The following is a 112,318-nucleotide window of genomic DNA, read 5'->3' on the forward strand; positions in this document are numbered from 1 at the left end:
TTCGTCGACGAGATCGACAAGCCGGAGCGCCGCCGTCAGCGTTTCTGCGTCGCTTACTGACCGGACAGTTCCTTCACGACCGGCGCGAACGTTTCCAGCATCGGTTCGAACACCGTGATGTAGGAGAAGCCGTATCGTTCGCGACGCTCCTGGAGCTGCCGGACCATCTCGCCGGTGGTCCCGAACAGCAATTGGGGCGTTTCGAGCAGGGTGTCGACGTCGAGGCCGTCCTGATCTTTGACTTCTTCGCGCCAGGACTCCGCGGCCGCGCGCCGGTCGTCCGTGACCACGACCCGCTGGACGAGCATGTTCAGTTCGGGATCCCGGTCGTTCGCGTGTGAGCGGAAGAAGGCGACGCGCTCGTCCATGCGTTCGGCGTCGTCGAGCCGGAAGGTTCCCGGCGGCTTTCCCGGTGCTTGACGAAGACCCGCGAAGCCGGCGATGTCGGCTTCGCGGGCGGCGAGGGAGAGCACGCCGTCGCTGTTGCCCGCGAGGAGCAGCGGCGGGGGCGTGATCCCTTCGGCGGCGAAGTGATCGCGCAGGTGGTCAAGGCTCTTGGCGAGGTACTCGATACGTTCCTTGGCCGGGGTCCAGGGCAGGCCGGCATCGTCGAACTCCGATTTCATGTGACCGGAGCCGAGACCGAGGTCCAGCCGATCGCCGGTCATCTTCACCGTCGTGACGACGTCGCGCGCGAAGAGCGCGAAGTTGTAGAAGGGCACGTTGGAGACGAGAGTGCCGACGCGGGGCCGTTGGGTCACTGCGGCGGCCATGGTCAGCGCCGGGAAAGGCGAGTTCCGTCCTGAGCCGAGATGATCCGGCACGGAGATGACGTCGTATCCGAGGGCCTCGACGCGGCGGCACTTCGCGACCCAGTTTTCGCGGTTCTCGGCGCCCCACAGGTTCACGCCGAACTTGAATTTCCCCATGTCGGAAACCTAGCCAGGCGGGGAGGCCGGGCGCGCGCCGTTTCGCGAGGAGCCGAAAACGAAGCAAGGGACCTTTGCTCTCACTCTCCGAAAGAGAGTGGTAGCAAAGGTCCCTTGCTTCCTCGTGGATCAGGCGTTGCCGTCGAAGAGGGACGTGACCGACCCGTCCTCGAAGACCTGCTGGATCGCCTGCGCCAGCAGCGGCGCGATGGACAGCACGGTCAGCCCGGGGAACCGCTTCTCCTCCGGGATCGGCAGCGTATTGGTGACGATCACCTCGCGCGCCTTGCAGTTCGACAGCCGCTCGGTGGCGGGGTCGGACAGGATGCCGTGCGTCGAGGCGATGACGACGTCGGCCGCGCCTTCGTCGAGCAGGGCCTCGGTGGCCTTCACGATCGTGCCGCCGGTGTCGATCATGTCGTCGATCAGCACGCACAGCTGACCGCGGACCTTGCCGACGACACGGTTGGCGACGGCCTGGTTCGGCTTGTCCGGGTCGCGGGTCTTGTGGATGAAGGCGATCGGGCGGTCACCCAGCTGCGCCGCCCACTTCTCGGCCAGCCGCACCCGGCCCGAGTCCGGCGAGACGACGGTGATGTTCTCGTCCTGGTAGGTCTTGTTGATGTGCGCGGCCAGCACGTTCTGCGCGAGCAGGTGGTCGACGGGACCGTCGAAGAAGCCCTGGATCTGCGCGGTGTGCAGGTCGACCGTCATGATCCGGTCGGCGCCGGCGGTCTTGAACAGGTCCGCGATCAGGCGCGCGGAGATCGGCTCGCGGCCCTTGTGCTTCTTGTCCTGCCGCGCGTACGGGTAGAACGGCATGATCACCGTGATCCGCTTGGCGCTCGCGCGCTTGAGGGCGTCCACCATGATCAGCTGCTCCATCACCCATTCGTTGATGGGCGCCGGGTGGCTCTGGATCACGAACGCGTCGGCCCCGCGCACCGACTCGTTGAACCGGACGAAGATCTCTCCGTTGGCGAAGTTGTGCGCGGTCTGCGGAACGATCGCGATGTTGAGGTGCTTGGCCACCTCTTCGGCGAGTTCCGGGTGCGCGCGCCCGGAGAACAGCATCAGGTTCTTCTTCGGTGTTCCGGACTTCGAGCTCATGCTGGCGACTCCCCGTCGTTTCCCTTATTTGAATCGGACACGGCGGTGGTGTCCTGCTTCGCGGCGGAAGCTGCTTCCGCCGCGGGTGTGCCCGGCCTGCGCCGGGACACCCAGTCTTCGATGTTGCGCTGCGGCCCGGTGGAGACGGCGAGCGCGCCCGGGGGCACGTCTTGCCTGATCACGGTGCCTGCCCCACTGTAGGCGCCATCGCCGATGGTCACCGGGGCGACGAACGTGTTGTCCGCGCCGAGCCGCACATGGGAGCCGATCGTGGTGTGGTGCTTGTTCACGCCGTCGTAGTTCACGAAGACGCTGGAACACCCGATGTTGCTGTTCTCGCCGATGGTCGCGTCGCCGACGTAGGTCAGGTGCGGAACCTTCGTCCCGGCGCCGATGTCGGCGTTCTTCGTCTCGACGAAAGCGCCGAGTTTGCCCTTGGTCCCCAGTTTGGAGCCGGGACGCAGGTAGGTGAACGGGCCGACCTTCACGCCGTCGCCCAATTCCGAATCGGAACCGTGCGTCCGCACCACCGACGCGCCCGCGCCGACGGAGACGTTCTCCAGCGTGCTGTCCGGGCCGATCTGCGAGCCCTCGCCGACCGACGTCGAGCCCTTGAGCTGGACACCGGGTTCGATGACGACGTCGCGCGACAGGGTCACGCCCGCGTCGATCCAGGTGCTCGCCGGGTCGACGACCGTGACACCCGCCCGCTGCCAGCCGCGGACGATCCGGCGGTTCAGCTCGGCGCCGAGGACGGAGAGCTGGACGCGGTCGTTGACGCCTTCGGTCACCCACGGGTCGTCGATGACGAGAGCGCCGACGCCCTTGCCGTCGCCACGGGCGATACCGAGGACGTCGGTGAGGTAGAGCTCGCCCTGCGCGTTGTCGGTCGAAAGCTTCGAAAGCCCGTCGACCAGGACCGACGCGTCGAAGGCGTAGACGCCGGAATTGATTTCGGCGATTTCGTGCTGTTCGGGGGTGGCGTCCTTCTGCTCGACGATCGAGGTGACGACGCCGTTTTCGTCGCGGATGATCCGGCCGTAACCGGTCGGGTTCTCGACGACCGCGGTCAGCACGGTGACCGCGTTGCCGGTGGAGGTGTGCTCGGCGACCAGGGAAGCGAGCGTTTCGGTGTCGAGCAGCGGGACGTCGCCGTAGCTGACGACGACGGTGCCGGTCAGTCCGGCGGGCAGCGCCGAGAGCGCGCACGAGACGGCGTGCCCGGTGCCCTTCTGCTCCTCCTGGACGGCCGTGACGACCTCGCGGCCGAGCGCCTCGCCGACCTTCGCCAGCCGGGCGCCGACCGAGTCGCGGCCGTGGCCGATGACCACGACCAGGTGCTCCGGGTTCAGTCCCGCGGCGGCCCGCACCGCGTGCTCGACCAACGGGCGGCCGGCGATCGGGTGCAGCACCTTCGGGGTGGACGAGCGCATGCGGGTGCCCTCACCCGCGGCGAGGATCAACGTGCTCAGCGGGCCGGTCACGGCACTCCCAACATTTCACCAACGGTGGTTGTCGGGCATTGATCCTACGTGGGCTGCTCGGCGTCCCACGCGGGGTCGGTCGGAGCATCCTCGCCGGGCCATCCGGTGACCGGATCGATGGCCATCGAGTTCACCGACGAAACCTGGTTCCCGCCGCCGCGTTTCGCCTGGTACATGGCCGCATCGGCGCGGGCGAGGACCTGCTCGGCCCGCTCCTGTGGCCGGAGCGAGACAAGGCCGACGGAGAGGGTGACGCCGTGCGAAAGATGGTGCGGCAGAGATGCGACGGCATTCACAGAACGACCCAGCGCCTGCTTCGCCGCGGACGCCGGAGCCCCAGGTAGAAGCACGATGAACTCGTCTCCGCCGTAGCGGGCGACCACGTCGTCGCCGCGCAGGGCGTCGCGCAGCGTGCTCGCGATGACACGGAGCACGTTGTCACCTTCGGCGTGCGACTGCTTGTCGTTGACGTCCTTGAAGCCGTCGAGGTCGACCAGCGCCACCGCGAGCGGCTGGGCGTCGGCGGACGACGCCAGCGAACGCAGCTTTTCGTCGAGCGCCCGCCGGTTCGGCAAGCCGGTGAGCGGATCCTGCAACGCCTGCTGGGTGATGGCGCCGTGCTCGGCGGAGAGCCGCTCGTGCTCCCGCCGCGCGTTGAGCGTGGCGATCTGCGATTCCCGCAGCGACCACATCTCCGTTTCCAGGATGGTCGCGTAGTCGATCAGCGACTGGCTCGCCCCGGACGCGTAGTCCGGCGTGGTGTCGAGCCTGGCCAGCTCGCGGGCGAGGTTCAACCGCATCGACGGCAGCGAGCCCTCTTCGTTGTCCTCTCGCACCTCTTTGAGCACCTGAAGCGCGTCTTCGCGGCGGCCGTCGTTGTCCAGGCAGCGGGCCAGCGCGATGGCGATGATCTCGCGTTCGTGCGGGAACACCAGTTCCGGATGCAGCAGCGAGGTCAGCCGCTCGATATGCGACGAATCGGGCGACGCCAGCGCGGCCGCGGCGGCGAGCACGCCGACCTGGTCGATCGCGGGCACCCCCGCCTTGCGCGGGAACAGCGACTCGGTGAACGGGCCCTCGGCGGCCTGGGCCATCGACGCCGCGGTGCGGAACTTGTCCGCTCCCTCGTCGTACCGCTCGATGCGTTCGAGGCGCAGGCCCCAGCCCAGCAGCATCTTGACCCGGTTGATCAGCTGGAGCGCGATCTCGTGCGGGCTCGCGCTGTCGCGGATCGCCTGCGCGGCGCGGGCGATGGCCTCCTCGGCCGCCTCGTAGACACCCAGCTGGTTCAGCACCAGCCAGCAGTCGACCAGGGTCGTGGACAGCATCCGGTCCCAGTTGCGCCTGCCGATCTGACGGTCCGGGACGGCGGAATCGTCGAGGATGGCCAGCGCCCTGGCGATCTCGGTGAGGGCGGCGTCCTCCTGTTTGGCGATCACCAGCCGACGGCCGCGCATGGCGTGGGCGTCGGCCCGCATCAGCGCGAGACCGTGCCGCCGGGTGTGCGCGAGCATCTCGTCGAGCCTGGGTTCGGCTTCGGCGGCGAGACCGCGGGTGACCAGCCTGGCCGCCGCGGAGTACCGCAGCAGCTGGGCGACCAGCAGGGGTTCACCGCGGCGCTGCGTCTCGTCGAGGAGTTCGTCGAGGCTGGTGATGATGTCCAGCTGCTCGGCGAAGGAGACGCGCTGTATGGCCGCACCGAGTTCGCGCGCGCGACCGTAGAGCCAGGCGTCGGACATCTCCGCAAGCGCCGGCCGCCTGCCACTGGTCGTCGCGTCCTCGGTCAGCCGCACACACCCCCACCGTTGAAAACGCCGCTGGTCATCTGTTCGTCTGCTCCGCCGCCAGGATTCGAACCTGAACTGTCAGAACCAAAATCTGAAGTGCTGCCGATTACACTACGGCGGATCGATCCTGGTCAGGATAGCCATGTCGGGGACGTCCACGTGCGCCCGGGGGTGGCGTCACCGTCGCGGGCACTCCACAGGGGACGAAACCTCCTGTACCGTAACTTACGGCATCGTAGGTAAGGTCACCCTTAGGGAACCCCGAGGGTTGCGCATAGAAAAGAAGTGACTGCATGACGGCTACCCTGGATCAGTCCCAGAAGCCCGCGAAGGGCCCCAAGCCGGTTACCGACGGGCAGCGGTCGAGCGCCGTGCAACTGTCGGTCTACCTCGGGGTCATCTTCCCGCTCGCCGCGCTGCTCGCGGCCGTCCCGTTCGCCTGGGGCTGGGGATTGACCTGGGTCGACGTCGGCCTGTTCGTGGTCTTCTACGCGATCAGCGGACTCGGCATCACCGTCTCCTATCACCGCTACTTCACGCACGGCTCGTTCAAGGCCAAGCCGTGGCTGCGCGTCGTCATGGCGATCGCCGGAAGCATGGCCGTCCAGGGCCCCGTCATCACCTGGGTCGCCGACCACCGGCGCCACCACGCCTTCTCCGACCGCGACGGCGACCCGCATTCGCCGTGGCTGTTCGGGACCACGCCGCTCGCCATCGCCAAGGGGTTCTGGCACGCGCACATGGGCTGGCTGTTCGACCGCGACCAGAGCAACGCCGAGCGGTTCGCGCCGGATCTGCTGAAGGACCGCGCCATCAAGAAGGTCGACGACCTGTTCTGGCTGTGGAGCCTGCTCACCCTGGTGCTGCCCGCGATCCTCGGTGGACTGATCACCTGGTCGTTCTGGGGCGCGGTGACCGCGTTCTTCTGGGCCGGGCTGGTGCGCGTCTGCGTGCTGCACCACGTGACCTGGTCGGTCAACTCGGTCTGCCACATGATCGGCGAGCGCCCGTTCGCGGCCCGCGACAAGTCGGCCAACTTCTGGCCGCTGGCGATCTTCTCCTTCGGCGAGTCGTGGCACAACCTGCACCACGCCGACCCGACCTCGGCGCGGCACGGTGTGCAGCGCGGTCAGATCGACATTTCCGCGCGGCTCATCTGGATGTTCGAGAAGTTCGGCTGGGCCTACGACGTGCGCTGGCCGACTCCGCAGCGTCTCGCGCGTATCGCCACTGAAAGCAAATAGCGAGGTCGCGTTAGTCTTCTGCGATGGCGGGGAGAAGGCGGACCAAACGTGAAGCGGTCACCGGGGCGCGTCCAGTCGCTCCGGTGGCCAGGGTGCGGATGACGGGGACCGAGCGCAGACAGCAGCTCCTCAACGTCGCCAGGGCCCTTTTCGCGGAGAAGGGTTTCGAAGGTACGTCCATCGAGGAGATCGCGCACCGCGCGAACGTCTCCAAACCGGTGGTGTACGAGCACTTCGGCGGCAAGGAAGGCATCTACGCCGTCGTCGTCGACCGTGAGACGCAGCTGCTGCTCGACCGGATGGTCTCCACCCTCCACGGTGGACATCCGAGGGTGATGCTGGAGCAGGCGGCGATCGCGTTGCTCTCCTACGTCGAGGACTCGCACGACGGCTTCCGCATCCTGGTGCGGGATTCGCCGGTCGCGAGTTCGACGGGCACGTTCTCGACGGTGCTGAACGACATCGCCAGCCAGGTCGAGCACATCCTCGCGCAGCAGTTCGCCGCCCGGGGCTACGACGAGAAGCTGGCGGCGCTGTACGCGCAGGCGCTCGTCGGGATGGTGGCGCTCACCGGGCAGTGGTGGCTCGACGCCCGGAAGCCGAAGCGCGACGAGGTCGCCGCGCATCTGGTCAACCTGGCGTGGAACGGTCTGTCCAATTTGGAGCACAAGCCCAAGCTGCGGCTGCACTGATAGCGTCGCGCGGTAGTAACGTTTCCCGGCCGATGAGCGCTAGGTCCCCCAAAGAGATCATCAAGCTGGGGGAACACCGTGGAGAACTTTTCCGCGCTTGCCGTCGGGCAGATGGCGCCGCAGAAGAAGAGACCGTGGCTGAAGCCGGTCATCATCGTGGGAGTCTTCGGTGCCATCGTCCTGCTCGGGATCTTCGCCGAAAATCCGTTGACGGCGTCGCGTACCGAGGTCGGCGCCTGTCTCAAGGGCAACGTCGACAACGCGGACAGTATCAGGAACGTCGAGTGCGGGACGCCGGAAGCGAACTTCAAGGTCGTCGGGAAACAGGGCGGAAAGTCGGAAGGCGGGATACTGCTGTCGGGTGGCTCCGAATGCGACGGCTACCTCAACGCTGACCTGTACTACTTCCAGGGTAGGCAGTCGGCTGACGACGGCGTGCTGCTCTGCCTGGAAAACCTCAAGAATCCGGGCCCACGGCTGCCGGCCGTCGGGGATTGCTTCGCCGGGGACCTCTTCGCGGCGAAGAAGCTCGAAAAGATGGACTGCGCGGGAGCGCATTTCAAGGTACTCGCCATCGAAAGGGAACCTGAGGTCTCCATCGGGACCACGACGTGCTCCTCCGTGCCGGGGACGGACATGAAGCTCACGTGGGCGTCGGGTGCGGGTGGTCTGATCCCCCGCGAACGCGTGGTGTGCCTCGACGAACTGAAGTAGGCGTCAGCGCAGGAGGCCGGTCTCCCGCAGGTGGTCGAAGATGATCTTTCCCACCGCGGAGACCCGCTCCCTGTCTTCGTAGCCCAGCCACGCGATTTCCTCGATTTCGCTGCTGGGCGCGGGTGTACCGCGGAATTCGGCGGAATAGCAGGTCGTCCGGACCACGAGACCTGACGCGTGGCCGTCGGCTTGAGCCTCGAACGATCCGGCGGGCTCGATGCTCGCCGGATCGATCGCGACGTTCAATTCCTCCCGGACTTCGCGGACCAGTGTTTCCGCGTCGGATTCGCCCGGTTCGCGTTTGCCGCCGGGCAGGTAGAACACGGTTTTGCCACGCGAGCGGGCGCCGAGGACGCGGCCGTCCCGGAAGTGCAGCCAGGCGATCTTGTCGATCATGGTTCAGCCCAGCGCCGCGGCGGTCTCGGCGGTCGTGAGTACGTCGCCCAGCCGCGGGAACACCTTCGTGATCGCGGATTCGTGGGAGATCGCGGCGATGCCCGCCATCGCGTCCGAAACGGCGATGGTCTCGTAGTCGTGGTCGATCGCGGCCCGCAGCGTCGATTCGACGCCGTATTCCGTGGCGATCCCGGCGAGCACCAGCGTCTTCACGCCGAGTCCGCGCAGGAGTTCGTCGAGCCCGGTGCCGTAGAACGCGCCGATCGTGTTCTTGGTGATCAGGTGTTCGCCCTCGCGAGGCGTCAGTTCGGCGACCAGTTCGCTGCCGGGCGGCTGCTCGTCGACGTTCGGCCGATGTGCCCGCACGTGGACGATCGGCGAGCCGGCCGCGCTGAAGGCGTCTCGCAGCAGGACGGCGTTCGATACGACTTCGGTGCCTTCGATCGGGACGGTCTCCAGCGCGACGATCCGGGTCTGGAGGTCGATCAGGACGAGCGCCGTCGTCGCCGGGTCGATCTTCGTCATGGGGGAAGCCTAGTGGCCCTATGCTGCGGACATGGGGCAGAGCAGGGAAGTAGTGGTCACCGGCGGCGGAACGGGAATCGGCTACGCGGTCGCGGCGGCTTTCGCCGCGCGAGGTGATCGGGTGACGATCACCGGCCGTCGCGAGCAGGTCCTCACCGAGGCCGCCGCGTTGCTCGGTGCGAACCCGGTCCCGTTCGACGCGGCCGATCCGGAGGCGGTGGAACGGGCGCTGGCCGAATTGCCGGAGCGCGTCGACGTGCTGGTCAACAACGCGGGCGGGAACACCGACTTCCGCACCGGGCAGGCCGAAGACCTGAAGTCGTTCGCCGTGAACTGGCAGGCCAATCTCGACGCGAACGTGTTCACCGCCGTGCTGGTCACCCGTGCCTTGCGGGAACGGCTCGCCGACGGGGCGCGGATCGTCACCATCGGCTCGATCGCCGCGCGAACCGGGGCGGGTTCCTACGGAGCCGCCAAGGCCGCGTTGGAGGCGTGGAATGTCGACGTGGCAAGGGAATTCGGGCCGCGCGGGATCACCGCGAACGTCGTCGCGCCCGGGCTGGTCGGCGACACCGAGTTCTTCCAGGGCAAGCTCTCCGACGAGCGCCGGACGTGGCTGATCGGCAACACGCTGACCAAACGCGCCGGCGAGCCCGCGGACGTCGCCGAAGTGGTCGCCTTCCTGGCGAGCCCGGAGGCACGGCACGTCACCGGGCAGGTCGTCCACGTCAACGGCGGAGCTCACCTCGGCCGTTAGGCCGTGTCCTGCAAGTCTTGTTCGCGGTCTTCGTGATCCAGGCGGTCCCTGACGGCACGGGCGGATGCGGCCGAGTACGACCCGGTACGAGGCCGATCCGCCCGCACCGTCAGGAACCACCTGGATCACGAAGCCCATCGAACAGACTTACAAGACACGGCCTAAGCGCCGGGCGTGACCTTCAGCAGTTTGTCGTCCTGGCCTTCCGAAGTGGTGATGTAGAGGGCGCCGTCCGGACCGCTGCGGACGGCGCGCAGCCTGCCGAACTTGTCGTCGAACTCCGGCGGCAGCGTCACTTCGGTGACCTTGCCCGCGTCGTCGAGGCGGAACAGCAGGAGTTTCTGCCCCTTCAGCGCGGTCACGGCGAGCGAGCCTTCGAGCGCTCCCCACTGCGATCCGGTGAGGAACTCGGCGCCACAGATCGCTTCGGTGATCTCGCCGGTCGTCCACAAAGGACTGACGGCGTCCGGGAAGCGCTGCTTGTCGGTCATCGGGACGCTCTCGTCGTAGCTGGTCTCGGTGCCGCCCTTGGACGGATCCCAGCCGTAGTTCCCGCCCGCGGTCTCCAGGTTGACCTCGTCGTCGATGGTCGGCCCGTGCTCCGCGGTGAACACCTGCCCGGTGCCCGGGCGGACCGTGACGCCCTGGACGTTGCGGTGTCCATAAGTGAACACGCGCTGTTCGTTCGGGTTCGCGGATTTCGCGAACGGGTTGTCCGGCAACGCGTTCCCGGTCTTCGCGTCGACGCGCAGCACCTTGCCGCCGAGGCTCGTCCGGTCCTGCGGGTGCTGCGGGCGGGCGGTGTCCCCGGTCCCGACGAGCAACGCACCGTCCGCGCCGAACGCGGGGCGGCAGCCGGAATGCCTGCCGCTGGGGTTCACCGGCAGCCTGGTCAGCAGGTCCTTGACCTTCGTGGCGCTCGCGCCGTCGTCCGAAAGCCGCCAGGTGACCAGCCGGATGTCGACGGCCTTGTCGCCCTCCTTGTGGGTCTGGCAGGTGATGAACTCGCGCGACGTCGCGAAGTCCTTGCTGACCACCATCCCCATCAAGCCGCCTTCGCCGCGTACGTGGACGTCGGAGAAGTCCGCGGCGACGTCACGCTTCGTGCCGCCGTCGATCAGGGCCAGCTTCCCGGGGCGCTGGGTGACGAGGATCTTCCCGTCCGGCAGGAAGCCGACGTCCCAGCCGTGTTCGAGCCCGGCCGTCACCTGCTCGACCTTCAGCTTCGACACCGAGGGTTTCGAGGTGACCGGAGGTGCGCTCTGCACCGTCTCGCTCGACGCCCCGGAACAGGCCGTGACCAGCAAGGACAGGGAAGCGAACGCGACGACGGCGGAAGTGCGCATGACATCAGCATGCCACCGTGCTCAACCGCCCGCGCGAACCAAACCGCTTTCGTAGGCGAACACGACCGCGTGCACCCGGTCGCGCAGCGAGAGCTTCGCGAGGATCCGGCCGACGTGGGTCTTCACGGTCGTCTCCCCGATGTAGAGCTTCGCGGCGATTTCGGAGTTCGTCAGGCCGCGCGCGATGAGCGAGAGGACGTCCTTCTCGCGTTCGGTCAGCGTTTCTAGTCGCGCGCTCTCGGCGGCGTCCCGTTCGTCGGCCAGGTAGCGGTCGAGCAGCCGTTTCGTCACCGAGGGGGAGACCATCGAATCGCCGCGGAGGACGCCTCGGATCGCCACGAGGATCTCGTCGGCAGGCGCGTCCTTGACGAGGAAGCCGCTGGCACCGGCACGCAACGCGGCGTACGCGTACTCGTCGAGGTCGAACGTGGTGATCATCAGGACTCGGGTGTCCGGAAGCGACCGGCAGATCCGCTCGGTCGCCGCGACGCCGTCGAGCACGGGCATCCGGACGTCCATCAGGACCAGATCCGGCCGCAGCTTCTCGGCGGCTTCGACCGCTTCGGCGCCGTTGGTGGCTTCGCCCGCGACGGTCAGGTCGTCCTGGCTGGTGACGATCATCCCCATCCCGACCCGGACCAGCTCCTGGTCGTCGCAGATCAGCACCTTCACCGCCGTCATCCCGCCTCCACCACCAGATTCGCGGCGACCCGGTAACCGCCGTCGCGGGTCGGTCCGGTGTCGAGGGTGCCGTGGAACATCTCGACGCGCTGGGTCATGCCGGCGATCCCCCGGCCGGACGACGGGAGCCGCGGCGCGACGGGCTCGCTCCCGCCCGTGTTCGTCACCTCGATCCGGACGTTCCGGCGGTGGCCACCGTGGCCGAAATCGATCTCGACCTGGCCGCTGGCGTCCCCCGGCGCGTGTTTGATCATGTTGGTCAGCGACTCCTGGACGATGCGGTACGCCTGCAGCGCGGCGCTCGGCGGCAACCCCTCGGCGTCCCCGGTGACCTGGAGATCCACGTCCCGTCCGCTCGCGCTGACCTGCGCCACCAGGTCGCGAAGCTCCGCGACGGTCGGCTGTGGGCTTCGGGCGGCTTCGCCGGCATGGAGGACTTCCAGCAGACGGCGCAGCTCGGCGAGCGCGTCCCGGCCGGCCTTGCCGATCGTGTCGAGTGTCCGGTCGACGACCTCGGGATCCTTGTCGCGCATGAGTTTCGCGCCCTCCGCGTTGATCACGATGACGCTCACGCTGTGCGCGAGGACGTCGTGCAGTTCGCGGGCGATGCGGGTGCGTTCCTCGGCGACGGCGGCCCGGGCGCGGGCCTCCTGTTCGGACGCGGCCAGCTTCGCCTTCGTCGCTTCCTCCGCCGAAAGCCGTTGCCGCGCACGGAAGAACTCGCCGAGCGCCCAAGCCGCGACATGCAGCGGCAGCGTCACGACGATGGTGAGCCAGCCGCCCTGTTCGGTGGTGATTCCCCAGACGAGACCCCACGTGACGTCCAGCGCGACGATCCAGGCGGCGATCAGCGTGGCGAACCGGCGGTTTCCCGCGCGGACCAGCGTGTAGAGCGCGACGGCCATGGCCAGCTCGCCCCGGCCGCGGTCGTAGGCCCAGAGCTCCGTCGTGTACTGCGCGGTCACCCCGGCGAGGATCAGCACCGCGACGATCTCGGGATGGCGGCGCCGCCAGAGCAGCGGGAGAAGGAAGAGGTACGGCACGAGCAGGACGGCCTTGGGCACGGACGACGATCCGGTCGGCGCGAGGAAGACGAACCACGCGTACAGGGGAAGGTCGGTCACCCACGGGTGGGCGCGGAGCCGGTCGAGCAGCCTTTGCACCGTTCGAACGTAACCCCGCCCGGCACAAGAGCGCGTCGTCCTGGGGTACTCCCGGGGTCCTCCCACGGGAGGACGAAACCGGACGACGAAGCCGACGCGGGGCCACAGAGCCCGTTCCTAACTTCGGGAACATGTCGATCACCAGGGAATTCCTCCGCCATCCCGTCCTGACCGGAGCCGTCGCGGCCAGTTCCCCGAAACTCGCGGAGGCCATGACCGCGGGCCTCGGGCTGGAGAGCTCCAGGCTCGTCGTCGAGCTCGGCCCCGGGACCGGGGTGTTCACCGGCGCCGTCGTCCGCCGCCTGCCACCGGGCGCGCGGCTGATCGCGGTCGAGATCAATCCGCGGCTGGCGCGGGAACTGCGGTCCCGGCACGGGGACGTCGAGGTCGTCGAGGGTTCCGCCGAGAATCTGCTTTCGTACGTGGACGAGGCCGCCGACGTCGTGGTCTCCGGGCTGCCGTGGACGGTCATGCCCGGTGAACGGCAGCTGCGGATCCTCGACCAGGTGACGGAGATCCTCGCCCCGCACGGGCGGTTCACGACCTTCGCCTACGCGCACGCGGCCTGGACGACGCCCGCCCGCCGGTTCGCCGCGGCGCTGCGGGACCGGTTCGCGGTGACCGGCCGGACTCCGTTGGTCTGGCCGAACCTGCCGCCCGCCTTCGTGCACCGCGCGGCTTTGCCGCAGAAATCCGGGAGGCGTCGTGGACAGCCTGTTGCGGCCGCTTCTTGAGTCGCCGCCCGCACTCGTCTACCTCGTCTGCGGCGCGCTGATCTTCCTGGAAACCGCGCTGTTGCCGGGAATCGTGCTGCCGACGTTGTCCAGCCTGCTGCTGATGGGGTTCCTCGCCGGACGGGGCACGCTCGACCTGCCACTGGCGTTGACGGTCGCGATCGGTGCGGCCGTGGCGGGCGACCAGATCGCCTTCCTGGAAGGGCGGAGGCTGGGCCCGCGGCTGCGGACCACGCGGTTCGGGCGGCGGTTCGGCCGGGATCGGTGGGACCGCGTGGAGCGGGCCGTCGCCCGGTACGGCGTGCCTGCCGTGATCGCCGGCCGCTGCCTGGCCGGGGTGCGGACCGTGGTGCCGCGCGTCGCGGGAGCGGCGGAGATGCCGTACCGGCGGTTCGTGCCCGGCAGCGTCTGCGCGGCCGTGCTGTGGGCGTGCGCCGAACTGTTCCTGGGCCACGCGGGCGCTTGGGTCAACGGGTGAGGATCGCCGCCGTCTCGGCGTCGGCGGGGAGGAAGGTCTCCAGTTTCAATTCCGAAACCGTGACGTCGGCCGCGGTCGCGAACGTCGTGATGGCCGTGATCAGCCGCAGTTCGCCCGCCGAAGTGGACAGGCGCATCGGCACCGCGAAACCGAGGTGATCGGGCCCCGGCGGGCCGGGAGCCGGGACGTAACCTTCGAGTTCGGTCAGCAACGCGGTGAGCCGCTCGTCGGGCGCGTGCGCGATCTCCTGCGTCAACCGCTCCAGGATGTGCCTGGCCCAATCCGCGAGGTTGCGCACCCGCGGCGCCATCCCCTTCGGATGCAGCGCGAGCCGCAGGGTGTTGACCGGCTCCTCCAGCAGCTCCGGTGCCACGTCCTCGAACAGCAGGTCGAGCGCGTCGTTGCGGGCGACGAGCACGCCGTAGCGGTCGACCACGATGGCTGGATACGGACGGTGCCCGTCGAGCAGCCGCCGCATACCGTCGAGGACCGGCCGCAGGCTCGGATCGTCCAATTCCGTTTCGGGGAAACCGGGGGCGAACCCGGCCGCGAGCAGCAGGCCGTTGCGTTCACGCAGGGGCAATTCGAGCGATTCGGCGACGCGCAGCACCAGGCCGCGGCCGGGGATCGACCGGCCGCCTTCCAGGAAACTCACGTGCCGTTGCGTGGTCCCGGCCCGGATCGCCAATTCCAGCTGGGAAAGCCGCCGTCGTTCGCGCCAGCCCCGGAGCGCGGGGCCGAATCCGGAAACCATGGCCGCCATCTTGGCCGAGACGCCGTCGGCGTCGCCATTCCCTCGAAGGAATTGAGACGATTCCCCGCCGCGGAGAAGCTTCCGGCATGAAATACGGTCTGGTCGTCCCCACTTATCGGTCCATCCTCGACGCCGGGCGCACCGCGCCGGAAATGGTCGCCATCGCGGTCGAAGCCGAACGCCTCGGCTTCGATTCGGTCTGGGTCGGGGACACGCTCGCGAAGGCGCCCATCGATTCCTTGACGTTGCTCGGCGCGTTCGCCGCCAGGACCGAGCGGGTCACCCTCGGCACCGCCGCGCTGCTGCCGGCGTTGCGGGATCCGCTTCTTTCCGCGAACGCGATCCTCTCGCTCGATCTGCTCAGCCAAGGCCGCGTCGCCCTCGCCGTCGGGGCCGGATTCGCGGGTCGCAGCGAACCCGAGTTCGCCTTCACCCGGGTGCCGTGGGAACGCCGCCGCGCCCGCCTCGACGACATCGTCGCGTTGTGGCGGCATGTCTGGAGCGGGAAGAGCGGCCCGTTCCACGGCGACGTGCTGCACTACGACGCCCTGCCGGAGTACCCCGAGCCGCACCGTCCCGGTGGTCCGCCGGTGTGGCTGGCCGCCTTCACCCCGGGCGCGCTGAAGCGTGCGGGACGGCTCTACGACGGCTGGTTGCCGTACCCGCCCGACGTCGCGGACTACACCGACGGCCTCGCGAAGATCCGCGAAGCCGCCGTACGCCCCGTGACACCGGCGTTGTTCGCGACAGTGCTCATCGAAGAGGACCCGATCAGGGCACGAGAGCGGCTGGAGGACTACGCGCAGCGGAACTACGGTGTCCCGCTGGACTTCGTCGAGAAGATCCAGATGCAGATCGCGGGCAGCCCGGAGCAGGTCGCCGACCGGTTGCGCGAATACCGGGACGCGGGCGCCGAACACGTGCTGATCCGCATCGCGACGCAGGAACCGGCCGAGTTCGACGAGCAGCTTCCGAAGGTCTTCGACGCCCTGCCCCGGTAATCGCGCGGCGGACTGTCGGTGCCCCCACGTAGGCTGGGACGGTGACAAACGCTCCATTGTCCGGACTCCTTCATTCCATCCTTCCCGATCCGGCCCTTCGCGGGGTCGTAGAGCGGGCCGGTGCCCCGGTGCTCGAACTCCAGGGCGCGATCGCCACCCGCCAGCTGGTCGCCGGTGCCCTCGCCGCGGACGAGGGCGCCGGCCGCCCCGTGCTCGCGGTGACCGCCACCGGCCGCGAGGCGGAAGAATTGACCGCTTCCCTGAAGTCGTTCCTCGGCGAAGGCGCCGTCGTCGACTTCCCGTCCTGGGAGACGCTGCCGCACGAGCGGCTGTCGCCCCGGGCGGACACCGTCGGGCGGCGGCTGGAGGTGCTGCACCGGCTCAAGACGGGCGCCGACGACCTGCGCGTCGTCGTCGCGACCGTCCGCAGCCTGATCCAGCCGATGGCGCCCGGGCTCGGTTCGCTCGCCCCGATCGACCTGGTCGTCGGCGAGGAGCAGAGCTTCGAAGGGCTGCTGGAGCGGCTGGTCGAGCTCGCGTACACGCGCGTGGACATGGTCGAGAAACGCGGCGAGTTCGCCGTGCGCGGCGGCATCCTCGACCTGTTCGGGCCGACGGCGCAGCATCCGGTGCGGGTCGAGTTCTGGGGCGACGAGGTCAGCGAGATCCGCGCGTTCGCGGTGTCCGATCAGCGGTCGCTGCCGGGCGAGATCCAGCACGTCAGCGCGCCGCCGTGCCGTGAGCTGCTGCTCACCGAGCCGGTCCGCGCGAAGGCCGCCGAGCTCGCGACGACGTACGAGGCCGACGCGCAGCTCACCGAAATGCTCACCAAGCTCTCCGGCGGGGTCCCCGTCGAGGGCATGGAGGCGCTCATCCCCGTGCTGTGCGAGGGCGAGCTGGACCTGCTGACCGACGCGATGCCCCAGGGCACGCACGTACTGCTGGCCGATCCGGAGAAGATCCGCGCCCGCGCGGCCGACCTGGTCCGCACCGGGCAGGAGTTCCTCGAAGCGTCCTGGACCACGGCCGCCGCGGGCGGTCAGGCGCCGATCGACCTCGGCGCGTCCGCGTACCGGGACCTCGCGGAGATCGCGAAGCACGCTCAGGAGACGAAGCGTCCTTGGTGGACGTTGACGCAGCTCGCGAGCGACGATCCCGACGTCTACCGCGTCTCGATCGAGGCCGCGCCGAACTACCGCGGCGAGGTCGAGCGCGCGACGACCGATCTGCGTGCCCACACGGCCGCGGGCGGCACGGCCGTGCTCGTCGTCGCCGGGCACGGCACCGCTGCCCGCGCCGTCGAGCAGCTGTCGGCGGGAGAGGTGCCCGCGTCGCTCGCCGAAGGCATCACAGGTCCGCTGACGCCGGGCGTCGTGACGGTGACGTGCGGCGGTCTGTCGGACGGTTTCGTCTCGCCGGAGCGCGCCCTCGTCGTACTGTCCGAATCGGACCTCACCGGCCGCGGCTCGGGCGCCGGGACGTCCACAAAGGACTTCAGTACCAAGATGCCGTCGCGGCGCCGCAACGCCGTCGACCCGCTCGCCCTCAAGGCGGGCGACTACGTCGTGCACGACCAGCACGGCATCGGCCGGTTCGTCGAGATGGTGCAGCGCACCGTCGCCGGCGCGACCCGCGAATACCTGTTGCTGGAGTACGCCTCCTCCAAACGCGGGCATCCGGGGGACCGGCTGTTCGTCCCGACCGACCAGCTCGACGAGGTCTCCCGTTACGTCGGCGGCGAGCTGCCCACGCTGAACAAGCTCGGCGGGTCGGACTGGAAGAACACCAAGGCCAAGGCGAAGAAGGCGGTCAAGGAGATCGCCGCCGAGCTCGTGCAGCTCTATGCCGCCCGGCAGGCCGCTCCCGGGCACGCGTTCGCGCAGGACACCCCGTGGCAGGGCGAACTCGAGGACGCCTTCCCGTTCACCGAGACCAACGATCAGCTCGCCGCGATCGACGAGGTCAAGGCGGATATGGAACGCGGCGTCCCGATGGACCGCGTCATCTGCGGCGACGTGGGCTACGGCAAGACCGAGATCGCGGTGCGCGCGGCGTTCAAGGCGGTGCAGGACGGCAAGCAGGTCGCGGTGCTGGTGCCGACGACCCTGCTCGCGCAGCAGCACCTCAACACCTTCACCGAACGGATGAGTTCGTTCCCGGTGAAGATCAAGGGGCTCTCGCGCTTCACCTCGAAGCCGGAGTCGGACGCCATCCTCGAACAGCTCGCTTCGGGCGACGTCGACATCGTGATCGGCACGCATCGCCTGCTGCAGACCGGGATCCGCTACAAGGATCTCGGCCTGGTGATCGTCGACGAAGAGCAGCGGTTCGGCGTCGAGCACAAGGAGCACATCAAGGCGCTGCGGACGCACGTCGACGTGCTGACCATGTCGGCCACGCCGATCCCGCGGACGCTGGAGATGTCGCTCGCCGGCATCCGCGAGATGTCCACGATCCTGACCCCGCCCGAGGACAGGCACCCGATCCTGACCTACGTCGGCGCGTACGACGACAAGCAGGTCGGCGCCGCGATCCGGCGCGAGCTGCTGCGTGACGGCCAGGTCTTCTACGTGCACAACAGGGTTTCCTCGATCGAGAAGGCCGCGAAGCGCATTCGCGAGCTGGTGCCGGAGGCGCGTGTCGTCACCGCGCACGGGCAGATGAACGAGGAGAAACTCGAAAAGATCATCCAGGGTTTCTGGGAGAACGAGTACGACGTGCTCGTCTGCACCACGATCGTCGAGACCGGGCTGGACATCTCGAACGCGAACACGCTGCTGGTGGAGCGCGGTGACCTGCTGGGGCTCGCGCAGCTGCACCAGCTGCGCGGCCGGGTCGGGCGTGGGCGCGAGCGCGGATACGCGTACTTCCTTTATCCGCCGGAGGCCCCGCTCACCGAGACGGCGCACGACCGGCTCGCGACCATCGCCCAGAACACCGAACTGGGCGCGGGTATGGCCGTCGCGATGAAGGACCTGGAGATCCGCGGCGCGGGCAACATCCTCGGCGCGGAGCAGTCCGGGCACATCGCGGGCGTCGGGTTCGATCTGTACGTGCGGCTCGTCGGTGAAGCGGTCGACGCGTTCCGCCGGCACGCGGGCGCGGAGACCTCCGAAGAGGAGGAGCTCGCCGAAGTCCGCGTGGATCTCCCGGTGGACGCGCACATCCCGCACGACTACGTGCCGGGCGAGCGGTTGCGGCTGGAGGCGTACCGCAAGATCGCGGCCGCCCCCGACCAGGCCGGGCTCGACGCCGTCCGCGAGGAACTGATCGACCGCTACGGTCAGCCGCCCGCCCCGGTGCGGAGGCTGCTCGCGGTCGCCGCGTTCCGGCACACCTGCCGCGCGGCGGGGGTCACCGAGGTCGCGGTCCAGGGCACGTCGATCCGGTTCGCGCCGCTGCCGCTGGCGGATTCGCAGCTGGTGCGGCTGAAGCGCTTGTACCCCAAGGCTCTCTACAAGGCGGTGACGAACACGGTTTCCGTGCCGAAGCCGACGGAGGGCCCGGCGGGTGGTCGCATGGGCGCCCCGGCGCTGCGCGACGAGGAACTGCTGGACTGGTGCGCGAAGCTGCTGACGAATCTGATGAAGTCACCGGCGCCCGTCGCGTGAGCCGAGCTCGAATCGCGACTTATGACCTGGTTCTCTCGCCGGGGCCGGTATGAGAGGGTAGGCCCTGTGATGCGGATCATGGGGCGCCGTCGCGCGCTGCTCGGGGTTCTTGCCGGTTCTCTCCTTCTCGCCGGATGCAACGCCGGTCCCGGGCAGGTCGGTGCCGCGGTGATCATCGACGGCAAGACCGTCTCGGTGGATCGCGTGCAGCAGCTGATCGACAAGGCCGTCCGTGAGCACCCGTACGGGCAGCAGCTCGCCCGTGAGCACAAGCTCGATCTCGTCGGCCGCGAGATCGTCCGCCAGGAGATCCTGCACGACCTCACCGAGCGCGCCGCTCAGCGGGAAGGCGTCCGGGTCGACGAGTCCCTCGTCGTGAACGCGCTGCAGAAGGATCCGCTGGCCAAGCCGATGGAGGCCAACCCGCAGGACGACCCCGCGCTGAGCGTCCAGCAGCTCGTGGCGCGGGTGCGGGACCACCGTGATGCCCTGGTCGACGCGGCGCTGCAGACCCAGCTCGCGATGAAGTACCTGGACAAGCTCACCGTCACGTTCGATTTCAGCTCGGTCTCCTCGACCGACGCCACCGGTTCCGACGCGGACAAGCTGCGCGAGCAGGCGATCGAGAAGGCCCGGAAGTTCGCCGCGTCGCCGAACGCGGCCGCCGAGCTGATCGCGCGGGACCAGCAGACCGCCGACACGCAGGCGGGCACCGGCCAGAAGCTGCCCGCGATGCAGTCGCCCGCGACCGCGGCCACCGTCCTGTTCGGTCTCGAACCCAACACCGTCGCCGCTTTCCAGCCGACACCGCAGCAGCCGCTTTGGGTCGTCGTCGTGGTGCGTGAGCGGACCGCCGACAAGCCCGTCGCGTCGGATCAGGCCGCGCAGCCGACCGCTCAGCAGCTGGCAGGAGTGGGTATCCGGCTCCTGCAGCCGTACCTCGACCAGGCCGACCTCAAGGTGAACCCGCGCTATGGCGTGTGGGATGTTGTGGGCATGGATCTCGCGCCCAACGAAGCTTCGAAGAAGGGCATCGTGCTGCCTGTGCACGGTGCCGCGCCGCGAAACCCGTGACCACTGCCGTCGTCGTGATCGCCCGCGGGGCGACACTGCCCGCCGCGGCACTCCCGATCCTGCGAAGCAGCGCCGCCGTGTATGCGGCTTCCGATGTCGATGCCGGCGTTTTCGGGGTGCCCGCGCTCGGTGACACACAGGAGCGCGACCTCGTGCTCATCGCGGGTTCGCGCCGGGAAGCGAAGGCCGCGGCCCTGATCAGGTCGGGTGCGCGGGTGATCGAAGCGCCCGTTCCGCCGCTGGTCGAGGCCGCCGAGGTGATGGACCGCCTGCGTTCGCCGGGCGGATGTCCGTGGGACGCCGTCCAGACGCACGAGTCGCTGCGTCAGTACCTGGTCGAGGAGACCTACGAGCTGCTCGACGCGATCGAGGAGGGCGACAGGGCCGCGTTGCGCGAGGAACTCGGCGACGTCCTGCTCCAGGTGCTGTTCCACGCGCGCGTCGCCGTCGAGGACGCGGCCGATCCGTTCGGGATCGACGAGGTCGCGTCCGATCTGGTCGCGAAACTCGCCGGACGGCATCCGCATATTTTCAGCGACGCTCCCCGGGTCGAGACCGTCAGCGACCAGAACCTCAAATGGGAAGAACTGAAGCAGGCCGAGAAGAGCCGCCAGTCCATTGTGGACGGCGTCGCGCTCGGGCAGCCCGCCGTCGCGCTCGCCGGGAAGCTCGGCCAGCGCAGCGGCCGGGCCGGGATCCCGCTCGACCTGTTCCCCGACGGCGCCGAGGCGGCGGCCCAGCTGTTCCGGGTGGCCGCGACCGCGCGCCGGGCGGGGATCGATCCCGAAGGTGAGCTCCGCGCCGTCGCGAAGCGGTTCGCGCGCGACATCCGGGAGGCCGAGCAGGCCGCGCGGGACGCCGGTCTGGAGCCGACGACGCTGGAAGCCGACGGCTGGCGCAAGTTCTGGCCGAGCTCCTGAGAACCGATCCGCTGTGATGCGGAACACAATCGGGTGAGAACCCTTTCGGTGATCTCGGCGTCTTGCCGGATGTGAAGGGAACGGAACCGGACGAAGAGCAGCTCGTCCGCCGCACCGCCAAGGGCGACCGCGCGGCGTTCGAGGAGCTCTACCGCCGCACTTCGCCGTGGCTGGCCGTGCGCCTGCGCCGTCGCTGCGCCGACGAACAGATCGTCGCCGAGGTGATGCAGGAGACCTACCTCGCGGTCTGGCGCGCGGCGGGCGCGTTCGCCGGTTCGGCCGTCGGCGGAAGCGCCGTCGGCTGGCTGTGGACGATCGCCGCGAGGCGGCTGGTCGACGCCTTCCGCCGCCGGGCGAAGTTCGCGCAGCCGCTGCCGGTCGCGGAAACGGCCGTTTCACCCGCGGCCGAGGACGAGGCGCTGGCCGGTGCGGTCGGTGACCACGTTGGTGACGCGCTGCGACGGCTCGCTCCAGAACTCCGTCAGGTCCTGCAGGCCATGGTGCTCGACGGGCTGACCGTCCGCGAGACCGCGGTCCTGCTCGGCGTGCCGGAAGGAACCGTCAAAACCCGCGCCAGGCGGGCTCGGATCGCGATGCGGGAGGCGCTGTCGTGAACAAGGAACACGTGTCCGAACAGCTCCTCGCCGGTTACGTCCTCGGCGGCGACGGCTTGGCCGGCGACGAGGTCTGGGCGGTCGAAGCCCATCTCGAAACGTGTGCGGAATGCCGGAGGAGGCTGTCCGCGATCAGCCTGCCGTCGGTGTCCGCGCTGGTGGACGACGTCTGGGCCGGGCTGGGGCCGAAACTCGCCGAAGCGGGGCCGAGCCCGATGCGGAGGCGGTGGGCCGGTCGGCTGCACACCTGGGTGACGCCGGTGATGCTGCCGTGGCTGGTGATGATCCTGCTGATCCCGGCGATCGGCTTCCTGCTGGACGCGGTCGGGTTCACCGGAAGCGAGGACTACTCGTTCGTCCAGCTGTTCTCGCCGGTCCTGCCGGTGCTCGGCGTGGCGATTTCCTGGGCGAAGGGGCTCGATCCGGCCTACGAACTCGTCACTTCGACGCCGAGGGCCGGGCTCTACCTGCTGCTCCGCCGGACGACGGCGGTACTCGCCGTGGTCTTGCCGATCCAGGGCCTTTCGAGCTGGCTCGGCGGTGGCGGCTTCGGGCTCGGTCTCCTGCCCAGCCTGGCCTTCACCACCGGGACGCTCGCGCTCGGCGGGCTGATCGGGGTGGTGCGGGCGGCCTATGTCCTCTCCGGGGTCTGGGTGGCGGTGATCCTGGCGCCCGCGGTGGCTTCGCAAGGGCGTGCCACCGCGCTCGAACCCCGGCTGCTCCCGGTGTGGGGCGTGATCTTCGCGGTGACCGCGGTCGTGGTGGTGCTCCGGCGGAGCGTCTTCGGCCTGCTCACCGGATCCGAACGATGAACGAAGGGGAGAACATGATGCGTGCTGTCGGGGCCGCGGAGGTCGCGCCGACGACCTACGCGTGGCAGATCAAGGCGGAGGGACTGAAGGTCCGCGTCGGCAAACGCAAGTTCGCCGTGAACGGGCTCGACCTGGACCTTGGCACGGGGGTGCACGGTCTGCTCGGCCCGAACGGGGCCGGGAAGACCACGCTGATCCGGGCACTGGCGACGGTGCTCCGGCCGGCGGAGGGAGGGCTGGCGCTGCTCGGTGAATCCGTCGGGGGGTTCACCGATCAGCGCCGCCTGCGCCGCCGTATCGGCTACCTGCCGCAGAATTTCGGTTACTACAAGCGATTCACCGTTCGCGAATTCGTCGAATACATCGCCTGGCTGAAGGAAATGGCAGGAGAGGACATCCCGGCCGCGGTGCAGCGGTCGATCGAACGGGTCGGCCTCGCCGATCGCGCCGACGACCGGATGAAGACTCTGTCCGGCGGCATGGTGCGGCGGGTCGGGATCGCTCAGGCGATCGTGAACGATCCGGACATCCTCCTGCTGGACGAGCCGACCGCCGGACTCGATCCCGCACAACGCGTGCGGTTCCGTGAGCTCATGCAGGAACTGGGCCGGGACGCCTGCGTCGTCGTCTCGACGCATCTCGTCGAGGACGTCGCGACGGCCTGCACCGACGTCGTCTTGTTCGAAAACGGGAAACTCGTCTTCCAAGGCACGCCGGACGAATTGGCCGCGGCCGGGACCGAGGAGCACGTCGGCGACAGCCCGATCGAGCGCGGCTATTCGGCGCTGCTGGGGCACGAGCCGGGGAAGGGGAACTGGTGAACACGCGCGTCCTGCGGACCGAAGTCCGCCGTTCCATCGCCCCTTGGGCCACGCTCGCGATCCTCGTCGTCGCGTTCGGCTTCCTCTATTCGTTCAGTGGTCCGTGGACGAAGCCGCCGCTCGCCTGGGACGAGCATTGGACCCACGCCGCGGAGTGGAGCCGGTTCCTGCTGGTGTTCCTGTGGCCGATCGCGATCGGCGCCGGGGCCATCCAAGGTATGCGCGACAGCCGGTCCGGCACGGCCGAGCTCATGGACACCATGCCACGACCCGCATGGCACCGGGCCGCGAAACTCGCCGGTGCCCTGGGCGGTCTGCTGGTGCTGGGTTACCTGCTGATCTTCGCCGTCGGCGCCGTCCAGGCGGCCCTCAATGGCGGGTTCTTCACCTTCGGCTGGTTGCCGATCGTCGTGGTCGGTGCGCTCGGCATGCTCGCGGGCGCCTGGATCGGGCTCGGGATCGGCCGGTTGCTGCCGCATCCGCTGACCGCGCCCGCGGTGGCCGTCGCCACGTTCGTGGCCGTGATCCTGTTCCAGCTCGGCGGGTCGGCGGGCAGCGTGGTCAGAGGAGTCGTTCCATACAACGTCTCCTTGCTCTCGCCCGCGATCGGCGTCGTCCGGGATCCGTTCGCCACCACCGCGGGCCGGATGGATCTCGGGCAGGTGGTCTGGCTCGCCGGACTGGCCGCGACCGGTTTCCTCCTGCTCGCGGCCCGCTCCAAGCGGGCGAAGGGGCTCGCCGTCGTCCCCGCACTGGCGGCGGCCGCGATCGCCTTGCCCTTACTTCCCGGCAGCATCGCCGAAGCCGAGGTCGCCGACCCGGCCGCGACCGAGATGGTCTGCGACGGCCCGGTCTGCGTTCCCCGCATGCTCGAAGCCGAGCTGCCTCGCCTCGCCGGACCGGGCAAGGAAGCGTTGCGGCTGTTGGGAACCTTGCCGGACGCGCCGGTCAAGGTCGCGGCGCTGGACCGGCGCCTGGGCTACGACGAGGTGCCGCCGCGTGCCGCCGACACCGTCTACGTGGACCTGGTGGACTGGTCCATCCGTTCGGTCCTCAATTCGGACGACATGACGCGGACACTGGTCGCCGGGTCGGGGACGCCGACCTGTTACAGCCTTCAAGGTGTCAACGAGTCCTTTTTGGACGAACTCACCGCGCGGTCGATCTCGTCGAGCTGGTTCCTCGGCGAGTGGAAGGTGACCGGGGCCTCCTGGCTGAGCGACGACACGAAGAACGAGGTCGTGCGGAAGTGGGAGACCTTCCGTGCCCTTCCGCCCGACGTGCAACGGGAGCGGATCATCGCGCAGCGGCGGGCCGGCCTGACCTGCCAGGGCAGCCAGCTCGGCATCCTCCTCGGCGGTGCCCGATGAGGTGGGCGGTGCTGTACGCCCGCTCCCGTGCCATGCCCGCGTCCTTCGCGGGGCTGGCGGTGAGTATGGCCGTGATCTGGTTCCTGGCGCGGGACCGCTGGTCGGAGATCCCGGTCTCCCTGGCGCTCCTGGCGGCGATCGCGGTGACCGCCATCGGCCTCAGCGGGCAGGACACCGATCTCGACCGGACCGCCGCGATCCGCTGGGCGCCTCGCCGTGTCCTGCATCTCCTGCTGATCGGCGGCCTCGGCGCCGGCGCCGCGCTGCTTCCGCGGCTGTGGGAGGCGGAGCGGGTCCCGGTGGAGGTCATCGTGCGGAACGCGGGCGGGTTGCTCGGTCTCGCGGGGATCGCCGCGGTGTTGTTCGGCGGGGCCTTCGGGTGGACGTTGCCGCTGTTGGTGTTCATCGTGTCGTTCGTGGTCTGGGCCACCACGTCGAGCGGGGAGACCGTGCACGCGGTGGTGACTTGGCTCTTCCAGCCCGCCGGGGTGTCGGCCGCCACGTGGACCGCCGTGGTTTTCGCCGTGGCGGGCCTAGGGAGCTACGCGGTCTTCGGTAACCGCCGCTGAAATGTCATGAAAGGGTCGTTCCTGACGTTTTTCGTCAGGAACGACCCTTTCATGACATCCGAGGGGCTCAGACGTCCCGGTTGTGCGGAACGAGATCGAGCGGATCGTGGTCCGGGTCGTCGACACCGAGGCTGATGATCCGCGACGGGTGGATCCGGATCACCGCGCCGTCGAAATGCCCGTCGGCCGTGCGGGCGCCGGTGAGCGCCTCCGCCCGGCCGCGGATCTCGAGGCAGCGGATCCTCGGCGGGTCCTGTGAAGGCATGTCGTCCACCACGAACGCGGCCTGCCCGTTCGCGGCCACGTTCCGGAACTTCTTGCTCTTCGCCAGTTCGTAACCGGTGATGTCGATCGTCTTGGTCTCGGTGTTGTAGGCGTAACCGACGGGGCTGACCTGCAGCGTTCCGTCCGGCTGTGCCGTCGCGAGCCGTCCGAGCCCTTGGGTGGCGAGGTAGTCGAGTTCCGCTTCACTGAACATGGGCCCAGTGTCCGACCTCCACTTGACTGGAGGTCAACTGCTTTCGCCGAAGTCCGTGAGACCGGTTCCCCAGTCGACTTCTTAAGCCGAATGGGTCATCGCCCGGAAGTGTGGCGAAGTAACCTGACCGGGTGGCTGAAACCGCCCAGAGCACCGAAGCGCCGGAGCACCCTGCCCGCCCTCTGCCGCCCTACGTGCCCAGGCTCGCCTTCGCGGGCGGGCTCGTGCTCACCGGCGTGGTGCTGATCATGACGGTCGGGGTGAACCGGCCGGGTGGCGAGGAGCCGCCTCCGGCACCTCAGCCCCAGCCCGCGCTCGCGGTGCCCGATCAGAAGCCGCAGCCCGGGGTGGCGACACCGCGCGCCGGGCTCGCCGCGCCGCCCGACCGGCCCACCGTTTCCGACGCGGCCGAATTGGAGACCTGGGCGAAACGGGTGGCCGCGAAGACCCGGCTCTCCGTCACCGATCTGTCCGCCTACGGCCGGGCCGAGATGTGGCTCCGACGGCAGAAGCCGGGCTGCCATCTCTCGTGGGCGACCCTCGCCGGCATTTCCCACGTCGAGGCGGCGCAGGGCAGGCCCGGCCCGATCACGCTCGCGCCCGAGATCTGGGCCAAGCACTCCGCCCGGGCCAGGAGCGACGGCAAGCAGCCGGATCCGAAGGACCTCGACGACGCCGCCTTCGCCACCGGCCGCTACCTCTGCGCCGCCGGCGACGACGTCGCCACTCCGGACGGCTGGTGGAAGTCGATGCGGGTGTTCAACCCCGCGGTGCCCTACGTCCAGGAAGTCTTCAGCGCGGCCGACACCTACGCGGACGCCAGCGTCGCGCCCTGATCTTCGAGCACCAGATCGAAGTTGAGCGCCGACGCCATCCGGTAGGCGTCGCCCGCCGCGACGACGAGCTGCGCCATCGGATCGACGACGTTCCCCGCCGCCCAGACCCCGTCCACGTTCGTGCGCCCCTGCGCGTCCACCGCGATCGAGCCGCTTTCGGTACGGGCGCAGCCGACCTGGGCGAGCAGCCGGTCGTGAGGGACGAACTTCGGGCCGACGAACACGACGTCGCGTTCGACGAATTCGCCGTCGACGAGCCGGACACCGGTCAACCGGTCGTTTTCGACGGCGAGCTCGGACACCTTCCCGTCGACGATCCGGATGCCGAGCCCGGTCAGCTTCGCCCGGTCTTCGGCCGAGATCTGCTGGGTATGCGTGAAGAAGGTCAGGTCCTTGCTCCACTGCCAGACGATCAGCGCCTGGTGGATCGCCTTCTCGGACGTGGCGAGCACCCCGAACCGCTGATCACGCACCTCCCAGCCGTGGCAGTACGGGCAGTGCAGCACGTCGGTGCCGAAGCGTTCCGCGACGCCGGGGACGTCCGGCAGTTCGTCGGCCAACCCGGTCGTCACCACGATCCGGCGCCCGCCGACGACCCGCCCGCTCGCCAGTTCCACCGCCTTGTCGTGCCGCAGCCGGTGGACGACGTCGTCGATGATCTCGACGCCGTACGCGCGCACTTCGGCACGGCCTATCTCCAGTAGTTCTTTGGGCGGGATGCCGTCCCTGGTCAGGAAACCGTGGGCGTGCGCGGCGGGCGCGTTGCGCGGGGCGCCGCCGTCGATCACGGCCACCTTGCGCCGTGCCCTGCCCAGCACCAAGGCCGCGCTGAGCCCCGCCACGCCGCCACCGATGATCACCACGTCGAATTCTTCGTTCATGGTCCCGAGCATCCGGATCTCTTCGAAGATTGGCAAAGTTCATTGCCAATTTGGCAAACTGGGGACATGGAGGACATCGAACGGCGGCTCGCCGAGGTCGGCCCGAAGCTCAAGGCCCTGCGCAAGGAACGCGGCACCACCCTCTCCGCGCTCTCGGAGGCGACGGGGATCTCCGCCAGCACGCTCTCGCGGCTCGAATCGGGCACGCGGAAGGCCACGCTGGAACTGTTGCTCACGCTCTCGGCGGCACATCAGGTCCCGCTCGACGAACTGGTCGGCGAACCCGAACCCGCCGACCCGCGGGTCCGGATGAAGGCGCAGAAATTCGGCCGGTTCACCGCGTGGGCGCTGACCGCGCAGCCGGGCCAGCCGCAGGCGTTCAAACTCCTGATCCCGGTCGAAGACATCGAGCCGGTGCAGCGCACCCACGAGGGCTACGAATGGATGTACGTCCTCAGTGGACGGTTGCGGGCGTTGCTCGGCGACCGCGACTTCACGATGGGTCCCGGCGAGGCCGCGGAGTTCGACACGCGGGTGCCGCACTGGTTCGGCAGCGCGGGTCCGGGGCCGGTGGAACTGCTGGTGCTCTTCGGCAAACAGGGCGAACGGGCGCATCTGCGGGCCAGGTCGAAATGAGGCGCCCGGTCAGTCGCGTAACGCGATCCGCGCGCTGACCTCGCTGATCGCTTCCAGATACTCCGGGATCGGGTGCATCGCCGACGCGATCCGCATCTGCGCGAGCGCCTCGGTCAACCGGCCGAGGCGCTGGAGGGTCCGTCCGAGTACGAACCGCGCGTAATGATCGGTGGGATCCAGCTCCAGCACCCGGGTGAAGGCACGCTCCGCCCGCCGCAACTGTGCGGAGTGGAAGTACGCGCGGCCCGCCAGCAACTGAACGCTCGGTTTGTCGGTTTCGTGTTCCAGTAAGGGCTCTAGTGCCTTGAGGGCGTCGAGTGGCCTGCGGCTTTCGACCAGCGCCTCCGCCTGCCGGAAGGCGCGGAACCGTGACTCGCCGGACGGGTCCGGGCCGGGTTCTGGGGCGGGTTCGGCATCCATCATGGTCCGCTCCACGATACGCCTGGGCAGGGCCGATCTCGACTGCTGAAACGGTCATGGTGGACTGTCCTGCCATGAGCGGTACCGAAGCCGATAGGCCCGAAACCGAGCCCGGATACCTCGGGCTCGCGCCATACCTTTACTACGCCGACGCCACCGAGGCGGTCGCGTGGCTGGTCAGAGTGTTCGGGTTCACCGAAGAGGTGCGCTTCGCCGACGCCTCCGGAGAGGTGTTCCAGGCCACGTTGTGCGCCGGCCCGGCCAAGATCCAGCTGGCCGGGGTCGGCCCCGAGTATTGGCAGGCCAAGGGCGTCGACGGTCCGGTCGGGCAGCTGAACATCGTCTACGTCGCCGACGCCGACGCGCAGTACGAGCGGGTCCGGGCCGCCCTGGGCGACGACGTCGACATCGACGCTCCCCAGGACCAGCCGTACGGCGCCCGCGTGTTCACCGTCTCCGACATCGGCGGCAACAGCTGGACCTTCTGGCAGCAGTTCTCCGACACCGTCGAGCTTCCGTCGGGCTGGAAGGAAGTCCGGGCGGACGAACCGGTCGAGGAATAGCCCGGTCGGCGGCTGATGTGGCGCGTGCCTCCAACGGGTGAACTGCGGTGACGGCTAGGCTGGGCCCGGTCACCGCAGGCACAACCCACATGAGGAGCATGGCGTGGCGCTCATCGAGCAGGTAGGCGCTCGCGAGATTCTGGACTCGCGAGGCAACCCGACGGTCGAAGTGGAGGTGGCTCTCGACGACGGCACGCTGGCGCGGGCCGCGGTCCCCTCGGGTGCGTCCACCGGCGAACACGAAGCCGTCGAGCTGCGTGACGGCGACACCGGCCGGTACAACGGCAAGGGTGTCGAGCGCGCGGTCGCGGCCGTCCTGGACGAGATCGGCCCGGACCTGGTCGGCACCGACGCCGTCGACCAGCGCATCGTCGACCAGAAGCTGGTCGACCTCGACGGCACGCCGGCGAAGTCCCGCCTCGGCGCGAACGCCATCCTCGGCGTTTCGCTCGCCGTCGCGAAGGCCGCCGCGGAGTCGGCCGAGCTGGAGCTGTTCCGCTACCTCGGCGGGCCGAACGCACACGTGCTGCCGGTGCCGATGCTGAACATCCTCAACGGTGGCGCGCACGCCGACACCGATGTCGACATCCAGGAATTCATGATCGCGCCGATCGGCGCCGAGTCGTTCCGCGAGGCCCTGCGCTGGGGCACCGAGGTCTACCACTCGCTGAAGTCGGTCCTGAAGGGCCGCGGCCTGGCGACCGGCCTCGGCGACGAAGGCGGCTTCGCGCCCAGCCTGAAGAACAACCGCGAAGCGCTCGACCTGATCCTTCAGGCGATCGAGAAGGCCGGGTACGCCCCGGGCCGTGACGTGGCGCTCGCGCTCGACGTCGCCGCGACCGAGTTCTTCTCCGACGGCGCGTACACCTTCGAAGGCGCGAAGAAGAGTGCCGAGCAGATGTCCGCCTACTACGGCGAGCTCGTCCGCGACTACCCGCTCGTGTCCATCGAGGACCCGCTGAGCGAGGACGACTGGGACGGCTGGGTCCAGCTGACCACCGAGATCGGCGAGAAGGTCCAGCTGGTCGGCGACGACCTGTTCGTCACCAACCCGGACCGGCTCGAAGAGGGCATCACCCGCCGCGCCGCCAACGCGCTGCTGGTGAAGGTCAACCAGATCGGCACCCTGTCGGAGACCCTCGACGCGATCTCGCTGGCCACCTCCTACGGCTACAAGTCGATGATGAGCCACCGGTCCGGCGAGACCGAGGACACCTTCATCGCCGACCTCGCCGTCGCGACCGGTGTCGGCCAGATCAAGACCGGCGCCCCGGCGCGCGGCGAGCGGATCGCCAAGTACAACCAGCTGCTCCGCATCGAGGAGACCCTCGCCGACGCGGCTCGCTACGCCGGCGACCTCGCGTTCCCGCGGTTCAGCCCGGAGGGGTGAGTCGGAAGTGTCTTTTGATCTTTTGAAGTCGCGCCTTTTGGCCGTAAGGCCCCGCTATCGCGATGGCGGGGCGCCCTTCACGTGCTCAGTGGGCTTCAAGGCGGAACGCCGCGCCCCGGCAGCGCGATCGCGGTCGGCGCGATAAAGATGATGGCGGACCGGGGGAGGGCGCGGACGACCCGTCGTAGCGGCGGGCGCGCGGGCGGCGGTGGCTCCAGCAGGGGCCGCCGTCCGGAGCGTGCCCGTCGCACGACGACGACGGAGGTCCGCGCCCGAACCCGGCTGCGCCGCAGCCTGGCGGCGAAACGGGCATCGGGTGCCGCGAAGGTGCTCGGCATGTCCACCACCCGCCGGGCCGCGGTGGTGGCGATCGTGGTGTGCGCGCTCGCGTTCACCATCGCCGTCCCGCTGCGCACGTACCTCAGCCAGAAGTCCGAGGTGAACGAACAGCAGCAGCTGCAGTCCGAACTGCAGCGCAGCGTCACCCAGCTGGAAGGCCGCAAGGCCGAGCTGAGCGACCCGGCGCAGATCGAGGCCGAGGCCCGTAAGCGGTTCGGTTTCGTGAAGCCCGGCGAGACGCCGTACATCGTGCAGCTCCCCGAGGACAAGGCGCCCGAGCAGGGGCAGCCGCAAGGTCAGCAGCCGGTGCCCGCGGGCTCCTGGTACGAGAAGCTGTGGGATCAGGTCGCGGGTGGCTGAAGCGCCCCCTTTAGCCTTATGGGTGTGAACAGCACGGAAAAGTCTTCCTTCGAGCCCGTGACCGACGCCGACCGCGAGATCATCGCGGAACAGCTCGGCCGGGCACCCCGTGCGCTGCGCGCCGTCGCCGCGCGCTGCCCGAGCGGCCACCCGTCGGTCGTGCAGACCAGCCCCCGCCTCGACGACGGCACGCCGTTCCCCACGCTCTACTACTTGACCTGCCCGAAGCTGACTTCCATGGTCGGCACGCTCGAAGCGTCCGGGCTGATGAAGGAGATGACCGACCGGCTCGCGGAGGACCCCGAGCTGGCGGCCGCCTACCAGCGGACCCACGAGAGCTACCTCGCCGAACGCGACGCCATTGACCCGCTCGGTCACGAGGTCAGCGCGGGCGGGATGCCCGGCCGCGTCAAATGCCTGCACGTCCACCTCGCGCACACGCTCGCGGTCGGCCCCGGCGTGAACCCGTTCGGCGACGAAACCCTCGCTTTGCTGAAGTCGAACGGATGGCCGTCGGGCGACTGCCAGGGGTAACACCGGCCGCCGGTGTACAGATAGTTCCTCCAGGCGGGTTAATTCACCCGATGTCGGCCAACTGGTCGTCCTCAATGGGGTGAAACCGGTCACCGCATGCGGCAGGCTGGGTACCGCTCGTGGGTTTGTCGGGGTGGGTGTACCGGATCACCGAGTCGTGATCCGCCGGGAGGGTTCAGAGGTATGCGCGTGAGGCAGGTGCCAGGCGCGGTCTCCGGTCATGTCCGGAGACTCTGTCTCCGGCACCGCACGATCGCCGCGGTCGCCGGAGGTGTCCTCGCCATCGTCCCGGCCGGTGCCGCGGTCGTCGGTGCCGGCAGCTGGGCCGCGACGGCGAGCACGATCCATACCGACAACGTCGCCCTCGTCGGCGGCTACGACCCCAAGAACCCGCTGGTCCAGCAGATCGGTGTCGACGGCAGCCTGCCGAACGCGCCGACCCCGCTCCCGCTCCCCGCGGACGAACTCCCCAACGGTCCGCTCGGCATCCCGGTCACCGCGCTCGCCGCGTACCGCAACGCCGCCGACATCCTCATCGCCGAACAGCCCGGTTGCCACATCGACTGGGCTTTGATCGCGAGTATCGGCCGCATCGAGTCCAATCACGCGCGCGGCGGTTACGTCGACGCGAAGGGCAACACGCTGGAGCCGATCCTCGGCCCGCAGCTCAATGGCGCCGGCCCGTTCGCGGCCATCCCGGACACCGACGGTGGCAAGTTCGACGGAGACACGGTGTGGGACCGCGCCGTCGGCCCGACGCAGTTCATCCCGTCGACCTGGGCCCGCTACGCCTCCGACGGCAACGGCGACGGCGAGTCGAACCCGAACAACATCTTCGACGCGGCGCTGGGCACCGCCAGATACCTGTGCTCCGGCGGCCTCGATCTGTCGAAACCGGACCAGCTGCGCGCGGCCGTGTTCCGCTACAACAACTCGGACACCTACGTGAACACCGTGCTGATCTGGGCCGAGGCCTACCGCACGGGAGTGCTGCCGACGCCGGACAGCAAGGTGCCCATCGGCGCCCCGAACGCCGGTGCCGCGCCGCCGCCCGCGTCGGTGCCGCCGCCTCCGGTGCCGTCGACGCCACCCGGTTCGGTGACGCCGCCGCCGTCGAGTTCGCTGCCGCCGAGCAAGCCGGGTTCGTCGTCGTCTTCGTCGCCGACGACGACCCCGAAGCTGCCGCCGTGCCCGACGGTCACCGAAACGGAGACGCAACCGACTTCGACCACGAGCACCAGTCCGACGACCACGACTCCGGCGCCTCCGCCGACCTGCTCTTCGCCGACGACGACCACAACGACGACGACGGTGCCGTCATCGACCAGCGGCACCAAGACGCCTTGATCGCATTGACTACGCTGGCGTCATGCCTCGTGTTGCCGCGATCGACTGTGGGACCAACTCCATCCGCCTGCTCGTCGCCGAGCTGACGCCCCGTCACGACGGGACGGTCGACCTGCGCGACTTGCACCGCGAGATGCGGATCGTCCGCCTCGGCCAGGGTGTGGACGCCACCGGCAAGCTGGCGCCCGAGGCGCTCGAGCGCACCCGCAAGGCGCTGGCCGACTACACGATCGCCGCGCGCCGCAAGGGTGTCGAGAAGGTCCGCATGGTCGCGACGTCCGCGACCCGTGACGCGAGCAACCGCGACGAGTTCTTCGCGATGACGCGGGAGGTGCTCGGCACCGAGGCCGAAGTCATCAGCGGTGACGAAGAGGCCCGTCTGTCCTTCACCGGCGCCGTCGGCGAACAGGATCCCGACGATGGTCCCTTCGTGGTGGTCGACGTCGGCGGCGGCTCGACCGAACTCGTGGTCGGCACCTGGGACGGCCGTCAGGCCGAGGTCATCGCGGCCAAGTCGGTCGACATCGGCTGCGTGCGGATCACCGAACGCGCGCTGAAGTCGGACCCGCCGACCGCGGCCGAGATCGCCGAAGCCCGCGAGCTGGCCGCGAAGGTGCTCACTGAGGCCTTCGACGTCGTGGACGTGTCCACCGCCAAGACGTGGATCGGCGTCGCCGGGACGGTCACGACCCTGACCGCCGTGGCGCAGGGCCTGTCGGAGTACGACTCCGAGCGCACGCACCTTTCCAAGCTCTCCCACGCCGACATCGACCGGGTCGCGCAGTCGCTCCTCACGGCCGACCACGCCACCCGCGCCGCGAATCCGGTGATCCACCCTGGCCGGGTCGACGTGATCGGCGGCGGCTCGGTGATCGTGCAGGTGCTGGCGGAGCAGTTCGCCACGCGCGGTGGTCCCGACGAACTGGTGATCTCCGAGCACGACATTCTCGACGGGATCGCGTTGTCGCTGGCCTGACAGTCGGGTTTTCTCTTACGTGAAGCCATTTCTTTAGGTGATCAAGTGGTGACCTCCAGTCCGGATTGAGCCATTCGGCCCAGCACGGTTCCTACCAACGTTGTGCTCTAACCGGGTGGTCCGGGAGACCGTCACACATTTGCAACACCAACGCACTGTGATCGCCTTCACCTGTCCCATAGCGTCGTCTCACCTTCTGGGCGGTAGGGCGCGACCAGCGCCCGCCGGACTATCCGACGACGAGAGTTGGAGGGGACATGCGGGCTTCACGCGGGTTCTGGGGAGCGACGGCGGTGGTGGCCACGGCGGCCCTGCTGCTGACGGCCTGTGGGGGTGGTGGGTCCGGTGAGAACAAGGGATCCGGCGCCACCGACGCCAACGCGTCGGTTTCGGTCTACGGCACCGAGCCGGAGAACTCGCTGATTCCCGCCAACACCAACGAACTCGGTGGCTCCAAGGCCCTCAAGCCGGTCTTCTCGGCGCTGGTCGGCTACAAATCCGACACCGCCGAGCCGTACAACCTGATGGCCGAATCGATCAACACGACCGATTCCAAGGTCTTCGACATCAAGATCAAAAAGGGCTGGAAGTTCCACGACGGGACCGAGGTCAAGGCCAAGAACTTCGTCGACGCGTGGAACTACAGCGCGAACGGCAAGAACGGCATGCAGAACGCGTCGTTCTTCGAGCAGATCCAGGGCTACGACGAGATCAGCGCCAAGGAACCCGCCGTCCAGACGATGTCCGGGCTCAAGGTCGTGAACGACTACGAGTTCCAGGTCACCCTCAAGGGCCCGTTCTCGGTGTTCGCCACCAAGATCGGTTACCTCGCCTTCGCGCCGCTGCCGGACAAGTTCTTCGCCGACCCCGAGGCGTTCGCCAAGGCCCCGATCGGAAACGGGCCGCTGAAGTTCGTTTCGCGCACGCCGAACCAGAACATGAAGCTCACGCGGTACGACGAGTACCAGGGCGAGGACAAGGTCAAGTTCAAGGACCTGGAAGTCCGCATCTACACCAGCCAGGAGACCGCGTACCAGGATCTGCTGAGCAACCGCCTCGACTTCATGGAGGCGCTCCCGCCCGCGGCGAAGGCCGGTGGCAAGTACAAGACCGACCTCGGTGAGCGTCTGGTCGAAGGGAAGCTGCTCGGCATCAGCGCGCTGGCCCTCCCGTACTACGTCCCGGGTTACAACAACCTCGACCTGCGCAAGGCGATCTCGCTGGCCATCGACCGCGAGCAGATCGTCAAGACCGTCATGAACGACACCTACGCGCCCGCCGACGGCTACGTGTCGCGCGGTATCGAGGGCTACCGCCCCGGTGTCTGCGGCGAGTTCTGCAAGTTCGATCCGGTGAAGGCCAAGGAGTTCTTCGCGAAGTCCGGTTTCACCGGCAAGCTGACCATCGCGTCGAACGCCGACGGTGGCCGCAAGGAGCCGCTGGTCGCGGCGTGCAACAGCATCAAGAACGCGCTCGGCGTCGAATGCGACTTCGTGCCGGCGACCGACTTCGGGCAGTGGCGCAGCATCGTCAACAACCGCCAGCTGACCGGCATGGGCCGCTCCGACTGGTCCGCCGACTACCCGTCGATCGAGAACTACCTGAACCCGCGCTACAAGAGCACCGGTTCGTCGAACGACTCCACGTACAACAACCCGGCCGTCGACGCGCTGCTGACCCAGGCGGACCAGACCGCCGACAAGGCGGCCGCGATCAAGCTGTACCAGCAGGCCGAGGACCTCATCGCGAAGGATCTGCCGCAGATCCCCGTGTGGGAAGAAAAGGGTGTCGGCGGCAAGTCGAACCGGCTCAAGGTCGCGAAGCTCGACTTCGGTCGTCTCGCGGACTACTCGTCCATCGAGGTCGCGGCGAAGTAATCGCGTGGTCGTGCCGGCCGGGAGCGCACCGCTCCCGGCCGGCCGGACCCACGGCTCCCACCACGCGATCCCCAGGACGGCACGCCCATGCCCCAGTACATCCTTCGACGACTACTTCAACTCATCCCGGTCTTCTTCGGCACGACGTTCCTCATCTACGCCCTCGTGTGGGCGGTGCCCGGTGACCCGTTCGCCGGCAAATGCGGTCAGGTCGCCTGCCCGCCCGCCTACATCGAGATGATGACGGCGAAGTTCAACCTCGACGATTCGATCTTCGTCCAGTACTTCAAATACCTCGGCAACCTGTTCACCGGCGACTGGGGCGAGACCTTCAACGGTGTCTCGGTCGGCGAGCTGATCGGCAACGCCTATCCGGTGACCGTCCGGCTCGCCCTCATCGCGGTGGCCATCGAAGCGATCATCGGCCTGTCCGCGGGCATCCTGACCGGCCTGCGCGGCAAGGGTTTCCTCGACAATCTCGTGCTGATGTCCACCACGTTCCTGATCTCGATCCCGGTGTTCGTCACCGCGATCGTGCTGCAGATCGTCCTCGGTTCGGAACTGGGCATCATCGACGCGAGCGTGTCCGAGGACGCCACGATCGGCGAACTGATCGTGCCAGGAATCGCGCTCGGCAGCCTTTCCATGGCCTACATAGCCCGGCTGACCAGAACGAGCATCGCGGAGAACCGGCACGCCGACTACGTCCGCACGGCCGTCGCGAAAGGACAGCCGCGCAGCCGTGTCGTCGGCGTGCACCTGCTCCGGAACTCGGTGATCCCGGTGCTCACCTTCATCGGCACCGACATCGGCGCGCTGATGGGCGGGGCCATCGTCACCGAAGGCGTGTTCAACATCAACGGCATCGGCGGGCTCATCTTCCGCGGTATCCAGAACCGGGAGGGCGCCACCGTCACCGGCGTCGTCGTCCTGCTGGTGATGGTCTACCTGCTGGTGAGTCTCATCGTCGACCTGCTCTACGCCGTTCTCGACCCGAGGATCCGTTATGACTGACCCCAATGTGGCCGGCGGCGTGTCCTCTGTGGACGTCGCCGGTGCCGGTGTCGCCGACGACTCCGCGGAGGCGCACAAACCGCGCAGCCTCGGCGGCGACGCCTGGCGGATGTTGCGCAAGCGGCCGTCGTTCATCATCTCCGCCGTCATCATCGCGCTCGTCGTGCTCATCGCGATCGCGCCCGATCTGTTCAGTTCCCGGCCCGCCGGGTTCAGCGATCTGCTCCACGCCAACGAAGGACCGTCCGCGGACGCCTGGTTCGGCTACGACAACCAGGGTTACGACGTCTACGCGCGGACGATCCACGGCGCGCGGGCGTCGCTGCTGGTCGGTGTCTTCGCGACGATCCTGACGATCCTGATCGGTTCGGTGGTCGGGATCATCGCCGGGTACTACGGCCGTCTTGTCGACAGCCTGTTCTCGCGGGTGGGCGACATCTTCGCGGCGCTGCCGTTCGTGCTCGGCGCGATCGTCATCCTGACCACGTTCAACGCGCCCGGCTCGAACCCCGGCGTGGTGACCATCATCGTGCAGGTGGTCGTGTCGATCGCCGCGCTGAGCTGGCCGGTGGCGATGCGCATCATGCGGTCGGCGACGCTGGTGGCCAAACAGCTCGACTACGTCAAGGCCGCGCGCGGTCTCGGCGCGAGCACGCCGCGCATCGTGTTCCGGCATCTGCTGCCCAACACGGTCGCGCCGGTGCTGGTCTACGGGACCATCGCGCTCGGCGCGTTCATCGGCGCGGAAGCGACACTGGCGTATCTCGGTGTCGGTGTGCGGCCACCGGTCGTCTCGTGGGGTGTGATGATCAGCGACGCGCGGGACTACTTCCGGGTGAATCCGCACATGCTGTTGTTCCCCGCCGGATTCGTGACCATCACCGTGCTCGCCTTCGTCATGCTCGGTGACGGGATCCGCGACGCGCTCGACCCGAAGGCCCGGTGATCGGCCGTGACCGACGAATTGCTGCTGGAAGTGGAAGACCTCCACGTCGAATTCCGCACGTCCGACGGTGTCGCGACCGTGCTCAACGGCGTCGACTACTCCGTGCACGCCGGGGAAACCCTTGCCGTGCTGGGAGAATCGGGATCCGGCAAGAGCGTCACGGCGCAGACGGTGATGGGCATTCTCGACAGCCCGCCCGCCGTCGTCACCGGCGGCGCGGTCCGTTACCGCGGCGAGGATCTGCTCACCGCCACCGAAGAGCGGCGGCGCGAAGTGCGGGGCGGGGAGATCGCGATGATCTTCCAGGACGCGCTCTCGGCGCTGAATCCCGTGTTCACCGTGGGATTCCAGATCGAGGAGCAGCTGCGGGTGCGGCTCGGTATGTCCAAAAAGGACGCGCGCAAACGGGCGATCGAACTACTCGACATCGTGCGCATCCCGGCGGCCGCCCGCCGGGTCCGCGAGTACCCGCACCAGTTCTCGGGCGGGATGCGGCAGCGCGCGATGATCGCCATGTCGCTCGCGCTCGACCCGGATCTGCTGATCGCGGACGAGCCGACGACCGCGCTCGACGTCACCGTGCAGGCCCAGATCATGGACCTGCTGGCCGAGATCCAGGCCGAACGGCGGATGGGGCTGATCCTGATCACCCACGACCTGGCGGTGGTCGCCGAGGTCGCCGACCGGATCGCCGTGATGTACGCGGGCCGGATCGTCGAACAGGCCGACGTCGCCGAGTTGTTCCGCTCGCCGGGGCATCCCTACACCGAGGCGCTGATGGCCTCGCTGCCGCGGCTCGACCTCAAAGGACAGACGCTGGAGACCATCAAGGGCCTGCCGCCGAGCCTGCTGAACGTCCCGCCCGGCTGCCCGTTCCATCCGCGCTGCCCGCGGGCGGAAAGCCGGTGCGAGACCGAACGGCCCGCCCTGCGCAGTCTCGGTTTCGGCCGGGTCAGCGCGTGCCACTTCGCCGACGAGGTGGTGAGCGGCCGTGTCTGAGCCGATTCTGCGGGTCGAAAACCTGGTGAAGTACTTCCCGGTGCGGGCCGGGATCCTCTTCAAACGCACCATCGGGCACGTGAAGGCCGTCGACGGGGTCTCCTTCGACCTGATGCCGGGGGAGACGCTCGGCGTCGTGGGGGAGTCCGGCTGTGGCAAGTCCACGCTGGCCCAGGTGCTGATGCGCCTGGAGGAACCCACGGGCGGGCTCGCGACCTTCGAAGGCCGCGACATCTTCGCGTTGCGGGGAGCGGAACTGCGGAGGCTGCGGCGTGAGATCCAGATCGTGCTGCAGGATCCGTACACCTCGCTGAACCCGAGGATGACGGTCGGCGACATCATCGGCGAACCCTTCGAAATCCACACCGAGGTGGCGCCGAAGGGGTCGCGGGCGGCGAAGGTGCGGGAGCTGCTCGACGTCGTCGGGTTGAACCCGGAGCACATCAACCGCTATCCGCACCAGTTCTCCGGCGGGCAGCGTCAGCGCATCGGGATCGCGCGGGCGCTGGCGTTGCGGCCGAAGGTGATCATCTGCGACGAACCGGTTTCCGCGCTTGACGTTTCGATCCAGGCGCAGGTGATGAACTTGCTCGGTGACCTGCAGAAGGAATTCGGCCTTTCCTATGTGTTCATCGCACACGATCTGTCCGTTGTCCGTCACCTTTCCACGCGGGTCGCGGTGATGTATCTCGGCAAGATCGTGGAAATGGGGACGGAAGAGGAGATCTACGAACATCCGTCGCATCCCTATACGCAGGCGCTGCTGTCCGCGGTGCCGGTCGCGGATCCGGCGTTGCGCGGGCAGCGGCAGGTGATCCGCCTGGAAGGCGACGTGCCGAGCCCGCTGGATCCGCCGTCCGGCTGCCGGTTCCGCACGCGGTGCTGGAAGGCGCAGGACATTTGCGCCGATCAGGAACCCGAATTGATCACGCGGGCGGGTGGGCATTTGTCCGCCTGTCATTTCGCGGAGGAGAAAACCGTCGTCCCCTGACTTTCGTAGGGACTTCGTTGATACGTGGCCATGGCTGACGTAGTTTGCCCGAATAGTTTTCTTCAGGAGGCAGGAAGTGAAAAAGCCAAGATCTCTCGTGATCGCGCTCGCGGTACCGCTGTTCGGTGCGATCGTCGCCGCGCCGACGGCTTCCGCGCAGCCGCAGCTTTCCGGTGCGGCGACCGAATTCTCCGTGTTGGCCCGTGAAGGCCAAAGCGTCGCTTCGGTGGAAAGGGCGATCCGCGCCGCCGGGGGCACCGTCGTGACGAGCAACGCCGCGGTCGGCCTGATCACCGCGACCGCGCCCGCCAACGGTTTCGCCGAGCGGGTCTCCGCGGACCGCGCCGTTTTCGGTGCCGCCAAAGCGAAGGCGATCGGCACCGCGCCGAAGCAGGGCAAGGTGAAGGACAAGCCGGGTGCCGTCGAGAAGGAGGGCCGCGGCGGCGCGTCGGCCAAGAAGCCGGTGCAGGCGAACGCCGTCGGCATGGACCCGCTCGACGATCAGCTCTGGGGCCTCAAGTCGGTCCGGTCGGACCTTTCGCGTACCAAGCAGCCGGGTGACAAGCGGGTGAAGGTCGGCGTCATCGACACCGGCGTCGACGGCAGCCACCCGGACATCGCGCCGAACTTCGACCGCGCGGCGTCGCGGAACTTCACCAAGGACATCGTCACCGACGTGAACGGCGCCGTCGTCGACGGGCCGTGTGAGTTCCGTGGCTGTGTCGACCCGGCGGACCACGACGACAACGGGCACGGCACGCACGTCGCCGGCACCATCGGCGCCGCCGCGAACGGTTTCGGTGTCTCGGGTGTCGCCCCGAACGTGACGCTGGTGAACCTCCGTGCCGGGCAGGACTCGGGCTCGTTCTTCCTGCAGCCGACCGTGGACGCGATCACCTACGCCGGCGACGCCGGTGTGGACGTCGTGAACATGAGCTTCTTCACGGATCCCTGGCTGTACAACTGCACCGCGAACCCCGCGGACTCGGCTGAGCAGCAGGCCGAGCAGCGCACCATCATCGAGGCGACGACCCGTGCGCTGAACTACGCGCACCGCAAGGGCGTCACCCAGGTCGTCTCGCTGGGCAACCAGCACAGCGACCTCGGCGCCCCGCAGCCCGACGCGTCGAGCCCCAACTACCCCTCGAACAGCACGCACCCGCGGCAGATCGACAACGCGAGCTGCCTCTCGCTGCCCGTCGAGGGCCCGCACACGATCGGTGTCTCGTCCTTCGGCCCTTCGCAGGCGAAGGCGGACTACTCGAACTACGGCGTCGAGCAGATCTCGGTGTCCGCGCCCGGCGGATACTTCCGTGACTACTTCGGCACCCCGTGGCACCGCACGAACGAGAACATGATCCTTTCGACGTACCCGCGCAACGTCGGTGTCGCGGAGGGCATGATCGACGCGGAGGGGAACCTCACGCCCGACGGTGTCGCCGCCGGCATCCAGAAGGCGACCGCCGCCGACGGCCGCGTCGGTTACTACCAGTGGCTGCAGGGGACGTCGATGGCGTCGCCGCACGCGACCGGTGTCGCCGCGCTGATCGTTTCGCAGTACGGCAAGGGTTCGCGCGATTTCGGGATGAACCCGGACGCCGTGCAGCGGGTGCTCGAGGGCACGGCTTCGGACATCGCCTGCCCGACGCCGCGGACCGTCGACTACCTGAAGGAAGGCCGGGACGCTTCGTTCACCGCGACCTGCACCGGTGACGCTTCGTTCAACGGCTTCTACGGCCATGGTGCTGTTGACGCCTGGTCGGCTGTCACGCGCGGTTCCCAGTACCTGCGCGGCTGATCCCTCGGTTCCTTCGAGTGCTATGAACGGTCCGTTCCTTGCAAATTTTGCAAGGAACGGACCGTTCATAGCGTATGCGGGCCGGACCGTCAGGCGGCTCGGTCGGTGCGGACCACAGTGACATCAGGTCTCGGACGTCGTGCCGCCGCCTCGGCCGCGGCACGGAGTTCGGCGATGACCTTCTCCGGTTCGTCGCGAATCCGAGACGGCAAGGTTTGTACGACGATGATCCCCGCAGCCGCGTAGCGATTGTTGCGGTGGAGGGTCTTCCGATAGGCGTCCCTGCCGAAGTGGAAGGCGTACGAATCGACTTCCCATGCCATGCCAAGTTCGTCGCACCATGAATCGGGTTTGCCGATGTAGTTGCCGAAGGCGTCGTAGATCTTGACGTTTCGCTCGGCAGGCGGCAGTCCCGCTTTCTCCCAGATCGCCAAAGATGCCGCTTCAGGGACGGACTTGACATCGGCGGCTAGCTCGCGGAGCACGGCACGAGGGAGAGCTGTTCCTCGCCTGCTGCCGGATTCGAGTTCGGCGCTCAACTCCTCCACTGTGCAGAGGCCCGTCTCGATGGCTTCGATGAGCAGGGCACGAACCGGGTCGAGATCTCGGATGCGCCTTACACCATCCAAGACGGCTCGAGCCGGTGCCGCCAGTGGTACCCCTTCGAGCACGCGGCGTTCCGGCATGGCGATCGTTCGTTCGATGATCGCGAACTTGACGCTTCGCACCTGGTGCTGTTCGGGGATGAGCAGGTGGACTGTCCCGTGAGGACCGGATTGTCGTAGCCCGTAGCGCCGCGCTGCCTCGAAGCCAGTGACGACCCCTAGAGCATTGGTGAGCATCAGCGCGGCTTCAACTCGTTGCCGTGCGGTCGGTTGTTCCTTCGAGAGAAGGACGATGCCTGGCAGAAGGTGAGTCCACCTTCCGCCAGGCTGACATCTTCGATACGACGTGCTTTGCGTGACCCCGAGTCTCTCCAGGGTCGCCACACGGATGACGCCGTATCGGCTGTGTTGACGTAGGTATGAGTCCGTTAGCGGAGCTCTTGATAGGTACATGTCGACATGGTGGACCGGAGAACCGACAGTACTCGGTGCTCGAGCGCTATGAACGGTCCGTTCCTTGCAAAATTTGCAAGGAACGGACCGTTCATAGCGCCTGAGGGGTGCCGCTGAGGCGGAGGCGGCTACTTCCCGGAAGCGGCCTTGATGAACTTCGCCAGGTCCTTCGCCTGCCGCACCCGCGACTCCTCGTGCACGTACATCATGTGCCCGGCCGGGTAGTACGCCGTGTCGATGTTCTCCCGCAGTTCCTCGGGAATCTGAAGGCGTGCCAGCACGTGCTCAGAAGCGAAGTACGGCGTCGCGCCATCGTAGTGACCGAAGGCGACGTGCACCCGAAGATGCGGGTTCGCCCGCATGGCCGAAGCGAGCGAGTCCACAGAGGACACCGAGCGCCCCTCGAAGTCCGAGTACGACCAGGCCTTGAAGACGTCCGTCGAGAGGATCTCGTACGGCAGGTCGTTCTCGTAGCCGAGTTCGGCCCGCACATAGTGGTTGAGCCCGCCCGTGTAGGCGCCGATGATCCGCGAGATCGACGGGTCGTCGCTCATGTGCTCACGGCCGCCGTCGGGCTCCCAGGTGGTGAACCGGCCGTCCATCCGCCCGACCACCAGACCCTTGTCCCGCAGCAGTTCGGTGAAGTAGCGGACGTGTTCGATCCGCAGGTTCACGCGGTCCACATAGGACTCGCTCAGTCCGGTCAGTGAAGCGAGCGTCGCCACCGCTTCCGCGCGGTCCTGTGTGGACAGACGGGCGCCGCGTGCGAGGGCCCAGGGGAGTTCCTTGGCCGCGAAGTCCTCCGCGTCCGCGAGGACGTCGTCGAGCGGACGGTCGCCGTGAAGGCCGTGGTAGTGCGCGATGGCCGCGTACGTCGGCACGTACAGCGAGTACGGCAGGTCGTTGCCCTCGGTGAACCGCAGCGTGCCCAGGTCCAGCACGGACGAGATCAGCAGGAGCCCGTTGAAGTACATCCCGTGACGTTCCTGCAGATGCGACGCCAGCCCGGCCGCGCGGAGCGTGCCGTAGGACTCGCCCGCCAGGAACTTCGGCGACAGCCAGCGCTGTTTGCGCGAGACCCACAGCCGGATGATCTCGCCGATGGACTCGATGTCGGCGGTGTACCCGTGGTACTCCTTGGCCGCCTCGCCGTCCACGGCGCGCGAGTAGCCGGTCGACACCGGGTCGATGAACACCAGGTCGCTGTGCGCCAGCAGGGTTTCCTGGTTGTCGGTCAGCCCGTAGGGCGGCGCGACCGGGTCGTCGACATCGCCCGAAAGCACGCGACGCGGGCCGAGCAGGCCCATGTGCAGCCAGACACTCGCCGAGCCGGGCCCGCCGTTGAACGCGAAAGTGACCGGCCGCGAGCCGGGCTCGGCGTCGTCGAGGGTGTAGGAGGTCAGGAACACCTCGGCCTTGGCTTTGTGGCCTTCGGACTTGCCGTCGGTGATGACCTCCTTCCGCAGCACGATCCGCCCGGTCTGGGCGGTGTACGCGAGCTTCTTCCGCTTGAGCGTCAGCGTGTGCTTCGTGGTGACCAGGTCGTCGGTCGGTTCGACCTTGGTTTCCACCGACGGGGTGTCCTTCTCGTCGGTGGCCTTCGAATCGGGATTGGTGTCCGGCATGCCTCCAACTTACTGGCAGTCTGTAGGAGTGGAAATCGTCACGGCGCATGATCGCCCGGGCACGCCCCGGCAGGCGATCGAGATCCAGGAAACCCTGCGTGGCCTGGTTGATCTCGAAGATCGCTGTCCACAAGAGATCGCCACGGTCACCGGGCTGGACGTCGCGTACGACGAGGGCAGCGGCCTCATCGCCGCGGCCGCGGTCACCCTCGAGACCTCCGGATTCCGCGTCGTGGAAAAGCGATCGGTCGTTTCCCGGATTTCGTTTCCCTACGAACCGGGCCTTTTCGCGTTTCGCGAGCTTCCTCCGCTGCTCGACGCCCTCCGCGCGCTCGATCACGTTCCGGATCTGCTGGTCTGCGACGGGCACGGCCTGGCGCATCCGCGCCGGTTCGGGCTCGCCTGCCATGTCGGCGTCGTGACCGGTCTGCCGTCCATCGGGGTCGGCAAGACCCGCTTCATCGGTGAACACGACGAGCCCGGCGGTGCCCGTGGCTCGCGGGCACCCCTGCTGGACAAGGGCGAGGTCGTCGGCGCGGTCCTGCGCACCCAGGACGGCGTGAAGCCCGTTTACGTCTCCGTCGGCCACAAGATCTCGCTGGAGAACGCGTGCCGCCAGGTGCTGCGGCTGGCACCGTCGTTCCGCCAGCCGGAGACGACCCGGCACGCCGACCGCCTCGCCCGAGACACCCTGAAAGAAGCGTCATGAGGTTCCGTTCACTCGCCGAACTCGACGCCGAGGTCGTGGACTGCCGTGCCTGCCCGCGGCTCGTCGCCTGGCGCGAGGAGATCGCCGTGGTCAAACGGGCGGCGTTCGCCGGCGAGACCTATTGGGCCCGGCCGGTGCCCGGCTTCGGCCCGCCGGACGCTTCGCTGGCCATCGTCGGCCTCGCTCCCTCCGCACATGGCGCGAACAGGACCGGCCGGTTGTTCACCGGCGACCCGTCCGGTGACGTTCTCTTCAAGGCGCTTCACCGGGTCGGTGTCGCGTCGCAGCCCACGTCGACCCATATAGGTGACGGGCTCGAGCTGCGAGGCACCCGGATGGTCTCCCCGGTGAGATGCGCGCCACCCGCGAACAAGCCCACACCTGAGGAACGGGAGACCTGCCGATCGTGGCTCGCGTCCGAGCTCGCGTTGCTGAAGCCGACGCTGAAGGCCGTCGTGGTGCTCGGCGCGTTCGGCTGGCAGGCGTTGCTGCCGGTGCTCGCGGAGGCGGGCTGGCCGGTGCCCGCGCCACGCCCGAAATTCGGCCACGGAGTCGAAGTGGAACTCGGCGACCTGCGCCTTTTCGGCTGTTACCACGTGTCGCAGCGCAATGTCCAGACCGGCCGCCTGACGCTTGACATGGTGTGCGACGTCCTGGCCTCCGCGACCTCGGTGGCGGGCCTGAACTGAATCGGTGCGGAAACCGTGGCGACGCTGGTCACAGCCGGATGGGGTCTGCGAGCGATCTCAGCTGATGGGTGCGACTATAGAAATATGGCTGGTGTTAAGTCGGAACCGACACGGATCCTCGTCCTTGGTGGTGGGTACGTCGGGCTCTACACGGCGTACGGGCTCCAGAAGATGCTCCGGGCCAACGAAGCGTCCGTGACGGTCGTTGATCCGCAGCCGCACATGACCTATGCCCCCTTCCTGCCCGAGGCGGCGGCCGGTGCGATCGAACCGCGGCACGTGGTCGTGCCGCTGAGGCGCGTGCTCAAGCGCTGCCACGTGCTCACCGCGCGCGTGACGAAGATCGAGCACGAGCGCAAAGCCGTGACGGTCGAGGCCGCCGACGGGCACGTCGAGCAGCTGAACTACGACGTCCTCGTGGTCGCGCTCGGCGCCGTCGCGCGCATCCTGCCGATCCCGGGCCTGGTCGAGGAGGGCATCGCCTTCAAGACCATCGGCGAGGCGATCTACCTGCGCAACCACGTCATGACGAAGCTGGACGAGGCCGCCAGCACGCTCGATCCCGAGCAGCGCAAGCGCCTGCTGACGTTCACCGTCGTCGGCGGCGGGTTCGCCGGTATCGAAGCGCTCGCCGAGCTCGAGGACATGACCCGGTTCGCGGTGGAGAACTACTACCCGAACCTCAAGGTCGAGGACATCCGCTGGGTGCTCGTCGAGGCCGCCGGGCGGATCCTCCCCGAGGTGCGTGAAACGCTCGGTGTGTACACCGTCGAGCAGCTCGAGAAGCGCGGCATCGAAGTCTATTTGTCGACAGCCGCGAAGTCGTTCGAGAACGGCCACGTCGTGCTCTCGGACGGCACCGAATTCGACACCGACACGATCATCTGGACCGCCGGTGTGAAGGCGAACCCGGTGCTCGCCAGCTCGGACCTGCCGCTGGACAAGCGCGGCCGGGTCGAGGCCACCGCCGCGATGCAGGTCGTCGGGCACCCCGACGTCTGGACCGCCGGTGACAACGCCGCCGTGCCGGACCTCTCGCGCACCGAGCAGGACCCGACCGCGACCTGCCCGCCGAACGCGCAGCACGCCGTCCGTCAGGCGCGTCTGCTGTCGAAGAACATCATCAAGGTGATCCGCGGCGGCAAGCCGAAGGACTACTACCACAAGAACCTGGGTGCGGTGGCCAGCCTCGGCCTGCACAAGGGTGTCGCCGACGCGCTGAACCTGAAGATCAAGGGCTTCCCGGCCTGGCTCTTCCACCGCGCGTACCACCTCAAGGCGATGCCGACGTGGAACCGCAAGATCCGCATCCTGTTCGACTGGATGCTCGGTGGCCTGTTCCGGCGCGAGGTCATCTCGCTCGGTCAGATCAACAACCCGCGCGAGGAGTTCGACAGGCTGTCGAAGTCCTGAGTCCGTGATTCCGTGAAGGCCTCCTTCCCTACCTTGAACGTAGGGAAGGAGGCCTTCACGGCGTTTAAGGTGTGCCGGTGCAGGCATTCCGGAAGTTGAAGCCGCCCATCCAATCCGCCCTTCCCCGGCCGGGGCTGACCCCGCTCGAACTCGCCCACGACCTCGTGGAGCGGATCGAACAGGGGACGAAGTACGCGCGGATCCGCAAACGCCGGTTCCGCGCGCGGTCGGTCATCCTGCGGATCCTGGCGCTGCTCTTGTCGGCGACGTCGACGATCATCCTCGGCCTGCAGAGTCTGAACGCGGCTACGGGGACGGCGTTCGCGCTGGTCGCCGTCGTGACCGTGGTGAACGTGCTCGAACCCTTCTTCGCGTGGCGCTCGCTGTGGGTGCTGATGGAAGAGGGCCAGTACAAGTTCTACCGGCTGCGTGACGAGCTGACGTACTACATCGCATCGACGCCGCCCGAAGAGCTCGACCAGGCCGTGTTGCGTGAGCGATTCGACCAGTACCAGGCGATCTGGGACCTCGTCGGCAACAGCTGGCTCAAGTACCGCCAAGCCGACAAGGCGAACTAGGTCATCGCCTCGCTCAGGGCATCGCCTAGGCTGACCCGTGCCCCGGTAGCCCAACTGGCAGAGGCAGTCGACTTAAAATCGACACAGTGCGGGTTCGATCCCCGTCCGGGGCACGTACAGCATTCCGGACCTGACGAGTTCCGCTCTGTGGACATGCTGGTCCGCGTGGTCGGCCGCTGCCGACAATGACCCACATGACCGGAACCGGCCTGACCGACGAAGCCACCTACGACCGCACCCGGATCGAGCAATGGCGGGCGGGGAAGGCGCTGTCGCGGCGCGGGATGCTCCGGCTGACGGCTGGCGGCTCGCTCGCGCTGACCGCGTTCGGCGCGCTTCCGTCCGGGACAGCGTCGGCGGCCACACCGATCGTGAAGCCCCTGCCGCCGGAGATTTTCGAGGTCTACGGCACCAACGCGGAGACACGCTGGGAAGCGATGAGCGGCCAGGGCTACCTGACCCCGGTCGAGCGGTTCTTCGTGCGGAACCACACCGCCACTCCGACGATCGACGTCGGCACTTGGCGGCTGAAGCTCTTCGGGACCGGGCTCAGCGGAGGGCCGGTCGAGTTCAGCTACCGAGACCTGCTGCGATTGCCTTCCGAGTCGATCACGGCCGCCATCGAATGCGCGGGCAACGGACGGAGTTACTTCACCAGCCAGCAAGGGCAATCGGTGTCCGGTACGGCGTGGAAGCTCGGCGCGATCGGCGTCGCGCGCTGGCGTGGTGTCCGGCTTTCCACGGTGCTGGTCAAGGCGGGCCTGACTCGGCACGCGGTGGACGTCCTGCCGGAGGGGCTGGACGCCGATTACGTCACCGGCGGGGTCAACCTGGGGAAGGTGCGCCGTCCTTTGCCGGTCGCGAAAGCGTTGCAGGACGTCTTGCTGGCCTACGAGATGAACGGACGCCCGCTCCCGCCGGACCACGGCTATCCGGTGCGGCTCGTCGTGCCGTCCTGGGCCGGTATCTCGTCGATCAAATGGTTGGGGCGTATCGAAGTCTCCGAGACGCCGCTGGTGTCGCCGTGGAACACGCAGTACTACCGGCTGCTCGGGCCGGGTTATCCGGCGGAGGGCACGCTCGTGACCCGGCAGGTGGTCAAGAGCGCGTTCGAATTGCCCTGGAACGCCGAGTTCGCGGCCGGCGGCAGGCAGGTGCTGCGCGGCCGTTCGTGGTCGGGCAACGGCCGGATCCGGCGGGTCGACGTCGATACCGGAAATGGTTGGCGGCAGGCGAAGTTCGTGGGCGCGGCCGCGGATCGAGGGTGGCAGCGCTGGGAGATCCCTTGGCGCGCCGGTGTTCCCGGTGCCCACACGCTGCGGGCGCGAGCCACCGACATCACCGGTGCCACCCAGCCGGAGGTCACCCCGCACAACACGCAGGGCTACCTGTTCGACGCCGTCGTCCGGCATCCGGTACGGGTGGTGTGAGATGACGCAGTCGGTCGCGGTGAGCTTCGAGCCGACCGTCGAGCTGACCCTGGCGTTGCGGGTGAACACCGACTCCGAGCACGCCGCCACGATCGCCGCGCGCCTGCTTGAGTCCTTTGAGGACACTGTCGGCGTGACCTTGACGGCACGGACCGTCCAAACCGGCCAGGTCGTCGAACTCGCCGGACGGCGGCGGTCCGGTGAGTCCGCCCCGCCGCTGCGCATCGAGCCGGATTCGCGGCGGGTGCTGCTGCGCGGCGAGGTACTGGAGTTCACCAGGCTCGAGTTCGACCTCCTGCTGTTCCTGAGCCGGAATCCGGATCGCGTCTTCGACCGCGTCACGCTGATGGAGCGGGTGTGGGGCCTGTCCGGCGGCAACGTCCGGACCGTCGACGTCCATGTCCACAAGATCCGGGGCAAGCTGGAACCCGTGCTGACACCGATCGCGACGGTGCGCGGGGTCGGTTACCGGTTCGACGGGGCGGGTCAAGTGGTCATCGCGGACTGAGCGACGAATCCGCGCCGTTCGACACCGTGCCTTCGGCCGCCCTGGGTTCGGAGGTGGCTGCTGAGTTGTATCGGGTCACGGTCTTCCGGAGGTGGTCTGCATGCTGGTAGATCTCCTCGACTGTCGTGATGGGGATGCGTGTCTCGACCTTGTTCTCGTCGAAGACGCCGAGATACTTCTTTGAACGGTTGAACCACAGGCGTGCGATCGGCTTACGATTGTTGTCGTCAAGCAGGACGCCGAAGTAGGTCTTCGTATCGCGCGCGATGATCCGGGCCGCCGGGACCTCTCGGCAGACGATTGCGCGGACAATCCGATACCCCTCGAGCTCTTCTTCGGTCGTCACCACATCCCCGTTGCTGTCACGGGTCCGTGCTTCCGCCGGAGCCTCGGGGGAGTCCTCGGCAGGAACTTCCTGATCTGAAAGATTGGGCGCACCGGCTGAAACGCTGACGAAGGAATCGGGGCCGCCAAGCGCGTTCTTCAGACGATCGTTGACCTGCTCGTTGAGGAACTGCCGGGCCGCCTTGTCCACAAGTGGGGCGAACTGGTCGCGCACTCGCTGGGTGAAGGAGCCTTCGTAAACACGGCCTGCCAAGAACTTCACCCACTCGTCCTCGGGCGTCTTGAACTGGGTCGCGAGGATCCGCTTGATCTGGCCGATGTACTTGAGTTCCTCGGCTGCACTAATGACCGAGTCCAGGTTGAAGGACTCCTTGCTCAACTTCGCGAGCTCGGGAATGAGCGTCTCGTCGATATCCGAAAAATCGAGTACCAGGAAGGGTTTCGCGTCCATTCTGTTCGGCGCGTCCAGATCGGTGTAGAACTGGTAGACTTCGCCGTTGGTGAGGATGGCGATCCTCGCATTGGTCACAGCGAAGTAGCGGAAAAGCTGGGAAGCGTGCTCGATCCGAAGCGGATCGTTGATCTTCTTGGCCTCGACGAGTACCTGCACCTGCCCGTCGTGCACGATGGCGTAGTCGATCTTTTCGCCCTTTTTAGTGCCGACATCAGCAGTGAATTCGGGGATTACTTCTGCGGGATTGAAGACGTCGTATCCGAGGACCGTGCTGATGAAGGGCATCACGAAAGCGTTCTTGGTGGCCTCTTCCGTCTGGATGTCGGCCTTGTGCTTCCGGATTTTCAGAGCCAGAGCCTGTGCGCGCTCTGCGATCTCCATAGTGATGCCCTCCATATGACACGTTCCTCGGTGCGCCATGGCCGCACCTTCCCCAGTGGCTATCGCCGCGTTGCGGGACCTAGGTCGTAAATGGAAGCTCTCGCGTTACATCTCGTGACTCAATGGAGATGTCGGATGTCAACATGATCGTCCGGCAACACCGACAACGGATCACCCGGAACGTGACGAGTCATGAGCTGGGCCTCACGATCGTCGGCCGGCAAAGCCGGGATGTCAGGATACGAACCGTGACTCCCACTTACGTCCTGGTCCACGGTTCCAACAGCGCCTCGTTCACCTGGGGCCCGCTGCAACGCGAGCTCGCCCTGCTCGGCCACCGCACGCTGGCCGTCGACCTTCCCGGACACGGCTTCGCCGCCGGTTTCCACGCCGCCTATCAGGCACCGCAAGACCTCGAAGCGCTGGCCACGGCGCCGTCGAACCAGGCGGGCGCCATGTTGGCCGAGGCCGTCGAGCAGGTGGTGGACGTCGTGCGCAAGGTCGCCGAGCACGGTCCCGTCATCCTTGTCGGGCACAGCCGCGGCGGGCTCGTGCTCACCGGCGTCGCGAACGCCGTCCCGGAACTGATCGACCGGATCGTCTACATCTCCGCGTGGTGCTGCGTCGACGCGACGGTGGGCGAGTACATGCAGGGGCCCGAGTACGCGAGCAGCGCGCTCAACGACGTCGGCGGGGTCGTCGTCGCGAACCCGGCCGAGCTCGGCGCGCTCCGGATGAATTGGCGCACCGCCGATCCCGCGCTGCTGGCCGCGTTGAAGACCGCGATGATCGAGGACGGCACCGAGCAGGAGTTCTTTGCCTACCTCAACACTCTTGAGCCGGACGAGAGCCTCGACGCCGGGACCGAACTCGCCGACGCCGCCACTTGGGGCCGGATCCCGCGCACCTACATCAGGCTCACCGAAGACCGGTCGATGCCGCTCGCACTGCAGGACCGTTTCATCAAGGAGGCGGACGCGCTCACCCCGGACAACCCGACCGACGTGCGGTCACTGACGAGCAGCCACGTCCGCTTCCTCATGCACCCGCAGGAGGCCGCCGCCCTCCTCGCCGGGCTCGCGTGATGACGGACGCTCGGTTCACCAAAGGGCATCTGATCACCTTGCTGATCAGTTCCGCGATCGGCGTGGGATTCGGTGCCGGATGGTGGTTCTTCGGAGCCTCCTCCGTTGCCGACGGATCGACGCCGCTGGTCGTCGTGGGCATCGTCGCGGTGCTGGGCTTGGTGGGCTGGCTCGTCCTGACCGCCCGGCACGGCGCCGGACTGCCCGCGGGCGACGGCCGGGAGGAGAGCCCGTTCGGCAAGCGATACGGGATCGCCGTGCTGCTCATGCTGGTGGGGATCTTCGCCGGCTCCAGGGTGCTTTCGGCGGTCTTCGAGGTTCCCGAAGCCGTGCCCGCGTGGGTGCTTTTCGTGGTCGGCCTGCACTTCCTGCCGTTCGCGAAGTTGTTCGGCTCGCGACGTTTCCTGGTGCTGAGCGCCCTGTTGTGCGCTGTCGCCGTGCTGGCGGCCGTGCTCGCGATCGCGGGCTGGGCCGCGGCCTGGCAGCTCGTGCCCGGCTTCGGAGGTGCCGTGGTCCTCTGGGGGACCGTCGCCGCCGGGCTGCTCGCGACGGAAGGTCAGGGAGCGACGAGCCCCGCTTCGTAGGCGAAGATCGTCAGCTGGACCCGGTTGGTCGCGTCGAGTTTCGCGAAGATCCGGGTGATGTGGGTCTTCACCGTCGCCTCGCTCAGGTGCAGTTCCGCGCCGATTTCGGCGTTGGTCCAGCCTTGCGCGACGGCGGTGACGATCTGCCGCTCGCGTTCGGTCAGGGTGCCCAGCCCGGCTCGCGCCCGATGACGGCGAGGGCTCGTCCTGGTCGCGACGAAATGCCCGATGAGTTTCCGCGTCGTCCGCGGCGACAGCATCGCCTCACCCGCCGCGACCACGCGCACCGCGTCGATGATCTCCTGCGGCGACCCCTCCTTCAGCAGGAACCCGCTGGCGCCCGCGCCGAGCGCGTCGAAGACGTACTCGTCGAGGTCGTAGGTGGTGAGCACGAGGACCTTCGGCGGGTTGGGCAGTGCGGTGACCGCGGCGGTCGCGGTGAGGCCGTTCATCCGCCGCATCCTGATGTCCATCAGCACGACGTCGGGCGCGTGCATGGTCACCTTCGGCACGGCCTCGTCCCCGTCACCGGCTTCCGCGACGACCTCGATGTCGCCCGTGCTGGACAGGATCATCGACAAACCGGTTCGCACGAGCGGGTCGTCGTCGACGAGCAGCACTCGCAGTGGGCGCTGGTTCACCCGGTCAGGTTAGTGGTGTCCCCACGGTAGCCAAGCCCGGACGGCGAATGTGCGCTCTTCGGTGGGGCCCGCGCTGACGTTGCCGCCGACCAGCGTGACACGTTCGCCGATCCCCGTCAGGCCCGCGCCCGCACCCGGCGGATTCCCGGTCGCGGCGGTCGCGGCCAGGGGATTGACGACCTCGACGGTGAGCCCGTTCCCTGGCCCGCCGCGAACCGAAACCTCGGCCGTCGCGCCCGGAGCGTGTTTCAGGATGTTGGTCATCGACTCCTGGACGATCCGGTACGCGGTCGTGCCGAGCAACGCCGGTGCGCCGCCGGCGTCGTCGAGCAGGATCGTCACGTTGACCCCCAGACCGGCCCGGCGCGCGTTGGCGACCAGTTCGGGGATGTCCGCCAACGTCGGCTGTGGCGGCTCCGGATGGATTCCGTTCTCGCTGTTTTCGCCGAAACCCTGGCCATCGCGGAGGACCCCGATGACCTGCCTCAGATCGTCGAGTGACTGGCGCGCGGTCGTGCGGACGGTCTTCGCCGCTTCCGTGGTCGCGGGGCCCTTGCTGACCTCGAGCGCGCCGGCCTGCAGCGACAGCAGGGAGAGCCGGTGCCCGAGGACGTCGTGCATTTCGCGCGCTATCCGGGTGCGTTCGGCGCGGCGGGTCATTTCGGCACGGAGTTCCTCTTCCTTGGCCTCGCGGATCGCGAGCGTGTCCTGCATCCCGCGGACGACCCCGACGGTGAGCGGCACGGCCGTCATCACGACGGCGGCCGTCAACGTCCCCATCAGCTGTACGGCGGAGAACTGCTTGCCGACGATCTGCCCGGCGACGGTCACGTCGGGATGGCGGTTGGCGTCGCCGAACAACGCCCACGCGGTGGCGACGTAGACCAGGACGGACCCGGTCCACAGGACGCGGTCGCGGCGGCGCGCGGCCAAGGCGGCGAGAGCGACCAACGCGGCCAGCGCGTCGGACCGGAAACAGAGCGGCGGCACCAAGGCGATGCCGAGGACGAGTTCCGGCCATTTGTGCCGCCAGCAGAGCATGACCGCGGCCGCTATCCCGGTGAAGAAACCGAGCGTGGACCACCACGTCGGGACGAACGATTGCGTCGCCGGAAGGTAACCCTGGGCGCTGAAGACGAAAACGCTGCTGATCACGCACGCCGCGACCGCCACCACGGTGAGCACCACACCGAGCACACGCCTTGCCATGCGGCGAGCGTACGCAAACCCGCTTGGCCGGCCGCATCAGCGGAACCGGTCCTTCACGACACGTGAATTACGACTTTCGTCGTAACGGGTTCACGCGCCGAGGACGACGCGGGCGCCTCGTGGTCGCTGGTTGTATGCCGCCTCGTTCATCCCTTTGGAAAGGAAAACCCCCGTGACCCAGCAAACCCCCTACACGCCGGCCCCGCAAGCCCCCGCCAGCCCGATGCCGCCCCGCAACGGCATCGGCGTCACGGGCTTCGTCCTCGGCCTGGTGGGGCTGGTCTTCTCCCCGATCCCGTTCGTCGGCGTCATCGCCTGGCCGCTGGTGATCCTCGGCCTGATCTTCTCGATCATCGGGCTGATCCGCGTCAAGAACGGGAAGGCCTCCAACAAGGGGCTCTCCATCACAGGCATCGCCTTGTCCGCGCTCGGCCTCGTGGTCTGCATCGTGTGGATCTTCGTGTTCAACGCGGCGGTCAACGAGGTCAACAACGAGATCAACCGCACCGCGAAGGTTTCCTACGAGGTCACAGGCGACGCGACGAACGTCGAGGTCATCTACGGCGAGGTCCTCAACCCCGTCACGGAGACCGTCCCGGCGCTGCCGTGGAACAAGGAAGTCGAGAACAAGGGCGTCTACAAGGGCGGGACGCTGACCGTGACCACCGGCGAGACCGGCGGATCCGTCACCTGCAAGATCACCGTCGACGGCGCGGTGGTTTCGACCAAGACCGCTTCCGGCGAATTCGCGATGGCCGCCTGCACCGGAGTGTGACGGCCGGACCGTGAAAGGCCTCCTTCGCCATTCTCAGGGTGGCGGGGAGGCCTTCGCGATTCCGGCATGATGCGGTCATGACCGAGCCCGTCCATCCGTTCGCCCCGCCGGCCAACGAACGTCACTGGATCGAAACCGTCACCGAACTGGCGAAGGACTTCGCCGCGAGTGCCGCCGAGTTCGACGAAACGGCCGAGCTGCCCATCGCCAACCTTCGTGCCCTGCACGCGACCGGACTGGACAGGGCGACCCTGCCCCCGGAGTTCGGTGGTGAGGACCTCAGTTATCGGACCTACGGCGAGATCGTCCGGATCCTCAGCGCGGCCTGTTCGTCGACAGCGTGTGTCTGGGTGATGCACATCGGAGCCGCCGTCGGCCTGGCCCAATTGTCCGCTCCCGATGTGGGCCGCTTCTATGCCGAAGAGCTCATCGACGGCAAGCGGTTCGCCAACGCGCTGTCGGAACCGAGCAGCGGCAACATGTTCCTGATGCCGCAACAGGTCGCCGAACCCGTCGACGGCGGGTACCGGCTCACCGGCGCCAAACGTTTCGTCTCAGGTTGCGAGGTCGCCGACCACTTCCTGGTCAACGCGCTCGTCGGCGGTGTGCCCACGTTCTTCGGCGTATCGCCGGACGACACGATGGGCTTCGTCCCCATCTGGGACACGATGGGACTGCGCGCCAGCCGAAGCCAGCTCGTCTCGTTCGAAGGCACCGTCCTGCGGGAGGACCGCCGGTGCCCGCCCGCGACCGTGCAGCGGCCGAACCACATCGCGGCGGGTCTCGCCTTCCTGTCGCTGGGGATCGCCGACGCGGCGGAGCAAGCGCTGATCTCGCATGCCCGGAGCCGCGTCATCCCCGCGACCGGGGAGCCGCTCGCCGGAATGCAATGGCTGCAATTCGAAGTCGCTGACGTCCACGCCCGTCTCGAAGCGTCGCTCATGTACGCCCGGAACATGGCGTGGCTGGCGGATCAGAATTTGCCGGAGTTCCTGCCCGCGACCATGACCGCGAAGGTGCTCGCGAACGACATCGCACGCGATGTCGCCCAGGTGGCGCTGAAAGCGGGCGGAGGTTCGGGTTTCCTGCGCACCTCGCCGATCCAGCGGCTGTTCCGGGACGCGCAGGCGGGCGGGCTGATGGCCTATTCGGCCGAAGTCAGCAAGGACCGGATCGGGAAGACCGTGCTCCTGCCGCAGGACTGAGCTCGGATGGCCGGCCGGGTGACGTCAAGCCCGGCCGGTCCCGCCGTAGCGGGTCAGCAGCAGCCGCTGCCGCAGCAGTCGCAATCGCACCAGTCGTCGTTCCGCATGGTCATCCACCTCCTCCCTCGGGTCCGCACTCGGGCGGGCACCATGCGCCGGGAAGCGGGTCGGCGCATTCGGCGCCGGACATCCCGGACAGCATGGAAGTGAGTTCGGCACGCAGTTCGCCGAGGCGCGCCATCTCCGCTTCGATCTCGGCGAGATGGCGTTCCAGCATGGTTTCGGCGGGTTCGCACGGGCACACCCCGGTGTCGCGCACGCTCAGCAGGTCACCGATCTCCGTCAGCGTCAGGCCGAGCCGCTGGGTGCCGCGGATGAACCGCAGCCTGTCGATGACGTCCTCGTCGTAGCGCCGGTGTGCCCCGGTCGTCCTCGCGGGCGTGGGCAGGAGGCCGATGCGCTCGTAGTAGCGCACTGTGTCCGGCCGGACCCCGGCGCGAGAGGTCACCTGGGACATGGTCAACGCCGTCAGGGCCTTCGTCGCTTCGGTTCGCATGGTGTGAGGGTAGAACTTGGACCCGGATCCAGAATCAAGTCCGAATTCGACGGCGCTCACGAAGAGAAGACGACGACCCGGCGCGTCCGCATCATTCGAGAGGGTGGAAACGGCGAGAGGACGTACGGTGACTGACTTCCGGAACGTGATCAGGGACCTCACCACGGAGGGCGAACAGGTCGATGCCCTGGTGGCCGGCCTGGACGACGCGGGATGGGAGCTGCCGACACCCGCGGCGGGCTGGTCGGTCAAACACCAGATCGCGCATCTCTCCTTCATCTTCAAGATCGCCGGATTGTCCGCGGGCGAGCCGCGGACGTTCGCCGAAGTCATGAAGAGCTCGATGGCGCGCGGTTTCGACGCCGCCGTCAACGCGGCCCTCGACGACTACCTCGGTGACCCCAACGAGGTCCTGCTCGGCCGCTGGCGTGCCGAACGCGACGCCGGGATCAAGGCACTCGCCGCGGTCCCGGCGGACCAGGTCGTCCCGTGGCTGGTCAACCCGCTGCCGCCGGCCATCCTCGCCTGCGCCGGGATGATGGAGCTGTTCGCCCATGGTCAGGACATCGCGGACGCGCTGGGAGTGCGGCCGGAGCGGACGGATCGGCTCGCGTACCTCGTCGGCTTCGCCGTCCGGGTGCGGGACTTCGGCTACGAGGCACGGGGCTTGACCCCACCGGAGCAGGAGTTCCGGTTCGAGATCACCGCGCCGTCCGGGCGGTCGTGGACGTTCGGACCCGAGGACTCCCGGCAGCGTGTCACCGGGAGCGCGGAGGACTTCTGTCTGCTGGTCACCCGGCGGCGTCACCGCGACGACCTCGACGTCCGCGCGGAGGGCGCGCTGGCGGACCAGTGGCTCGACATCGCGCAGGCGTACCGCGGTCCCGCGGGCGAGGGGCGCGCGCCGGGACAGTTCGGTCGTTGAAAAATCCGCTACTTCCGCGGTGATAGGGCATCCTGGAAGTCGCGGTCAACTCCGCTCGGTGCGATCGTCGATGCACACGGGGTCTAGGAGGCGATCGTGGCACGGGTGTGGCTGATCAGACATGGTGAAAGCGAATCCAACGCGGGGCTTCCCGGCGGTGAGCCGGGGGCTTCCGCGTTGACCGAACTCGGCCGACGGCAGGCCACCGAAATCGCGAAATCGCTGGCCGAACCGCCCCGTTTGATCGTGACGTCGCCGTTCCTGCGGGCGCGGCAGACCGCCGAGCCGACGATCGAGCGGTTCCCCGGAGCGGAGTGTGAGGAGTGGCCTGTCCAGGAGTTCACCTTTCTCGGCGAACTCCATGGACAGGTCACCACCACTGCCACCCGAAAGCCGTACACGGAGGCCTACTGGTCCCGTGCCGATCCACACCACGCGGTGAACGGCGCGGAATCCTTCGCCGCTCTCTTCGACCGGACCCAGGAATTCCTGGCGCGGCTGGGAGAACGGGAACCCGGGCCGATCGCCGTCTTCACCCACGGACTGTTCATCCGCGCGGTCATGTGGTCACTGCTGACCGGAACGACCACCCCGGACAGCGGGGCCATGCGCCGATTCCGCACTTTCGCCGACACCTACCTCGTGCCGAACGGCAACATCACCGAACTGCGGTACACACCCGGCAAGCGGATTCCGCGCATGGTGGTCCCGCTCGCCTCCCGGTTCGCCGACCGCTAGGGCTTCAGCAGCAGCCGGAGCTCGTTCACCCCGGTCATGTGCGGGCTGGGGATGAACGACGGCGGAACGGCCGGATCGGTGCGCAGATCCGGGAAACGGTCCAGCAGGATGTTGAGCGCCGTCTTGCCTTCGAGCCTGGCGAGCGGGGCCCCGATGCAGAAATGGATCCCGCGGCCGAAGGCCAGATGCGGGTTGTGCGCCCTCGCCGGATCGAAGACGCCCGGATCCGTGAAGGTACGCGGATCCCGGTTCGCCGCCGCGACCCAAATACCGAGCATGCTGTCCGCCGGGATCGTCTGGCCGCCCAGTTCGACTTCGGTCGTCGTGGCGCGGGCGACGAGTGCGAACGGGCTGAGGAACCGCAGTGATTCCTCGATGGTGGCGGGAAGCAACGCGCGGTCCTCACGGACCCGCCGGTACTCGTCCGGATGGGAATCCAGGCACAGCACCGTGTTCCCGAGCAGCATCGTGGTGGTGATGTGCCCGGCCAGCAGCAGCACGTTCGCGAAGTTGACGACTTCGTTCTGAGTGAGTTTCGTGCCGTCGACCTCGGCTTCGACGAGTTTGGTCAGCAGGTCCTCGCGCGGATTCCGCCGCCGGTCGTCGACGTGCTCGGAAAGGTAGTTCACCAGGTTCTTCACCTGTGCGGACGTTTCCTCGGCCGCCTTCTTGTCCGCTTCGGTCTGCTTGATCAACGACCTTTGCTGGCTGTTCCGCAGCAATGTGTCGACCCATTCCTTGAACAGGTCGCGATCGCCAGCCGGGATGCCGAGCAGCTCGGCGATGACGATCACCGGCAGCGGATAGGCCAGATGGGTCACCAGTTCCATCGAGTCCGCGCCGTCGACCGCGTCGAGGAGCTCGTTCGTCAGCGCGGCGATGCGCGGTTCGAGATCCGCGACGACCTTCGGCGTGAAGGCGTGGCTCACCAGCGTGCGCAGCTTCTTGTGATCCGGAGGGTCCATCTGAAGCAGGTTGCCTTCGACGAACAGATCCTTGTCCGGCGAGATCTCCTTGGGGATCAACCGGGTGGTGTCGGACGAGAACACCTTGGGATCGCTCAGCGTTTTCAACGCCTCCGCGTGGCCGTAGACGTTCCACATGCCCGTCTCGGAGTCGAAACGGACCGGGTCGGCCGGGAATTCGTCCCGAAGCCAGAACTGGGCTTCGTGGACGCCCCAGGTTTCGGCGATCGTGGTCATGGCTTGCCCCCTTCTTCTCGTGGTGGAGGAGCGCGGATCAAGCGGGCTCCTCGGGGCCGTCCTTCCGGTAGATCCAGGCGCGATAGGACGAGATCAGATCCTGGAACGCCTGGATCACTTCGGCCGCGGTGGCGGCCAGATTCGCCGTGGACGGTGGTTCCGGCGGCTCGAACGCCGTCCGGATGATGTGCGCGAGTGCGTCGGCCTTCTCTTCGATGGTGAGGTCGGCGCCGTCGCCGGTGAAGCTGTCCATCAGGTAGAACCCCAGCGCCGAAGCACGCAGGGAAAAGAGCAGGTTCGGGATGTCGTCGCGCAGCAGGCCCCGGTCGGTCATCGTCTTCAGGTACCGCTCCGTGACGACCGCGTCTTGATCCTGCAGAGGATGTTTCTTCAACCGGCCCAGCAGTTCGGTGTTGCCGGTGATGAGCGCGCCGAGCAACGGGTTTCGCTGGGTGAACAGGAAAGCGGCCCGCTGGAACCGATGCGGGACCACTTCCGCCGGGTCTTCTTCCAACCGCTCGAGAAGGTTCTCGGCGGCAAGGAGGGATTCACGCAGGAGCAGCGCGTGGAAGAGGTTTTCCTTGGTGGGCCAGTGCAGGTAGATCGTGCCCTTCCCGATACCCGCCTGGTTCGCGATGTCCTCGATGGTCACTTTGCGATAGCCCAGCCGCGACAGCAGGACGCCGGCCGCGTCGAGAATGCGATCGGCGCGGCCGGCGGTGCGGTCCGGACGTTCTGCCACGTGCGCTCCCAGTGTCTGACTTCGTGACCAGATTTGCTCATCTGGTCATCCGGTCAGGTTCGACGGTAGCGCCGGACGGCGGGTTCCGGCAAGGAAATCGACGAGTTCTTAACGCAGACGGTGGGTGAGCAGGAACTTCCAGATGACCGGGGTCGCGTCGATGACGGTCGGCGTGGCGGAGTCGTTGTTGGGTTCGGTGCTCGGCCACACGTGCCCAGCGCCTTCGACCCGGTAGTGCTGAAGCGAGCAACCGAGCCATCGCTGGACGGTGACGTCGGCTTTCGGCGAGTACTCGATCGGACGCGGGAAGCAGCCGTTCCGGTCCGCCCACGCCGCGAGCCAATCCGGCAACGTCGGCAGGCCCTTGGCGGGATTACCGGTGTAGGGGATCGTCGCGTCGGCCGTGCCGTGGAAATCGAGAATCGGCGCCGGACGCGACGGGTGGCATTCGCCGCCTTGTGGGTAGAACGCTCCGGCGACCGGCGCGAACGCCGCGATCCGCCCTGGCATCCGGCATGCGAGGACGCCGACGAACCCGCCGCCGTTCGACTTGCCCGTCGCGTAGATCCGGCGGGAGTCGACGCACAGTTCCCGCTGGAGCGTGTTCAGCAGGTCGCTGGTGAAGAGCACGTCGTCGGCTGCCGCCGAATACGGCGCACCGGTCCACGCCGACTCCCCGTCCGTACCCGGAAGTCCTTGCGGGTAGACGGAAATCGCGTCATACGCGGAAAACCCGGACAGCTCCTCCTGATACTTCGACGTCCGTTTGTGGCCATGGAACGACAACACCAGCGGGTACGGCCGTGACGGCTGGTACTGCGCCGGCACGTGCACCGTGTACTCGCGGGTCAGGCCACCGGACGTCAAAGTCCGCGACGTCGTCACCCCGGCGGGGACCGGGGACGGACGCTGGCAGCCGGTCGTCCGCACCGGATGATCGACCGGCGACGGCGTGGCTGACGTCATTGGGGCGGCGAGCAGGCTCATTCCAGCAGCCGCGGCGGCGGCCAGCGCGAGACGGCGCAGGTATTTCGTGGGACCAGGCACGCGATCCTCCTTGATCGAGCGGCAGGGCGGTGATCAGGGTCACTCCTGACGCGGACCTGGTCAGCATTGTGTTCATTGAGTTTTCGGACCGCTTTCCACGCCGCCCTTCCGGACGGCCCGCCTGAGGCGTGGCTTGTCAGCCGCAGGCGCGTTTCGCCGTGAGCACGCGGAGCAAGGCTTCGTCGACCCGGCCGGCTGGAAGTTCGCCGGACGCCAGTGCTTGCTCCAGCGTGGCCAGCACCGTGCCGACATTGCCGCCAGAGGACCACAACGCCTGATCCGCCCCGGCCTGCAGTGCCTTGAGCACAGCCGTTTGCAGTGGGTACTGCGACGTGATCGCCTTCATCGCCCCGAGATCGTCCGTGATCACGGGACCGTCGAACGCGAAGTCCTTCCGCAACAGCCGGTACGCCGCCGCCGACAGGGTCGATGGTGTGCCGCCGGTCAGGTCGGGCACGTCCAGATGTCCGACCATGACGCCGATCTCGCCGTACTCGGCGATGTCGCGGTACGGAACCAGGTCGACCTTGCGCAACGAGGCCAGCGGCGGTGTCCGCACCAGTCCCTTGTGGGAATCCCCGCTGGCGTGCCCGTGCCCGGGGAAGTGCTTCAGTACCGGCTGCACTCCGGCGTCGCGCAGGCCCTGCGCGAAGGCCAGGATGTACTTGCGCGCGACTTCGGGATTCGCTCCGAACGACCGGTCACCGACGATGTCGCGGTCCGGCTGGTCGGTGATGTCGGCGTCGGGCGCGTAGTCGACGGTGACGCCGCGGGCCAGCATCTGCCGCCCTCGCTCGGCGGCCTTCGCTCGCACCTGTGCCGGTGTCATGGTCGAGGCCATCTTCCGCGCGCTCGGCATGTCGCCGTCGAGGGCGTCGATCCGCTGGACGCGGCCGCCTTCCTCGTCGATCGCCACCGATACCGGGACCTTCGCCGCACGCTGGACCTCCTCCAGTGCGCGGTTCCGCAGGAGGGCCGTCTCGTTGCCGCCGAGGAAGATCCCGCCCACCTGCTGATCACGCACCAGCTTCACCGCCGCCTGCGGGTCGCCCGCGTTCACGCCGACCACCACCAGCTGTGCCAACCGCTGCCGGGGGCTCATCCCGGCGATGACGGCTTCGCAGGCTGGAACGGGCGCCTGTTCCGCCCTCGGTGACGGCGAGGGCTCGGGCCTGCTGGAGCTGGGCGAGGCCGAAGCGGCACTGCTACGCGGCGGAGGTACCGTCCCCGCCGGCTGCGCGGATCCGGCTTCGTCGTTCGCCGTACCGCACTGCACGCTGGTCAGCAGAACGGTCGCGGCTCCCAGGATGACGGTCGCCCATCGCTTCGTCGTCTTCGGTCGCCCGGAGTTCATCGGCTCGTTTCGGTCGTCGTCCATGCCGGTATCGACGGTAACCCCAGTTGCCCTTTCGTACGCGCTCGCGTGCCCATTGGTGTGTTCGCGCGCCCGTCGGAGCTTCGGCCCCACCTCCTTCCGTTTTCGCGTTCTCCCTCGTCAACCGGACGTTCGGACTTGACAGTTCGATCTGCTCCGCCGTAGATTACCACATGGTTATGGAACCGCAAGGTTATCCATCGGCGGTCGCCGATCGTGAGAAGTCGAAGTCGTGAGAACAGGAAACGAAAGGCGGGCGACCGTGGCACAGGATCTGCTCGATGTCACCTTCGCGGCGCTCGCCGACCCCACCCGCCGCGCGATCATCGCCCGGCTCGCGCGTGGTGATGCCACGGTGACGGAGCTGGCCGAGCCGTTCGCGATGAGCCAGCCCGCCATCTCCAAGCATCTGAAGGTGCTGGAGCGGGCGGGGCTGGTGACGAGGGGGCGAGACGCTCAGCGCCGCCCCTGCCGGCTGGCGGCGCAGCCGCTGAAGATGGCGAACGACTGGCTCGGCGGTTACCGCCGCTACTGGGACGAGGCCTTCACGGAGCTGGATCTCGTCCTGGAAGGGGAGATCCAGCACCGGGAACACCACGGCAAGACCGATTGACCACCGCACGAGCGGAAGGAACAGCACGATGGGAAGAACTCTCAGCGTGACGAAATCCGGCGATCTCGAGATCGTCATGACAAGGTCCTTCGACGCACCGAGGGCATTGGTGTTCGACGCGTGGACGAAACCCGAGCTGGTACGCCGGTGGTTCGGTCCGCGCGACTGCGAGGTCGTCGAATGCGAGATCGACCTGCGGGTCGGCGGCGGATGGCGCTACCGGCTGCGCCACGGCGGCGGGATGGAGATGCTGCTCCAAGGCGTCTACCAGGAGATCGACCCTCCGGGACGGCTCGTCTCCCTCGAGACGAACGAGGACTGTGAGGCGTCGGAGGGGCAGGCTTTGGCGACTCTGACGTTGGTCGAACAGGACGGGGTCACCACGCTGACCCAGGTGGTGCGGTACGGCTCGAGGCGGATCCGGGACGCCGTACTCGAATCCGGGATGGAGCGGGGCGTCGGCGAAGGCTTCGACAAGCTGGCCGAGGTCGTGGCCGCTCCGGTGAGGGCGGGAACACGATGAACGCCATCGCCGACCGCTATCGCGTCAGGGCCGACGCCTTCGAGAGCAAGGTAGCCGCCGTCGAGGCCGGGCAATGGGAGAGCGAGTCCCCCTGCGCGGAGTGGAACGCCAGAGATGTCGTCGGGCACATCGTCGACATGCACGGCGCGATGCTGAGCCCCTTCGGACGTACCCTCGGGCCTGCGCCATCACTCCTGGACGACCCGCTCGGCGCATTCCGGGCGGCTCGCGCCGATGTCGAAGCCGTCCTCGACGATCCCGTGCTCGCGGCCACGGAGCACGAGACCCCGACGGGGAAGATGACCGCCGAACAGCACATCGATCAAGTCGTCAGTGCCGACATGGTGATCCACGGCTGGGATCTGGCCAGGGCCACCGGGCAGGACGACACGATCGATCCGGAGGAGGTCGCGCGGATGTGGCCGGCGGCGCAGGCGATCCCCGAACAGATGAGGATCCCGGGCGTCTTCGGGCCCGGCATCGTCGTCTTCGGACCTGAAGTCAAGGTGCCCGAAGACGCGCCCTTGCAGGACAGGCTGCTCGGACTGATGGGCCGGGACCCGAACGCCTGATACAGGTCAGACGTGGATCCCGCGATGCCGCCGGACGGGCCGGGCGGGAACCGGTACCTCGGCGGTGTCGGTCCCCTTGGCCGCGGCCAGGACACGTTCCAGAACCGACAGAGAGGTGGTGAGCAAGGAAATCTGGTTCTGGATGCGGGTCTTGGCGATCTCCAGTTCGCCGGTCAGCTCCGGCGAAGGCACCAAATGCGTGTGGTCCCCGGAAACACAGGGAAGGAGTTCCGCGATCTTGCCGCTGCACAACCCGGCTGAATAGAAGAGCTGGATCTGCAGCACCCTGGCGATGTCGTCTTCGGCGAAGGTCCGGTAGCCGTTGCCGCATCGGTCGGGGCGCAGCAGGCCTTCCGTTTCGTAGTACCGCAACGAGCGGACGCTCACGCCGGTCCGCTTCGCGAGTTCGCCGATCCGCATGAGTCCACAGTAGCCGCGCAAACCGAGGTTGACCGTGACGCCGGTGTCAGGGTTTAGCTTCGCGTTCATGAGATTGCTAGAAGCGTTCCGCGGTACCGCGATCCAGCTGCCGAACCGCATGGCGATGGCTCCGATGACCAGGGGCCGCGCCGACGATCTCACCGGCGTGCCACATCCGCGGACGGCCGAGTACTACTCGCAACGGGCTGGCGCCGGGCTGATCGTGAGCGAAGGCATCTGGGTGAACGAGACCGGCAAGAGCGGTCCGGGAATCCCAGGACTGGTGAACGAGCGGCAGACCGAGGCATGGCGTGAGGTGACGGCGGCCGTGCACGAGGAAGGCGGTCGGATCTACGCGCAGCTCTGGCACGCGGGACGGGTCAGCCACCCCGGCGTGACGGGCCGGACACCGGTGGCGCCGTCGGCGGTCCGGCAGGCCGGGCGGATCTTTTCGGCCGGCGGCTGGACGGACACCGTCGAACCCCGGGCGCTCGGCGAGGAAGAAATCGGCGAGGTCGTCCAGGACTTCGCCGAGGCGGCACGCCGGGCCGTCGAGGCGGGATTCGACGGAGTGGAACTCCATGGCGCCAACGGCTACCTCATCCAGGAGTTCCTCGCCGGCAACACCAACCGCCGGAAGGACCGGTATGGCGGCTCGGTCGGCGCACGGCTCACCTTCCCGCTCGAGGTGGTGGCGGCCGTGACCGAGCGGATCGGTGCGGCCAGGGTCGCTCTGCGTATTTCGCCGGGCAACCCGGAGAACGACATCGTGGAAGACGATTGGAAGGAGGTGTACTCACGACTGCTCACGGAACTCCGCCGGTACGAGCTCGCATACCTGCACGTCATCGATACCCCTGACGTCGAGGTGCTGTCGCATCTGCGGCCGTTGTGGCCGGGAACGCTCGTCGCGAATCTGCGGTCCGAGAAGCCGACCAGCCGCGCCGAGGGTGAGTCCTTGATCGGATCCGGCCTGGCCGACGTGGTCGCCTTCGGCAGGTTGTTCATCGCGAACCCGGACCTGCCCGCCCGATTCGCGCTCCACGCCCCGCTCGCCGAGGCGGATCACGACGTCTATTACGGCGCGCGGCTCGACGGCTACACCGATTTCCCCGCGTTCGAACCGGACTCGGCGAAGTTCGCCTGTTCGGCGCGCAGCTGATCTTGGCCGCCCGTTCTACAGTGCGGGGATGGTCAAGACGGCAGTGGAAATCGCGGCGGCTGTGCGCGCCAAGGAACTCGACCCGGTCGAGGTGACGCGTGAGGCGTTGGCCCGGATCGAGGCGGCGGACGGGGTGGTCGGCGCGTTTCGCCGGGTGCGGGTCGAGGAAGCACTCGCTGAGGCCGCCGCCGTCGCCGAACGCGCGGATCTGGCCGATCTGCCCCTGGCCGGGGTGCCGGTCGCGGTCAAGGACGTCGCGCCGATCGAGGGCGAATACGCCTCGTGGGGTTCACGAGCGGGCTCGTCGACGCTGTCCACTGAGGACGGTGAGATAGCGCGGCGGCTACGCGCCGCCGGCGCGGTGATCGTCGGCCTGACCCGGGTGCCGGAGCTGTGCATCTGGCCGTCGAGCGACGATCCGGACGGGACGGCGCGCAATCCGCGCAACCCGTCGTACGCCGCCGGCGGTTCGTCGGGCGGGAGTGCCGCGGCCGTCGCGGCCGGACTCGTGCCCATCGCGCACGGCACCGACGGGTTGGGCTCGATCCGGCTGCCGTCCGCGATGTGCGGGATCGTCGGTCTCAAACCGGGCAAGGGCGTGGTCCGCGTACCGGGGGAGGACGGCTGGTTCGGCCTGTCCACGCACGGTCCGATGACGACCACGGTGGCGGACGCCGCCGTGCTCATGTCGGTCCTCGCCGAACAGCCCGGCTTGGCGGACCTCACCGACCCGAAGCGGTCTCGCATCGCCCTGTCGACCCAGGTCCCGTTGACGAGGGCGCCGCTGCCGCGCGCGTTCAGCCGGGCCGTCACCCGGGCCGGCGAGCTCTTCCTGGCGGCTGGGCACACGGTCGTGCCCGGAACGCCGCGGTACAGCGCTGGAGCGATCGGTGGCCTCCTCGCGCGCTGGGTCGCGGGTCCGGCCGAGCAAGCGGCCGAGTTCGATCTCGCCGCACTTCAGCCCCGCACCCGTACCCACGTCCGGCTCGGGCGGCTGGTGGCCAAGCGCGTCCGGGAGACCACCCGGGAGCGCTGGCTGGAGCGTGCCGAAGAGTTCTTCGCCGACCACGATGTCCTGGTCACGCCCATGATCGCGACCCTTCCGCTCAAGGCACGCACGTGGCATGACAGCCGCTGGATCGCCAACGTGCTGCCGTCGGTGCGGGTGGCGGGATTCGCCGGGCTGTGGAATCTCGCGGGCTATCCGGCGATGTCGGTGCCGGTCGGCGTGCACCCTTCGGGCATCCCGGCCTGCGTCCAGCTCGTCGCCGCGCCCGGTGGGGAAGCGCTCCTGCTGGGCCTCGCCGCCCAGCTCGAAACGGCCAACCCCTGGCCACGCACCACCGCCTCCTGACCGCGCCCGAAAAGAGCAAGGGACCTTTGCTACCACTCTCCACAAGAGTGGTAGCAAAGGTCCCTTGCTACTTCTCGCTGGTCAGGAGCCGGTTTTGGCCGGTGACGGCTTCTGCCCGTTCGCCTTCGGGCCGTTCTGCTCGGTCTGTCCGTTCTTCGGCGCAGCGGCGGCAGGCGCCGAAGAAGCGGGCTTGGCGGGCGAGGGCTTGGCGGCGGCCGGAGCGGCGGCCTTCGACGCGGGCGGCTCGGCCGGCTTACCCGCCGGCTTCGTCTCCTCGGCCTTGCTGTCGCCGCCGACGAGCTTCGAAGCGTGCGGGATCACCGACTCCTCGGGCAGCGCCGCGAGCATCGCCTCGCTGCCCTTCAGGACCTCGTCGGCCTGCATGAGGCTCTTACGGGCCTGTTCGCGGATCTCCGCCAGCCGCTCGACCTTCCGCTGGGCGGCCGTCGTGCGCTGGGCGGCGGTCGTCGTGGCTTCGTCGAGCCGGCGCTTGGCCTCGGCGGTCGCCTCGTCGATGCGGCGCTTGGCCTCCGCGGTGGCCTCCGCGATCCGGCGTTCGGCCTGGTTCTTGCTGGCCGTCTGCTGGTCGGCGATGTGCTTCTCGTGCACCGCCTTCTGCGCCGAGATCGTCTGCTCGAACTCGCGCTCGATCTTCCGGCGCTTGCGCTCGGCCTCGTTGTCCAGCAGTTCCCGGCGCTGGGCGGCCTCGACGGTCAGCCGCTGGACCTCGGCGCGCGTCTCCGCAAGGGCGGACTCGTGCTCGGAGTGAAGCGCGTCCGCCTGCTTGTCCAGTTCGGCGACGAGCCGCGTGTAGCGCTCGCGGAGCTTCTTCGAGGCTTCACTCGAAGAAGCCCAGTGCTTCTCGGCGGCGACTTCGGCACGCTTCGTGATCTCTTCCGCGCGCGCCTGCGCGAGCGTCACGGTGCGCTGCATCCGCTCGTCGAGGTCTTCGAGTCGCTCCGGTGGCTTCTTCAGTTCCTCGATCCTGGCGTTCAGCTTCGCCACCTCGTGGCGAACGGTTTCGAGTTCGCGCGTGGCCGAGGTCGCCTGCGCGATCGCGGCGTCGCGGTCGGTGATCACGCGATGCAGCTGGGCTTCGAGATGATCCAGATACTGGCGCACTTCGTTCCGGTCGAAGCCATGCCAGGCCTGGGTGTACTCGCGCCGCAGGGGCAACAGGCCGTTGTCTCGCTCGGGAACCATGGCCACGACGGTACCTGCGTACGCGGGGTCGCCGTTGTCAGGCTTGGTGATTCACCGACGTGTGTCGTCTCTCAGCTGCGATCCCTCACCTGAACGGCCGCCACCCGTGTGCGCAGTGTCACCAATGGAAGCCGCGGCTGAGCCGGGCGAGCGCCATCGCCGCGCGGGACAGATGCTGCTCGCCCTTCCCGATCTTGAGTCCGCCTTCGCCGCCAGCGGCCGCGGAGTCCGGGAACACGCGGAATCCTTGGTAGGCCACGGCATCCGTGAGCCCCGGCGTGAGCGTGTACGCGAGTCCGATCGCCTGCCCTGCGGGCGTGCCGATGTGCTTCGGACGTTCCCGCAGCGCCTTCATCACCATGTCCGCGGCCTGATCCGGGGATTTGGTCGGAAACGCGTCGTAGATCTTCGTCGGCCGGATCATCGGCGTGCGCACGAGTGGCATGTGGATGGTCGTGAAGGTGATTCCGTCGCCGTGGGTCTCGGTCGCGGCGATCCGGGAGAAATAGTCCAAAGCGGCCTTCGACGCCGCGTACGCCGAAAAGCGCGGCGCGATTCCCTGCACGCCGATCGACGAGACGTTGACGATATGCCCGAATTTCCGCTCGGACATATGCGGCAGCACCGCGAGGATCAGCCGCACCGCGCCGAAGTAGTTGATCGCCATCGCGCGTTCGTAATCGTGGAACCGGTCGTACGACAGTTTGATCGACCGCCGGATCGAGCGGCCGGCGTTGTTCACGAGCATGTCGATCCGGCCGTGCTCGGCGAGCATCGCGTCGACGGCCTTGTGCACCGATTCCTCGTCGGTCAGGTCGGCCGGGTACACCGACGCCGTGCCGCCGGCGGCGATGATCTCGTCCCGCACTTCTTCGAGCTCTTGCTGCCGCCGCGCGACGAGCAGCGGCACCCCGCCGGCGGCCGCGACCTTGATCGCGGTCGCGCGGCCGATACCCGAGGACGCCCCGGTGATGATCACGCGACGGCCGTCCAGTTCGCCGCGCGGGCCGTGCTTGCGGGCGCGGAACGGGTCGAGGTGCTCACGCCAGTAGCGCCACAGGGTGGGCGCGTAGTCCTCGATCCGGGGCACCTCGACTCCCGAACCGATGAGTGCCTTGCGCGTCGACGCCGACGAGAACACCGACGGGAAGGCCATCGTCTCCAGCAGCACCGGCGGGATGCCGAGCCGCTCCATCACGGCGTCGCGCGCGATCGTGAAGCCGGGGATGTGCTCGCTCAGCTTCACCAGGTTGACGATGCCCTTGGACACGCGTTCGTTGAGCTGCACGGAGATGGTCGGCGCACCCGCGGCCTTCGCGAAGGCGTTGTAGACCGAGACGACCGGCTGCGGCTCCGGGTTGACCAGGTGGAACGCGCGCCCGTCGAGGCCCTTCGTGGTGACCAGGGCGTTCAGCGCCTCGGCGACGTAGTCCACCGGGACGACGTTGGTGTCGCCGAGGTCGGGGCCGACGATCGGCACGTCGGGTAGCCCGGCCAGCCTGCTGATCGCGGGGAACAGGTAGTACGGGCCGTCGATCTTGTCCATCTCGCCGGTCTCGGAGTTCCCGACGACGACCGAGGGCCGGTACACCCGCCACGGCACGTCCTGCTGTTCGCGCACGAGGCGCTCCGCTTCGAACTTCGTGCGGTGGTACGGGGTGATGAGCCGCTGGCCGACGTCGAACATCTCCTCGGTGAACATGCCCTCGTGGTCACCGGCGACGGCGACCGAGGACACGTGGTGCAGGCAGCCGGCGTTCAGGCCGGCGGCGAGCGCGATCACCTGCGCGGTGCCTTCGACGTTGGCCTTGATGCTGGCTTCGTCGTCGGCGGTGAGGTCGTAAAGGGCGGCGAGGTGCACGACGTGGTCGACGCCGCGAAGCTTCTCTCGATCCTCTTCGCCGACGCCGAGCAGCGGCTCGCCGAGGTCACCGGTGACGAGGGTGACGCGTTCCGGATGCGGCCAGGCGTTCACGAGTTTCGCGAGTTTGTCCCGCGACGACGCGCGGACGACGAGCGCGACCTTGTCGACGTCGTCCCTGGTGAGCAGCAGCCGGGTGAACTGGCGCCCGATCAGTCCGGTCGCCCCGGTCACCAGAAATGTCGCCATCTGCCTCACCCTTCACCGTGCTCGCCGCGTCCCCCGGCATTCTGCTGCATGACGACGGCGAGGACCACCACGGCGCCGGTGAAGTTACTCACGGGTAACTAGGCCGGGTCGGCGATGACGACCCGGTTCTCGGCGTAGCCGGTCTCCCCGCCGACCCAGCGGCCGCCGCAGGTGACGAGGACTATCCGATGTGGACCGGACTGGCCGAACAACTCGTCCGCCCGCTGCGGCAGCTCGTTCTTCTTCAGCGTGATCAGCTGGGAGACCTTGTACTGCCAGGACTTCCCTGCCTTGTCGACCACGGTGACGGCGCCGCCGATCCGCTCGGTCCACAGTTCCGCGAACGGACCCGTCGCACCCTTCCAGTTCACGTGCCCGGCGAACACGCTCGCCCCGGTGGCCGAGCTCAGCTCGGCGCCCCACCAGGTCACTTCGCCGAGGTTCTCCGGCACCGGAAGCTCCGCGCCCGGCCCGAGCTCCTTGCGTACGAGTTTCGCCGCGCCGCCCGCGGGCAGCCGGATCGTCCCGGGACCCTGCGGCTTCGGGGCTTCAGGCTCCTTCGACGGCGGCGGAGGAGCGGACGCCGGAGTCGTGGGGACGATGTCCGGCGGAGGCGGGACCTCCTGCTGTGCGGGCGCGGCGGGGGAGCCGCCCGCGACGGAGACGGAGACGGGCTGAGCCGTCCCCGTCACCACGGTCGTCGGCGGCCAGATGAGCAGGGCCGCGACGAGGTCCGCGCACAGGACCGTGGCCGCTCCCAGCGCGAACCCGCGTCGTACTGACATGCCAGAACCCTCTTAGCGTCGCGAAGACCGCCGCGCGGCCACGCCCACCATCACCGAACCGAGCAGCGCGAGCGCGCCGACGCCGAGGATGCCGGCGGTCGACGCCGAGTTCTCGACGGTGCCCTGCATCATCGCCACCGGCCGGTCACCGGCGGGGATGGTGCGCGGTACCTCGTTGGGCGTGTTGGCGACCTTGAGCGCCAGCGTCTCACCCGGCTTGAGTTCGCCGCAGGCGGACGGCGGATTCTTCGGGTCGAACGCGTTGGTGTAACCCGGCGGCGCGCTGACCTCGACCACGCAGATCTCCTGCGGGGTTCGCAGGTTCTCCACGGTGACCGTGCCGTTCTCGCCTTCGGTGGTGACGACGGCGGGTTTGCCGTCGGCGCCGTTGAGCGGCTTGCCGTCGTGGCCGAGGGCGGCGGTGGACTTGTCCTTGGCGGTGATCCGCAGTGCGGCGCCCGCGATCCCCTTGCCGGTCTTCGCGTCGACCTTGGTCACCTGGACCTTGCCCGGCTTCGCGACGACCGCGACACCTTGGGCCTTCAGTTCCTTCTCGCCGCCGGTCGACACGACCTTCTGCACGCCGGTCTCGACGGGGAACTGCACGTACGGCCGGTCCGCGGGGGCGGACAGCGAGCTGGCCAGCTTCGGCTGGTCGCCGGTCGGCGTCACCTTGACCGTCACGGTGCCGTCTTCGCCGGTCTTCACCGTGGTGGCCTTCTCGGCCTTGGCGTTCGAGGTCGACGCGGGCTTCGTGCTCTCGCCGCCGCCTATCGTCGCGTTGGACGGCGTGAGCTGCACGGGCACGCCGGAAACGCCCTTGCCCTTGGCGTTCTTGACGCTGATCGTCCACTCGCCCGCGGTGCCGATGTGCTGGTCTTCCTTCGGCGGCGCGATCGCGGTGGTCCACGGGCCGCGGTTGGCTTCGGCGTCCTTGGTCAACTTCTCGACGGCCGTCGCGGCGTCGGCGTGCTGCGCCTTCAACTTGTCGAGGTGGCTCTGGACGTCGTAGCCGATCTTCTCCGGCGGAAGGTTCGGCTTGAGGTCGTCGGCGGAACGCGGCTTCGACGTCCACGAGTGCAGCAGGTGCGCGAGCGCGGCGGCCTCTGCGTTGTCCTTGGTGCTGCCGTAGCGCAGCAGCAGATAGGAGATGTTGGCCGCGGTGTCCTCGGGGAGCTTCGCGCCCCACTTGTCGAGGAGTTCGTCACCGGGCTGGTACTTCTCGTTGGTGTCCGGCGCCTTCAGCTGGAAGGAGACGCAGAACACGTGCTTGCCGTTGACGACGTAGGAGCCCAGCCAGTCGCGCTCTCTGGGCTTGTCGCTGACCGTCTGGCCGGGCGTGACCTGGTAGCCGACGCCCTCCTTCTTCTCGGCCGAGGCCGGTGTCGCCGCGACGGTGGCGGACAAGGCGCCTAGCAGGCACGTCGCGATCAGGCTGGTCAAGGCGCGCGAACGCACGCTCGGGCGTGTGGTCCACCCCATGGTGTGTTGACTCCTTTGGCCGTGCTCTGCCTTCGACGCCTGTACGTCGACGCAGGTCACACGATCGATAGGTTCCCCGACACGCCTTCGGTGATTATCCGAACACGCAACGTGGAGGGTGGCGTGTGAGCAGCGGTTTTGGCAATAGGGCATCAGGTGGGGTATCGGTGAACGGTCGGTGATCTCCGCCGCATACGGTGTGGGGGATGGGCGTCGCGCCGATTGTGAGTAAAGTCGTCTTTACTTCGACGGGAACCGGGCGGCCCACGCGGTCGTTGAACCCGATGCAGGTGCCAGTAGATCCAGGAGGATCAGGTGCGATCCAGTAGCAACCCGGCGTTCCGGAACCTGCCGCGTGGCGCGGCTCAGTACGGACCCAACGTAGGCTTCAACCAACCCCAGGGCGGCGTGCCCGGCTACGGCCCTCCGCAGACCTCCGCCGGCGCCGACGACCGTCCGATGACCGTCGACGACGTCGTCATCAAGACGGCGCTGAGCCTCGGCACCGCGCTGGTGACCGGTGTGCTCACCGCGATCTGGGCGATCAGCCAGCTGCCCGTGGACGCCGCGGGCCGGATCACCGGTATCAGCGGCGGCGTGATCGGCGCCCTCGTCGGCGGCATGATCGTCGGCCTCGTGATCTCGCTCGTGATCATCTTCAAGCAGAAGCCGAGCGGTCCGCTCACACTGGCGTACTCGGCTGCCGAGGGTGTCTTCCTCGGTGCGATCAGCGGTCTTTTCGAGGCGCTGTACCCCGGTATCGCGCTGCAGGCGATCATCGGCACCGCGGGTGTCTTCGTCGCGATGCTGGTCGTCTACAAGACCGGCGCGGTCAAGGTCACCCCGAAGCTGACGAAGTGGATCATCGGCGCCGTCGTCGGTGTCGCGATCCTGATGCTGGTCAACCTCATCACCAGCTTCTTCGGCTTCAACCCGCTGCGTGACGGCGGGCCGATCGCGATCATCTTCAGCCTCGTGGTGATCGGTGTCGCGGCGTTCAGCTTCCTGCTCGACTTCGACCAGGCCGACCGGATGATCCGCGAAGGCATGCCGTCGAAGTGGGCGTGGTTCGCCGCCTTCGGCCTCATGACCACGCTGGTCTGGCTGTACCTCGAGATCCTGCGGCTGCTGTCGTACTTCCAAAACGACTGACGCCGACTCTCCGCGAAAGGGCGCTCCGAGCCATCGGGGCGCCCTTTTCCGTGGTGGCGAATACCCTGCTGGCATGACCGAACACAGGCGTTCCAAGTGGTTCTGGCTGGGCATCCTGCTGCCGGTCGCGATCGTGGTGCTCAGCGCGTCTTCGTGGATCGTCGGTTATCTCTCCAACACGGACGACGTCCGGGTGGGCGACTGCTACGCGGTCACCACCTTCGGCGACGTCGACGAGGATCCGGCCAAGGCGGACTGTGGCTCCGTCGAGGCGAATGCGAAGGCAGGGGCGAAGACCGACGCCGGCGGCGCGTGCCCGGCGGGCGAGTACGACCAGCTCACCGTCGACAAGACGTTCGCCTCGTACCGGCTCTGCATGATGATCAACGCGAAGCAGGGCGACTGCCTCGAGAACTTCCTCGCCGACAGCGTGGCCTATCAGAAGGTTCCCTGTTCGGACCGCGCGAAGGACGCCGAGGTCGTGAAGGTGGTCGACGGCGTGGCGACTTGTGACGACACCGAAGCGACCCACCTCAAGAGCTACTCGACGCCACCCTCGACGGTCTGCGTGAAGAGCCTGAAGTAGCGACATCGACCAGGGGCTTTCACTCTTTCGGGGGCCCGGGTTATGGCGTTGGTCACCGTGAGTGTTTGATACCGAGGTTCTCATTCCTCTTCACACCTGTGAGGTTTCTCGGTGACCACTTCCCAGCCGGCCCCTGGGGGCCAAATGCCGGTGGGGCAGCCCGACGTTTTCGGTCAGCCGTCTGCACCCAAGAAGTCCAAGCTCCGTTGGCTGAGATTCGCCATCCCCGTGCTCGTCGTCGTGATCGGCGGCGGTCTGTTCCTCTTCAACCACTTCACCGGGACGGGCAGCGCCCAGGCCGGTGACTGCCTGAGCGTGACCGAGTTCTCGCGAGCGGCCGACGACCCGAAGCAGATCGACTGCGGCGCGCCGGAGGCGAACGTCAAGGTCGCCGCCCGCGTGGGCGGCGGCGAATCCTGCCCCGAAGGCGGCTACGACAGCGTCTCGATGACCGGCCGGATCTCTTACAAGCTGTGCCTCATGCCCAACGTCAAGCAGGGCGATTGCCTCAAGGGCTACATCTCGCAGACCGCCGGCTACCAGAAGGTGTCCTGCACGGACCCCGCCAAGGACGCGGAACTGGTGAAGATCGCCAACGTTTCGGACGAGGCGACCTGCGAGGGCACCGAAGCCAAGCGAGTGGCGACGTACTCGACGCCGCCGACCACGTACTGCATCAAGACGGCGGAGTAGCACTAAGCGCGTGAAGGCCCCCTTCCCTCGGCTCAGTCGCGGGAAGGGGGCCTTCACGCGTGCCGGGGGAGCAAGGGACCTTTGCTACCACCCGCCATCCGGCCGCGCCGGAGCCGCCGTTCGTCGCACAGTGTGGGACGGGCTGCGATCGGGCGGTCACCGGTCCTAACGTTGCTCGTCCCCAACCCCACCGATCGATCTGGAGTCCTGGTGGCGACGACGGAAACCCAAGCCGGTGAGAAGAAACTCCTCGACTTCCCCACCTCTTGCGCCGCCCCGGTCCCACAGCCGGAAGAGCCGGTCAAGATCGTGCCGCTGGCGGTCGCGGGCGCCCTCGCGGTCGGGCTGACCTGGTACGTCTGGGCCGCGTACGGCGCGAAGTTCGGCGTGCTGCTCATCCTCGGCCTGCTGCTCGGCCTCGCGCTCTTCCACTCCCGTTTCGGGTTCACCTCAGCCTGGCGCCAGCTGATCGCGGTCGGGAACGGCCAGGGCCTGCGGGCGCACACGCTGCTGCTCGGCACCGCCGCGACGTTGATCGCGCTGATCGTGGGCACCGGTTCCGGGCTGTTCGGCAGCACGCCGAAGCCGACCGCCGGCGGGCTGGGGCTCGCGCTGTTCGTCGGCGCGACGATCTTCGCGATCGGCATGCAGCTGGGCGGTGCGTGCGCGTCGGGAACGTTGTTCGCCGTCGGTTCCGGGCAGTCGACGATCGTGCTCACCCTCGGCGGGTTCATCACCGGATCGGTCCTCTACACGTGGGCGTATCCGGTGCTGTCGGGCTGGCCCGAGTTCAAGGGCGTCCTGCTCGCCGACCATGTCGGCTGGTTCGGTTCGTGGGCGATCACCGTCGCCGTCCTCGCCGCGATCGTGCTGGGGACCCGGTTCGTGCAGAAGCGCCGCAACCCGCCGCCGGTCGACGTCGTCCCGACCGCGCGCGGTAGCGCCCGGATCTACCGCGGCTCCTGGCCGATCCTCGTCGGCGCCGTCGTCCTCGGCGTGCTGGCGGGCGCGGTCTTCCTGGTTTCCGGCGGGATCTGGGGGGTCACGAGCGCGTTCAGCCTGTGGGGCGCCAAGATCCTGCAGGTGTTCGGCCTGCACCCCGAGACCTGGGAGTTCTGGCGGATCAAGGCGAACGCGGCCTCGCTGGCCGGGCCGATCTGGACGGACAAGAACAGCCTCACCGACATCGGCATCATGATCGGCGCGGGGGTCGCGGCCGCGGCGGCGGGCGCGTGGAAGATCCACAGCTCGATCCCGTGGCGGACGGCCGTGGCCGCGGTGCTCGGCGGGATCCTGATGGGCGTCGGCGCGCGGATGGCGGGCGGCTGCAACATCGGCGCGTACCTCGGCGGTATCTCGGTCGGCAGCCTCCACGGCTGGCTGTGGGGCGTCTTCGCGCTCGGCGGCACGTGGATCGGGCTCAAGCTGCGGCCACTGTTCGGGCTCGGCAATCCGGCTCCGACCGACAGCGTCTGCTGATCACTCTTCGTCACATCCCGTATGCGGGCCTGCCCTTTCGGTCCGCATACGGGGAAAAAGTTGGCAGGTAAAACCCGTGTTCGGCTACCCTCGGCTACATACCTGAGCTTGCGCCCTAATGCACAAGCTCGCTTGGGGAAGGCCCGGCGCCGCGCCGGGCGTCGATTTCGTAGTCGCGACCACGGGGGTTGTCGCGTCCACTCGGTACCAGGGGACGGACCTTTTCATGTCAACGCAAAGCCCGGCCGCACCGGGCGGCGACAAACTCGACGCCGGGGTGCTCAAGGTCGCCGGTGTCGTCATCCTCGGCGCGATCATGGCGATCCTCGACACGACGGTCGTCAACGTCGCGCTCCAGAAACTGACCATCGAGTTCCAGACCTCGTTCGACACCATCCAGTGGATCGCGACCGGCTACATGCTCGCCCTGGCGACGGTCATCCCGATCACCGGCTGGGCTTCGGACCGGTTCGGCACCAAACGGCTCTACCTGACCGCGATCGGGCTGTTCCTGATCGGGTCGATGCTCGCCGGTATGGCCTGGGACGTCGAATCGCTGATCATCTTCCGGGTCCTGCAGGGCTTCGGCGGCGGCATGCTGATGCCCGCCGGCATGACGATCCTGACCAGGGCGGCGGGCCCGCACCGGATCGGGCGCGTGATGGGCGTGCTCGGGGTGCCGATGCTGCTCGGCCCGATCGGCGGCCCGATCCTCGGCGGCTGGCTGGTCGACGCGGTGAGCTGGCGCTGGATCTTCTACATCAACGTGCCGATCGGCCTGATCACCATGGCGCTGGCCTGGCGTGTGCTGCCGAAGGACCGGCCGGAGCCCAGTGAGCGGTTCGACTTCATCGGCATGCTGATGGTGTCGCCGGGTCTGGCGGCGCTGATCTTCGGCGTTTCGAACATCCCGGCGGCGGGTGGCGTCGGCGCGGTCGACGTCTGGCTGCCCGCGCTGGCCGGGGTCGCGTTGCTGGTGGCGTTCGTGTTCCGGGCGAACCGGGTCGCGAATCCGCTGCTCGATCTGAAGCTGTTCAAGAACCGGTCGTTCTCCGTCGCCATGGTGACGATGACCTTCTTCTGCGTCGCGTTCTTCGGCGCGATGCTGCTCCTGCCGACGTATTTCGTGCTGGCACGCGGCGAATCGGCGATGAACGCCGGTCTGCTGCTCGCCCCGCAGGGTGTCGGCGCGATGCTGACCATGCCGATCGCGGGCCGGTTCGCGGACAAGATCGGCGCGCGGAAGATCGTGCTGCCCGGTCTCGTGCTGATGCTCGCCGGGCTGATCGCCTTCACCCAGATCACCGCCGCGACGCCGTACTGGCTGCTGCTTTCGGCGCTGTTCGTGATGGGGCTGGGCATGGGCGCGACGATGATGCCGATCACCTCGGCCGCGTTGCAGACGCTCAAGTCGGAGGACATGGCGAAGGCGTCGACGGCGACGAACATCCTGCAGCAGACCGCCGGGGCGATCGGTTCGGCGGTGCTGTCGATCATCCTGGCGGCGCTGCTGGCCGGGAAGTTCGGCGTGCCGACCGCGCAGGGGCAGCTGGCCGCGACGGCCGCGGTGATGAACCCGGCGACGCGTGAAGCCGCTTCGGGGCTGACCGCGGACGCGTTCTCGACGACGTTCCTGTGGTCGATGATCCTGCTCGCGCTGTGCCTGATCCCGGCGGCTTTCCTGCCGAAGACCAAGCCCGCGTTGCCGGAGGGTGCGGACGGTGAGGGCGCCGCGGCCCCGCCGATCCTGACCCACTAGGGCGCGAAAAGAGCAAGGGACCTTTGCTACCACTCGCTTAGCGTGGCTAAGTAGGTGGTAGCAAAGGTCCCTTGCTCTCTTTTCGCAGGTCAGCGGGTCAGGAGAGGCGCTCCAGCACCATCGCCATACCCTGGCCGCCACCGACGCACATCGTCTCGAGGCCGAACTGCTTGTCGTGGTGTTGAAGCGAGTTGATCAGCGTCGAGGTGATCCGCGCGCCGGTCATGCCGAACGGGTGGCCGACGGCGATCGCGCCGCCGTTGACGTTCAGCTTGTCGAGGTCGATCCCGAGGTCCTTGTACGACGGGATGACCTGGGCGGCGAACGCCTCGTTGATCTCGACGAGGTCGATGTCGCCGATGGACATCCCGGCGCGCGCGAGCGCCCGCTTCGACGCCTCGACCGGGCCGTAGCCCATGATCTCCGGCGACAGCCCCGAAACCCCGGTCGAGACGACGCGGGCGAGCGGCGTGAGGCCGAGTTCCTTCGCCTTGGTGTCGGACATGATGATCACCGCGGCCGCGCCGTCGTTGAGCGGGCAGCAGTTGCCCGCGGTGATCCGGCCGTCGGGGCGGAAGACCGGCTTGAGGCCGGAGACGCCTTCGAGGGTGACGCCGGCGCGCGGGCCGTCGTCCTTCGAGACCACGGTGCCGTCCGGCAGGGTGACCGGCGTGATGTCCTTGGCCCAGAAGCCGTCGGCGATGGCCTTCTCGGCGAGGTTCTGCGAGCGGACGCCGAACTCGTCCATCTCCTCACGCGAAACGTTCTTCAGCCGCGCCAGGTTTTCGGCGGTCTGGCCCATCGCGATGTAGACGTCCGGCAGGGCGCCGTTCTCGCGCGGGTCCGTCCAGCTGTCGGCGCCCTCGGCCGCCACCTGCGCGGTACGGGCCTCGGCGTCGGCGAACAGCGGGTTGTGCGTGTTCGGCCAGGAGTCCGAGCTGCCGTTGGCGAAGCGGGAAACCGTCTCGACACCGGCGGAGATGAACACGTCGCCTTCGCCCGCCTTGATCGCGTGCAGCGCCATGCGGGTGGTCTGGAGGCTCGACGAGCAGTACCGCGTGATCGTGCAGCCGGGCAGGTGGTCGTAGCCGAGTTCGACGGCGACGGCGCGGCCCATGTTGAAGCCCTGCTCGCCGCCGGGGAGACCGCAGCCCAGCATGAGGTCTTCGGTCTGCGTGGGGTCGAGTTCGGGGACCTTGTCGAGCGCGGCGCGGACCATCTGCACGGTGAGGTCGTCCGGGCGGATGCTCACCAGCGATCCCTTGCCGGCGCGGCCGATCGGGGATCGGGCGGTGGAGACGATGACGGCTTCGGGCATGGAACGACACTCCCTTGTTCTCGATCCAGACGCGCTAAGCGGTTGCTCACCCCGCATCCTCCACCGGAGGGAGGTGCGGGTCAAAGGCGAACGCGACCCACGCCACTCTCCGAAAGTGCGGTTTTCACACCGCCTGGTTGAGTGGACACATCACGACCTGCGGCGTTTAGGCTGTGGGAGTGGATTACGTCGAGCACATCGTGGACCTCGTGGGCAACACCCCTCTGGTCAAGCTGAACGCACTGGCCGAGGGGCTGCAACCGCTCATCCTGGCCAAGGTCGAGTACGTCAACCCCGGCGGCAGCGTCAAGGACCGCATCGCGCTGCGGATGATCGAGGCCGCGGAGCGTTCCGGCGAACTGAAGCCCGGCGGCACCATCGTCGAGCCGACGTCCGGCAACACCGGCGTCGGGCTGGCCATGGTGGCGCAGCGCAAGGGGTACAAGTGCGTGTTCGTCTGCCCGGACAAGGTCAGCGAGGACAAGCGCAACGTGCTCAAGGCCTACGGTGCCCGCGTCGTGGTCTGCCCGACCGCGGTGGCGCCGGAGCACCCGGACTCCTACTACAACGTCTCCGACCGCCTCGTGCGTGAGATCGAGGGCGCCTGGAAGCCGAACCAGTACGCCAACCCCGAGAACCCCGCCAGCCACTACCACTCGACCGGCCCGGAGCTCTGGAGCCAGACCGAGGGCAAGATCACGCACTTCGTCGCGGGCGTCGGCACCGGCGGCACGATCTCGGGCACCGGCAAGTACCTCAAGGAGGTCAGCGACGGACGCGTCCAGGTCATCGGAGCCGACCCCGAAGGCTCGGTGTACTCCGGCGGGACCGGTCGGCCGTATCTGGTCGAGGGCGTCGGCGAGGACTTCTGGCCGGACACCTACGACCGCGACATCGCCGACCGGATCATCGCGGTGTCGGACGCGGACTCCTTCGACATCACCCGCCGCCTCGCCCTCGAAGAGGGGCTGCTCGTCGGTGGTTCGTGCGGGATGGCCGTCGCCGCCGCGCTCAAGCTCGCCGAGGGCCTCGGCCCGGACGACGTCGTCGTCGTGCTCCTGCCCGACGGCGGCCGCGGCTACCTCACCAAGGTGTTCAACGACAGCTGGATGTCGTCCTACGGCTTCCTGCCGCCGGACTCCAGCGGCGCGACCGTCGGCGACGTCCTGATGAAGAAGAGCGGCTCGCTGCCCAGCCTCGTGCACAGTCACCCGAACGAGACCGTCGCCGAAGCGGTGGCGATCCTTTCGGAGTTCGGCGTCAGCCAGATGCCCGTGGTCAGCGCGGAGCCGCCGGTCATGGCGGCCGAGGTCGTGGGCGCGGTCAACGAGCGCGACCTCCTCGAAGCGCTCTTCACCGGCAAAGCCCAGCTCGCCGACCGGCTCGAGCAGCACATGTCGCCCCCGCTGCCGACCATCGGCGCCGGTGAACAGGTCGGCGCGGCGATGAACGCGCTCTCGGGTGCCGACGGCGCGCTGGTGCTGGTCGACGGCAAACCGGCGGGTGTCGTCACCCGGCACGACCTGCTCGCGTTTCTCGCGGGACGGTAAAGAAGCATTTCATCGGATGGTCGGGCCGGGGCGTTACGAGCGGCCCACCCGGCTATCCGATAGCGTGTCGGGTGAGTTGAACTTTTATGTCCTCGTCAAGGGGGTTCAAGACCCAAATGAGTGCTCCGCAGCCACCGAATCAGCCTTGGGGTGGCGCCCAGCCACCGCAAGGACCCCCGAGTGGCCCTCAGCCGCAGCAAGACAACCCGTTCGGTTCCCCGGAACCGACGCAGGTGGTGCAGCCCGGTCAGCCGGCCCAGCCCGATTACGGGCAGCCGCAGTACGGGCAGCAGCCTCCCCAAGAGCAGCAGCCCCAGGGCGGCGGGTTCGGCGACACGCCGGAGCCCACGCAGGTCGTGCAGCCGGTCCAGCCGGGTTCCGGTGACGCGAACGCGACCCAGGTCGTGCAGCCGGTGAGCGGCGGCGGGGAAAGCCCCACCGCCGAGTCCACCCAGCTCGTGCCGCCGGGTTCGCAGCCGCCCGCCATCCCGTACGCCCCGCCGCCGAGCGCGGCCGACAACCCGGCCGCCGGTGCCTACGGCGCCCAGGGTGGCGGCTTCGGCCAGCAGCAGGGCTTCGGCCAGCCTCAGCAGGGCGGGTTCGATCCGGCGCAGGGCCAGCAGCAGCCCGGTCTCGGCCAGCCGCAGCAGGGCTTCGGCGGGCCGCCGCAGGGCGGCTTCGGCCAGCAGCCCGGTTTCGGCGGGCCGCCGCCGGGCTACAGCCCCGCGGCAGCAGGCGGGGGCGGTGGCAACCAGATGTTCGGGCTCATCGCCGGCGGCGTCGTGGCGTTGCTCGGCCTGGTCGCCTTGATCGTCTCGTTCGTCTACTTCGGTGACGCCAGCGACTACTCGAAGGTCTTCGACACTGCTCCGAACCAGGAGCAGGTCGACAAGTTCCTCGACGAGGCGGGACTGGTCGGCCCGGGCGCGATCTGGTTCTACGTGATCATGCTCCTGGTCGGCTCGCTCGCTTCGCTCGCCGGTGGTGTCGGGCTCGCCCTCGCGGGCAAGCTCCCCGGCACGGTGAAGAAGATCGCGCCGATCGTCGTCGCCGCCGGTGGCGCGCTGCTGGTGCTGTTCGGCGTCCTCTTGCTCAGCGGTTCGTCCCCGTCGTCGGACTTCCTGGACAAGCTGCCGCCGTCCGCCAGGGACAGCGCCGGTATCGGCGGTGGCCTGCTGCACCTGCTCCTCGGCATCGTGATCCTGATCGTCGGTGTGCTGGGCCTGATCCCGGCGACCGCGCAGTTCGTCGGCCTCGGTGGCGGCGGTTCGGTGCTGGGTGCCCCGCAGAGCGGTCAGCCCGGTGGTTTCGGCGGCCCGCCGCAGGGTGGCTTCGGCCAGCCGGGTCAGCCCGGACAGTTCGGCCAGCCGGGGCAGCCCGGTGGCTTCGGTCAGCCCGGACAGCCCGGTCCGTCTTCGGGTGGTTTCCCGCAGCCGGGTCAGCCCGGCGGTTTCGGGCAGCAGCCGGGCCAGCAGGGTCCGCCCAGCGGCGGGTTCGCGCAGCCGGGCCAGCCGCCGCAGGGTGGTTTCGGCCATGCTCCGCAGCAGCCCGGCGGTTTCGGGCAGCAGCCCGGGCAGCAGGGTCCGCCCAGCGGCGGTTTCGGCCAGCCGGGCCAGCAGCCCGGTCAGCCCCCGCAGCAGTGGTGATTCACCGCCACTGAACGGTTTCGTTCGAAACACCCCCGGCCGTGGCCGGGGGTGTTCCGTTTTCGCCGGGGTATGCCGATTCGCCTGCCACGGCCACTGCCCGCGGACTAGGGTGAGCGCCGTTAACCGCACACCTGGCCCGACGGGAGCGACGTGACCGGTCCGTACGGATATCCCGCCCAGCAACCCGGACCGCCAGGTTTCGGGTATCCCGCACCGCAGGCGAGGCCGTCCGGGGCGACGGCGATCATCGCCGCGGTGCTCGGTCTCGTCGGGGCCCTCGCGTCCGGTTACATCCCGATCCGCTACTTCATCGAGCTCCCGTCGGGGTTCAGCCTCTCGAACCTGCCCGGCTTCGCGCTCGTCGAGCTGGTGCTCTACCTGGTCGCCGCGCTGTTCCTGCTGATGGGCGCGTTGACGACGTTCTTCCGCTCGCTGATCGGCGCCATCCTGCTGATCCTCGGCTCGCTGCTCGCCATCCTGGCGGTCGTGCTGGAGCCGATCGCCTTCCGCGTGCCGTACCGGATCCATCTCGACATCCTGCTCCGGTTCGCGACCTTCGACGGCGTCCTCCGGCTGGTCATGGTCGTGTTCGGCCTGCTGGGGCTGCTGCTGGCGGTGCTCCCGCCGACGTTCAGGTACCTGCGCTGGCGGCCCGCCCCGGTGCAGCCGTATCGGCCGCAGAATCAGTTTCCCCGGCAAGGCGGATGGTGAGATCCTGAGCCGTCCGGCTCGGCTTGGGGGAGTTCGATGAGTCAGAACCAGTCTTCGGGGACCGCGATCGGCGCGGCCGTCCTCGCCTTCCTGTGCGGCATGCGGTACCTGTCCGAGGCGGGCACCTTCGTCGGGCAACTCGCCTTTCTCGGGCCGGCTCCCCAGTACTTCGTCGGAATGGCGTGGAACGGGGCACTGACGGCGACCCTGATCGTGGGCGGTGTCCTGTTGCTGCTGCGCCGGACACTCGGCCGCACCCTCGTCGTCGCCGGGACGGCGCTCGCGCTGGTGGCGACGTTGCTCGCGAACGGCGCGGTCCGCGCCTATTTCTTCGCGGAAGTCGACGGGGAGACGCCGGTGACGGGTGAGGTGGTCGCGTTCGCCCTGTTCGTGATGACCTTCGCCGCGCTGGTGCTGGCGGTGATCAGGCCGACCTCGGACTGGCTGGAGGGACGGCGGCGGGACGACGAAGAACCGTCGGAACAGGATCGGCTTCCCGGCTGGTAGCCGGGGATGGAACAAGGATTCGGCAAGGGGAGAGATGACCTACCAGCAATACCCGCCGCAGGGCGGCTACCCGGCACCCGGTGCCTACCCGCCGCCGGGAATGGCGCGGCAGCCGAGCGGTGCGACCGCGATCATGGCCGGGATCTTCGCGATCCTCGGCGGGCTCTGGTTCCTCGCCGGGGTCGTGTCCCACGTCATCGAGCTCTCCCACTACGTCATTTCGTTCCTCGTGATCGGGGCGGTGCTGGACCTCGTCAGCGCGGCTCTGCTCCTGGGCGGCGGGATCCTGTCGCTCGTGCGCAAACGCGCCGGACGGCTGCTCACCGTGATCGGAGCCGCGGGCGCGATCGGTTTCGTGGCGCTGACCTTCCTGTTCCGGGCGATCGGCTCGAGCTTCTATTTCTCGTACGGCGGGGTGATGCTGCACTTCGGCTTCGGCTGGCTCCTCTTCGTGGTCCTGATCCCGGCGATCGTGACCCTCGTCCTGGCGCTGATCCCGCCGACGGGGCGCTGGCTGGCGGTCAAGAACGCGGCCGCGCAGCCGCCGAACTTCGGATACCCGCAGCAGCCGGGGTATCCGCAGGTTCCCGGTGCCCAGCAGCAGGGACAGCCACCCGCGCAGTGGTGAGTTCAATCCCAGACGATGGGATCTCGAGTGGGTGGCCGTACCCTTGGTGGTATGGCCGACGATTACTCTCTGCTGGGCTTCGAGACGCGCGCGATCCACGCCGGGCAGACCCCTGATCCCCGGACCGGCGCGGTCATCGTGCCGATCTACCAGACCTCGACCTACGCGCAGGACGGCGTCGGCGGCACGCGCGAAGGCGACTACGAGTACTCCCGCACCGCGAACCCCACACGCACCGCGCTGGAGGTCGCGCTGGCGGCGCTCGAAGGCGCGCGGCACGGTCTGGCGTACGCGTCGGGGATGGCGGCGAGTGACGTCCTGCTGCGGGCGACCCTGCGGCCGGGAGACCACCTCGTGCTCGGCAACGACGCGTACGGCGGCACGTTCCGGCTGATCGACAAGGTGCTCAGCCTGTGGGGTGTCGAGCACACGGTCGCCGACCTGGGGAACATCGCCGAGGTCCGGGCGGCGATCCGGCCGGAGACGAAGCTGATCTGGTGCGAGTCGCCGACGAACCCGATGCTCGGGATCGCCGACATCGCCGCGCTGGCCGAGGTCGCGCACGGCGCCGGTGCCCGCCTGGTCGTCGACAACACCTTCGCCACCCCGTACCTGCAGAATCCGCTTTCGCTGGGTGCCGACGTCGTCCTGCACTCGACGACCAAGTACCTCGGCGGGCACTCCGACGTCGTCGGCGGCGCGATCCTGACGAACGAGGACGAACTGCGCGAGCAGCTGTTCTACCTGCGCAACGCGGCGGGCGCGGTGCCCGGCCCGTTCGACGCGTGGCTGACCCTGCGCGGGATCAAGACACTCGCCCTGCGGATGGAGCGGCACAGCGACAACGCCGAACTGATCGCCCGGATGCTGCTGAAGCACCCGAAGGTCGAGCGTGTCTACTACCCGGGCCTGCCGGAGCACCCCGGCCACGAGGTCGCCTCGAAGCAGATGCGGCGCTTCGGCGGGATGATCTCGTTCACCCACGTCGACGGCGAGCAGGCCGCTCTCGAAGCCGCGTCGAAGACGAAGCTGTTCATCCTCGCCGAGTCGCTGGGCGGGATCGAGTCGCTCATCGAGCACCCGGGCCGGATGACCCACGCGAGCACCGCCGGGTCGACCCTGGAGGTGCCGGACAACCTGCTGCGCCTGTCCGTCGGCATCGAGGACGGCAGCGACCTGGTCGCCGATCTGTCCCAGGCTCTGGGCTGACCGCCGCCGAGCCCGGAGAGTGAGCAAGGGACCTTTGCTGTCGTTCGCGTAGCCATGCTAAGCAAATGACAGCAAAGGTCCCTTGCTCCTTTCGCGCTGGTCAGCGCGGTGTGGTGGGAGGAATCGCCCGGTCAAGGGCGGAAGTTGCTGGGCGTGACGCCGCTCTTCGCGTCCGCCTCGTGCGAAGTCCCCTGCGGCGCGGCAGGCAGCTCCGAGCCGTCGACGCAGCCGCCGACGAGCTCGATGTGGTTGTCGTGCCGGATGTACTGGCCCGGGTCCACGCAACCGGCGCGGTCGACCGTGTAGACGGCGGCGCCGGTCAGCAGCGCGGCCGAGGTGAGTGCCAGCACGACCGGGAGCATCCCGGCGGAGCGGGTCGCCCGGACCCTGCCGATGTTCCCCCGTGCCATGTGCGCTCCCTGGTCGCCTTCGCCGACGCCGTCAAGAGTACCCGGACCGCGAACTTGTCACGTGACGTATCCGTCAGGTGGCATCATGCGGCCGCGAAATCAAGAGGTCCTAAGTGGACGGCCGGCCGGTGATCGCGGCGACCGCGAGTTCGCGTTCGGGCTCGCCGACCTCGGGCAGGGTGAACCGCAGCGCCCGGATGTGACCGAGGAGTTCGGGATCGGGAGCGACGCCGTGCTCGCGCAGGTAGTAGGCGACCGCGCCCGGCCAGTACCACCGGCCGTCCGTGCGGAAGTTCAGCGGCACCAACGGCTCCCTGTCGGGGTCGAAGGCGTCGGCGTCGTAGGACCGCGACGCCAGCACGACCGGCGCGCCGTCGAGGTACTGCAGCACCCGCTCCCGCTCGGCCGGGGACAGCGGCTCACGGTTCACCACCGGGCGGCCTGACTCGTCGAGACCGTCGTGGACCCGGGGGACGCGCAAGGCTTCCGGTGCGTCCGCCGGCGGGGTGGCGACGGGCGCCGGTGCCAGGCCTGCCCGCTGCCGCAGCCACGGCGGGATGTGCTGGTCGCTCCGCGGGAAGAACCGGAGTTCGTCCTGGAAGCCGATCGGCGGCGGAGTGCGACGCCAGGCGGGCTCCTGGTCGAGCATGAAATCGACGGAGGTGCCTTGCGCGGCGTCGAAGGTCAGCGTCGCGGCCAGCCAGGTGCCCTGGCCGGGCTGGTACATCCCGGCCCGCAGCGTGCCGAGGAGCTGGACCAGTTCCGGCGGTGCCGCGATCGGCTGCGTCGTTCCGTCCGGTCCGGTGATGAGTACGTCGGTCTCGAGATGCCTCCCGACGGCCCGGTGCTCGGTCCGCAGCCGTCGCCAGCCGGGCGGGGCCATCGACGCGAGACCGTTGCCGATCTGGGCGACGATCTGCTGTTGCTGTTCCGGGCTCAGCGGTCCGGGTGGCGTGGTCATCGATGCTCCCCTCAGGTCCGCGGCGGCGGGGGCTGCGTCGTCGCCTGCGGGATCTCCACGAGGGAGCCGTCGGCGAGCAATTCCGCGATCGAGCGTTCGAGAACGTACGCGGTACCGCCGCCGGCCTGGTCGTACCAGGGGATCGGCGATCCGACGATCGCGCGCACGGGACGGAGCGTCCGGTACACGTGGTACTCGAACCGCTGCTCCTCGGCGGGCTGCGACCGATGGGTGAACTCGGTGCGTGCCGCGTAGAGCGTGTTGCCGGACGGAGCGCCGTAGCGGTCCATCTCGGTGCCCGGCGGCAGGGTCGCTACCCGTTTCCCGCCGTACAACTGAAGCCCGACGTCACCGCCGACGGGCTGGATCGGCCAGTCCTCGGTCGGTCGCTTGGCGTCCGGGGGCAGTTCGCCGCGGAACTCGGCCTGGTTCAGGTAGAGGTGCCCGACGAAGTACCGGAGCGCCTTCCGTGCCGTGTCGAAGACGACCTCTTCGAGCCGGTTCTCGCCCTGTGCCTGGAAAACCGCCCAGCCACCCTCTTCGGACACGAGACACCAAGCGCCGTCGGCCACCTCGCCCACGCGGTACCGGGCCGGATCCAGCTCCAATTCGGCGGCCACGTCGAGGGCTTCCTTGGCGACGGCTTCGGGGTCCTCGTCTCCACCGGCCGGCCGCCCGGCGGCGAGCCGTTCGTTCAGCCAGTCGGGGATCCGTGCCGGATCGCGGGGGAAGGCGGTCAGTTCGGCGGCGAATTCCGCGGCGGGCGGCTCGCCGTCCCAAGCGGGTTCGTCGTCCCAGGTGTACTCGTATTCCGCGCTCAGGTCGTACGGGACGTGGGCGACGGCCTGGAACCAGGTCCCCCGGCCGGGCCGGTACATCCCGCTCCTGAGTTCGGCCAGGAGCAAGGGAATCTGCTCGGGCGGATCCCACAGCTGAAGACCGCCGTCGCTGTCCCGGCGGACCATCACCACCAGCTCGGTGTAGCCGCCGATCACGCGATAGGTCAGCATGACCTGCGCCCAGTCGGTCGGGACGTTCAGCGCGACGACGTTCGCGATTCGGACCCAGAGCCGGTTCTGTTCGGCGGAGTCGAGCGGCTCGCCGCGTTCTTCCTCCGCCGGTGCGGCCACCGGCTGCCCCACCTCGGCGAGCTTCTCGCGCAGCCACGCCGGGATGTACTCGGCGTCCCGCGGGAACGCCTCCAGGTCCCGCGCCCAGCCGAGGGGATCGATCGACGGCTGCCACCGCGGATCCCATTCGAGGTTGTGGATGATCCGGAACCGGGTCGGCGGATCGACGATGAACCGCATGGAGAACCAGGTTCCCTCGCCGTCCTCGTAGTACAGCTCCCGCATCCGGAGCGCGATCCGCACGGCCTCCTGCGGTACCTCGATGGTCGCGTAGCCACCGTCGCCCATCAGCACGGCGATGGTGAAGTCGTGCACGTCGACGTTGGCGCGGCAGACCAGGTCGATCCGGCGCCAACCCTCGGGCGCGGCGTCCGACAGCGCGTAAACCATGTCGTACTTCAGCTGCTGGAGCTCTTCCGCGTCACGGGGCATCGGAGAGGTTCCTTTCTTCTGGTGCCACCGCGGTCATCACGTCGTACTCGCCGGGGGATTGTTGGGGAAGCTGCGCATGTGGACGTTGCGGTTGCCGAGCTCGTCGACCTCGATCCAGCGTACTTGGATCGTGTGCGGCACCTGGCTGCCGTCCCGCATCGGGAAGACTTCCATACCTTCGATCTTCCGCTTCCCGCCGCCCTTCTCGAGGAAGCTGGCGAGGTCGCTTTCGAAGGCGTGCCAGTGGTCCGGCCCCGCGATCTTCCGGCCCTGATTCTGTGGCCGCCACTGGGCCATCATGTTCAGCAGCTCACCGGGACTGTCGAACTGCTTGCCGAACAGGTGGCCGCCGTCGTACTTGCCCGGCGTCCCCACTGCCTGCTTGTTCGACGTGTCCTGCGCCGACGGGTCCCGGTTCGGCGCCGCGTCAGGTTCCTGCAGTTCCAGGTCGTTGGCACGGCCGCGCACCGTGTCCACCTTGCCGCCGTCGAATTCCGGGCCGGTGTGGTAGACGAACTTGCCGCCGTCGACGTTGTAGACCACGTTCGGCGCGGGATTGTTGAGATCGGGACTCGACGGCCGATAGGTCTCGACGACGACGTTGCCGTGCTCATCGGTCCAGTAGATGGACCGGGTGTGCATCTCGCGACCGGGATTCCGGTACTCGCTGCTGACGACGTACTTCTTGTTCGGTTCGAGCTGCGGCTTTCCGTCCGCGTCCTTGGGCAGGGAATCGAGGAACGAATCGCCGCGGCGGAGGGTGACGTCCACCTGCTCGTTGCCGCGGAAACGCTCCGGGTTCTTCGCACCGTGCGGTACTTCGGCCTTCGGGTCGAGGCGCTGGCGGACGATGGGGTCGCCTTCGCCGATGCCGTGCTTCCGATTCGCGTCGATGTCCGGGTTGGTGCGCATCATCCGGCCGGACTCGACGTCCGCCCACCGGACGTGTCCCTGGGCGTCGGTGTAGAAGGTGCCGCGATGCACGCCCGCCGAATCCGTGACCTCGTACCGCGTGTGCGGTGCGTACGGGCCGCCGCTCGCGAAAGACGCCTTGGGGTCCGGCGCGTGGGGGTGACCGGACCCGACCGTGACCGGATCGCCCACGAAGTCCGGCCGGTGGAACGTCACCGACGGATGCGGGACCCCGTCCGCGTCCGTCGAGAACGTCTGGTGCCTGCCCTCGATCTCCACCCGGTACGTCGTGTCCGGGTGAGGGTTCGCGACGTCGGGGTTCGGGTTGTACTTCGGGTTCGGTTCGTAGACGACGTTGCCGTTCGCGTCCTCTTTCTTGACACGCGGCTGTTCGTTCGGGTGGTGGGTGTCGATGTGGGTGACCCGGCCGGTGCCGTCCGTGTGGTACACGCCGCGCCGGTTTCCGGCGTCGTCGTAGACCTCGTACGCCCGGTTGCGCCCCAGTTGCTGCTCGCCGGGGAACCGTTCGCCACGGGCAGGCGGCCGGATGTCGGTGTCGGGGTCCGGCCCGCCGATCCGCGATGGGGTGACGTTCGGTGGGGTCGGCGGGTCGAAGTCGGTCTGGTGCTGGGGGTTCCGATGGATGTTCTGCTGACGGGTGTCGTCGAGCAGTTCGGCTTCCTGCCGCACCGAATGCGGGTTCCGGTCCCTGGGGATGCCGGTGTCGGGGTCCGCGCCGGGCGGAGGGTCTTGACGCGGGGGTGTCGTGTCGGGGTCCGCGCCCGGCGGCGGCTGGTCGCGGCGGGACGAGGTGTCGTCGCCGTCGCCGCGGCTGCGGGAGCTGTCGGCGTCCACGTCCTGTTTGTCCGCGTGCGACGTGTCCGGGGTGAAGCCGTCGTCGCTCGCCCGGCGGGCGGTGCCGTCGGGGCTGTGGACGTCCCATTCGCCGTTCGGCGGGATCTTGGGCCGGGGGCGGCCGTCGGGGCCGATCTCGTAGTCGGAGGAGAAGACACGGCCGTTCGAGTCGGTCCAGGCCGGCTTGCTCGGCGCCATCACTTCGGTGTCGAGCTCCCGAGACAGACGGCGCGCGAAGTCGTTCGAGCCCGCGTCGCAGCCGATCAGCCGGATCGGGCGGCCGTCGTAATCCCCGTTGCGGCGCAGGATGTCCGCGAACTCTTCCGGGGTGTAGGTGCGGTTGCCGATGCGGGCGTGGCCGTCCGGTGTGACGTGCACGTCGACGGTGTAGCGGCCGTCCGGATCCGGCTGGACCCGGTGCGGCAGGTCGCCCATGTCCGAGTCGCCGCGGTGGTACGAGCTGCCCGCCGGGGTGCTCTCGGAATGCCGCTGGTTGACCTCGTCCGGCGTGAGCGGACGATCCGGCTCGCCGTCGGGGCCGCGGTCGTGCGGTGAACCGTCGGGGTCTTGGCGCGGGCCGTGCCCGTCGGGACCGTGACCGTCCGGCGAGTGCGGCGGCCCGGAGTGACCTCCTGGACCACGGCCGCCCGGACCGGTGTGGCCGGAGCCGGTGCCGCCGGGCCGGTTGCCGGGGCCGTGGGAGCCGGGGGTTCCGGTGTGCGGCTGGGCTCCGGGGCCGAAGTCGTTGCCACGGGCGACCGGCTGCGGCTGGTTCGGCCGTCCGCCGGGGCCGGTCTGGCCGGGACCGCGGCTGGGGCCGGTGTGGGTGTCCGGGGTGCGCGGGGCGTTCGTGTCCGGGGTGCGCGGTGAACCGGGCGTGCCCGTCCAGCCGCCACCCTGCGGCCTGCCGCCGGGCGAACCCGGAGTGCCGCCCGGAGTGCCGCCCGGAGCGCCTTGAGGCGGCATGCCGCCGGCCATCGGCTGGCCCTGCGGCGGGACACCGGGCGAACCGTCGCCGCTGGAACCGCCGCGCTGCGAAGGCATGTGAGACGGGCCGGCGTCGCCGAGACGCGGCGCCGTGGGCGCGGTACCGCTGGTCGTCGTGCCGCTGTCGGTCGGCCTGGTGGGGCTGCCGCCGTCGGTGCCGCCGTGGTGGCCGGGCGACGAGTCGGTACGAGGGGTGGGGGAACCGCCGCCGTCACCGCCGTGCGTCCGGGGTGAGCCGCCGCCGTCGCCGGTGTGGCTCGGGGAGCCGCTGTCGGTACGGGTGTGCGGGGCGGGGGAGCCGGCGTCGGGTGTGTGACTCGGAGAGCCGCTGTCCGCCCGAGTGTGCGGGGCGGGCGACCCGGCGTCTGGTGTGTGGCTGGGGGATCCGCCGGTGTCGGTACGGGTGTGCGGAGCGGGCGATCCGGCGTCTGGTGTGTGGCTGGGGGATCCGCCAGTGTCCGCCCGAGTGTTCGGAGCAGGGGAACCGCCGTCGGCGCGGGTGTGCGGGGCGGAGGAGCCGCTGTCCGGTGTGTGACTCGGAGAGCCGCCGGTGTCCGCCCGTGTGTGCGGCGCGGGTGAGCCGCCGTCGGGCGTGTGGCTGGGCGAACCGCCGGTGTCCGCGCGGTTCGGGCTCGGCGAGCCGCCGTCGGACGCGCGGTTCGGCGTGCCGGCATCGCCGGGGGAACCGCTGTCGGACCGGGCGGTGCCGGGGGAGCCGTCGCCCCCGGGGCCACTGTCCGAAGTGGACGATCCGTCGCCGGTGCGGTCGGGAGAGCCGCCGTCGGAACGGGGCGACGAGCCGCCTGTGTCCCTTGTGGACGATGAGCCGCCGCCGTCGCCGCGGGCGGTGCTCGACGGGCCGCCGGAATCACCGGAGCCACCCGAATCGCCGTCGGAGCCGGTCGAACCGTTGGAGCCATCGCCCGAGCCGCTGCCGGAGTCACCCGAGCCGCTGCCGGAGCCATCGCCGTTCGAGCCGTCGCCAGAGCCGCTGCCGCTGCCCGAACCGTCGCCGTCCGGACCGTCCCCGGAACCGGAACCGCCGCCGGACCCACCGGATCCGCCGCCGCTGCCGCCGCGCTGGATGAACCCGCCGGTCTTGATGTTCTTGGTGTTGATCACGTCCAGGCCGGTGACCTTGCCCGCGATCTTGCCGAAGATCTTGATGATCTTCTCGAAGACGTCGGCCAGCTTGCCGAGCAGCGGGGAGACCCGCCGCATCGCGTCGCACAGTTCCTTGAGCTTGTCGGCGATCTTCGCGGCCCACTTGGCGATCGCGGTGACGGCCTGCGCGACCACCACGGGCGTGCCGAAGCCGAGGGAGAACACCGTCTCCATGACCCACGCGATGAGCTTGCCGACCGCGTCCGCGATCAGCTGGCGGATGAACTCACGGACGAACGCGACGATCTCGCCGAAGATCATCACGACGGTGCTGATCGCGCCCGCGACCGTCGCGGCGCCGCTGATCGCCTCCGCCTGTTCCGCGGCCTGCTTGCGGTACTGGTCGGCCGCCTCGCCCGTCCAGCCGGTCGTGCCGTTCTTGACCGCGTTGGAGAATTCGACCTGGGTGTCTTCCAGCTTCTTGGCTACGTTGCCCCAGGTTTCGGAATACGACTGGATGACCGGCGGATCGCCGGCGACGGCGTCCAGCATGTCCTTCAGCGGCTGCATGTGTTCCATCAGGAACGAAGCCACCGACGACATCAGATAGCCGAACGGGTCGATCGCGGCGCTGGCGAGCTCGCCCGCGAGGCTCAGCACACCGAGCCCGCCGCCGATCCAGTCGCCGTTCGAGATGCCGTTGAAGGCGTCCATGGCCGACTCGGCGACACCGATGCCCGCCGCGTAGCCGTATTCGCTGTTCCCGGCCGTCAGCGGACCGGGGCCGTCGCCATCCGTCGGTGCCTTCGCGACGAGTGGGTTTCCCTCAGGCATCAGTCAGGCACCTGCGCGTTCTTGAACTCGGCGGCGAAGTTCTCGTCCTGCGTCTGGTAGGCGTTGGACGCGGACCGCACGTTGTTCGCCACCGCCGTCGCGGCCTCGACGGCCTTGTTCAGCGCGTTGATGCCGAACTCCTCGACCGGGTCGAGCATCATCCGGAACGGCTGGCAGATGATGCCGTACGCGTCGGTCGGCATGCTCACCTGCTGCGCGGCGTCGACCGCCGTGCGCAGGCCGTCGGCGATGCCGTCGATCTGCTTGGCGTGCGCGTCGAGGTCGGCGCCGAGCTCAAAACCCTTGCCTGCCATGGTTTCTCCCCTCTACCAGGCCGGATGGAACGACTACGAAAGAATGCTGCCGCCGAAGTCGTCGTCATCGTCGTCCTGCGTGCGGCGGCGGCGCGGGATCGGCTTCGGCTGAGGTGGATTCTGGGGCGGGTTCGCCTGCGCGGGCGGCGGAGCCGGATCGTCCTCCTCCGGACCGAAGCGGTGGTGCCGCTCGGGCTCCGGCGGTGCGAGGTCCTCCTCCGGCGGAGCTTCCGGGAAGGTGCTCTGCGCTTCCGCGATCACCCTGTTCGCCGTCTCGTCACCGGTGCCGACGGTCTCGGCCATCGCCGCCTGCAGCAGTTCCGGGATCCTCGACTGCGCGAGCTGGACGAGGCGCATGACCTGCGCCGAGACCTCCGCCATCCGTTTGCCGCTCGCGGCTTCGGAGATGACGAGGTTCGTGAGGAGGCCCTTCGAGTCGATGGTGACCTCGATGGTGTTGTCCTTCGACCGCTCGGTCACCGTCTGGCCCTGCATGCGGGCGGCCATCGCCTGATAGCGCGCGGCGGTCTCCTGGATCTGCTTCGTCCAGTTGTCCACCATGCGTTCGCTGGCGTCGACGTTGTCCGGCATCGGGACCCTTCCAAGCTGCGTGATGACGTCTTCACACTGACGGTTCGAAGACGCCACCGGTTCCGGTGTTGGCGCATTTTCGTCGAACAGCCTAGTGCTCGTCCGGTGTACCACCCCGGGACGACAAAGTCTGCCTCGTCACGCAGCGAAAGGGCCCCTCACCACACGAAGTGCGATGAAGAGCCCTTTCACGCCCTGCGGACTGCCGGGGTCAGAGGTTGCCTCGACGCTCCTGCTCACGCTCGATGGCTTCGAACAGGGCCTTGAAGTTGCCCTTGCCGAAGCCGAGCGAACCGTGCCGCTCGATGAGCTCGTAGAACACCGTCGGGCGGTCACCGATCGGCTTGGTGAAGATCTGCAGCAGGTAGCCGTCCTCGTCGCGGTCGACCAGGATGCGGTTCTCCTTGAGCAGCTCGATCGGCACGCGGACCTCGCCGATCCGCGCACGCAGCTCCGGGTCCTCGTAGTAGGAGTCCGGGGTGTCGAGGAACTCGATACCGGCCGCGCGCATCGCCTTCACCGTCGTGACGATGTCGTTGGTGGCCAGCGCGATGTGCTGGCAGCCCGCGCCGCCGTAGAACTCGAGGTACTCGTCGATCTGCGACTTCTTCTTCGCGACCGCCGGCTCGTTGAGCGGGAACTTGACGCGGTGGTTGCCGTTGGAGACCACCTTGCTCATCAGCGCCGAGTACTCGGTCGCGATGTCGTCGCCGACGAACTCCGCCATGTTCACGAAGCCCATGACGCGGCGGTACCAGTCGACCCAGTAGTCCATCTTGCCGAGTTCGACGTTGCCGACGCAGTGGTCGATGGCCTGGAACAGCCGCTTCGGCGCGCCCTCCGGGCGGACGATGGCGCTCTCGCGCGGCACGTAGCCGGGCAGGTAGACGCCGGTGTACTTCGACCGGTCGACCAGCGTGTGGCGGGTCTCGCCGTAGGTCGCGATCGCGGCGACGCGCACGGTGCCGTGCTCGTCGGAAACGTCGTGCGGCTCCTCGAGCACGGTGGCGCCCTGCGCGCGGGCGTGCTCGATGCACCGGTCGACGTCGGCGACTTCGAGGGCGAGGTCGATCACGCCGTCGCCGTGACGGCGGTGGTGGTCGAGCAGCGGGGAGTCGAGCTGGACGCCGCCGGTGATCACGAAGCGGGCCGAGCCGGACTTCAGCACGAACGACTTGCGCTCGAAGTTCCCGGTCTCCGGACCGGAGTACGCGACGAGCTGCATACCGAACGCGACCTGGTAGAACCACGCGGTCTGCGTGGCGTTGCCCGCGATGAAGACCACCGCGTCCATCGACTTCACCGGGAAGGGATCGGTCGACGAGTCGTGGTCGACGAGGCCGACGAGCTGACGCAGCTGGTCGTAGCTCACGTCGTCAAGAGCACCCTGGGGTTCCGCTGTGTGCGTCATGCCCTGAAGCATCGGAGCACGTGACAAAATGTGCAACGGTCAAAGATTTCACTGCGCACTATGACCAGTCGACGAGGGGTAGACGCAGTCAAAGTGGACAACCTGTTCAGGAGGTAGGCCCGATGTCGGAAGCGCTCGACGCACTGGACGCGCGGCTGCTGCTGTTGCTCACCGACTCGCCCCGGCTCGGCGTGCTCGAATGCGCCCGCCGTCTCGGCGTCGCGCGGGGCACCGTGCAGGCGAGGCTGGACCGGCTGACCGAACGCGGGATCCTCGGCGGGTTCCCGCCCGAACTCGACCTCGCGGCGATGGGATACGGCCTCACCGCGTTCGCCGTGCTGGAGATCGCGCAGGGCCGCCGGGCCGAGGTCGCGGAGGCGCTGTCCGCCATCGACGAGGTCTGCGAGGTCCACGCGACGACCGGGCAGGGCGATCTCTTCGTGCGGATGGTGGCGCGCAACAACGACGACCTGCAGCGCGTGGTGGACGAGGTGGTCGGCGCGCCGTACGTGCGGCGGACGTCGACGTCGATCGCGTTGTCGACGCCGGTTCCGCCGCGCGTACGGCCGCTGCTCGAACGGCTGGCGAGGAGCTAGCCCACCTGGCTCAGGTACCGCTTCGCCGACCGCTGGACGGCCTCATGCCCGTCCGTGCGGATGATCGCGTCCCACCAGGCGCCGTAGATCGCCTCGAACGCGTACGGTTCGAGCAGTTCGGCCGCGCGGCGGACGACCTCGGGGCGCTCCGGGATCAGGTTCGGGTAGCTGTACATCATGCCGACGAAGCGGCGGTCGGGGATGACCTGCAGGATGTCGCCCGAGAGCACCGCGCCGCGGCCGTTCTCCCCGGCGGGCCAGTGCAGCACGGTGCCGCCGGCGAAATGCACGCCGAGGTTGATGAGCCGCAGGCCGGGGGCGACGTCGAGGGTCGTCCCGCTCCACAGCTTGATCGCCGGATCCGGCCTGCCGATCCACTGCTGGTCGCCCTCGTGCAGGTAGATGGGCGCGTCGAAGGCGTGGGCCCACTCGACCATGGTGGTGTAGTAGTGCGGGTGGCTGATCGCGATGCCGGTGAGCCCGCCGAGGTCACGGACCTTGGCGACGAGGTCGTCGTCGATGAAGCCCGCGCAGTCCCACAGGAAGTTGCCGGATTCAGCCTTGACCAGCAGCGCGCGCTCGCCGATGGCGAAGTTGGGAGTGGACCCGACCCCGATGAGGCCGGGGCCCTGCTCCTCGATACGTGCCTGATACGTCCCGCTCGCGCGGACGGCGTTCAGATCGGTCCACCGCTGCCCGGCCTGCGGGATGTACTGACGTTCGTCCTCGCAGATCGGGCAGTCGGACCGGGGTTCCGCGTACTGCATGCCGCAGGCGACGCAGATGGGGTGTTCGCTCATCGTTTCCCTCCAGAATTCTCCGGAGGTCACGCTAACGGCTCATATGCGCGCCCGGCCATATCGGGCCGGGCGCGCGGAGTGGCTCACTTGCCGGTGTACGGCACGGCCTTGACGAGGGTCACCTTCTGGATGCTGCCGTTGGGCAGCTCGTACTCGCGGGTCTCGCCCTCTTTGGCGCCGAGCAGCGCCTTGCCGAGGGGGGACTCCGGCGAGTAGACGTCGAGGTCGCCCTCGGTGCCCTCTTCGCGGGTCGCCAAGAGGAAGTTCTCGTCCTCGTCGTCGCCGTCGTAACGCACGGTGAGGACCTTGCCCGGTCCGGCGCTGCCGTCGTTGGCGGGCGGCTCGCCCACCTTGGCCGAGCGGAGGAGCTCCTGGAGGTGGCGGATGCGGGCCTCGTGCTGGCCCTGCTCCTCACGGGCGGCGTGGTAGCCGCCGTTCTCCTTGAGGTCGCCCTCTTCCCGGCTGTCGTTGATCTTCGCAGCGATGACCGGGCGGAGCTCGATGTAGTGGTCGAGTTCCTGCTTGAGCCTGTCGTAGGCATCCTGGGTCAGCCAGGTCACCTTTGTGTCGCTCACGGTCACCATCTCCTAGTAGGGCCTGCCAGGCTTGGGTGTACAAGCCGGCCACCGGACCGGCATGGCGCGCCGGCCTGGCTGAGATAAAGGAAAAACACGGCCCGTCTTGGGCCGTGCCGGTAGATCAGAGTAACACGGCGCGAGGTATCGCCGCCGGTGGAATTCGGTCGCGCCTCGGCGTTGGGCGCCTGTTTCACCCCGTTGGCCGCTATGGCCTTGACAGGTACCGTGGTACGTCGTATGAGCACCCGAAGATATCAGCCGTGACCGGCTTTCCGATGCTCTTGATGGTGGTCGTCACCCGGCTGTTCTTCGAACCAGGCTGAACGAGGACCTCTTTACGGCCGCTTTCCGCGCCGGCCTTGTCACGGACCCGGACGACGCACACGCCGGGCCGGTTCACATCGTCCCTGGTCACGTTGATGGTGATCTCCATCGCGTCACCCGGCTTCTCGTCGAACGAGACGCGTTCGCCCTCGATGGGCGCGCTGCCGAAGTTCGTGTACGCGACATAGGCGATTCCGCCGCTGACCAGCAGCGCGATCACGCCGAACACCAGCCGCCGCCAGCGGGCGGGCTTCGCGGCACGGGTCTTGCCGTACCGATCTCCCGGCACGTCCGTCCGGGTGTTTTCCGCGGTGGGAGCGTCCTGTCCCGTGCTCAACCCGGGCCTCCCGGTTGGTGTCGTCGTGCTCGCAGGGACAATGGGGGCGTATGCGAGTGGTTCCCCTCGAGTATCCGCGCCCGGCCGGGCGGCCCGTCAGGCAGGGTCTGGAGGGGAATAGGGAACGAGAAGGGGACGTTCGGAGCATGGTGTCTGCCGATGAACCGCCGAAGTCACGCCTCCGCCTGATGGCGGTGCACGCGCACCCCGACGACGAGTCGAGCAAGGGTGCCGCCACCATGGCCAGGTACGCCGCCGAAGGGCACGAGGTCATGGTCGTGACCTGCACCGGCGGCGAAGCGGGCAGTGTGCTGAACCCGGCCATGGACCGTCCCGAAGTACTGACCAACATGACCGAGATCCGCCGGGAGGAGATGGCCCGCGCGGCCAAGATCCTCGGTGTGAGCCACACCTGGCTCGGGTTCGTCGACTCGGGCCTGCCCGAGGGCGACCCGCTTCCGCCGGTCCCCGAGGGCTCGTTCGCGGTCATCCCGCTCGAAGAGTCCACCGGTGCCCTGGTGAAGGTCATCCGCGAGTTCCGCCCGCACGTGATCGTCACCTACGACGAGAACGGCGGGTACCCGCACCCCGACCACATCCGCACGCACGAGATCTCGGTCGCGGCCTTCGACGCCGCGGGCGAGGAGGAGCGGTACCCGGAGGCAGGCGAGCCGTGGCAGCCGATGAAGCTGTACTACGTGCACGGGTTCTCGCGCGCCAGGATGACCGTGTTCCACGAGGCACTGCTCGCGCGCGGCCTGGAGTCGCCGTACGAGGAGTGGCTCAAGTCGTGGGACCCGGACAAGGCCGACGTCATGGAGCGGGTGACCACGCGCGTCGAATGCGGCGAGTACTTCGAGCAGCGTGACGAGGCGCTCAAGGCGCACGCCACCCAGATCGACCCGAACAGCCGCTGGTTCGCCGTCCCGCGCGACCTGCAGCGCGAGGTCTGGCCGACCGAGGAGTACGAGCTGGTCCGCTCACTGGTGGACAGCACCCTGCCGGAGGACGATCTGTTCGCCGGCTTGAAGGAGGGCTAGATGAGTTTCGTGGTGCCGGCGTTCGCCGTCGTTCCGGTGACGGTGTCGTCGCAGTTCCTGGCGCAGCAGCCGGGCAACGGCGACAACGGCGGCCAAGGTGAGGACTTCGGCAAGTCGTCGCCGGTGGGTTTCCTGATCCTGATCCTGTTCCTGATCGCCGTCGCGCTGCTGGTGCGGTCGATGACCAAGCACCTGAAGCGGTTGCCGGAGAGCTTCGACGAGCCCGCCGCTCCCGTGGAGGAGGCTCCCGCTTCGGAAGCCACCGAGGCTCCGAAGGCCGAGAGCGAGCCGGTCGCGAAGGCCGAGAAACCGACCGCCAAGTCCGACTGAGCGCTGCTATGAACGGTCCGTTCCTTGCAAATTTTGCAAGGAACGGACCGTTCATGGCATTTCCAAAGCGCGTCAGAGGCGCGGATCGACCGGATCCGACTCCAGCGCCAGCACGGCGAACACGCACTCGTGCACCCGCCAAAGCGGTTCCCCGCGCGCCAGCCGCTCCAGCGCCTCCAGTCCCAGCGCGTACTCGCGCGACGCCAGTGCCCGCTTCCGGTTGAGCCCCCGCTTGCGCAGGCGCGAGAGGTTCGCCGGCAGCGTGTAGTCCGGCCCGTAGATGATCCGCAGGTACTCGCGCCCGCGCACCTTCACCCCGGGCTGCACCAACCCGCGCGCGCCGCGCGTCAGGTTCGCCGCCGGTTTGACGACCATGCCCTCGCCGCCCGCGCCGGTCAGCTCCAGCCACCACTCGACGCCGCGTGCGACCGAAGCCGGGTCGGTGGTGTCGACGGCCAGTGTCCGCGTCCGCGTGAACCGGTCGCCGGTGAGCCGGTCCAGCAGCGAGAGATGCCACTCGTGCGGCCGGTCGTGGTACGCGTGGCCCTCCGACGCCAGGAGCTGGAACGGTGCCAGCCGGACGCCGTCGAGGCCGTCGGTCGGCCAGCAGTAACGCCGGTACGCCTGCCGGTACGCGTCCACAGTGGACTCGCGAGTCCGGGTGCGGGCCAAAAGTTCCGACACGTCGATCCCGCGAGCGGCGGCCGCGTCCAGCGACGCGACGGCGGCGGGCAGCACGGACTGCGCCGCCGCGCCGACGGCCGCGTACTGGCCCGAGATCAGCGACCCGGCCTTCGCGCTCCACGGCAGCAACTCCGTGTCGAGCAGCAGCCAGCCGGTGTCCAGTTCCTCGAACAGCTCCGACGCCGCTTCGCGCACATCGGCGAGCAGCCGCGCGTTCTGGTCCGGAGTGAAGAACGGACGGCCGGTGCGGGTGTAGATCGCGCCGGGCCCGTGGATCCCGAACCGCGCGGGAGCCACGTCGTCGTCACGGCACACGAGCACGACGGCCCGCGAGCCCATGTGCTTCTCCTCGCACAGGACGTGATCGACACCCGCCGCGCGGAACTCGGCGAACGCCTCCTCGGGATGTTCGAGGTAGCCGTCCGCGGCGGACGTCGAACACGGCGCCATGGTCGGCGGCAGGTACGGCAGCCAGCGCGGGTCGACGGCGAAGCGGCTCATCACCTCGAGCGCCGCCGCCGACTGTTCGGCGGAGACCCCCACCCGGCCGTGGTGCCGGGTCTCGACGATCCGTTTCCCGGTGACGTCGCCCAGTTCCAGCACCGCGGGCTCGCGTCCGCCCAGCGGCCGCGCCGGTTCGAGTGGCCGGGCCGGCTCGTACCAGACCTTCTTCGCCTTCACCGAGACGACTTCCCGTTCCGGGTAACGCAAAGCGGTCAGCTTGCCGCCGAACACGCAGCCCGTGTCGAGACACATGGTCCCGTTGATCCACTCCGGCTCCAGCGTCGGCGTGTGTCCATAAAGGACCATCGCCTTGCCGCGGTAGTCGCGCGCCCACGGCAATCGCACCGGCAGGCCGTACTCGTCGGTCTCGCCGGTGGTGTCGCCGTACAGCGCGGTGCTCCGCACCCGGCCGGACGCGCGCCCGTGGAACTTCTCGGGCAGGCCCGCGTGCGCGACGACGAGGTTGCCGCCGTCGAGGACGTAGTGCGCGATGAGTCCTTCGCAGAAGGCGTGCGCCTTCGCGCGAAACTCCTCGTCCTGCGCGGAAAGCTGCTCCAACGACTCCGCGAGGCCGTGCGTGGTCTTGACGTTGCGCCCGTTCAGCGCGCGGACCAGCTTCTGCTCGTGGTTCCCGCAGACGACCAGCGCGCTGCCCGCCTCGGCCATCGCCATCACGCGACGCAGCACGCCCGGCGTGTCGGGGCCGCGGTCGACGAGGTCGCCGACGAACACGGCGGTCCGTCCCTCCGGGTGCACGCCGTCGACGTACCCCAGTTCGGTGAGCAGTTCGTCAAGTTCCTCGCGGCAGCCGTGGACGTCGCCGATGACGTCGAACGGTCCGGTCAGGTCGCGACGGTCGTTGCGCAGCGGCTCGACGACGATCTCCGCTTCGGCGATCTCGGCCTCGCTCCGCAACACGTGCACGCGACGGAAACCTTCGCGCTCCAACGACTTCAGCGAACGGTGCAGTTCACCGCGCTGACGCCGGACGACGTGCTCGCCGAAGTCGCGGTCCGGCCGGGCCTCATTGCGTTCCTGGCAGACCTTCACGGGCAGATCCAGCACGATCGCCGTCGGAAGGACGTCGTACTCCTTCGCCAGCTTCAGCAGGCTCGCCCGCGACGCGCGCTGGACGTTCGTCGCGTCGATGACGGTGATCCGTCCCGCTTCGAGCCGCTTCGCCGCGACGTAGTGGAGCACGTCGAAAGCGGCGCCCGAGGCGCTCTGATCGTTCTCGTCGTCGGCCACCAGGCCGCGGAAGTAGTCGCTGGACAGTACTTGGGTGGGCGCGAAATGCGTCCGCGCGAAGGTCGACTTACCGGAGCCGGAGGCGCCGACGAGCACGACGAGGGACATGTCGGGAATGGTCAGTTTCATGCCATGGCCTCCTTCCGAGACGTGAAGACCGCCATTTGGGTCGGCGGTCCTGATTCCTGGGACTCCTGTCCCACCGGCAGATGGCGGACGTCGTAGCCGCGCCGTGCCGCGACTCCTTCGGCCCACGTGCGGAACTGCTCGCGTGTCCACTCGAAACGGTGGTCGGCGTGCCGGAACCGGCCTTCTCCGAGGAATTCGAAGTGCCGGTTGTACTCGGCGTTCGGCGTCGTGACGAGCACCGTCCGCGGCGCGGCGACCCCGAACACGGCGTGCTCCAGCGCGGGAAGGCGCTCCTCGTCGACGTGCTCGATCACCTCCATCAGCACGGCCGCGTCGTAGCCGGCCAGCGACGGATCCGCGTAGGTCAGCGCGGACTGCTTCAGGGTGATCCGCGACTTGTCCTTCAGTCGCTTTTCGGCGATGTCGAGCGCGCTCGCGGACACGTCGACACCGACGATTTCGGTGAACGACGGCTCCTTCTGCAGCACGCGCAGCAACGCGCCACCACCGCAGCCGAGGTCGAGCACGCGCCGCGCGCCCGCCGCCCGGAGCGCCGCGAGCACACTGCCCTGACGCTGGACGGCCAGCGGTTCGGGCCGGTCCGGCTGCTCGGTGACCCTGGCCTCGGCTTCGGCGGGCACGTCGTCCGCCTCGGCGAGCCGGTCGAGCGCGTACGAGACGATCGGGCGACGGCGTTCGAGGTACCGGTTGGTGATCAGGTCGCGTTCCGGATGCGCGGCGAGCCAGCCTTCGCCGACACGCAGCAGCTTGTCCGCTTCGTCCTGGCCGATCCAGTAGTGCTTGTCGCCGTCGAGGGCGGGCAGCAGGACGTACAGGTGCCGCAACGCGTCGACGACGCGCTGAGTGCCGGTCAGCCGGAGGTCGACGTAGCGGGAATCGCCCCACCGCGGGAACTCGGGGTCGAGCGGGATGACCTTCGCCTCGACCTGCCAGCCGAGCGGTTCGAAGAGCTTGTGGACGACCTCGGCGCCGCCGCGCGCGGTCAGCGACGGGACCCGGATCTCCAGGTCGAAGCGCTCGTCGACGAGTTCCGGCCGGTTCGCGCACCGGCCTGCCAGCGCCGTGGTGAAGGCGGCCCGCAGCGCCACCGCCAGGTACGAGCCGCCCGCGTACGGACGGTCGTTGACGTACTGGGTCAGCGACGTGCCACCACCGCGCACGAGGTCGACCGGGTCGATCTCGACCAGCAACGCGACGGTGCAGCGTTCGTTGGACGCCTCCGGGTAGAAGACGTGCGCCGTCCCGGCCGAGAGCGTGAGCGATTGCGCCTTCTCCGGATGCTTGTGCAGGAGAAAGCCGAGGTCGGTGGCCGGGTTCCGGGTGGTGGTGATGGTCAAGAGCACCGGACGAGTGTCGCGCAGACGGCCGTTCTGCGCGCCCGCTTTTCCGCATGCGACCCTGGTGACATGTCGAACCGCCTGAAGGCCGCGACCAGTCCGTACCTGCTGCAGCACGCCGAGAACCCGGTGGACTGGTGGCCTTGGGGTGAGGAGGCGCTGGCGGAGGCGAAGCGGCGGAACGTGCCGATCCTGCTCTCGGTCGGCTACGCCGCTTGCCACTGGTGCCACGTCATGGCGCACGAGTCCTTCGAGGACGAAGCCACCGCGACGCTGATGAACGCGAACTTCGTCAACATCAAGGTGGACCGCGAGGAGCGCCCGGACATCGACTCGGTGTACATGGCGGCCACGCAGGCGATGACCGGTCAGGGCGGCTGGCCGATGACGTGTTTCCTGACGCCGGAGGGGGAGCCGTTCCATTGCGGCACCTACTATCCGCCGTCGCCGCGACCGGGGATGCCGTCGTTCTCGCAGCTGCTCGTCGCGGTCGCCGAGGCCTGGGGCGAGCGCCCGGACGAGCTGCGTTCCGGCGCCCGGCAGATCATCGCCCACCTCACGGAGAAGAGCGGGCCGCTGCCCGAGTCCGTTGTGGACGGTGCGGCGCTGGACGCCGCGGTCGCCACGCTGCGCAAGGAGTTCGACACCGGGAACGGCGGATTCGGGGGAGCGCCGAAGTTCCCGCCGACGATGGCGTTGAACTTCCTGCTCCGCCACCACGAGCGCACCGGCGCTGACCTCGCCATGGTGGGGCACACCGCCGAGGCCATGGCGCTGGGCGGTCTCAACGACCAGCTCGCGGGTGGTTTCGCGCGGTACTCGGTCGACGCGCGCTGGGAAGTGCCGCATTTCGAGAAGATGCTGTACGACAACGGTTTGCTCCTGCGGTTCTACGCGCAGTTCCACGGCGTGACCGGGCACGAGTACGCGCGGCGGGCGGTCGAGGAGACGGCGGAGTTCCTGCTGCGCGACCTCGGGACGGCCGAGGGCGGTTTCGCCGCGTCGCTCGACGCGGACACCGATGGCGTCGAAGGGCTCACTTATGTCTGGACGCCCGCGCAGCTCACCGAAGTCCTCGGCGAGGAGGACGGTGCCTGGGCGGCCGAGTTGTTCCAGGTGACCGAGCGGGGCAATTTCGAGCACGGCGCCTCGACGCTGCGGCTGCGCGAACCGCATCCAGAGGACGAAACGCGTTATGAGCGAGTTCGCCGTGCGTTGCTGGCCGCGCGAAACGAGCGACCGCAGCCCGCCCGCGACGACAAGGTGATCGCCGCGTGGAACGGGCTCGCGATCGGCGCGCTCGCCAAGGCGGGCTCGCGGCTCGATCGTCCACAGTGGATCGAAGCGGCGGCTCGCGCGGCGGCCTTCCTGATGGACACCCATTTCGTGGACGGACGCCTGCGCCGGACCTCCCGCGACGGCGTCGTCGGCACGACGGCCGGGGTGCTGGAGGACTACGCGTGCCTCGCCGAGGGGCTGCTCGAACTCCACCAGGCGACCGGCGAGCCGCGGTGGCTCGCCGACGCCGTCACCTTGCTGGACCTGGCGCTGGCCCATTTCGGCGTCCCGGACTCGGCGGGCGCGTACTACGACACCGCCGACGACGCGGAAGTCCTGGTGCAGCGGCCTTCCGACCCGACCGACAACGCGAGCCCGTCGGGAGCCTCGGCCTTGGCGAACGCCCTGCTGACGGCGTCGGTCCTGGCCGGGCACGACCGGGTGGGCCGCTACCGCGAGGCGGCCGAGCAGGCGCTCGCCCGGGCGGGACGGCTCGCCGCCCACGCGCCGCGGTTCGCCGGGCACTGGCTCACCGTGGCCGAAGCCGCCGCTGCCGGTCCGGTGCAGGTCGCCGTCGTCGGGCCGGACGCCGCTTCACGCGCGGATTTGCTGGCCGCGGCGGTCGCGTCGCTGCCAGACGGTGCCGTCGTCGTGAGCGGGACTCCGGATGCCGACGGGGTGCCGCTGCTGGCCGATCGGCCCCTGGTCGATGGCGCCGCAGCCGCGTACGTGTGCCGCGGTTACGTCTGCGAGCGGCCCGTCACCACCGCCGGCGACCTGCGGTCTCAGCTCACCAATCCCACGCCATAGGGGCGAAGCCGCCGCCGGTCTGCGGTGCGCCTGCCGGTTTCACGGTGACCTGAGGCTTCGGTTTCGGAGTGGGTTTCGGCGGCTTCGTGGTGCTGGACGGCGGGACTCCGGTCACCGTGAACGTCCGGGTCGACTTGCGTCCGTCCGTGCAGCTGAGCGTCGCGACGTACTTGCCCGGCGTCTTCACCACGCGCCCGTATCCGCCGTATTTCCCGAAGTTCCCGCCGATGGTCCAGCCGATCGATTCGGCGAGCCCCGGCGAAGTCACCGGGCCCGCCGGGACACAACCGCCCGCGCCCGCCCTCGTTTCGGCGTAGATCTGCTCGCCCGGCCCGAGCGGGGTCGGGCCGAGGTACCAGCTGGGATCGGTGGCCGCGGCGGCCGGCCCGACCACCGCCAGCTGGGCGGCTCCGAGTACGAGAGCGCCGATCATGACCTTCTTCAGCATGAGGTTCCCCTTCCTCGTCGGCTGCTAGGAGGAACACGTCCGCGCAGGTCATCAGGTTGCCCCGGGTTTCGCCGGGGGAGAACACACGTGAGTTTCAGCTGTTGCGGGCGTAGCGTCAGTAGCGTTGTAATCATGTAATTAAGGAGGCGGGTCAGATGGGACGCGGAAGCTGGAAGGGCCGGGGCGGCTGGCAGCAGGCGGACATCCCGGCGGCGGACGACGCGGCCGCGTGGTTCGGCGGCAGGCTCCCCGACGGCTGGTTCACCGCCGACCCCGAGGTCACGGTGGATCGGGAAGAGATCGTCATCGTCGGTGAACTCCAGCCGCTCACCGGCGAGTACGCCGACGACGCGGCCCGCGCGGCGGCCGAGGACGGCCGGATCAGCCGGTTCCGCGAGGAAACCCGCGACGAGCGGATCGAGATCGCGCGCCAGGCCGAGCACCGCTATCAGCGCAAGGTCGCCTGGGGCGCGAGCCTCGGCGGCACGCGGCGGCTGTTCACCACGCATTCGGCACCGGTCATGACCAGGCTGCGGCAGCCGGAACGCCTGGTGCTCGACACCCTCGTCGACGCGGGGGTCGCCCGGTCGCGGTCGGAGGCACTCGCCTGGGCGGTCCGGCTGGTCGGGGAGCACGCGGACGCCTGGCTGGCCGAGCTCCGGGAGGCGATGACCAAGGTCGACGATCTCCGCTCACAGGGACCGGATCTTTCCTGAGGCCGGGGTCCGCCCGTAGAGTCGGGATTCCGCCGTCTTCACCGAAGTCCTCTTGCGAAAGAAGGCGTCATGGACGGCAGATTCTCCCGGCGTCGGCTGATCAAGGGCGGTCTCGTGGTGGCCGCGAGCCCACTGCTCGCGCCCACCGCCTCGGCGGCCCCGGCCCTGCCCTGGCCCGCGGCCGAAGACATCGTCGCGCGGACGAAACGGCCGGTCTTCCCGGACCGGATCTTCCCGGTGCTCGATTTCGGCGCCAGGGGTGACGGGAAGACCGACAACACCGCGGCGATCAGGAAGGCGATCGAGACGGCCAACGCGTGCGGCGGCGGGCACGTCGTCGTGCCGAAGGGCACCTTCGTCACCGGTGCGGTGTACCTCAAGAGCAACGTGGACCTGCATCTCGCGGCGGGCGCCGTGCTCGCCTTCGGTTCCGACGCCTCGAAGTTCCCGAACGTGCTCACCCGCTACGAGGGCATCGAGTGCGTGAACCGGTCGCCGATGATCTACGCGTACAAGGAATCCAACATCGCGGTGACCGGCAAGGGCACCCTCGGCGCGGCGGGCACGGCGTCCTGGAACAAGGGCAAGGATCGCGAATACCTGGAATCGCTGGTGGCCAAGGGAATCCCGCCGGAGCGGCGGATCGTTCCCGGCTCCGGGCACGCCATGCGCTCCACGTTCGTCGAGCCGTACTCGTGCGACACCGTGCTCATCGAAGGGATCACGCTGAAGAACCCGATGTTCTGGCAGCTGCATCCCACGCTGTGCCGGAACGTCACGATCGACGGCGTCCGCACGGACGCGAGCACCGCGCACTCGAACACCGACGCCTGCGATCCGGAGTCCTGCGACCACGTCGTGATCGTGAACTCCCACCTCGGCGCGCACGACGACAACATCGCGCTGAAATCGGGCCGGGACGCCGACGGCCGCAGGATCGGCGTGCCGTGCCAGAACATCGTCGTCGCGAACTGCGTGATGGACGGCAACTGGGGCGCGATCACCTGCGGCAGCGAACAGACCGGCGGCATCCGGAACGTCTACGCGCACAAGCTCACCGTCACCGGCGAGACGAAGTACGGGCTGTACGTCAAGTCGAACACCTTGCGCGGCGGGTTCACCGAGAACGTGAACCTCGCTCACGTCTCCGGCACGTTCGTCCGCTCGGTCGTGTACGTGCTGCCGGACTACAACGGACAGACCGGCGCGTACGTCCCCCGGTTCGGGCCCTTCACCCTCAGCCGTTCCCGAAGCACGAAATGCGGGCAAGCGGCGTTCAACGTCCGAGGGTTGCCCAACTCACACGTTCGGGGTCTGCGGGTCAGTGATTGCCGCTTCGACGGCGTCGCGAACACGGAGAACACCCTGAAACACGTCGACGACCTGCGGTTCGAGAACACGACGATCAACGGGGAACCGGTCTGATTCGTCCTGCACTTCCCGATGCGGTGCGGCACGCTGAACGCAGACCGCACCGCATCGGAGGAATCGTGGACACACCAGGACTTCCCGCGAAGATCGACCCGGACGTGCTGACCACCGTCCTCGATGGACGGTGGGCCGGGCTCCGCCGCGCGGTCCGTGAACAGATGGCCGCTGAGGTCTTCGAAGACCCGGTCGATGTCGAGACCGAAGCGCATCGCGCCCAGGTGCTCGAATGGCTGCGGCTGCTCGCCCGCACCGACCGGCCGGGGCTCGGCTTCGACCCGGCGTACGGCGGTGGCGGAGACGTCGGCGGCGCGTTGACGTCGTTCGAGATGCTGGGCTTCGGCGATCTCTCGCTGATGGTGAAGGCCGGTGTCCAATGGGGCCTGTTCGGCGGGGCGGTGCAGCTGCTCGGCACCGAACGCCACCACGAACGGTATCTGCGTGAGATCAAGGATCTGGAGCTGCTGGGCTGTTTCGCGATGACCGAGCACGGGCACGGCTCGGACGTCCAGCATCTGCGCACCACCGCCACCTACGATCCGGCGACGCGCGAATTCGTCGTGCACACGCCGGACCACGGCGCGATGAAGGAGTACATCGGCAACGCCGCCCGCGACGGCGAACTCGCGGTGGTGTTCGCGCAGCTGATCACCGGTGACGAGTCGCGCGGGGTGCACGCGTTCCTGGTGCCGATCCGCGGCGAGAAGGCGCGTGGTGTCGAAATCGAGGACTGCGGACGCAAGGCGGGCCTCAACGGCGTCGACAACGGGCGGCTCACGTTCGACCAAGTGCGGATTCCGCGCGAGGCGCTGCTCAACCGGTTCGGTGACGTCGCCGAAGACGGGACATACACGAGCCCGATCGACAGCGACGGCCGCCGGTTCTTCACGATGCTCGGCACGCTCATCCGCGGCCGGGTCAGCGTCGCGGGCAGCGCCGGCAGCGCGACGAAACGCGCGCTGGCGCTGGCGATCCGCTACGGCGAGCAGCGGCGGCAGTTCGCGCGGCCCGACGGCGAGGAGGTCGTGATCCTCGACTACCGCGCCCACCAGCGGAAACTGCTGCCCGCGCTGGCGACGTCGTACGCGCTGCACTTCGCGCAGGAAGGGCTCGTCTCGAAGCTGCACGACATCGCCGAGGACGCGCCGGAGGAGGAGCAGCGAGAGCTGGAATCGCGCGCCGCCGGGATCAAGGCCGTCTCGACCTGGCACGCGACGGCGACCATCCAGGCGGCCCGAGAGGCATGCGGCGGCTCCGGCTATCTCTCGGAGAACCTGCTCGCCGGGCTGAAGGCCGACACGGACGTCTTCACCACCTTCGAGGGTGACAACACCGTGCTGCTGCAGCTGGTCGCGAAGGGGTTGCTGACCAGCTACAAGGACCACTTCCAGGATCTCAGCCCGCTCGCGACCGCGCGGTTCGTGGCGGAGCAGCTCGTCGAGGCCGTGATCGAACGGACGTCCGCGCGCAAGGTCGTCGAGCGGCTCACCGAAGCCGACGACGGCGACGTGCTCTACTCGCGCGAATGGCACCTGAAGCTGTTCGAAGACCGCGAAGAGCATGTACTTGCCGGCGTCGCGCAGCGCCTGCGTAAGGCGGGCTCGGATCCCTTCGGCGTCTTCAACGACGCGCAGGATCACGTGCTGCGCGCCGGGCGGGTGCACGTCGACCGGGTGGTGCTGGAAGCGTTCGTCGACGCCATCGAGCGCTGTGCCGACGCGGAGGCCCGTGAGCTGCTGGAGCGGGTCTGCGACCTCTACGCGCTCGCGAACATCGAGGCGGACCGCGGCTGGTTCCTCGAACACGGGCGCCTGACCTCCGGGCGCTCGAAGGCCGTCACCGCCGCGGTGAACGCGCTGTGCGCCGACCTGCGCCCGCACGCGCGGACCCTCGTGGACGCCTTCGCTATCCCCGAGCCGTACCTAGCGGCTCCGATGCTGCGGGACTGACCTCGGCGCGCTGCTCTGCGAGCTCGGCCCGCAACGCCTTGACCTCGCGGGTCAGCTCGTCGAGATGCTCGCGGGTCACGGCCTGCGCGGTCTCGTCGGCCTCGGTGACCCGGCGGATCAGCCACGACGCGAGCGTCGCGGTGACCACACCGAGCAGCGCGATCCCGGCCACCATGAGCCCGACCGCGACGATCCGGCCGGTGCCGCTGACGGGATAGCGGTCGCCGTAGCCGACCGTGGTGATCGTCGTGATCGACCACCACACCGCGTCCGGGAAGTCGGTGATCGGCGCGTCGGGCTGGGTGCGCTCGGCGTCGAGCACGGCGAGCGCCGAACAGAACACGATGAGCGCCGTCGCGCCCACCGTGTAGACCACGACGCGGCCGCGCAGCGACAGGCCGGCGTTGCGGTTGAGGACGTTGAGCACCGTGACCAGCCGGAGCAGGCGCAGCTGCCGGATCAGCGGGAGCACGATGATCAGCAGGTCGAAGAGGTTGTTCTTCAGGAAAAGCCGTTTGTCCTCGGCGTGCTTGAGGCGGACGCCGTAGTCCAGGGCGAAGACCGCCCACGCGAGCCAGGTGACGACCTCGCACCAGACCCGCCCGGTGTGCCCGAGCGAGGGCTGGAGGATCGGCCAGGCGTACGCGGCCAGGAACAGTACGGCGGCGGCGTTGAGCGGCCACTCCATCCGCTTTTCCCACATCGGACGTCTCCTCACCTGGCCTTTCCCAGGTGCGTACGTTAAGCGATGTCGAGGGCCGTTCCATAGAGTTTGTCGGTTTTGAGGGTGATGTAGAGCCTTCGCTCGCCTTCGGGTGTCCGCGTGACTTCGGAGAGTTCCGCCTTTCCTTCCACGACGGCGAATTTCCAGTGGTCATCGCTGGAGACGTAGAGGGAGGCGGTCGGGTTGTTGCGCAACTGCTTGACCTTGAGGCGGTCTTCGGTCGTGCTGATCCGGATCTCGCGCGTCTCGGGGTCCCACGCGTAGAGGACTGTGGAGAGATGCGGGCGGCCGTCACGCTTGACGGTCGCGAGGGCGCCGAAGGTGTGTTCCGCGATGAAGTCGCTGAGGGCCGCGTCGTCGAGGCGGCGGGGCGGTGCGTTCTTGGC

At 68.5% G+C, this 112,318-nt stretch carries 110 protein-coding genes and 2 tRNA genes (2 of these 112 cut by a window edge); 66 read left to right on the plus strand and 46 right to left on the minus strand.

Annotation, left to right across the window (positions count from 1 at the left end):
• Positions 1–60, plus strand: the final stretch of a protein-coding gene (locus AVR91_RS38925) for an NAD(P)-dependent oxidoreductase (RefSeq protein WP_063270939.1). It extends 558 nt beyond the left edge of the window; the window shows 60 of its 618 coding nt (coding positions 559–618); its start codon lies beyond the left edge, outside the window; its stop codon occupies positions 58–60.
• Here the strand turns inward: AVR91_RS38925 and AVR91_RS38930 are convergent.
• From AVR91_RS38930 to AVR91_RS38950, 5 genes are all read right to left on the minus strand, one after another.
• On the minus strand, positions 54–929 hold the full coding sequence (locus AVR91_RS38930; protein WP_063270940.1) for a TIGR03621 family F420-dependent LLM class oxidoreductase: 876 nt from the start codon (positions 927–929) through the stop codon (positions 54–56). The genes AVR91_RS38925 and AVR91_RS38930 overlap by 7 nt on opposite strands.
• 129 nt (positions 930–1,058) lie before the next feature.
• A complete protein-coding gene (locus tag AVR91_RS38935) occupies positions 1,059–2,039 on the minus strand; it encodes a ribose-phosphate diphosphokinase (protein ID WP_063270941.1) in 981 nt (326 codons plus the stop codon).
• Positions 2,036–3,523, minus strand: coding sequence for a bifunctional UDP-N-acetylglucosamine diphosphorylase/glucosamine-1-phosphate N-acetyltransferase GlmU (gene glmU / locus AVR91_RS38940; protein WP_016337304.1), 1,488 nt, complete (start codon positions 3,521–3,523; stop codon positions 2,036–2,038). The genes AVR91_RS38935 and glmU overlap by 4 nt, the downstream gene beginning before the upstream one ends.
• A gap of 44 nt (positions 3,524–3,567) precedes the next feature.
• Complete coding sequence (locus AVR91_RS38945) at positions 3,568–5,316, minus strand: GGDEF domain-containing protein (RefSeq protein WP_016337303.1); 1,749 nt, start codon at positions 5,314–5,316, stop codon at positions 3,568–3,570.
• Between the two features lie 43 nt (positions 5,317–5,359).
• A tRNA-Gln gene (locus AVR91_RS38950) sits at positions 5,360–5,431 on the minus strand.
• A gap of 172 nt (positions 5,432–5,603) precedes the next feature.
• Here AVR91_RS38950 and AVR91_RS38955 point away from each other — a divergent pair.
• The 3 genes from AVR91_RS38955 to AVR91_RS38965 all read left to right on the plus strand — a co-directional run bounded on the left by AVR91_RS38955 (position 5,604) and on the right by AVR91_RS38965 (position 7,960).
• Positions 5,604–6,554: an acyl-CoA desaturase gene (locus AVR91_RS38955; RefSeq protein ID WP_063270942.1), complete on the plus strand. Its 951-nt coding sequence runs from the start codon at positions 5,604–5,606 to the stop codon at positions 6,552–6,554.
• A 98-nt stretch (positions 6,555–6,652) separates the two neighbouring features.
• Positions 6,653–7,246: a TetR/AcrR family transcriptional regulator gene (locus AVR91_RS38960; RefSeq protein ID WP_037342446.1), complete on the plus strand. Its 594-nt coding sequence runs from the start codon at positions 6,653–6,655 to the stop codon at positions 7,244–7,246.
• 78 nt (positions 7,247–7,324) lie between these two features.
• The gene (locus AVR91_RS38965; RefSeq protein WP_063270943.1) at positions 7,325–7,960 is read left to right on the plus strand and encodes an LppU/SCO3897 family protein; all 636 of its coding nucleotides are present in this window, start codon (positions 7,325–7,327) and stop codon (positions 7,958–7,960) included.
• A 3-nt stretch (positions 7,961–7,963) separates the two neighbouring features.
• On the opposite strand, the gene AVR91_RS38970 is transcribed toward AVR91_RS38965, so the two are convergent.
• Both AVR91_RS38970 and AVR91_RS38975 read right to left on the minus strand, forming a co-directional pair.
• On the minus strand, positions 7,964–8,356 hold the full coding sequence (locus tag AVR91_RS38970) for an NUDIX hydrolase (RefSeq protein WP_063270944.1): 393 nt from the start codon (positions 8,354–8,356) through the stop codon (positions 7,964–7,966).
• A gap of 3 nt (positions 8,357–8,359) precedes the next feature.
• Positions 8,360–8,881, minus strand: a complete 522-nt coding sequence (locus tag AVR91_RS38975; protein WP_063270945.1) for an isochorismatase family protein — start codon at positions 8,879–8,881, stop codon at positions 8,360–8,362.
• 31 nt (positions 8,882–8,912) lie between these two features.
• Between AVR91_RS38975 and AVR91_RS38980 the strand changes: the two genes are divergently transcribed.
• The gene (locus tag AVR91_RS38980) at positions 8,913–9,638 is read left to right on the plus strand and encodes an SDR family NAD(P)-dependent oxidoreductase (RefSeq protein ID WP_063270946.1); all 726 of its coding nucleotides are present in this window, start codon (positions 8,913–8,915) and stop codon (positions 9,636–9,638) included.
• A 161-nt stretch (positions 9,639–9,799) separates the two neighbouring features.
• Here AVR91_RS38980 and AVR91_RS38985 read toward each other — a convergent pair whose 3' ends face one another.
• Genes AVR91_RS38985 through AVR91_RS38995 form a run of 3 tightly spaced genes read right to left on the minus strand, consistent with a single transcriptional unit; the run spans position 9,800 to position 12,828 of the window.
• Complete coding sequence (locus AVR91_RS38985; RefSeq protein ID WP_063277486.1) at positions 9,800–10,984, minus strand: PQQ-dependent sugar dehydrogenase; 1,185 nt, start codon at positions 10,982–10,984, stop codon at positions 9,800–9,802.
• A 21-nt stretch (positions 10,985–11,005) separates the two neighbouring features.
• The gene (locus AVR91_RS38990) at positions 11,006–11,665 is read right to left on the minus strand and encodes a response regulator (RefSeq protein WP_063277485.1); all 660 of its coding nucleotides are present in this window, start codon (positions 11,663–11,665) and stop codon (positions 11,006–11,008) included.
• Positions 11,662–12,828, minus strand: coding sequence for a sensor histidine kinase (locus tag AVR91_RS38995; RefSeq protein WP_063277484.1), 1,167 nt, complete (start codon positions 12,826–12,828; stop codon positions 11,662–11,664). The genes AVR91_RS38990 and AVR91_RS38995 overlap by 4 nt, the downstream gene beginning before the upstream one ends.
• A 131-nt stretch (positions 12,829–12,959) precedes the next feature.
• Here AVR91_RS38995 and AVR91_RS39000 point away from each other — a divergent pair, with 131 nt between their 5' ends.
• Positions 12,960–13,562, plus strand: coding sequence for a class I SAM-dependent methyltransferase (locus AVR91_RS39000; protein WP_063277483.1), 603 nt, complete (start codon positions 12,960–12,962; stop codon positions 13,560–13,562).
• Complete coding sequence (locus tag AVR91_RS39005; RefSeq protein ID WP_063277482.1) at positions 13,534–14,040, plus strand: DedA family protein; 507 nt, start codon at positions 13,534–13,536, stop codon at positions 14,038–14,040. Before AVR91_RS39000 ends, AVR91_RS39005 begins: the two co-directional genes overlap by 29 nt.
• Here AVR91_RS39005 and AVR91_RS39010 read toward each other — a convergent pair.
• Entirely contained in the window at positions 14,030–14,794 is a 765-nt protein-coding gene (locus tag AVR91_RS39010) for a helix-turn-helix transcriptional regulator (RefSeq protein WP_063277488.1), read from the minus strand. The genes AVR91_RS39005 and AVR91_RS39010 overlap by 11 nt on opposite strands.
• Positions 14,795–14,880: 86 nt before the next feature.
• On the opposite strand from AVR91_RS39010, the gene AVR91_RS39015 reads away from it, so the two are divergent.
• The 9 genes from AVR91_RS39015 to AVR91_RS39055 all read left to right on the plus strand — a co-directional run bounded on the left by AVR91_RS39015 (position 14,881) and on the right by AVR91_RS39055 (position 25,586).
• On the plus strand, positions 14,881–15,795 hold the full coding sequence (locus tag AVR91_RS39015; RefSeq protein WP_063277481.1) for an LLM class flavin-dependent oxidoreductase: 915 nt from the start codon (positions 14,881–14,883) through the stop codon (positions 15,793–15,795).
• 56 nt (positions 15,796–15,851) lie between these two features.
• The gene (gene mfd, locus AVR91_RS39020; RefSeq protein ID WP_063277480.1) at positions 15,852–19,406 is read left to right on the plus strand and encodes a transcription-repair coupling factor; all 3,555 of its coding nucleotides are present in this window, start codon (positions 15,852–15,854) and stop codon (positions 19,404–19,406) included.
• A 69-nt stretch (positions 19,407–19,475) separates the two neighbouring features.
• Positions 19,476–20,480, plus strand: a complete 1,005-nt coding sequence (locus AVR91_RS39025; protein WP_063277479.1) for a hypothetical protein — start codon at positions 19,476–19,478, stop codon at positions 20,478–20,480.
• The gene (locus tag AVR91_RS39030; RefSeq protein ID WP_063277478.1) at positions 20,477–21,400 is read left to right on the plus strand and encodes a MazG family protein; all 924 of its coding nucleotides are present in this window, start codon (positions 20,477–20,479) and stop codon (positions 21,398–21,400) included. The genes AVR91_RS39025 and AVR91_RS39030 overlap by 4 nt, the downstream gene beginning before the upstream one ends.
• A 71-nt stretch (positions 21,401–21,471) precedes the next feature.
• Positions 21,472–22,014 (plus strand): RNA polymerase sigma factor, encoded by a 543-nt coding sequence (locus tag AVR91_RS39035; RefSeq protein WP_016337286.1) that lies wholly within the window; start codon positions 21,472–21,474, stop codon positions 22,012–22,014.
• The gene (locus AVR91_RS39040) at positions 22,011–22,826 is read left to right on the plus strand and encodes an anti-sigma factor family protein (protein ID WP_063277477.1); all 816 of its coding nucleotides are present in this window, start codon (positions 22,011–22,013) and stop codon (positions 22,824–22,826) included. Before AVR91_RS39035 ends, AVR91_RS39040 begins: the two co-directional genes overlap by 4 nt.
• A gap of 17 nt (positions 22,827–22,843) precedes the next feature.
• Entirely contained in the window at positions 22,844–23,647 is an 804-nt protein-coding gene (locus AVR91_RS39045; protein ID WP_063277487.1) for an ABC transporter ATP-binding protein, read from the plus strand.
• A complete protein-coding gene (locus AVR91_RS39050; RefSeq protein WP_063277476.1) occupies positions 23,644–25,017 on the plus strand; it encodes a hypothetical protein in 1,374 nt (457 codons plus the stop codon). The genes AVR91_RS39045 and AVR91_RS39050 overlap by 4 nt, the downstream gene beginning before the upstream one ends.
• On the plus strand, positions 25,014–25,586 hold the full coding sequence (locus AVR91_RS39055; RefSeq protein ID WP_063823233.1) for a hypothetical protein: 573 nt from the start codon (positions 25,014–25,016) through the stop codon (positions 25,584–25,586). Before AVR91_RS39050 ends, AVR91_RS39055 begins: the two co-directional genes overlap by 4 nt.
• 67 nt (positions 25,587–25,653) lie before the next feature.
• Here the strand turns inward: AVR91_RS39055 and AVR91_RS39060 are convergent, their stop codons facing one another.
• Entirely contained in the window at positions 25,654–26,064 is a 411-nt protein-coding gene (locus tag AVR91_RS39060; protein ID WP_016337281.1) for a PPOX class F420-dependent oxidoreductase, read from the minus strand.
• A 131-nt stretch (positions 26,065–26,195) separates the two neighbouring features.
• Here AVR91_RS39060 and AVR91_RS39065 point away from each other — a divergent pair, with 131 nt between their 5' ends.
• Positions 26,196–26,900, plus strand: a complete 705-nt coding sequence (locus AVR91_RS39065; protein WP_063277474.1) for a lysozyme family protein — start codon at positions 26,196–26,198, stop codon at positions 26,898–26,900.
• Here the strand turns inward: AVR91_RS39065 and AVR91_RS39070 are convergent.
• Positions 26,873–27,793 carry an NAD(P)/FAD-dependent oxidoreductase gene (locus AVR91_RS39070; protein ID WP_063277473.1) on the minus strand — a complete coding sequence of 307 codons (921 nt, stop codon included), beginning with the start codon at positions 27,791–27,793 and terminating at the stop codon, positions 26,873–26,875. The genes AVR91_RS39065 and AVR91_RS39070 overlap by 28 nt on opposite strands.
• A gap of 54 nt (positions 27,794–27,847) precedes the next feature.
• On the opposite strand from AVR91_RS39070, the gene AVR91_RS39075 reads away from it, so the two are divergent.
• Positions 27,848–28,417 carry a helix-turn-helix domain-containing protein gene (locus AVR91_RS39075; RefSeq protein WP_007028810.1) on the plus strand — a complete coding sequence of 190 codons (570 nt, stop codon included), beginning with the start codon at positions 27,848–27,850 and terminating at the stop codon, positions 28,415–28,417.
• Positions 28,418–28,426: 9 nt separating this feature from the next.
• Here the strand turns inward: AVR91_RS39075 and AVR91_RS39080 are convergent, their stop codons facing one another.
• Positions 28,427–28,840, minus strand: a complete 414-nt coding sequence (locus AVR91_RS39080) for a tetratricopeptide repeat protein (RefSeq protein ID WP_016337278.1) — start codon at positions 28,838–28,840, stop codon at positions 28,427–28,429.
• A gap of 71 nt (positions 28,841–28,911) precedes the next feature.
• Between AVR91_RS39080 and AVR91_RS39085 the strand changes: the two genes are divergently transcribed.
• Together AVR91_RS39085 and eno are read left to right on the plus strand one after the other, a co-directional pair.
• The gene (locus AVR91_RS39085; RefSeq protein ID WP_063277472.1) at positions 28,912–29,400 is read left to right on the plus strand and encodes a VOC family protein; all 489 of its coding nucleotides are present in this window, start codon (positions 28,912–28,914) and stop codon (positions 29,398–29,400) included.
• A 103-nt stretch (positions 29,401–29,503) separates the two neighbouring features.
• Complete coding sequence (eno, locus tag AVR91_RS39090; protein ID WP_016337276.1) at positions 29,504–30,790, plus strand: phosphopyruvate hydratase; 1,287 nt, start codon at positions 29,504–29,506, stop codon at positions 30,788–30,790.
• Positions 30,791–30,885: 95 nt separating this feature from the next.
• Here eno and AVR91_RS43050 read toward each other — a convergent pair whose 3' ends face one another.
• Entirely contained in the window at positions 30,886–31,128 is a 243-nt protein-coding gene (locus tag AVR91_RS43050; protein ID WP_143254250.1) for a hypothetical protein, read from the minus strand.
• On the opposite strand from AVR91_RS43050, the gene AVR91_RS39095 reads away from it, so the two are divergent.
• From AVR91_RS39095 to AVR91_RS39140, 10 genes are all read left to right on the plus strand, one after another.
• Positions 31,127–31,489 (plus strand): FtsB family cell division protein, encoded by a 363-nt coding sequence (locus AVR91_RS39095; protein ID WP_123799156.1) that lies wholly within the window; start codon positions 31,127–31,129, stop codon positions 31,487–31,489. The two genes, AVR91_RS43050 and AVR91_RS39095, sit on opposite strands and share 2 nt — an antisense overlap.
• Positions 31,490–31,507: 18 nt before the next feature.
• Positions 31,508–32,023: a DUF501 domain-containing protein gene (locus AVR91_RS39100; RefSeq protein WP_016337274.1), complete on the plus strand. Its 516-nt coding sequence runs from the start codon at positions 31,508–31,510 to the stop codon at positions 32,021–32,023.
• 183 nt (positions 32,024–32,206) lie between these two features.
• Complete coding sequence (locus AVR91_RS39105; RefSeq protein ID WP_063277471.1) at positions 32,207–33,370, plus strand: lytic transglycosylase domain-containing protein; 1,164 nt, start codon at positions 32,207–32,209, stop codon at positions 33,368–33,370.
• A gap of 22 nt (positions 33,371–33,392) precedes the next feature.
• Positions 33,393–34,346, plus strand: a complete 954-nt coding sequence (locus tag AVR91_RS39110) for a Ppx/GppA phosphatase family protein (protein ID WP_037342450.1) — start codon at positions 33,393–33,395, stop codon at positions 34,344–34,346.
• A 257-nt stretch (positions 34,347–34,603) separates the two neighbouring features.
• Complete coding sequence (locus AVR91_RS39115; RefSeq protein WP_063277470.1) at positions 34,604–36,223, plus strand: peptide ABC transporter substrate-binding protein; 1,620 nt, start codon at positions 34,604–34,606, stop codon at positions 36,221–36,223.
• Positions 36,224–36,310: 87 nt separating this feature from the next.
• Positions 36,311–37,237: an ABC transporter permease gene (locus tag AVR91_RS39120; protein ID WP_016337270.1), complete on the plus strand. Its 927-nt coding sequence runs from the start codon at positions 36,311–36,313 to the stop codon at positions 37,235–37,237.
• Complete coding sequence (locus tag AVR91_RS39125; protein WP_063277669.1) at positions 37,230–38,183, plus strand: ABC transporter permease; 954 nt, start codon at positions 37,230–37,232, stop codon at positions 38,181–38,183. The genes AVR91_RS39120 and AVR91_RS39125 overlap by 8 nt, the downstream gene beginning before the upstream one ends.
• 6 nt (positions 38,184–38,189) lie before the next feature.
• Entirely contained in the window at positions 38,190–39,182 is a 993-nt protein-coding gene (locus AVR91_RS39130) for an ABC transporter ATP-binding protein (protein ID WP_063277668.1), read from the plus strand.
• Positions 39,175–40,173 (plus strand): ABC transporter ATP-binding protein, encoded by a 999-nt coding sequence (locus AVR91_RS39135; protein ID WP_063277667.1) that lies wholly within the window; start codon positions 39,175–39,177, stop codon positions 40,171–40,173. The genes AVR91_RS39130 and AVR91_RS39135 overlap by 8 nt, the downstream gene beginning before the upstream one ends.
• Before the next feature lie 76 nt (positions 40,174–40,249).
• Positions 40,250–41,971, plus strand: coding sequence for a S8 family serine peptidase (locus tag AVR91_RS39140; RefSeq protein WP_063277666.1), 1,722 nt, complete (start codon positions 40,250–40,252; stop codon positions 41,969–41,971).
• Positions 41,972–42,060: 89 nt separating this feature from the next.
• Here the strand turns inward: AVR91_RS39140 and AVR91_RS39145 are convergent, their stop codons facing one another.
• A complete protein-coding gene (locus tag AVR91_RS39145; RefSeq protein WP_228709458.1) occupies positions 42,061–42,813 on the minus strand; it encodes a hypothetical protein in 753 nt (250 codons plus the stop codon).
• Positions 42,814–43,157: 344 nt separating this feature from the next.
• On the minus strand, positions 43,158–44,654 hold the full coding sequence (locus tag AVR91_RS39150) for a S10 family peptidase (RefSeq protein ID WP_063277664.1): 1,497 nt from the start codon (positions 44,652–44,654) through the stop codon (positions 43,158–43,160).
• 28 nt (positions 44,655–44,682) lie between these two features.
• On the opposite strand from AVR91_RS39150, the gene nfi reads away from it, so the two are divergent.
• The 7 genes from nfi (at position 44,683) to AVR91_RS39185 (ending at position 49,981) form a co-directional block, all read left to right on the plus strand.
• The gene (gene nfi / locus AVR91_RS39155; RefSeq protein WP_063277663.1) at positions 44,683–45,363 is read left to right on the plus strand and encodes a deoxyribonuclease V; all 681 of its coding nucleotides are present in this window, start codon (positions 44,683–44,685) and stop codon (positions 45,361–45,363) included.
• Positions 45,360–46,052 carry a uracil-DNA glycosylase gene (locus AVR91_RS39160; RefSeq protein WP_063277662.1) on the plus strand — a complete coding sequence of 231 codons (693 nt, stop codon included), beginning with the start codon at positions 45,360–45,362 and terminating at the stop codon, positions 46,050–46,052. The genes nfi and AVR91_RS39160 overlap by 4 nt, the downstream gene beginning before the upstream one ends.
• A gap of 84 nt (positions 46,053–46,136) precedes the next feature.
• Complete coding sequence (locus AVR91_RS39165; protein WP_005155795.1) at positions 46,137–47,465, plus strand: NAD(P)/FAD-dependent oxidoreductase; 1,329 nt, start codon at positions 46,137–46,139, stop codon at positions 47,463–47,465.
• Between the two features lie 77 nt (positions 47,466–47,542).
• A complete protein-coding gene (locus AVR91_RS39170) occupies positions 47,543–48,043 on the plus strand; it encodes an SLATT domain-containing protein (RefSeq protein WP_228708123.1) in 501 nt (166 codons plus the stop codon).
• 39 nt (positions 48,044–48,082) lie between these two features.
• Positions 48,083–48,156: transfer RNA gene (locus AVR91_RS39175), tRNA-Leu, on the plus strand.
• Between the two features lie 81 nt (positions 48,157–48,237).
• On the plus strand, positions 48,238–49,473 hold the full coding sequence (locus AVR91_RS39180) for a sulfite oxidase (RefSeq protein ID WP_063277660.1): 1,236 nt from the start codon (positions 48,238–48,240) through the stop codon (positions 49,471–49,473).
• Position 49,474: 1 nt separating this feature from the next.
• Entirely contained in the window at positions 49,475–49,981 is a 507-nt protein-coding gene (locus AVR91_RS39185; RefSeq protein ID WP_063277659.1) for a winged helix-turn-helix domain-containing protein, read from the plus strand.
• On the opposite strand, the gene AVR91_RS39190 is transcribed toward AVR91_RS39185, so the two are convergent.
• Positions 49,968–51,161: a type I restriction endonuclease gene (locus AVR91_RS39190; RefSeq protein WP_063277677.1), complete on the minus strand. Its 1,194-nt coding sequence runs from the start codon at positions 51,159–51,161 to the stop codon at positions 49,968–49,970. The two genes, AVR91_RS39185 and AVR91_RS39190, sit on opposite strands and share 14 nt — an antisense overlap.
• Positions 51,162–51,409: 248 nt before the next feature.
• Here AVR91_RS39190 and AVR91_RS39195 point away from each other — a divergent pair, with 248 nt between their 5' ends.
• The gene (locus AVR91_RS39195) at positions 51,410–52,246 is read left to right on the plus strand and encodes an alpha/beta fold hydrolase (RefSeq protein ID WP_063277676.1); all 837 of its coding nucleotides are present in this window, start codon (positions 51,410–51,412) and stop codon (positions 52,244–52,246) included.
• Positions 52,246–52,830 (plus strand): DUF7010 family protein, encoded by a 585-nt coding sequence (locus tag AVR91_RS39200; protein WP_063277658.1) that lies wholly within the window; start codon positions 52,246–52,248, stop codon positions 52,828–52,830. Before AVR91_RS39195 ends, AVR91_RS39200 begins: the two co-directional genes overlap by 1 nt.
• Here AVR91_RS39200 and AVR91_RS39205 read toward each other — a convergent pair.
• Together AVR91_RS39205 and AVR91_RS39210 are read right to left on the minus strand one after the other, a co-directional pair.
• Positions 52,803–53,450: a response regulator transcription factor gene (locus AVR91_RS39205; protein ID WP_063277657.1), complete on the minus strand. Its 648-nt coding sequence runs from the start codon at positions 53,448–53,450 to the stop codon at positions 52,803–52,805. The two genes, AVR91_RS39200 and AVR91_RS39205, sit on opposite strands and share 28 nt — an antisense overlap.
• A gap of 30 nt (positions 53,451–53,480) precedes the next feature.
• A complete protein-coding gene (locus AVR91_RS39210; RefSeq protein ID WP_211282821.1) occupies positions 53,481–54,680 on the minus strand; it encodes a sensor histidine kinase in 1,200 nt (399 codons plus the stop codon).
• Between the two features lie 223 nt (positions 54,681–54,903).
• On the opposite strand from AVR91_RS39210, the gene AVR91_RS39215 reads away from it, so the two are divergent.
• Together AVR91_RS39215 and AVR91_RS39220 are read left to right on the plus strand one after the other, a co-directional pair.
• The gene (locus AVR91_RS39215) at positions 54,904–55,455 is read left to right on the plus strand and encodes a DUF4190 domain-containing protein (protein ID WP_043849170.1); all 552 of its coding nucleotides are present in this window, start codon (positions 54,904–54,906) and stop codon (positions 55,453–55,455) included.
• A 77-nt stretch (positions 55,456–55,532) separates the two neighbouring features.
• Positions 55,533–56,660, plus strand: a complete 1,128-nt coding sequence (locus AVR91_RS39220) for an acyl-CoA dehydrogenase family protein (protein WP_063277655.1) — start codon at positions 55,533–55,535, stop codon at positions 56,658–56,660.
• Between the two features lie 109 nt (positions 56,661–56,769).
• Here AVR91_RS39220 and AVR91_RS39225 read toward each other — a convergent pair whose 3' ends face one another.
• Entirely contained in the window at positions 56,770–57,216 is a 447-nt protein-coding gene (locus AVR91_RS39225; protein ID WP_063277654.1) for a MerR family DNA-binding protein, read from the minus strand.
• Between the two features lie 127 nt (positions 57,217–57,343).
• Here AVR91_RS39225 and AVR91_RS39230 point away from each other — a divergent pair, with 127 nt between their 5' ends.
• Together AVR91_RS39230 and AVR91_RS39235 are read left to right on the plus strand one after the other, a co-directional pair.
• Positions 57,344–58,141, plus strand: coding sequence for a TIGR03084 family metal-binding protein (locus AVR91_RS39230; RefSeq protein ID WP_063277653.1), 798 nt, complete (start codon positions 57,344–57,346; stop codon positions 58,139–58,141).
• A 96-nt stretch (positions 58,142–58,237) separates the two neighbouring features.
• Positions 58,238–58,879 (plus strand): histidine phosphatase family protein, encoded by a 642-nt coding sequence (locus AVR91_RS39235; protein WP_063277652.1) that lies wholly within the window; start codon positions 58,238–58,240, stop codon positions 58,877–58,879.
• On the opposite strand, the gene AVR91_RS39240 is transcribed toward AVR91_RS39235, so the two are convergent.
• From AVR91_RS39240 to AVR91_RS39255, 4 genes are all read right to left on the minus strand, one after another.
• Positions 58,876–60,081, minus strand: a complete 1,206-nt coding sequence (locus AVR91_RS39240; RefSeq protein WP_063277651.1) for a cytochrome P450 — start codon at positions 60,079–60,081, stop codon at positions 58,876–58,878. The two genes, AVR91_RS39235 and AVR91_RS39240, sit on opposite strands and share 4 nt — an antisense overlap.
• A 37-nt stretch (positions 60,082–60,118) precedes the next feature.
• On the minus strand, positions 60,119–60,823 hold the full coding sequence (locus tag AVR91_RS39245; protein ID WP_063277650.1) for a TetR/AcrR family transcriptional regulator: 705 nt from the start codon (positions 60,821–60,823) through the stop codon (positions 60,119–60,121).
• A gap of 108 nt (positions 60,824–60,931) precedes the next feature.
• Positions 60,932–61,870 (minus strand): alpha/beta hydrolase family esterase, encoded by a 939-nt coding sequence (locus tag AVR91_RS39250; protein WP_063277649.1) that lies wholly within the window; start codon positions 61,868–61,870, stop codon positions 60,932–60,934.
• A 136-nt stretch (positions 61,871–62,006) separates the two neighbouring features.
• Positions 62,007–63,248 (minus strand): glycoside hydrolase family 3 N-terminal domain-containing protein, encoded by a 1,242-nt coding sequence (locus AVR91_RS39255; RefSeq protein ID WP_063277648.1) that lies wholly within the window; start codon positions 63,246–63,248, stop codon positions 62,007–62,009.
• A gap of 259 nt (positions 63,249–63,507) precedes the next feature.
• Here AVR91_RS39255 and AVR91_RS39260 point away from each other — a divergent pair, with 259 nt between their 5' ends.
• Genes AVR91_RS39260 through AVR91_RS39270 form a run of 3 tightly spaced genes read left to right on the plus strand, consistent with a single transcriptional unit; the run spans position 63,508 to position 64,953 of the window.
• Positions 63,508–63,858 carry an ArsR/SmtB family transcription factor gene (locus tag AVR91_RS39260; RefSeq protein ID WP_063277647.1) on the plus strand — a complete coding sequence of 117 codons (351 nt, stop codon included), beginning with the start codon at positions 63,508–63,510 and terminating at the stop codon, positions 63,856–63,858.
• A gap of 28 nt (positions 63,859–63,886) precedes the next feature.
• On the plus strand, positions 63,887–64,381 hold the full coding sequence (locus AVR91_RS39265) for an SRPBCC family protein (RefSeq protein ID WP_063277646.1): 495 nt from the start codon (positions 63,887–63,889) through the stop codon (positions 64,379–64,381).
• Positions 64,378–64,953, plus strand: coding sequence for a TIGR03086 family metal-binding protein (locus tag AVR91_RS39270; protein WP_063277645.1), 576 nt, complete (start codon positions 64,378–64,380; stop codon positions 64,951–64,953). Before AVR91_RS39265 ends, AVR91_RS39270 begins: the two co-directional genes overlap by 4 nt.
• Before the next feature lie 6 nt (positions 64,954–64,959).
• Here the strand turns inward: AVR91_RS39270 and AVR91_RS39275 are convergent, their stop codons facing one another.
• Positions 64,960–65,442, minus strand: coding sequence for a MerR family transcriptional regulator (locus AVR91_RS39275; protein WP_063823238.1), 483 nt, complete (start codon positions 65,440–65,442; stop codon positions 64,960–64,962).
• Between AVR91_RS39275 and AVR91_RS39280 the strand changes: the two genes are divergently transcribed.
• Positions 65,441–66,535 carry an alkene reductase gene (locus AVR91_RS39280; RefSeq protein WP_063277644.1) on the plus strand — a complete coding sequence of 365 codons (1,095 nt, stop codon included), beginning with the start codon at positions 65,441–65,443 and terminating at the stop codon, positions 66,533–66,535. The genes AVR91_RS39275 and AVR91_RS39280 overlap by 2 nt on opposite strands.
• 28 nt (positions 66,536–66,563) lie before the next feature.
• The gene (locus AVR91_RS39285; RefSeq protein WP_063277643.1) at positions 66,564–67,889 is read left to right on the plus strand and encodes an amidase; all 1,326 of its coding nucleotides are present in this window, start codon (positions 66,564–66,566) and stop codon (positions 67,887–67,889) included.
• Positions 67,890–67,970: 81 nt separating this feature from the next.
• Here AVR91_RS39285 and AVR91_RS39290 read toward each other — a convergent pair whose 3' ends face one another.
• From AVR91_RS39290 to AVR91_RS39305, 4 genes are all read right to left on the minus strand, one after another.
• Positions 67,971–69,092, minus strand: a complete 1,122-nt coding sequence (locus tag AVR91_RS39290; RefSeq protein ID WP_063277642.1) for a coiled-coil domain-containing protein — start codon at positions 69,090–69,092, stop codon at positions 67,971–67,973.
• Positions 69,093–69,210: 118 nt separating this feature from the next.
• On the minus strand, positions 69,211–71,202 hold the full coding sequence (locus tag AVR91_RS39295; RefSeq protein WP_063277641.1) for an SDR family oxidoreductase: 1,992 nt from the start codon (positions 71,200–71,202) through the stop codon (positions 69,211–69,213).
• Between the two features lie 98 nt (positions 71,203–71,300).
• On the minus strand, positions 71,301–71,987 hold the full coding sequence (locus tag AVR91_RS39300) for a class F sortase (protein WP_063277640.1): 687 nt from the start codon (positions 71,985–71,987) through the stop codon (positions 71,301–71,303).
• A 12-nt stretch (positions 71,988–71,999) separates the two neighbouring features.
• Entirely contained in the window at positions 72,000–73,469 is a 1,470-nt protein-coding gene (locus AVR91_RS39305) for a SpaA isopeptide-forming pilin-related protein (protein WP_063277639.1), read from the minus strand.
• 315 nt (positions 73,470–73,784) lie between these two features.
• On the opposite strand from AVR91_RS39305, the gene AVR91_RS39310 reads away from it, so the two are divergent.
• The 5 genes from AVR91_RS39310 to AVR91_RS39330 all read left to right on the plus strand — a co-directional run bounded on the left by AVR91_RS39310 (position 73,785) and on the right by AVR91_RS39330 (position 79,138).
• A complete protein-coding gene (locus AVR91_RS39310; RefSeq protein WP_063277638.1) occupies positions 73,785–74,621 on the plus strand; it encodes a Bax inhibitor-1/YccA family protein in 837 nt (278 codons plus the stop codon).
• Positions 74,622–74,694: 73 nt separating this feature from the next.
• Entirely contained in the window at positions 74,695–75,207 is a 513-nt protein-coding gene (locus AVR91_RS39315) for an LppU/SCO3897 family protein (protein WP_063277637.1), read from the plus strand.
• Between the two features lie 111 nt (positions 75,208–75,318).
• Entirely contained in the window at positions 75,319–75,900 is a 582-nt protein-coding gene (locus AVR91_RS39320) for an LppU/SCO3897 family protein (RefSeq protein WP_228708124.1), read from the plus strand.
• Positions 75,901–76,110: 210 nt separating this feature from the next.
• Positions 76,111–77,379 carry a YeeE/YedE family protein gene (locus AVR91_RS39325; RefSeq protein WP_063277635.1) on the plus strand — a complete coding sequence of 423 codons (1,269 nt, stop codon included), beginning with the start codon at positions 76,111–76,113 and terminating at the stop codon, positions 77,377–77,379.
• Between the two features lie 226 nt (positions 77,380–77,605).
• Positions 77,606–79,138 (plus strand): DHA2 family efflux MFS transporter permease subunit, encoded by a 1,533-nt coding sequence (locus tag AVR91_RS39330; RefSeq protein WP_063277634.1) that lies wholly within the window; start codon positions 77,606–77,608, stop codon positions 79,136–79,138.
• Positions 79,139–79,235: 97 nt separating this feature from the next.
• Here the strand turns inward: AVR91_RS39330 and AVR91_RS39335 are convergent, their stop codons facing one another.
• On the minus strand, positions 79,236–80,456 hold the full coding sequence (locus tag AVR91_RS39335) for an acetyl-CoA C-acetyltransferase (protein ID WP_063277633.1): 1,221 nt from the start codon (positions 80,454–80,456) through the stop codon (positions 79,236–79,238).
• Between the two features lie 179 nt (positions 80,457–80,635).
• Between AVR91_RS39335 and AVR91_RS39340 the strand changes: the two genes are divergently transcribed.
• From AVR91_RS39340 to AVR91_RS39365, 6 genes are all read left to right on the plus strand, one after another.
• Positions 80,636–82,006: a cystathionine beta-synthase gene (locus AVR91_RS39340; protein ID WP_063277632.1), complete on the plus strand. Its 1,371-nt coding sequence runs from the start codon at positions 80,636–80,638 to the stop codon at positions 82,004–82,006.
• Between the two features lie 233 nt (positions 82,007–82,239).
• Positions 82,240–83,652 carry a hypothetical protein gene (locus AVR91_RS39345; RefSeq protein ID WP_063277631.1) on the plus strand — a complete coding sequence of 471 codons (1,413 nt, stop codon included), beginning with the start codon at positions 82,240–82,242 and terminating at the stop codon, positions 83,650–83,652.
• Positions 83,653–83,805: 153 nt separating this feature from the next.
• The gene (locus tag AVR91_RS39350; RefSeq protein ID WP_063277630.1) at positions 83,806–84,366 is read left to right on the plus strand and encodes a hypothetical protein; all 561 of its coding nucleotides are present in this window, start codon (positions 83,806–83,808) and stop codon (positions 84,364–84,366) included.
• A gap of 36 nt (positions 84,367–84,402) precedes the next feature.
• A complete protein-coding gene (locus AVR91_RS39355; RefSeq protein ID WP_063277629.1) occupies positions 84,403–84,873 on the plus strand; it encodes a hypothetical protein in 471 nt (156 codons plus the stop codon).
• 34 nt (positions 84,874–84,907) lie between these two features.
• Complete coding sequence (locus AVR91_RS39360) at positions 84,908–85,501, plus strand: hypothetical protein (RefSeq protein ID WP_063277628.1); 594 nt, start codon at positions 84,908–84,910, stop codon at positions 85,499–85,501.
• 51 nt (positions 85,502–85,552) lie between these two features.
• A complete protein-coding gene (locus AVR91_RS39365; RefSeq protein ID WP_063277627.1) occupies positions 85,553–86,710 on the plus strand; it encodes a cystathionine gamma-synthase in 1,158 nt (385 codons plus the stop codon).
• Between the two features lie 131 nt (positions 86,711–86,841).
• On the opposite strand, the gene AVR91_RS39370 is transcribed toward AVR91_RS39365, so the two are convergent.
• From AVR91_RS39370 to hppD, 7 genes are all read right to left on the minus strand, one after another.
• Positions 86,842–87,120, minus strand: coding sequence for a hypothetical protein (locus AVR91_RS39370; protein ID WP_016337207.1), 279 nt, complete (start codon positions 87,118–87,120; stop codon positions 86,842–86,844).
• Between the two features lie 109 nt (positions 87,121–87,229).
• Positions 87,230–88,081, minus strand: coding sequence for a hypothetical protein (locus tag AVR91_RS39375; RefSeq protein WP_063277626.1), 852 nt, complete (start codon positions 88,079–88,081; stop codon positions 87,230–87,232).
• A gap of 11 nt (positions 88,082–88,092) precedes the next feature.
• Positions 88,093–89,643, minus strand: a complete 1,551-nt coding sequence (locus AVR91_RS39380; protein WP_083737924.1) for a TNT domain-containing protein — start codon at positions 89,641–89,643, stop codon at positions 88,093–88,095.
• 36 nt (positions 89,644–89,679) lie between these two features.
• Positions 89,680–94,335, minus strand: coding sequence for a DNA/RNA non-specific endonuclease (locus AVR91_RS39385; RefSeq protein WP_063277625.1), 4,656 nt, complete (start codon positions 94,333–94,335; stop codon positions 89,680–89,682).
• On the minus strand, positions 94,335–94,649 hold the full coding sequence (locus AVR91_RS39390; protein WP_063277624.1) for a type VII secretion target: 315 nt from the start codon (positions 94,647–94,649) through the stop codon (positions 94,335–94,337). Before AVR91_RS39390 ends, AVR91_RS39385 begins: the two co-directional genes overlap by 1 nt.
• A 33-nt stretch (positions 94,650–94,682) precedes the next feature.
• Positions 94,683–95,240: a YbaB/EbfC family nucleoid-associated protein gene (locus AVR91_RS39395; RefSeq protein ID WP_063277623.1), complete on the minus strand. Its 558-nt coding sequence runs from the start codon at positions 95,238–95,240 to the stop codon at positions 94,683–94,685.
• 211 nt (positions 95,241–95,451) lie between these two features.
• On the minus strand, positions 95,452–96,651 hold the full coding sequence (gene hppD, locus AVR91_RS39400) for a 4-hydroxyphenylpyruvate dioxygenase (RefSeq protein WP_063277673.1): 1,200 nt from the start codon (positions 96,649–96,651) through the stop codon (positions 95,452–95,454).
• A gap of 122 nt (positions 96,652–96,773) precedes the next feature.
• On the opposite strand from hppD, the gene AVR91_RS39405 reads away from it, so the two are divergent.
• On the plus strand, positions 96,774–97,247 hold the full coding sequence (locus AVR91_RS39405; RefSeq protein WP_038508367.1) for an Lrp/AsnC family transcriptional regulator: 474 nt from the start codon (positions 96,774–96,776) through the stop codon (positions 97,245–97,247).
• Here AVR91_RS39405 and AVR91_RS39410 read toward each other — a convergent pair.
• The 3 genes from AVR91_RS39410 to AVR91_RS39420 form a co-directional block, all read right to left on the minus strand.
• Positions 97,244–98,047: an MBL fold metallo-hydrolase gene (locus AVR91_RS39410; RefSeq protein WP_063277622.1), complete on the minus strand. Its 804-nt coding sequence runs from the start codon at positions 98,045–98,047 to the stop codon at positions 97,244–97,246. The two genes, AVR91_RS39405 and AVR91_RS39410, sit on opposite strands and share 4 nt — an antisense overlap.
• An 83-nt stretch (positions 98,048–98,130) precedes the next feature.
• On the minus strand, positions 98,131–98,631 hold the full coding sequence (gene greA / locus AVR91_RS39415) for a transcription elongation factor GreA (protein ID WP_016337198.1): 501 nt from the start codon (positions 98,629–98,631) through the stop codon (positions 98,131–98,133).
• Between the two features lie 199 nt (positions 98,632–98,830).
• On the minus strand, positions 98,831–99,286 hold the full coding sequence (locus tag AVR91_RS39420) for a DUF4307 domain-containing protein (RefSeq protein ID WP_063277621.1): 456 nt from the start codon (positions 99,284–99,286) through the stop codon (positions 98,831–98,833).
• Positions 99,287–99,432: 146 nt separating this feature from the next.
• Here AVR91_RS39420 and mca point away from each other — a divergent pair, with 146 nt between their 5' ends.
• Both mca and AVR91_RS39430 read left to right on the plus strand, forming a co-directional pair.
• A complete protein-coding gene (mca, locus tag AVR91_RS39425) occupies positions 99,433–100,326 on the plus strand; it encodes a mycothiol conjugate amidase Mca (RefSeq protein WP_063277620.1) in 894 nt (297 codons plus the stop codon).
• Positions 100,327–100,656: a hypothetical protein gene (locus AVR91_RS39430; RefSeq protein ID WP_063277619.1), complete on the plus strand. Its 330-nt coding sequence runs from the start codon at positions 100,327–100,329 to the stop codon at positions 100,654–100,656.
• Positions 100,657–100,728: 72 nt separating this feature from the next.
• Here AVR91_RS39430 and AVR91_RS39435 read toward each other — a convergent pair whose 3' ends face one another.
• Both AVR91_RS39435 and AVR91_RS39440 read right to left on the minus strand, forming a co-directional pair.
• Positions 100,729–103,221 (minus strand): polynucleotide kinase-phosphatase, encoded by a 2,493-nt coding sequence (locus tag AVR91_RS39435; protein ID WP_063277618.1) that lies wholly within the window; start codon positions 103,219–103,221, stop codon positions 100,729–100,731.
• Positions 103,218–104,585 (minus strand): 3' terminal RNA ribose 2'-O-methyltransferase Hen1, encoded by a 1,368-nt coding sequence (locus AVR91_RS39440; protein WP_063277617.1) that lies wholly within the window; start codon positions 104,583–104,585, stop codon positions 103,218–103,220. Before AVR91_RS39440 ends, AVR91_RS39435 begins: the two co-directional genes overlap by 4 nt.
• Before the next feature lie 63 nt (positions 104,586–104,648).
• On the opposite strand from AVR91_RS39440, the gene AVR91_RS39445 reads away from it, so the two are divergent.
• Entirely contained in the window at positions 104,649–106,667 is a 2,019-nt protein-coding gene (locus tag AVR91_RS39445; protein ID WP_063277616.1) for a thioredoxin domain-containing protein, read from the plus strand.
• On the opposite strand, the gene AVR91_RS39450 is transcribed toward AVR91_RS39445, so the two are convergent.
• Positions 106,648–107,115 (minus strand): hypothetical protein, encoded by a 468-nt coding sequence (locus tag AVR91_RS39450; protein ID WP_063277615.1) that lies wholly within the window; start codon positions 107,113–107,115, stop codon positions 106,648–106,650. The genes AVR91_RS39445 and AVR91_RS39450 overlap by 20 nt on opposite strands.
• A gap of 155 nt (positions 107,116–107,270) precedes the next feature.
• On the opposite strand from AVR91_RS39450, the gene AVR91_RS39455 reads away from it, so the two are divergent.
• From AVR91_RS39455 to AVR91_RS39465, 3 genes are all read left to right on the plus strand, one after another.
• A complete protein-coding gene (locus tag AVR91_RS39455) occupies positions 107,271–107,831 on the plus strand; it encodes a hypothetical protein (protein ID WP_063277614.1) in 561 nt (186 codons plus the stop codon).
• 69 nt (positions 107,832–107,900) lie between these two features.
• Positions 107,901–109,256 (plus strand): glycoside hydrolase family 28 protein, encoded by a 1,356-nt coding sequence (locus tag AVR91_RS39460; RefSeq protein ID WP_063277613.1) that lies wholly within the window; start codon positions 107,901–107,903, stop codon positions 109,254–109,256.
• Between the two features lie 65 nt (positions 109,257–109,321).
• The gene (locus AVR91_RS39465) at positions 109,322–111,208 is read left to right on the plus strand and encodes an acyl-CoA dehydrogenase family protein (RefSeq protein ID WP_063277612.1); all 1,887 of its coding nucleotides are present in this window, start codon (positions 109,322–109,324) and stop codon (positions 111,206–111,208) included.
• Here AVR91_RS39465 and AVR91_RS39470 read toward each other — a convergent pair.
• Together AVR91_RS39470 and AVR91_RS39475 are read right to left on the minus strand one after the other, a co-directional pair.
• Complete coding sequence (locus AVR91_RS39470) at positions 111,165–111,911, minus strand: potassium channel family protein (RefSeq protein WP_063277611.1); 747 nt, start codon at positions 111,909–111,911, stop codon at positions 111,165–111,167. The genes AVR91_RS39465 and AVR91_RS39470 overlap by 44 nt on opposite strands.
• A gap of 38 nt (positions 111,912–111,949) precedes the next feature.
• On the minus strand, positions 111,950–112,318 hold the 3' portion of the coding sequence (locus AVR91_RS39475; protein WP_063823237.1) for a pyridoxamine 5'-phosphate oxidase family protein. Its footprint extends 3 nt past the window's final position; the window shows 369 of its 372 coding nt (coding positions 4–372); the start codon falls outside the window, past its right edge; its stop codon occupies positions 111,950–111,952.

This window comes from Amycolatopsis keratiniphila subsp. keratiniphila, from assembly GCF_001620365.2.
GTDB classification, from domain to species: domain Bacteria; phylum Actinomycetota; class Actinomycetes; order Mycobacteriales; family Pseudonocardiaceae; genus Amycolatopsis; species Amycolatopsis keratiniphila.

Bases quoted from the DNA above. Each gene is read 5' to 3' on its own strand.
- AVR91_RS38930 (WP_063270940.1), bottom strand. From the start codon at position 929: ATGGGGAAATTCAAGTTCGGCGTGAACCTGTGGGGCGCCGAGAACCGC.
- AVR91_RS38935 (WP_063270941.1), bottom strand. From the start codon at position 2,039: ATGAGCTCGAAGTCCGGAACACCGAAGAAGAACCTGATGCTGTTCTCC.
- AVR91_RS38955 (WP_063270942.1), top strand. From the start codon at position 5,604: ATGACGGCTACCCTGGATCAGTCCCAGAAGCCCGCGAAGGGCCCCAAG.
- AVR91_RS38960 (WP_037342446.1), top strand. From the start codon at position 6,653: ATGACGGGGACCGAGCGCAGACAGCAGCTCCTCAACGTCGCCAGGGCC.
- AVR91_RS38970 (WP_063270944.1), bottom strand. From the start codon at position 8,356: ATGATCGACAAGATCGCCTGGCTGCACTTCCGGGACGGCCGCGTCCTC.
- AVR91_RS38975 (WP_063270945.1), bottom strand. From the start codon at position 8,881: ATGACGAAGATCGACCCGGCGACGACGGCGCTCGTCCTGATCGACCTC.
- AVR91_RS38980 (WP_063270946.1), top strand. From the start codon at position 8,913: ATGGGGCAGAGCAGGGAAGTAGTGGTCACCGGCGGCGGAACGGGAATC.
- AVR91_RS38985 (WP_063277486.1), bottom strand. From the start codon at position 10,984: ATGCGCACTTCCGCCGTCGTCGCGTTCGCTTCCCTGTCCTTGCTGGTC.
- AVR91_RS38990 (WP_063277485.1), bottom strand. From the start codon at position 11,665: ATGACGGCGGTGAAGGTGCTGATCTGCGACGACCAGGAGCTGGTCCGG.
- AVR91_RS39000 (WP_063277483.1), top strand. From the start codon at position 12,960: ATGTCGATCACCAGGGAATTCCTCCGCCATCCCGTCCTGACCGGAGCC.
- AVR91_RS39010 (WP_063277488.1), bottom strand. From the start codon at position 14,794: ATGGTTTCCGGATTCGGCCCCGCGCTCCGGGGCTGGCGCGAACGACGG.
- AVR91_RS39015 (WP_063277481.1), top strand. From the start codon at position 14,881: ATGAAATACGGTCTGGTCGTCCCCACTTATCGGTCCATCCTCGACGCC.
- AVR91_RS39025 (WP_063277479.1), top strand. From the start codon at position 19,476: ATGCGGATCATGGGGCGCCGTCGCGCGCTGCTCGGGGTTCTTGCCGGT.
- AVR91_RS39045 (WP_063277487.1), top strand. From the start codon at position 22,844: ATGCGTGCTGTCGGGGCCGCGGAGGTCGCGCCGACGACCTACGCGTGG.
- AVR91_RS39055 (WP_063823233.1), top strand. From the start codon at position 25,014: ATGAGGTGGGCGGTGCTGTACGCCCGCTCCCGTGCCATGCCCGCGTCC.
- AVR91_RS39060 (WP_016337281.1), bottom strand. From the start codon at position 26,064: ATGTTCAGTGAAGCGGAACTCGACTACCTCGCCACCCAAGGGCTCGGA.
- AVR91_RS39070 (WP_063277473.1), bottom strand. From the start codon at position 27,793: ATGCTCGGGACCATGAACGAAGAATTCGACGTGGTGATCATCGGTGGC.
- AVR91_RS39075 (WP_007028810.1), top strand. From the start codon at position 27,848: ATGGAGGACATCGAACGGCGGCTCGCCGAGGTCGGCCCGAAGCTCAAG.
- AVR91_RS39080 (WP_016337278.1), bottom strand. From the start codon at position 28,840: ATGATGGATGCCGAACCCGCCCCAGAACCCGGCCCGGACCCGTCCGGC.
- AVR91_RS39085 (WP_063277472.1), top strand. From the start codon at position 28,912: ATGAGCGGTACCGAAGCCGATAGGCCCGAAACCGAGCCCGGATACCTC.
- AVR91_RS39095 (WP_123799156.1), top strand. From the start codon at position 31,127: ATGTCCACCACCCGCCGGGCCGCGGTGGTGGCGATCGTGGTGTGCGCG.
- AVR91_RS43050 (WP_143254250.1), bottom strand. From the start codon at position 31,128: ATGCCGAGCACCTTCGCGGCACCCGATGCCCGTTTCGCCGCCAGGCTG.
- AVR91_RS39100 (WP_016337274.1), top strand. From the start codon at position 31,508: ATGGGTGTGAACAGCACGGAAAAGTCTTCCTTCGAGCCCGTGACCGAC.
- AVR91_RS39105 (WP_063277471.1), top strand. From the start codon at position 32,207: ATGCGCGTGAGGCAGGTGCCAGGCGCGGTCTCCGGTCATGTCCGGAGA.
- AVR91_RS39110 (WP_037342450.1), top strand. From the start codon at position 33,393: ATGCCTCGTGTTGCCGCGATCGACTGTGGGACCAACTCCATCCGCCTG.
- AVR91_RS39115 (WP_063277470.1), top strand. From the start codon at position 34,604: ATGCGGGCTTCACGCGGGTTCTGGGGAGCGACGGCGGTGGTGGCCACG.
- AVR91_RS39120 (WP_016337270.1), top strand. From the start codon at position 36,311: ATGCCCCAGTACATCCTTCGACGACTACTTCAACTCATCCCGGTCTTC.
- AVR91_RS39125 (WP_063277669.1), top strand. From the start codon at position 37,230: ATGACTGACCCCAATGTGGCCGGCGGCGTGTCCTCTGTGGACGTCGCC.
- AVR91_RS39145 (WP_228709458.1), bottom strand. From the start codon at position 42,813: ATGCTCACCAATGCTCTAGGGGTCGTCACTGGCTTCGAGGCAGCGCGG.
- AVR91_RS39150 (WP_063277664.1), bottom strand. From the start codon at position 44,654: ATGCCGGACACCAATCCCGATTCGAAGGCCACCGACGAGAAGGACACC.
- AVR91_RS39160 (WP_063277662.1), top strand. From the start codon at position 45,360: ATGAGGTTCCGTTCACTCGCCGAACTCGACGCCGAGGTCGTGGACTGC.
- AVR91_RS39165 (WP_005155795.1), top strand. From the start codon at position 46,137: ATGGCTGGTGTTAAGTCGGAACCGACACGGATCCTCGTCCTTGGTGGT.
- AVR91_RS39180 (WP_063277660.1), top strand. From the start codon at position 48,238: ATGACCGGAACCGGCCTGACCGACGAAGCCACCTACGACCGCACCCGG.
- AVR91_RS39185 (WP_063277659.1), top strand. From the start codon at position 49,475: ATGACGCAGTCGGTCGCGGTGAGCTTCGAGCCGACCGTCGAGCTGACC.
- AVR91_RS39190 (WP_063277677.1), bottom strand. From the start codon at position 51,161: ATGGAGATCGCAGAGCGCGCACAGGCTCTGGCTCTGAAAATCCGGAAG.
- AVR91_RS39200 (WP_063277658.1), top strand. From the start codon at position 52,246: ATGACGGACGCTCGGTTCACCAAAGGGCATCTGATCACCTTGCTGATC.
- AVR91_RS39210 (WP_211282821.1), bottom strand. From the start codon at position 54,680: ATGGCAAGGCGTGTGCTCGGTGTGGTGCTCACCGTGGTGGCGGTCGCG.
- AVR91_RS39215 (WP_043849170.1), top strand. From the start codon at position 54,904: ATGCCGCCCCGCAACGGCATCGGCGTCACGGGCTTCGTCCTCGGCCTG.
- AVR91_RS39220 (WP_063277655.1), top strand. From the start codon at position 55,533: ATGACCGAGCCCGTCCATCCGTTCGCCCCGCCGGCCAACGAACGTCAC.
- AVR91_RS39225 (WP_063277654.1), bottom strand. From the start codon at position 57,216: ATGCGAACCGAAGCGACGAAGGCCCTGACGGCGTTGACCATGTCCCAG.
- AVR91_RS39240 (WP_063277651.1), bottom strand. From the start codon at position 60,081: ATGACCACGATCGCCGAAACCTGGGGCGTCCACGAAGCCCAGTTCTGG.
- AVR91_RS39255 (WP_063277648.1), bottom strand. From the start codon at position 63,248: ATGGACGACGACCGAAACGAGCCGATGAACTCCGGGCGACCGAAGACG.
- AVR91_RS39265 (WP_063277646.1), top strand. From the start codon at position 63,887: ATGGGAAGAACTCTCAGCGTGACGAAATCCGGCGATCTCGAGATCGTC.
- AVR91_RS39270 (WP_063277645.1), top strand. From the start codon at position 64,378: ATGAACGCCATCGCCGACCGCTATCGCGTCAGGGCCGACGCCTTCGAG.
- AVR91_RS39280 (WP_063277644.1), top strand. From the start codon at position 65,441: ATGAGATTGCTAGAAGCGTTCCGCGGTACCGCGATCCAGCTGCCGAAC.
- AVR91_RS39275 (WP_063823238.1), bottom strand. From the start codon at position 65,442: ATGAACGCGAAGCTAAACCCTGACACCGGCGTCACGGTCAACCTCGGT.
- AVR91_RS39285 (WP_063277643.1), top strand. From the start codon at position 66,564: ATGGTCAAGACGGCAGTGGAAATCGCGGCGGCTGTGCGCGCCAAGGAA.
- AVR91_RS39290 (WP_063277642.1), bottom strand. From the start codon at position 69,092: ATGGTTCCCGAGCGAGACAACGGCCTGTTGCCCCTGCGGCGCGAGTAC.
- AVR91_RS39295 (WP_063277641.1), bottom strand. From the start codon at position 71,202: ATGGCGACATTTCTGGTGACCGGGGCGACCGGACTGATCGGGCGCCAG.
- AVR91_RS39300 (WP_063277640.1), bottom strand. From the start codon at position 71,987: ATGTCAGTACGACGCGGGTTCGCGCTGGGAGCGGCCACGGTCCTGTGC.
- AVR91_RS39305 (WP_063277639.1), bottom strand. From the start codon at position 73,469: ATGGGGTGGACCACACGCCCGAGCGTGCGTTCGCGCGCCTTGACCAGC.
- AVR91_RS39315 (WP_063277637.1), top strand. From the start codon at position 74,695: ATGACCGAACACAGGCGTTCCAAGTGGTTCTGGCTGGGCATCCTGCTG.
- AVR91_RS39330 (WP_063277634.1), top strand. From the start codon at position 77,606: ATGTCAACGCAAAGCCCGGCCGCACCGGGCGGCGACAAACTCGACGCC.
- AVR91_RS39335 (WP_063277633.1), bottom strand. From the start codon at position 80,456: ATGCCCGAAGCCGTCATCGTCTCCACCGCCCGATCCCCGATCGGCCGC.
- AVR91_RS39355 (WP_063277629.1), top strand. From the start codon at position 84,403: ATGAGTCAGAACCAGTCTTCGGGGACCGCGATCGGCGCGGCCGTCCTC.
- AVR91_RS39360 (WP_063277628.1), top strand. From the start codon at position 84,908: ATGACCTACCAGCAATACCCGCCGCAGGGCGGCTACCCGGCACCCGGT.
- AVR91_RS39365 (WP_063277627.1), top strand. From the start codon at position 85,553: ATGGCCGACGATTACTCTCTGCTGGGCTTCGAGACGCGCGCGATCCAC.
- AVR91_RS39370 (WP_016337207.1), bottom strand. From the start codon at position 87,120: ATGGCACGGGGGAACATCGGCAGGGTCCGGGCGACCCGCTCCGCCGGG.
- AVR91_RS39375 (WP_063277626.1), bottom strand. From the start codon at position 88,081: ATGACCACGCCACCCGGACCGCTGAGCCCGGAACAGCAACAGCAGATC.
- AVR91_RS39380 (WP_083737924.1), bottom strand. From the start codon at position 89,643: ATGCCCCGTGACGCGGAAGAGCTCCAGCAGCTGAAGTACGACATGGTT.
- AVR91_RS39385 (WP_063277625.1), bottom strand. From the start codon at position 94,335: ATGCCTGAGGGAAACCCACTCGTCGCGAAGGCACCGACGGATGGCGAC.
- AVR91_RS39390 (WP_063277624.1), bottom strand. From the start codon at position 94,649: ATGGCAGGCAAGGGTTTTGAGCTCGGCGCCGACCTCGACGCGCACGCC.
- AVR91_RS39395 (WP_063277623.1), bottom strand. From the start codon at position 95,240: ATGCCGGACAACGTCGACGCCAGCGAACGCATGGTGGACAACTGGACG.
- hppD (WP_063277673.1), bottom strand. From the start codon at position 96,651: ATGACGCACACAGCGGAACCCCAGGGTGCTCTTGACGACGTGAGCTAC.
- AVR91_RS39405 (WP_038508367.1), top strand. From the start codon at position 96,774: ATGTCGGAAGCGCTCGACGCACTGGACGCGCGGCTGCTGCTGTTGCTC.
- AVR91_RS39410 (WP_063277622.1), bottom strand. From the start codon at position 98,047: ATGAGCGAACACCCCATCTGCGTCGCCTGCGGCATGCAGTACGCGGAA.
- greA (WP_016337198.1), bottom strand. From the start codon at position 98,631: ATGGTGACCGTGAGCGACACAAAGGTGACCTGGCTGACCCAGGATGCC.
- mca (WP_063277620.1), top strand. From the start codon at position 99,433: ATGGTGTCTGCCGATGAACCGCCGAAGTCACGCCTCCGCCTGATGGCG.
- AVR91_RS39430 (WP_063277619.1), top strand. From the start codon at position 100,327: ATGAGTTTCGTGGTGCCGGCGTTCGCCGTCGTTCCGGTGACGGTGTCG.
- AVR91_RS39435 (WP_063277618.1), bottom strand. From the start codon at position 103,221: ATGAAACTGACCATTCCCGACATGTCCCTCGTCGTGCTCGTCGGCGCC.
- AVR91_RS39445 (WP_063277616.1), top strand. From the start codon at position 104,649: ATGTCGAACCGCCTGAAGGCCGCGACCAGTCCGTACCTGCTGCAGCAC.
- AVR91_RS39450 (WP_063277615.1), bottom strand. From the start codon at position 107,115: ATGCTGAAGAAGGTCATGATCGGCGCTCTCGTACTCGGAGCCGCCCAG.
- AVR91_RS39455 (WP_063277614.1), top strand. From the start codon at position 107,271: ATGGGACGCGGAAGCTGGAAGGGCCGGGGCGGCTGGCAGCAGGCGGAC.
- AVR91_RS39460 (WP_063277613.1), top strand. From the start codon at position 107,901: ATGGACGGCAGATTCTCCCGGCGTCGGCTGATCAAGGGCGGTCTCGTG.
- AVR91_RS39470 (WP_063277611.1), bottom strand. From the start codon at position 111,911: ATGTGGGAAAAGCGGATGGAGTGGCCGCTCAACGCCGCCGCCGTACTG.